The 112,534-nt window shown below is 69.2% G+C and carries 103 protein-coding genes, 2 tRNA genes, 9 pseudogenes and 2 riboswitches (3 of these 116 cut by a window edge); of the genes and pseudogenes, 57 read left to right on the top strand and 57 right to left on the bottom strand.

Annotated elements, in window-relative coordinates:
• A protein-coding gene (locus GVO57_RS06905; RefSeq protein ID WP_233281520.1) for a TonB-dependent receptor domain-containing protein crosses the window boundary here: on the bottom strand, positions 1 to 47 show its 5' portion. The gene continues 2,881 nt to the left of window position 1, outside the view; only the first 47 of its 2,928 coding nucleotides appear in the window; its start codon is at positions 45 to 47; its stop codon lies beyond the left edge, outside the window.
• Positions 1 to 430: the 5' portion of a hypothetical protein gene (locus GVO57_RS06900; protein WP_160592534.1), read on the bottom strand. Its footprint begins 32 nt before the window's first position; 430 of the gene's 462 nt are visible here — the first part of the coding sequence; it begins with the start codon at positions 428 to 430; its stop codon lies beyond the left edge, outside the window. The genes GVO57_RS06905 and GVO57_RS06900 overlap by 79 nt, the downstream gene beginning before the upstream one ends.
• A gap of 236 nt (positions 431 to 666) precedes the next feature.
• Positions 667 to 1,224, bottom strand: coding sequence for a single-stranded DNA-binding protein (ssb, locus tag GVO57_RS06895; protein WP_160592533.1), 558 nt, complete (start codon positions 1,222 to 1,224; stop codon positions 667 to 669).
• A gap of 124 nt (positions 1,225 to 1,348) precedes the next feature.
• Positions 1,349 to 3,202 (bottom strand): ferrous iron transporter B, encoded by a 1,854-nt coding sequence (gene feoB / locus GVO57_RS06890; RefSeq protein WP_160592532.1) that lies wholly within the window; start codon positions 3,200 to 3,202, stop codon positions 1,349 to 1,351.
• The gene (locus tag GVO57_RS06885) at positions 3,199 to 3,420 is read right to left on the bottom strand and encodes a FeoA family protein (protein WP_407695717.1); all 222 of its coding nucleotides are present in this window, start codon (positions 3,418 to 3,420) and stop codon (positions 3,199 to 3,201) included. Before GVO57_RS06885 ends, feoB begins: the two co-directional genes overlap by 4 nt.
• A 74-nt stretch (positions 3,421 to 3,494) precedes the next feature.
• Positions 3,495 to 4,178, bottom strand: coding sequence for a COQ9 family protein (locus tag GVO57_RS06880; protein WP_160592531.1), 684 nt, complete (start codon positions 4,176 to 4,178; stop codon positions 3,495 to 3,497).
• A 38-nt stretch (positions 4,179 to 4,216) separates the two neighbouring features.
• Positions 4,217 to 5,155 (bottom strand): DMT family transporter, encoded by a 939-nt coding sequence (locus tag GVO57_RS06875; RefSeq protein ID WP_160592530.1) that lies wholly within the window; start codon positions 5,153 to 5,155, stop codon positions 4,217 to 4,219.
• 53 nt (positions 5,156 to 5,208) lie between these two features.
• Between GVO57_RS06875 and GVO57_RS06870 the strand changes: the two genes are divergently transcribed.
• Positions 5,209 to 6,297, top strand: a complete 1,089-nt coding sequence (locus GVO57_RS06870) for an alkene reductase (protein WP_160592529.1) — start codon at positions 5,209 to 5,211, stop codon at positions 6,295 to 6,297.
• A gap of 68 nt (positions 6,298 to 6,365) precedes the next feature.
• On the opposite strand, the gene GVO57_RS06865 is transcribed toward GVO57_RS06870, so the two are convergent.
• The 7 genes and pseudogenes from GVO57_RS06865 to GVO57_RS06835 form a co-directional block, all read right to left on the bottom strand.
• Positions 6,366 to 7,739 (bottom strand): cytochrome P450, encoded by a 1,374-nt coding sequence (locus GVO57_RS06865; protein ID WP_160592528.1) that lies wholly within the window; start codon positions 7,737 to 7,739, stop codon positions 6,366 to 6,368.
• A gap of 89 nt (positions 7,740 to 7,828) precedes the next feature.
• Positions 7,829 to 8,248 carry a 6,7-dimethyl-8-ribityllumazine synthase gene (gene ribH / locus GVO57_RS06860; RefSeq protein WP_160592527.1) on the bottom strand — a complete coding sequence of 140 codons (420 nt, stop codon included), beginning with the start codon at positions 8,246 to 8,248 and terminating at the stop codon, positions 7,829 to 7,831.
• 43 nt (positions 8,249 to 8,291) lie between these two features.
• Positions 8,292 to 9,592 (bottom strand): annotated as a pseudogene (gene ribB, locus GVO57_RS06855) (3,4-dihydroxy-2-butanone-4-phosphate synthase).
• Between the two features lie 99 nt (positions 9,593 to 9,691).
• Positions 9,692 to 10,324, bottom strand: a complete 633-nt coding sequence (locus GVO57_RS06850; protein ID WP_160592526.1) for a riboflavin synthase — start codon at positions 10,322 to 10,324, stop codon at positions 9,692 to 9,694.
• 1 nt (position 10,325) lies between these two features.
• Positions 10,326 to 11,324 carry a bifunctional diaminohydroxyphosphoribosylaminopyrimidine deaminase/5-amino-6-(5-phosphoribosylamino)uracil reductase RibD gene (ribD, locus tag GVO57_RS06845; protein WP_160593876.1) on the bottom strand — a complete coding sequence of 333 codons (999 nt, stop codon included), beginning with the start codon at positions 11,322 to 11,324 and terminating at the stop codon, positions 10,326 to 10,328.
• Positions 11,325 to 11,326: 2 nt separating this feature from the next.
• A complete protein-coding gene (locus tag GVO57_RS06840) occupies positions 11,327 to 11,677 on the bottom strand; it encodes a hypothetical protein (protein ID WP_160592525.1) in 351 nt (116 codons plus the stop codon).
• Positions 11,678 to 11,772: 95 nt separating this feature from the next.
• Positions 11,773 to 12,438, bottom strand: a complete 666-nt coding sequence (locus tag GVO57_RS06835) for an energy transducer TonB (protein WP_160592524.1) — start codon at positions 12,436 to 12,438, stop codon at positions 11,773 to 11,775.
• A gap of 182 nt (positions 12,439 to 12,620) precedes the next feature.
• Between GVO57_RS06835 and thyA the strand changes: the two genes are divergently transcribed.
• Positions 12,621 to 13,517 carry a thymidylate synthase gene (gene thyA / locus GVO57_RS06830; RefSeq protein WP_160592523.1) on the top strand — a complete coding sequence of 299 codons (897 nt, stop codon included), beginning with the start codon at positions 12,621 to 12,623 and terminating at the stop codon, positions 13,515 to 13,517.
• The gene (locus tag GVO57_RS06825) at positions 13,517 to 14,005 is read left to right on the top strand and encodes a dihydrofolate reductase (RefSeq protein WP_160592522.1); all 489 of its coding nucleotides are present in this window, start codon (positions 13,517 to 13,519) and stop codon (positions 14,003 to 14,005) included. Before thyA ends, GVO57_RS06825 begins: the two co-directional genes overlap by 1 nt.
• Before the next feature lie 77 nt (positions 14,006 to 14,082).
• On the opposite strand, the gene katG is transcribed toward GVO57_RS06825, so the two are convergent.
• From katG to rpe, 3 genes and pseudogenes are all read right to left on the bottom strand, one after another.
• The gene (katG, locus tag GVO57_RS06820; protein ID WP_201752706.1) at positions 14,083 to 16,314 is read right to left on the bottom strand and encodes a catalase/peroxidase HPI; all 2,232 of its coding nucleotides are present in this window, start codon (positions 16,312 to 16,314) and stop codon (positions 14,083 to 14,085) included.
• A 160-nt stretch (positions 16,315 to 16,474) separates the two neighbouring features.
• Positions 16,475 to 18,201: pseudogene (locus tag GVO57_RS06815) on the bottom strand (heparinase II/III family protein).
• On the bottom strand, positions 18,198 to 18,860 hold the full coding sequence (gene rpe / locus GVO57_RS06810) for a ribulose-phosphate 3-epimerase (RefSeq protein ID WP_160592520.1): 663 nt from the start codon (positions 18,858 to 18,860) through the stop codon (positions 18,198 to 18,200). The pseudogene GVO57_RS06815 and the gene rpe overlap by 4 nt, the downstream one beginning before the upstream one ends.
• A 130-nt stretch (positions 18,861 to 18,990) precedes the next feature.
• Between rpe and hisC the strand changes: the two genes are divergently transcribed.
• On the top strand, positions 18,991 to 20,103 hold the full coding sequence (gene hisC, locus GVO57_RS06805) for a histidinol-phosphate transaminase (protein ID WP_160592519.1): 1,113 nt from the start codon (positions 18,991 to 18,993) through the stop codon (positions 20,101 to 20,103).
• Positions 20,103 to 21,011: a prephenate/arogenate dehydrogenase family protein gene (locus tag GVO57_RS06800; protein ID WP_160592518.1), complete on the top strand. Its 909-nt coding sequence runs from the start codon at positions 20,103 to 20,105 to the stop codon at positions 21,009 to 21,011. Before hisC ends, GVO57_RS06800 begins: the two co-directional genes overlap by 1 nt.
• A gap of 183 nt (positions 21,012 to 21,194) precedes the next feature.
• Here the strand turns inward: GVO57_RS06800 and GVO57_RS06795 are convergent, their stop codons facing one another.
• A complete protein-coding gene (locus GVO57_RS06795) occupies positions 21,195 to 21,617 on the bottom strand; it encodes a hypothetical protein (RefSeq protein ID WP_160592517.1) in 423 nt (140 codons plus the stop codon).
• 102 nt (positions 21,618 to 21,719) lie between these two features.
• Here GVO57_RS06795 and GVO57_RS06790 point away from each other — a divergent pair, with 102 nt between their 5' ends.
• Positions 21,720 to 22,307, top strand: a complete 588-nt coding sequence (locus tag GVO57_RS06790) for a TetR/AcrR family transcriptional regulator (RefSeq protein ID WP_160592516.1) — start codon at positions 21,720 to 21,722, stop codon at positions 22,305 to 22,307.
• A 195-nt stretch (positions 22,308 to 22,502) separates the two neighbouring features.
• On the opposite strand, the pseudogene GVO57_RS15415 reads toward GVO57_RS06790, so the two are convergent.
• From GVO57_RS15415 to ftsE, 4 genes and pseudogenes are all read right to left on the bottom strand, one after another.
• A pseudogene (locus tag GVO57_RS15415) lies at positions 22,503 to 22,766 on the bottom strand (lysophospholipid acyltransferase family protein); the annotation flags it as partial.
• A gap of 219 nt (positions 22,767 to 22,985) precedes the next feature.
• Positions 22,986 to 23,512 (bottom strand): annotated as a pseudogene (locus GVO57_RS06780) (YdcF family protein).
• 16 nt (positions 23,513 to 23,528) lie between these two features.
• Positions 23,529 to 24,425, bottom strand: coding sequence for a cell division protein FtsX (locus GVO57_RS06775; protein ID WP_160592515.1), 897 nt, complete (start codon positions 24,423 to 24,425; stop codon positions 23,529 to 23,531).
• A complete protein-coding gene (gene ftsE, locus GVO57_RS06770; RefSeq protein ID WP_160593875.1) occupies positions 24,422 to 25,126 on the bottom strand; it encodes a cell division ATP-binding protein FtsE in 705 nt (234 codons plus the stop codon). The genes GVO57_RS06775 and ftsE overlap by 4 nt, the downstream gene beginning before the upstream one ends.
• A 154-nt stretch (positions 25,127 to 25,280) precedes the next feature.
• On the opposite strand from ftsE, the pseudogene GVO57_RS14920 reads away from it, so the two are divergent.
• The 6 genes and pseudogenes from GVO57_RS14920 to GVO57_RS14915 form a co-directional block, all read left to right on the top strand.
• Positions 25,281 to 25,337, top strand: a pseudogene (locus GVO57_RS14920) (MJ0042-type zinc finger domain-containing protein); the annotation flags it as partial.
• A gap of 188 nt (positions 25,338 to 25,525) precedes the next feature.
• Positions 25,526 to 26,032, top strand: a complete 507-nt coding sequence (locus GVO57_RS06765; protein WP_233281519.1) for a DUF3426 domain-containing protein — start codon at positions 25,526 to 25,528, stop codon at positions 26,030 to 26,032.
• A 141-nt stretch (positions 26,033 to 26,173) separates the two neighbouring features.
• Positions 26,174 to 26,260: transfer RNA gene (locus GVO57_RS06760), tRNA-Leu, on the top strand.
• 96 nt (positions 26,261 to 26,356) lie between these two features.
• On the top strand, positions 26,357 to 26,812 hold the full coding sequence (locus GVO57_RS06755; protein WP_160592514.1) for a hypothetical protein: 456 nt from the start codon (positions 26,357 to 26,359) through the stop codon (positions 26,810 to 26,812).
• A 139-nt stretch (positions 26,813 to 26,951) separates the two neighbouring features.
• Positions 26,952 to 29,153: a zinc-dependent metalloprotease gene (locus GVO57_RS06750; RefSeq protein WP_233281518.1), complete on the top strand. Its 2,202-nt coding sequence runs from the start codon at positions 26,952 to 26,954 to the stop codon at positions 29,151 to 29,153.
• Positions 29,153 to 29,401, top strand: a complete 249-nt coding sequence (locus GVO57_RS14915) for a hypothetical protein (protein ID WP_233281517.1) — start codon at positions 29,153 to 29,155, stop codon at positions 29,399 to 29,401. The genes GVO57_RS06750 and GVO57_RS14915 overlap by 1 nt, the downstream gene beginning before the upstream one ends.
• A gap of 52 nt (positions 29,402 to 29,453) precedes the next feature.
• Here the strand turns inward: GVO57_RS14915 and GVO57_RS06745 are convergent.
• The 9 genes and pseudogenes from GVO57_RS06745 to GVO57_RS06705 form a co-directional block, all read right to left on the bottom strand.
• Positions 29,454 to 30,409: pseudogene (locus GVO57_RS06745) on the bottom strand (DUF808 domain-containing protein).
• A gap of 265 nt (positions 30,410 to 30,674) precedes the next feature.
• Positions 30,675 to 30,935, bottom strand: a complete 261-nt coding sequence (locus GVO57_RS06740) for a DUF3297 family protein (protein ID WP_160592513.1) — start codon at positions 30,933 to 30,935, stop codon at positions 30,675 to 30,677.
• Entirely contained in the window at positions 30,932 to 32,404 is a 1,473-nt protein-coding gene (locus GVO57_RS06735; protein WP_160592512.1) for a UdgX family uracil-DNA binding protein, read from the bottom strand. Before GVO57_RS06735 ends, GVO57_RS06740 begins: the two co-directional genes overlap by 4 nt.
• Positions 32,405 to 32,544: 140 nt before the next feature.
• Positions 32,545 to 33,198 (bottom strand): OmpW/AlkL family protein, encoded by a 654-nt coding sequence (locus GVO57_RS06730; protein WP_160592511.1) that lies wholly within the window; start codon positions 33,196 to 33,198, stop codon positions 32,545 to 32,547.
• Between the two features lie 93 nt (positions 33,199 to 33,291).
• Positions 33,292 to 34,542 carry a putative DNA modification/repair radical SAM protein gene (locus GVO57_RS06725; protein ID WP_160592510.1) on the bottom strand — a complete coding sequence of 417 codons (1,251 nt, stop codon included), beginning with the start codon at positions 34,540 to 34,542 and terminating at the stop codon, positions 33,292 to 33,294.
• A 100-nt stretch (positions 34,543 to 34,642) separates the two neighbouring features.
• On the bottom strand, positions 34,643 to 35,935 hold the full coding sequence (locus GVO57_RS06720; protein ID WP_160592509.1) for a dihydrolipoamide acetyltransferase family protein: 1,293 nt from the start codon (positions 35,933 to 35,935) through the stop codon (positions 34,643 to 34,645).
• A 6-nt stretch (positions 35,936 to 35,941) separates the two neighbouring features.
• Positions 35,942 to 36,946 carry an alpha-ketoacid dehydrogenase subunit beta gene (locus GVO57_RS06715; RefSeq protein WP_160593874.1) on the bottom strand — a complete coding sequence of 335 codons (1,005 nt, stop codon included), beginning with the start codon at positions 36,944 to 36,946 and terminating at the stop codon, positions 35,942 to 35,944.
• A gap of 104 nt (positions 36,947 to 37,050) precedes the next feature.
• Positions 37,051 to 38,313, bottom strand: a complete 1,263-nt coding sequence (locus GVO57_RS06710; RefSeq protein WP_160592508.1) for a 3-methyl-2-oxobutanoate dehydrogenase (2-methylpropanoyl-transferring) subunit alpha — start codon at positions 38,311 to 38,313, stop codon at positions 37,051 to 37,053.
• Positions 38,314 to 38,562: 249 nt separating this feature from the next.
• The gene (locus GVO57_RS06705; RefSeq protein WP_160592507.1) at positions 38,563 to 39,447 is read right to left on the bottom strand and encodes an SMP-30/gluconolactonase/LRE family protein; all 885 of its coding nucleotides are present in this window, start codon (positions 39,445 to 39,447) and stop codon (positions 38,563 to 38,565) included.
• Between the two features lie 114 nt (positions 39,448 to 39,561).
• On the opposite strand from GVO57_RS06705, the gene GVO57_RS06700 reads away from it, so the two are divergent.
• A complete protein-coding gene (locus GVO57_RS06700; RefSeq protein WP_407695726.1) occupies positions 39,562 to 40,710 on the top strand; it encodes an acyl-CoA dehydrogenase family protein in 1,149 nt (382 codons plus the stop codon).
• A 274-nt stretch (positions 40,711 to 40,984) separates the two neighbouring features.
• On the opposite strand, the gene GVO57_RS06695 is transcribed toward GVO57_RS06700, so the two are convergent.
• From GVO57_RS06695 to GVO57_RS14910, 9 genes are all read right to left on the bottom strand, one after another.
• Positions 40,985 to 42,778 (bottom strand): methyl-accepting chemotaxis protein, encoded by a 1,794-nt coding sequence (locus GVO57_RS06695; protein ID WP_160592505.1) that lies wholly within the window; start codon positions 42,776 to 42,778, stop codon positions 40,985 to 40,987.
• A 219-nt stretch (positions 42,779 to 42,997) separates the two neighbouring features.
• The gene (locus GVO57_RS06690) at positions 42,998 to 43,663 is read right to left on the bottom strand and encodes a DUF938 domain-containing protein (protein WP_160592504.1); all 666 of its coding nucleotides are present in this window, start codon (positions 43,661 to 43,663) and stop codon (positions 42,998 to 43,000) included.
• Positions 43,664 to 43,673: 10 nt separating this feature from the next.
• Entirely contained in the window at positions 43,674 to 44,132 is a 459-nt protein-coding gene (locus GVO57_RS06685) for an ABA4-like family protein (protein WP_160592503.1), read from the bottom strand.
• Positions 44,133 to 44,210: 78 nt separating this feature from the next.
• On the bottom strand, positions 44,211 to 45,785 hold the full coding sequence (gene gcvPB / locus GVO57_RS06680; RefSeq protein WP_160592502.1) for an aminomethyl-transferring glycine dehydrogenase subunit GcvPB: 1,575 nt from the start codon (positions 45,783 to 45,785) through the stop codon (positions 44,211 to 44,213).
• A complete protein-coding gene (gene gcvPA / locus GVO57_RS06675) occupies positions 45,782 to 47,143 on the bottom strand; it encodes an aminomethyl-transferring glycine dehydrogenase subunit GcvPA (RefSeq protein WP_160592501.1) in 1,362 nt (453 codons plus the stop codon). The genes gcvPB and gcvPA overlap by 4 nt, the downstream gene beginning before the upstream one ends.
• Positions 47,144 to 47,196: 53 nt before the next feature.
• On the bottom strand, positions 47,197 to 47,568 hold the full coding sequence (gene gcvH, locus GVO57_RS06670) for a glycine cleavage system protein GcvH (protein ID WP_160592500.1): 372 nt from the start codon (positions 47,566 to 47,568) through the stop codon (positions 47,197 to 47,199).
• Entirely contained in the window at positions 47,565 to 48,728 is a 1,164-nt protein-coding gene (gcvT, locus tag GVO57_RS06665; RefSeq protein ID WP_407695716.1) for a glycine cleavage system aminomethyltransferase GcvT, read from the bottom strand. Before gcvT ends, gcvH begins: the two co-directional genes overlap by 4 nt.
• Before the next feature lie 50 nt (positions 48,729 to 48,778).
• A riboswitch (glycine riboswitch) is annotated at positions 48,779 to 48,888 on the bottom strand.
• A 6-nt stretch (positions 48,889 to 48,894) separates the two neighbouring features.
• A riboswitch (glycine riboswitch) is annotated at positions 48,895 to 48,994 on the bottom strand.
• 268 nt (positions 48,995 to 49,262) lie between these two features.
• Entirely contained in the window at positions 49,263 to 49,913 is a 651-nt protein-coding gene (locus tag GVO57_RS06660) for a hypothetical protein (protein ID WP_160592499.1), read from the bottom strand.
• A gap of 74 nt (positions 49,914 to 49,987) precedes the next feature.
• Positions 49,988 to 50,164: a hypothetical protein gene (locus GVO57_RS14910; RefSeq protein WP_233281516.1), complete on the bottom strand. Its 177-nt coding sequence runs from the start codon at positions 50,162 to 50,164 to the stop codon at positions 49,988 to 49,990.
• Between GVO57_RS14910 and ispH the strand changes: the two genes are divergently transcribed.
• Positions 50,096 to 50,971 carry a 4-hydroxy-3-methylbut-2-enyl diphosphate reductase gene (gene ispH / locus GVO57_RS06655; RefSeq protein ID WP_233281547.1) on the top strand — a complete coding sequence of 292 codons (876 nt, stop codon included), beginning with the start codon at positions 50,096 to 50,098 and terminating at the stop codon, positions 50,969 to 50,971. The two genes, GVO57_RS14910 and ispH, sit on opposite strands and share 69 nt — an antisense overlap.
• Before the next feature lie 141 nt (positions 50,972 to 51,112).
• Positions 51,113 to 51,748 (top strand): Npun_F0296 family exosortase-dependent surface protein, encoded by a 636-nt coding sequence (locus GVO57_RS06650; protein WP_160592498.1) that lies wholly within the window; start codon positions 51,113 to 51,115, stop codon positions 51,746 to 51,748.
• Positions 51,749 to 51,815: 67 nt separating this feature from the next.
• Here GVO57_RS06650 and GVO57_RS06645 read toward each other — a convergent pair whose 3' ends face one another.
• Complete coding sequence (locus GVO57_RS06645) at positions 51,816 to 53,126, bottom strand: DEAD/DEAH box helicase (protein WP_160592497.1); 1,311 nt, start codon at positions 53,124 to 53,126, stop codon at positions 51,816 to 51,818.
• A gap of 281 nt (positions 53,127 to 53,407) precedes the next feature.
• Here GVO57_RS06645 and GVO57_RS06640 point away from each other — a divergent pair, with 281 nt between their 5' ends.
• The 13 genes from GVO57_RS06640 (at position 53,408) to GVO57_RS06580 (ending at position 64,742) form a co-directional block, all read left to right on the top strand.
• Positions 53,408 to 54,772 (top strand): M20/M25/M40 family metallo-hydrolase, encoded by a 1,365-nt coding sequence (locus GVO57_RS06640; protein WP_160592496.1) that lies wholly within the window; start codon positions 53,408 to 53,410, stop codon positions 54,770 to 54,772.
• A 283-nt stretch (positions 54,773 to 55,055) separates the two neighbouring features.
• A complete protein-coding gene (locus GVO57_RS06635) occupies positions 55,056 to 55,622 on the top strand; it encodes a NifU family protein (protein ID WP_160592495.1) in 567 nt (188 codons plus the stop codon).
• A 34-nt stretch (positions 55,623 to 55,656) separates the two neighbouring features.
• On the top strand, positions 55,657 to 56,244 hold the full coding sequence (locus tag GVO57_RS06630) for a malonic semialdehyde reductase (protein WP_160592494.1): 588 nt from the start codon (positions 55,657 to 55,659) through the stop codon (positions 56,242 to 56,244).
• Between the two features lie 7 nt (positions 56,245 to 56,251).
• A complete protein-coding gene (tsaB, locus tag GVO57_RS06625; RefSeq protein ID WP_160592493.1) occupies positions 56,252 to 56,893 on the top strand; it encodes a tRNA (adenosine(37)-N6)-threonylcarbamoyltransferase complex dimerization subunit type 1 TsaB in 642 nt (213 codons plus the stop codon).
• Positions 56,890 to 57,366, top strand: coding sequence for a GNAT family N-acetyltransferase (locus GVO57_RS06620; protein ID WP_233281515.1), 477 nt, complete (start codon positions 56,890 to 56,892; stop codon positions 57,364 to 57,366). The genes tsaB and GVO57_RS06620 overlap by 4 nt, the downstream gene beginning before the upstream one ends.
• Positions 57,367 to 57,498: 132 nt before the next feature.
• Positions 57,499 to 57,912, top strand: a complete 414-nt coding sequence (locus GVO57_RS06615) for a MucR family transcriptional regulator (RefSeq protein ID WP_160592492.1) — start codon at positions 57,499 to 57,501, stop codon at positions 57,910 to 57,912.
• A 67-nt stretch (positions 57,913 to 57,979) separates the two neighbouring features.
• A complete protein-coding gene (locus GVO57_RS06610; protein WP_160592491.1) occupies positions 57,980 to 58,405 on the top strand; it encodes a Fur family transcriptional regulator in 426 nt (141 codons plus the stop codon).
• A 44-nt stretch (positions 58,406 to 58,449) separates the two neighbouring features.
• On the top strand, positions 58,450 to 59,199 hold the full coding sequence (locus tag GVO57_RS06605) for a lysophospholipid acyltransferase family protein (protein WP_160592490.1): 750 nt from the start codon (positions 58,450 to 58,452) through the stop codon (positions 59,197 to 59,199).
• Positions 59,200 to 59,210: 11 nt separating this feature from the next.
• Positions 59,211 to 60,527 (top strand): tRNA (N6-isopentenyl adenosine(37)-C2)-methylthiotransferase MiaB, encoded by a 1,317-nt coding sequence (gene miaB / locus GVO57_RS06600; protein ID WP_160592489.1) that lies wholly within the window; start codon positions 59,211 to 59,213, stop codon positions 60,525 to 60,527.
• A 15-nt stretch (positions 60,528 to 60,542) separates the two neighbouring features.
• A complete protein-coding gene (locus GVO57_RS06595; RefSeq protein WP_160592488.1) occupies positions 60,543 to 61,538 on the top strand; it encodes a PhoH family protein in 996 nt (331 codons plus the stop codon).
• 3 nt (positions 61,539 to 61,541) lie between these two features.
• Positions 61,542 to 62,087, top strand: coding sequence for an rRNA maturation RNase YbeY (gene ybeY, locus GVO57_RS06590; RefSeq protein ID WP_160592487.1), 546 nt, complete (start codon positions 61,542 to 61,544; stop codon positions 62,085 to 62,087).
• Positions 62,088 to 62,091: 4 nt separating this feature from the next.
• A complete protein-coding gene (locus GVO57_RS06585; protein ID WP_160592486.1) occupies positions 62,092 to 62,985 on the top strand; it encodes a hemolysin family protein in 894 nt (297 codons plus the stop codon).
• 428 nt (positions 62,986 to 63,413) lie between these two features.
• A complete protein-coding gene (locus tag GVO57_RS06580) occupies positions 63,414 to 64,742 on the top strand; it encodes a PQQ-dependent sugar dehydrogenase (protein WP_160592485.1) in 1,329 nt (442 codons plus the stop codon).
• A 106-nt stretch (positions 64,743 to 64,848) separates the two neighbouring features.
• Here the strand turns inward: GVO57_RS06580 and GVO57_RS06575 are convergent, their stop codons facing one another.
• From GVO57_RS06575 to GVO57_RS06565, 3 genes are all read right to left on the bottom strand, one after another.
• On the bottom strand, positions 64,849 to 65,376 hold the full coding sequence (locus GVO57_RS06575) for a PEPxxWA-CTERM sorting domain-containing protein (protein ID WP_160592484.1): 528 nt from the start codon (positions 65,374 to 65,376) through the stop codon (positions 64,849 to 64,851).
• 76 nt (positions 65,377 to 65,452) lie between these two features.
• Entirely contained in the window at positions 65,453 to 65,869 is a 417-nt protein-coding gene (locus GVO57_RS06570) for a VOC family protein (protein ID WP_160592483.1), read from the bottom strand.
• Positions 65,866 to 66,285: a hypothetical protein gene (locus GVO57_RS06565; protein WP_160592482.1), complete on the bottom strand. Its 420-nt coding sequence runs from the start codon at positions 66,283 to 66,285 to the stop codon at positions 65,866 to 65,868. Before GVO57_RS06565 ends, GVO57_RS06570 begins: the two co-directional genes overlap by 4 nt.
• Positions 66,286 to 66,338: 53 nt before the next feature.
• Between GVO57_RS06565 and GVO57_RS15410 the strand changes: the two genes are divergently transcribed.
• The 5 genes from GVO57_RS15410 (at position 66,339) to trmB (ending at position 70,483) form a co-directional block, all read left to right on the top strand.
• Entirely contained in the window at positions 66,339 to 67,268 is a 930-nt protein-coding gene (locus GVO57_RS15410; RefSeq protein ID WP_327785551.1) for a hypothetical protein, read from the top strand.
• On the top strand, positions 67,163 to 67,900 hold the full coding sequence (gene lnt, locus GVO57_RS15405; protein WP_327785550.1) for an apolipoprotein N-acyltransferase: 738 nt from the start codon (positions 67,163 to 67,165) through the stop codon (positions 67,898 to 67,900). Before GVO57_RS15410 ends, lnt begins: the two co-directional genes overlap by 106 nt.
• A gap of 68 nt (positions 67,901 to 67,968) precedes the next feature.
• Entirely contained in the window at positions 67,969 to 69,168 is a 1,200-nt protein-coding gene (metK, locus tag GVO57_RS06555; protein ID WP_160592481.1) for a methionine adenosyltransferase, read from the top strand.
• A gap of 124 nt (positions 69,169 to 69,292) precedes the next feature.
• Complete coding sequence (locus tag GVO57_RS06550) at positions 69,293 to 69,727, top strand: hypothetical protein (protein ID WP_160592480.1); 435 nt, start codon at positions 69,293 to 69,295, stop codon at positions 69,725 to 69,727.
• A 75-nt stretch (positions 69,728 to 69,802) separates the two neighbouring features.
• Complete coding sequence (gene trmB, locus GVO57_RS06545; RefSeq protein WP_160592479.1) at positions 69,803 to 70,483, top strand: tRNA (guanosine(46)-N7)-methyltransferase TrmB; 681 nt, start codon at positions 69,803 to 69,805, stop codon at positions 70,481 to 70,483.
• A 3-nt stretch (positions 70,484 to 70,486) separates the two neighbouring features.
• Here trmB and GVO57_RS06540 read toward each other — a convergent pair whose 3' ends face one another.
• Positions 70,487 to 70,690, bottom strand: a complete 204-nt coding sequence (locus GVO57_RS06540; protein WP_160592478.1) for a hypothetical protein — start codon at positions 70,688 to 70,690, stop codon at positions 70,487 to 70,489.
• A 70-nt stretch (positions 70,691 to 70,760) separates the two neighbouring features.
• A complete protein-coding gene (locus GVO57_RS06535) occupies positions 70,761 to 71,429 on the bottom strand; it encodes a TetR/AcrR family transcriptional regulator C-terminal domain-containing protein (RefSeq protein WP_160592477.1) in 669 nt (222 codons plus the stop codon).
• A 148-nt stretch (positions 71,430 to 71,577) separates the two neighbouring features.
• On the opposite strand from GVO57_RS06535, the gene GVO57_RS06530 reads away from it, so the two are divergent.
• From GVO57_RS06530 to GVO57_RS06510, 7 genes and pseudogenes are all read left to right on the top strand, one after another.
• Complete coding sequence (locus GVO57_RS06530; protein WP_160592476.1) at positions 71,578 to 72,315, top strand: efflux RND transporter periplasmic adaptor subunit; 738 nt, start codon at positions 71,578 to 71,580, stop codon at positions 72,313 to 72,315.
• The gene (locus GVO57_RS06525; RefSeq protein WP_160592475.1) at positions 72,312 to 72,590 is read left to right on the top strand and encodes an efflux RND transporter periplasmic adaptor subunit; all 279 of its coding nucleotides are present in this window, start codon (positions 72,312 to 72,314) and stop codon (positions 72,588 to 72,590) included. Before GVO57_RS06530 ends, GVO57_RS06525 begins: the two co-directional genes overlap by 4 nt.
• Positions 72,587 to 74,691, top strand: a pseudogene (locus GVO57_RS15260) (efflux RND transporter permease subunit); the annotation flags it as partial. The gene GVO57_RS06525 and the pseudogene GVO57_RS15260, both read left to right, overlap by 4 nt.
• Before the next feature lie 77 nt (positions 74,692 to 74,768).
• Complete coding sequence (locus GVO57_RS15255; RefSeq protein ID WP_268830448.1) at positions 74,769 to 75,611, top strand: efflux RND transporter permease subunit; 843 nt, start codon at positions 74,769 to 74,771, stop codon at positions 75,609 to 75,611.
• 103 nt (positions 75,612 to 75,714) lie between these two features.
• A complete protein-coding gene (locus GVO57_RS06515) occupies positions 75,715 to 77,520 on the top strand; it encodes a copper resistance system multicopper oxidase (RefSeq protein ID WP_160592474.1) in 1,806 nt (601 codons plus the stop codon).
• Complete coding sequence (locus GVO57_RS14590; protein ID WP_201752705.1) at positions 77,520 to 77,843, top strand: hypothetical protein; 324 nt, start codon at positions 77,520 to 77,522, stop codon at positions 77,841 to 77,843. The genes GVO57_RS06515 and GVO57_RS14590 overlap by 1 nt, the downstream gene beginning before the upstream one ends.
• Positions 77,783 to 78,445, top strand: coding sequence for a copper resistance protein B (locus GVO57_RS06510; protein ID WP_201752704.1), 663 nt, complete (start codon positions 77,783 to 77,785; stop codon positions 78,443 to 78,445). Before GVO57_RS14590 ends, GVO57_RS06510 begins: the two co-directional genes overlap by 61 nt.
• A 9-nt stretch (positions 78,446 to 78,454) precedes the next feature.
• Here GVO57_RS06510 and GVO57_RS06505 read toward each other — a convergent pair whose 3' ends face one another.
• Positions 78,455 to 79,405 carry an MBL fold metallo-hydrolase gene (locus GVO57_RS06505; RefSeq protein ID WP_233281514.1) on the bottom strand — a complete coding sequence of 317 codons (951 nt, stop codon included), beginning with the start codon at positions 79,403 to 79,405 and terminating at the stop codon, positions 78,455 to 78,457.
• Positions 79,406 to 79,655: 250 nt separating this feature from the next.
• Positions 79,656 to 80,321 carry a DUF1013 domain-containing protein gene (locus GVO57_RS06500; protein WP_201752703.1) on the bottom strand — a complete coding sequence of 222 codons (666 nt, stop codon included), beginning with the start codon at positions 80,319 to 80,321 and terminating at the stop codon, positions 79,656 to 79,658.
• A 313-nt stretch (positions 80,322 to 80,634) separates the two neighbouring features.
• On the opposite strand from GVO57_RS06500, the gene GVO57_RS06495 reads away from it, so the two are divergent.
• The 6 genes and pseudogenes from GVO57_RS06495 to GVO57_RS14895 all read left to right on the top strand — a co-directional run bounded on the left by GVO57_RS06495 (position 80,635) and on the right by GVO57_RS14895 (position 86,621).
• Complete coding sequence (locus GVO57_RS06495) at positions 80,635 to 81,990, top strand: replication-associated recombination protein A (protein WP_160593869.1); 1,356 nt, start codon at positions 80,635 to 80,637, stop codon at positions 81,988 to 81,990.
• Positions 81,980 to 83,466 (top strand): annotated as a pseudogene (locus GVO57_RS15400) (serine hydrolase domain-containing protein). The gene GVO57_RS06495 and the pseudogene GVO57_RS15400 overlap by 11 nt, the downstream one beginning before the upstream one ends.
• 39 nt (positions 83,467 to 83,505) lie before the next feature.
• Positions 83,506 to 84,354, top strand: coding sequence for a hypothetical protein (locus tag GVO57_RS06485; protein WP_327785549.1), 849 nt, complete (start codon positions 83,506 to 83,508; stop codon positions 84,352 to 84,354).
• A 50-nt stretch (positions 84,355 to 84,404) separates the two neighbouring features.
• Positions 84,405 to 84,480, top strand: a tRNA-Thr gene (locus tag GVO57_RS06480).
• A gap of 174 nt (positions 84,481 to 84,654) precedes the next feature.
• Positions 84,655 to 86,049 (top strand): DNA/RNA helicase domain-containing protein, encoded by a 1,395-nt coding sequence (locus GVO57_RS14900; RefSeq protein WP_233281513.1) that lies wholly within the window; start codon positions 84,655 to 84,657, stop codon positions 86,047 to 86,049.
• Positions 85,998 to 86,621 (top strand): DNA/RNA helicase domain-containing protein, encoded by a 624-nt coding sequence (locus GVO57_RS14895; RefSeq protein ID WP_233281512.1) that lies wholly within the window; start codon positions 85,998 to 86,000, stop codon positions 86,619 to 86,621. Before GVO57_RS14900 ends, GVO57_RS14895 begins: the two co-directional genes overlap by 52 nt.
• A 295-nt stretch (positions 86,622 to 86,916) precedes the next feature.
• Here GVO57_RS14895 and GVO57_RS06470 read toward each other — a convergent pair whose 3' ends face one another.
• A complete protein-coding gene (locus GVO57_RS06470) occupies positions 86,917 to 88,065 on the bottom strand; it encodes a PQQ-dependent sugar dehydrogenase (protein ID WP_160592472.1) in 1,149 nt (382 codons plus the stop codon).
• A 335-nt stretch (positions 88,066 to 88,400) separates the two neighbouring features.
• Here GVO57_RS06470 and rimP point away from each other — a divergent pair, with 335 nt between their 5' ends.
• The 9 genes from rimP to GVO57_RS06430 all read left to right on the top strand — a co-directional run bounded on the left by rimP (position 88,401) and on the right by GVO57_RS06430 (position 98,165).
• Entirely contained in the window at positions 88,401 to 88,925 is a 525-nt protein-coding gene (rimP, locus tag GVO57_RS06465; RefSeq protein ID WP_160592471.1) for a ribosome maturation protein RimP, read from the top strand.
• Positions 88,926 to 88,936: 11 nt separating this feature from the next.
• Complete coding sequence (gene nusA / locus GVO57_RS06460) at positions 88,937 to 90,532, top strand: transcription termination factor NusA (RefSeq protein ID WP_160592470.1); 1,596 nt, start codon at positions 88,937 to 88,939, stop codon at positions 90,530 to 90,532.
• Entirely contained in the window at positions 90,513 to 91,310 is a 798-nt protein-coding gene (locus GVO57_RS06455) for a DUF448 domain-containing protein (RefSeq protein WP_407695715.1), read from the top strand. Before nusA ends, GVO57_RS06455 begins: the two co-directional genes overlap by 20 nt.
• 7 nt (positions 91,311 to 91,317) lie before the next feature.
• Positions 91,318 to 91,704 carry a translation initiation factor IF-2 associated domain-containing protein gene (locus GVO57_RS15600; RefSeq protein WP_407695714.1) on the top strand — a complete coding sequence of 129 codons (387 nt, stop codon included), beginning with the start codon at positions 91,318 to 91,320 and terminating at the stop codon, positions 91,702 to 91,704.
• Positions 91,628 to 93,940: a translation initiation factor IF-2 gene (gene infB / locus GVO57_RS06450; RefSeq protein ID WP_407695713.1), complete on the top strand. Its 2,313-nt coding sequence runs from the start codon at positions 91,628 to 91,630 to the stop codon at positions 93,938 to 93,940. Before GVO57_RS15600 ends, infB begins: the two co-directional genes overlap by 77 nt.
• Before the next feature lie 8 nt (positions 93,941 to 93,948).
• Positions 93,949 to 94,353: a 30S ribosome-binding factor RbfA gene (gene rbfA, locus GVO57_RS06445; RefSeq protein WP_160593867.1), complete on the top strand. Its 405-nt coding sequence runs from the start codon at positions 93,949 to 93,951 to the stop codon at positions 94,351 to 94,353.
• 294 nt (positions 94,354 to 94,647) lie between these two features.
• A complete protein-coding gene (locus tag GVO57_RS06440; protein WP_233281511.1) occupies positions 94,648 to 96,504 on the top strand; it encodes a S9 family peptidase in 1,857 nt (618 codons plus the stop codon).
• A gap of 30 nt (positions 96,505 to 96,534) precedes the next feature.
• Positions 96,535 to 97,413: a dienelactone hydrolase family protein gene (locus tag GVO57_RS06435; protein WP_160592468.1), complete on the top strand. Its 879-nt coding sequence runs from the start codon at positions 96,535 to 96,537 to the stop codon at positions 97,411 to 97,413.
• A 110-nt stretch (positions 97,414 to 97,523) separates the two neighbouring features.
• Positions 97,524 to 98,165, top strand: a complete 642-nt coding sequence (locus GVO57_RS06430) for a glutathione S-transferase family protein (protein ID WP_233281510.1) — start codon at positions 97,524 to 97,526, stop codon at positions 98,163 to 98,165.
• A gap of 135 nt (positions 98,166 to 98,300) precedes the next feature.
• Here GVO57_RS06430 and GVO57_RS06425 read toward each other — a convergent pair whose 3' ends face one another.
• The 4 genes from GVO57_RS06425 to GVO57_RS06410 all read right to left on the bottom strand — a co-directional run bounded on the left by GVO57_RS06425 (position 98,301) and on the right by GVO57_RS06410 (position 103,055).
• A complete protein-coding gene (locus tag GVO57_RS06425) occupies positions 98,301 to 100,364 on the bottom strand; it encodes a M13 family metallopeptidase (RefSeq protein WP_407695724.1) in 2,064 nt (687 codons plus the stop codon).
• Between the two features lie 136 nt (positions 100,365 to 100,500).
• On the bottom strand, positions 100,501 to 101,880 hold the full coding sequence (locus tag GVO57_RS06420) for a sensor histidine kinase (protein ID WP_160593864.1): 1,380 nt from the start codon (positions 101,878 to 101,880) through the stop codon (positions 100,501 to 100,503).
• 163 nt (positions 101,881 to 102,043) lie between these two features.
• Complete coding sequence (locus GVO57_RS06415) at positions 102,044 to 102,709, bottom strand: response regulator transcription factor (RefSeq protein WP_160592467.1); 666 nt, start codon at positions 102,707 to 102,709, stop codon at positions 102,044 to 102,046.
• 13 nt (positions 102,710 to 102,722) lie between these two features.
• Positions 102,723 to 103,055: a PepSY domain-containing protein gene (locus GVO57_RS06410; protein ID WP_233281508.1), complete on the bottom strand. Its 333-nt coding sequence runs from the start codon at positions 103,053 to 103,055 to the stop codon at positions 102,723 to 102,725.
• A gap of 135 nt (positions 103,056 to 103,190) precedes the next feature.
• Here GVO57_RS06410 and GVO57_RS06405 point away from each other — a divergent pair, with 135 nt between their 5' ends.
• Positions 103,191 to 104,984: an ABC-F family ATP-binding cassette domain-containing protein gene (locus tag GVO57_RS06405; RefSeq protein WP_160592466.1), complete on the top strand. Its 1,794-nt coding sequence runs from the start codon at positions 103,191 to 103,193 to the stop codon at positions 104,982 to 104,984.
• A 183-nt stretch (positions 104,985 to 105,167) separates the two neighbouring features.
• Here the strand turns inward: GVO57_RS06405 and GVO57_RS06400 are convergent, their stop codons facing one another.
• From GVO57_RS06400 to GVO57_RS14890, 4 genes and pseudogenes are all read right to left on the bottom strand, one after another.
• Complete coding sequence (locus tag GVO57_RS06400; RefSeq protein WP_160593862.1) at positions 105,168 to 106,985, bottom strand: DUF885 domain-containing protein; 1,818 nt, start codon at positions 106,983 to 106,985, stop codon at positions 105,168 to 105,170.
• A 55-nt stretch (positions 106,986 to 107,040) separates the two neighbouring features.
• Positions 107,041 to 107,895, bottom strand: a complete 855-nt coding sequence (locus GVO57_RS06395; RefSeq protein ID WP_160592465.1) for a DUF815 domain-containing protein — start codon at positions 107,893 to 107,895, stop codon at positions 107,041 to 107,043.
• 92 nt (positions 107,896 to 107,987) lie between these two features.
• Positions 107,988 to 109,363, bottom strand: a pseudogene (prsR, locus tag GVO57_RS06390) (PEP-CTERM-box response regulator transcription factor).
• Positions 109,360 to 110,181 carry an ATP-binding protein gene (locus GVO57_RS14890; protein ID WP_233281507.1) on the bottom strand — a complete coding sequence of 274 codons (822 nt, stop codon included), beginning with the start codon at positions 110,179 to 110,181 and terminating at the stop codon, positions 109,360 to 109,362. Before GVO57_RS14890 ends, prsR begins: the two are co-directional and overlap by 4 nt.
• 1,393 nt (positions 110,182 to 111,574) lie before the next feature.
• On the opposite strand from GVO57_RS14890, the gene GVO57_RS06380 reads away from it, so the two are divergent.
• Positions 111,575 to 112,534, top strand: the 5' portion of a protein-coding gene (locus GVO57_RS06380) for a cytochrome P450 (RefSeq protein ID WP_160593861.1). The gene runs 306 nt beyond the window's last position; the window shows 960 of its 1,266 coding nt (coding positions 1–960); it begins with the start codon at positions 111,575 to 111,577; its stop codon lies off the right edge, out of view.

Below are 112,534 nucleotides of genomic sequence, written 5' to 3'. Positions count from 1 at the left end.
GTCTGAGCGCCCGCGACGCCGGAGACATGGCGATAACCGTCGACCAAGACGAGCGTGCGGTTGCTGCCAAGCTGGCGCAGGTTGAGCGTCGCCTGACCAACACCGACGCCGGCCCGCCGCGCTCGATCGAGTCGGCGACCGTGGTAGAGGCGAGCAGCGCCGGGATCTGGCGCAGCGTCGCGGTGACGTCATTGTTGCCGGCGGCGCGCAGCGCATCGGCGGACAGGGAACTGATCGGCAGCGGCGCGGTGGCATTGGGATCGCGCTGGATGCGGCTGCCGGTGACGGTGATCACCTCGCGCTCGTCGCTGGCGGCATTGTCGGCGGTCTCAGCCGGTGCCGGCGGCGCGACCTGCGCCTGTGCGGTGCCGGCCAGCGCGCCGATCATCGACGCGCCCGCAAGCAGACGCAGCTTGAGTGAAACCTTCATGATTAGCCCCCCGGCATTGTGATGTTGCAGGACGAGAGGCTATTCCTCTGATTGACGCTGGCAATGGGTTAACATGCTGCGCCTGCGAAAAACTGCCGAAATGCCGTTCACTGTGGCAATTTGGTGACAGTTCGCCACTCGGTCGCGCGCCGCACAGCCCCAAAACAGCAGAAACCCGGCCGTCCAGGGTGGAGACGGCCGGGTCGGTCAGGATCAGGTTCAAAAGGCCCTGTGGTTCAGAAGGGCACGTCATCGTCCAGATCAGCGTCGAACGGCCCCGGCGCACCGCGCCCGCCGCCGCCGCCACCCATGCCGCCGCCCATGCCACCGGCACCACCGCCAAAGCCCCCGCCGCCCTGGCCGCGTCCGCCGCCAAAGCCGCGATCATCGTCGCCCCAGCCGCCCCCACCGCCCGGCGCGCCGCCCCCGCCGCCGCCGCCGTCACGACCGCCGAGCAGCACGAGTTCGCCGCGAAAGCGCTGCAGCACCACTTCGGTCGTGTAGCGGTCCTGGCCCGACTGGTCCTGCCATTTGCGGGTCTGGAGCTGGCCTTCCAGATAGACGCTCGAGCCTTTGCGCAGATACTGCTTCGCGACGCGGCCGAGATTTTCGTTGAAGATCACCACCCGGTGCCATTCGGTCTTGTCGCGGCGCTCGCCGGACATCTTGTCGGTCCAGCTTTCCGATGTGGCGACCGACAGCTGCACCACCTCGCCGCCATTGCCCATCGTCCGCGCTTCCGGGTCCGCACCCAGATTGCCGACGAGGATCACCTTGTTCACGCTGCCTGCCACGAAAATCGCTCCTGCCTTCGGATTTGCCCCCTTCTATCCCGTCGGGCGGACGAGTCGATATGGCCGGCGCGGGGAAGCTGGGGAAAACTCCGGTCCGCCGGGTGATCCCGCCGGCCGTGACCGGCTAAAGGCCAAGCGCCGTTGCCGTCCAGAACGTGGCCCCCGCCGCCAGATAGGCCAGCGCGAACAGATAGGCGACCATGAAAGCGGGCCAGCGCCAGCTGTTGGTTTCGCGCCGCGTGACCGCGATGGTCGAAATACACTGCGGCGCAAACACGAACCAGGCGAGGAATGCGAGCGCGGTCGGCAGCGGCCAGGCATCGCCCAGCCGCGCCTCCAGCGCCTGCGCCGCCTGCTCCTCGTCGGTCGCATCGATCGCATAGACGGTGGCGATGGCCGACACCGCGACCTCGCGCGCGGCCATGGCCGGGATCAGCGCCAGCGAAATCTGGTGGTTGAAACCGATCGGCGCGACCACCGCCTCCACCCCGCGCGCCAGCCGCCCGGCGACCGAATATTCGCTCTGCCGCACACCCTCGGGCGCTTGCGGATAAGAGGCGAGCAGCCACAGCAGCACGGTCGAGGCAAGGATGATCGTGCCCGCGCGCTTCAGGAAGATGACCGCGCGCTGCCACAGGCCGATGGCGATGTCGGCGGGGCGCGGCCATTGATAGCGCGGCATTTCCATCAGAAAGCCGCTGCCGCGCCCGCGCGTCACCGTGCGGCGCAGCACCAGCGCGGCGAGCATCGCCCCCAAAATGCCGGCGACATAAAGGCCGAACAGCACCAGCCCCTGCAGCCCGATGCCCGGCCCGATGCTGCGCGCGGGGATGAAGGCGGCGATGATCAGCGTGTAGACGGGCAGCCGGGCCGAGCAGGTCATCAGCGGCGCGATCAGGATCGTTGTCAGCCGGTCGCGCGGATCGTCGATCGTGCGCGTCGCCATGATCCCCGGCACCGCACAGGCAAAGGAGGACAAGAGCGGAATGAAGGCGCGGCCCGACAGGCCGACCCGCGCCATCAGCCGGTCCATCAGAAAGGCGGCGCGGACCATATAGCCACTCGCCTCCAGCACCAGGATGAAGGTGAACAGGATCAGGATCTGCGGCAGGAACACGACCACCGCCCCCACCCCGGCCAGCACGCCTTCGACGAGCAGCGAGCGCACAAAGCCCGGCGGCAGCAGCGCCGCCGCCCGCTCGGCCAGCAGGGCAAAGCCTTGCTCGATCCAGCCGACCGGCGCTTCGGACCAGGAAAACACCGCCTGGAACATCACGAACAGGATCGCGGCCAGCATCAGCGGCCCGGCCACCGGGTGCAGCGCGACGCTGTCCAGCCCGCGGCTGACGCGACGCGCCGGAGCCTCGTCGATCACCGCCCGCGCGGCAAGCGCCCGCGCCTGTTTCTGCAGCTCGGCGAGCGGCGGCACCGGCGCTTCAGCGCCCTGCGGATCAGCAGCCGGCATGGCCAGCCGTTCACCCAATGCCGCCTTCAGCGCATCAAGGCCGCGCCGCCGGACGGCCACGGTCGGGATCACCGGCACGCCCAGCGCCTCGGCCAGGACCGCCGGGTCGATGCGCAGCCCGTCGCGTTCGGCCAGATCGACCATGTTGAGCGCGACGACCATCGGCAGGCCGAGCGCTGCAAGCTGCAGCACGAAGCGCAGATGATTGTCGAGATTGCCGGCATCGACGACCACGATCAGCGCCGCCGGCCGCCGCTCCCCGGCCTGATGGCCGAGCACGACATCGCGCGTCACCGCCTCGTCCGGGCTGACCGGATCAAGGCTGTAGGCTCCGGGCAGGTCGACCAGCTCGACCGGGCGGCCATCGGCCAGCGCCATGCGCCCGGAATGACGCTCGACGGTGACGCCGGGATAATTGCCGACCTTCTGGCGCGCGCCGGTCAGCGCGTTGAACAGGGAGCTTTTGCCGGCATTGGGGTTGCCGACCAGCGCGACGAGCGGGGCGGCGTTCATTCGACGATCTCGACCGCGACCGCCCCGGCCAGCGCGCGGCGCATCGCCACCGTCATCCGCCCGACGCGAAACGCAATCGGATCGCCGCCGAACCAGCCCGCGCGGTGCAGCGCCTCGACCTCCACCCCCTGGTCAAAGCCCAGCTCGCGCAGCCGGCGGGCCTCTGCCGGGTCAAGCGCCTGCCAGTCGATCGCACGGATCCGGGCGCGCGCCCGCAACGGGAGTTGGTGAAGCTGCATCACGCCTCAATAGGCGGAGTGAGAACGATTATCAAATAGCACGCAGCGCCGGGTCATGCCGGCGGATAGCGCAGCCGGCCGATGAAGCGCGCCAGGCTGGGCCGCGGCCGCCCCTGGCCGAGCAGCTGGGCCTTGGCCTTTTCGATCTGCATGACATTGTCGATGCGCCGGTCGAGAAACGCGCGGGTGGTGGCAAGATCGGCATCGTCATCGCCGAGCAGCGCGAGCAGGGTCGCGCTGTAGACGCCGCCGAGCAGCAGCCGCTTGGTATAGTGGTTGTAATCGACCGCCGTGTCGCCGGCGAGCCGCCACATGATGTCGGCCGCGCGCCAGCACAGCCGCGCGGCGCGCGGCGCATTGACCGGCAGCGCGAGCACGGCAAGCGCACGGCGCAGCGCCTCGCGCTCCGGCGCGACCAGCTCGATCCGCGCCCAGACAAGGGTCGTGATGCGCTGGCGGACCTTCATCGCCGCAAGCGTCGCCGCCGGCCAGGCCTCCGCCATCCGTGCATCGATGCTTGCGAACCACGCGTCGATCATGTCGGCCGGCCCGGCAAAGGCGAGCCGCGCGACATCGGGATCGATCCCGGCCTCCGCCGCCGCCGGCAGCAGCGCCGCCTCGCCCCAGCCGTCAAAGGCGGCATGGGCGGCAAGGCGCGGTGCGATCATCGCCCGCACTTCATCCAGCGTGGGGTCAAGCACCGGATCGGCGGGCGCGGCAGACATGGTCTGGGTCATCGCCCAGACTTAGGCGTTCAAGGCGCAAGCGCCAAGGGTCAACCGCGCCTGACCAGCACCATCGCGATGCCGATCGCCGCCGCACCCAGCCAGTCGGCCAGCGCCAGCCGCTCACCATAGAGCACAAGCCCCGCCAGCGCCGCGACCACCGGCTGCGACAGAAACGCCAGCCCCACGACCAGCGGCCGGACATGGCCCATCGCATAGACAAGGCACCCCTGCCCGATCACCTGGCTGGCAAGCGCAAGGCCGAGGACGGGTCGCCAGTCCCCCGGCCAGATCGGCTCGCCGACCAGATGAGCAAAGAGCAGCAGCGGCGCGACGCCCGCCAGCGTTGACAGCGCCAGCACCGGCCAGGGCCGCATCTGCGCGCGCGCCCGGTCGATCGAGATCAGGTAGAAGGTGTAGAGCAGCCCGGCGGCAAGGCACAGCAGATCGCCGACCAGATAGGCGGGCGACAGCTCATAGGACCGCCCCAGCAGCAGCGCCCCGCCCGCCATCGCCAGCAGCAATGCCGCCGCCTGTCCCGGCGCGGGCCAGCGGCGCGCGACCAGAAAGCCGTAAACCGGAAAGAACAGGCTGGCGGCGTTGCCGAGCAGGGTCGCATTGGCAAGCTTGGTGCCGAGAATGCCCAGATGCCAGGCGGCCAGATCGGCGGCGAAGAACAGCCCGCCCAGCGCGATCATCGCCAGCAGCCCCGGCGCCGCCCCGGTTTCGCCGCGCCGCCCGGGCCGGCGGTCGAGTGCTGCGAACAGGAACAGCAGCGGCACCGCCAGCGCCAGCCGCCAGAAGCCCGAGGCGACCGGGCCGACCCCGGCCATGGTGTCGGCCGCGCGCACGAACACCGGCCCGAAGGCGAGCGCGACATTGCCGGTGATCAGCGCGGCAAGCGCAAGGCCGGGCTTGTGGTTCGCAGCGCCCGGGGCAGTCGACGGTGCGGCAACGAAATCGGAGGCGGGTGTCGAAGACGGGTGCATAATCCCCTTAGTCTCCTATCTCTGCCCCGTCCCGTAGCAAAAGGAGACTGTTCTTGCCGAGCCTCTTCGACCCGATCCAGCTGGGCGCGATCGCCGCGCCCAACCGCGTGCTGATGGCCCCGCTCACCCGCAGCCGGTCGAGCCGCGCGCATGTGCCCGGCCCGCTGATGCCCCTTTACTACGCCCAGCGCGCCGGCGCGGGCCTGATCCTGTCCGAAGCCACGGGGATCAGCCAGCAGGGGCTGGGCTGGCCGTTTGCGCCGGGAATCTGGACCGACGAACAGGCCGAGGCCTGGGCCGCGGTGCCGGCCGCCGTGCATGCCGCGGGCGGGCGCATCTTCATGCAGCTCTGGCATATGGGCCGGCTGGTCCATCCCGATTTTCTGGGCGGCGACGCTCCGGTGTCCGCCAGCGCGACCACGGCCCCGCACAAGGCCCATACCTATGACGGCAAAAAGCCTTATGAGGCGGCCCGCGCGCTCGACGCCGCCGAAATCCCCGGCATCGTCGCCGCCTATGCAGCGGCCGCGCGGCGCGCCCGCGCAGCCGGCTTTGACGGCGTGCAGATCCATGCCGCCAATGGCTATCTGATCGACCAGTTCCTGCGCGACGGCAGCAACCTGCGCACCGACCAATATGGCGGCACGCCGGAAAACCGCATCCGCCTGCTGCGCGAAGTGACCGAGGCGGTCGCGGCCGAAATCGGCGCCGACCGCACCGCCGTGCGCCTGTCACCCAATGGCGCGACCCAAGGGGTCGATGACAGCGCGCCCGAAACCGTGTTCCCGCTCGCCGCGCGCGCACTGGCCGATATCGGCATCGCGTTCCTCGAGCTGCGCGAACAGGCACCCGACGGCACGTTCGGCGCATCCGACGCGCCCAAGCTGTCGCCGCTGATCCGCGACCAATTCGCCGGGCCGCTGGTGCTCAACCAGGATTATGACCGGGCCAAGGCCGATGCCGACCTCGCCTCGGGCGTCGCCGATGCGATCAGCTTCGGGCGCAAGTTCATCTCGAACCCAGATCTGGTCGAGCGGCTGCGCACCGGCGCGCCGATTGCGCCCGATGTGATGGCGCAGTGGTACAGCCAGGGCCCGGAAGGCTATACCGACTATCCGGCGCTGGCCGAAGCCGCGGCCTAATCCGCGTGTCCGTACCCCGGGGCGCGGCCCCGGGGTGCGGCATCAGCGCGCCTGTTCGCCGGTGCCGTTCAGGCGAGCGGCACGAACCGCACGGGCAGGCCGTCGCGCGGACGCGGGATCGGGAAGAACTGCCAGTCGGCCCCGCTGCCGGGCGCCAGCTCGATCCGGTAACGCAGCAGCAGATGCGTGATCAGGATGCGGATCTGCATCACCGCGAAATGCAGCCCCAGGCACATATGCGCGCCGCCGCCGAACGGCACCCACGCATATTTGTGCCGCCCGCGCGACGCTTCGGGCGTGAAGCGCATCGGATCGAACAGGTCCGGTTCCGGCCAATATTCGGCCATGTGATGGGTGTAAGCGACGTTCAGCCCGACAAAGCTGCCCGCCGGAATGTCATAGCCGCCAAAGCTGAAGTCGCGCAGCGCCCGGCGCGGCAGCGAGGGCACGGGCGGCATGATGCGCAGCGCTTCCTTGAACGCATATTCGGTCAGCACCAGCCGGTCGAGCTGGCCGTAAGCGACACCCTCTTCGCCATTGAGGCCAAGGCCCAGAATCTCCTCGCGCAGCCGGTCCTGCCACTGCGGGTTCTGGCCGAGCAGCATGATCAGGCTGGTCGCCGACGAGGTGATGGTGTCGTGCGCCGCCATCATCAGGAAGTTCATGTGATCGGCGATCGCATCGTCGCTGAGCGGCTGCCCCGCCTCGTCGGTTGCGCGGCAGAATTGGGAGAAAAAGTCCTGGCCGTCGCCGGCGCGGCGGGCCGGGATTTCGCGCAGGAACAGCGCCATCAGATAGTCGCGCGCCTTGACCCCCTTGCGCATCGAGGTGAGCGGCATCGGCGAGCGGATCGGCGACACCGACGCCTGCACCTCGTCGACAAACGCCTTGTTGATGCGGTCAGCCTCCGGCCCCAGCGGCATGCCGAAAAAGCTGTCGGCGGCCAGATCGAGCGTCAGCTTCTTGATCGCGTCATAGAAAATGACCGGGCGGCCGCCCCAGCCGCTCACCTCGCGCGCGATGCCGCGGTTGAGCTGTTCGGCATAATGGCGCATCGGCTCGGGCTTGAAGGCGACCGACAGCGCGCGCCGGTCGGCGCGGTGCTTGTCGAAATCCATCAGCATCAGCCCGCGCGGGAACAGCAGGTTGAGCATCGGGCCCCAGCCCTGTTCGGACGAGAACATGCGTTCGCGGTCGAACAGCACCAGCTCGTTCGCCTCGGCCCCCACCAACGTCACCGTCGGCCCGCCAAAGGCATTGTTGCGATAGACGCGGCCATAGGTCGCGACCATGCGGTTGCCGAACGCGCGCGGATCCTTCAGCAGTTTGAGCGTATTGCCGAACAGCGGCCAGCCATCCTCGCCCGGGATCGCCCGCAGCGCATCGCGCGGGTTGCGCGGCAGCCAATGCGGATTGGCCTTGAACGTATGGGCCAGCGCCATCTCTCTCTCCTGTGCTTTTGCACATGTTATAGAGAGGTCGGGTTGCGAATCGCAACCTGTTTGCGCCGCCGGCCGTTCGGCCAGCCAGTTCAGCCCAGCCGGTCGCGCAGCGCGAGCATCGCCAGCGCCGCCTTCGCCGCTTCGCCGCCCTTGTCCTTTTCGGTCCGCCGCGCGCGGGTGAGCGCCTGCGCCTCGTTCTCGACGGTCAGGATGCCGTTGCCGATCGCCAGCCCGTCGAGCGTCAGCGCCATGATGCCGCGCGCGCTTTCGTTGGACACGATCTCGAAATGATAGGTTTCGCCGCGGATGACGACGCCCAGCGCGACATAGCCGTCATAGCGGCCGCTTTCGGCGGCGAGCGCGATCGCCCCCGGCACCTCGAGCGCGCCGGGCACCGTCACCGTTTCATGGGCATGGCCGGCGGCCTCGATCGCCGTGCGCGCGCCGTCGAGCAGCAGGTCGTTCAGATGGTCGTAGAAACGCGCCTCGACGATCAGGAACTTGGCCATTCAAACATCTTCCTTCTGTCAGTCCGCCGGATGCCCGGCCGGGTCATTCGCCGCCGGTGCCGGGGATCGGCCGTTCGCCGACGATCGACAGGCCATAGCCGTCAAGCCCGACCAGCGTGTGATGGGTGTTGGTGAGCAGCACCATGTCGTGCACGCCCAGTTCGGCTAGGATCTGCGCGCCCAGGCCATAATCGCGCAGCTCCTCGACCTCGCGGTCGCCCGCGCCCTTGCCCTCGGCGCGCAGGCGCATGAAGCGGGTGACGATGTCCTTCATCGGCTTGTTGATGACGACGATCACCCCCGCGCCCGCCTCGCCGATCAGCTTCATCGATTCGCTGAGCAGGCCGGAGCGTTCCGAATCCTCGCCGAACACATCGACGAACATCGACATTGTGTGCATGCGCACCAGCGTCGGCGTTTCGGGATCGATGCGCCCCTTTTGCAGCGCGATCAGCTCGTCACCGGTCGCCTTGTTGAAAAAGGTCATCGCCTTCCAGTCGCCGCCCCAGCGGCTGTGGAAGCGCATTTCCGCGCGCTTTTCGACCAGATGGTCGTGGCGGCGGCGATAGGCGATCAGGTCGCGGATCGTGCCGATCTTCAGCCCATGTTCCTGCGCGAAGGCGACGAGATCGTCCATCCGCGCCATCGTGCCGTCATCCTTCATGATCTCGCAGATCACGCCCGACGGGTTGAGCCCGGCCAGCCGCGCGACATCGACCGCCGCCTCGGTATGGCCGGCGCGCACCAGCACCCCGCCCTCGCGCGCGACCAGCGGAAACACATGGCCGGGGGTGACGATATGTTCGGCCCCTTGGACGCATCGATCGCAACCGCGATGGTGCGCGCCCGGTCGGCCGCCGAAATGCCGGTGGTCACGCCGTCGCGCGCCTCGATCGACACGGTGAAGGCGGTTTCGTGGCGGGTGCCGTTGTTGCGGCTCATCAGATCAAGGCCGAGCTGGTCGACCCGCGCCTTGGCGAGCGCAAGGCAGATCAGCCCGCGGCCGTGCTTGGCCATGAAATTGATCGCATCGGGGGTCGCCATCTGGGCCGGGATGACCAGATCGCCCTCATTCTCCCGGTCCTCGTCATCAACGAGGATGAACATGCGGCCATTGCGCGCCTCGTCGATGATCTCCTCGATCGGGACGAGCGCCGGCCGCGCGCTGCTGGCGGTCAGATAGGCGTCGAGCTTGCGCAGCGTGTCAGCGGTCGGGTTCCAGTCCGGCTCGTCCATGCCGCGCAGCGTGTTGGCATGCAGCCCCGCCGCGCGGGCGAGCGCCGCCCGCGAAAGGCCGCGCGCGGCGATTTCGGTCCGGATCCTGTCGATGGTCGCATTGGTCATGCCGGGCGCAGTATCACATTCGGATGTGATACTGCAATCACAGGCGACACATTGCGATGTGACCCCCGGGCCGGTGCCGCGCAGCGCAAGACACAGCGCTCATCCCCGCCGGGCGAGCACCGCCTCCATCCGGCTCAGATAGCGGGCAAGCACGTCGATCTCCAGATTGACCGCCCGGCCCGGCGTCAGCGCGCCCAGCGTCGTCACGTCCCAGGTGTGCGGGATGATGTTGAGCGTGAACTGCACAGCGCCGTCCGGCTGGTCGGCCACGCCATTGACCGTCAGCGACACGCCATCGAGCGTGATCGATCCCTTGGGCGCGATATAGGGCGCAAGCGCGGCCGGTGCAGCGACCGTCACGACATGCGATCCGCCGCTCGGCTCGACGCCTATGACCGTGCCGATCCCGTCGACATGGCCGGTCACGATGTGCCCGCCCAGCTCGTCACCCAGCCGCATCGCGCGTTCCAGGTTGAGCCGCGCGCCTTCGCCCCACATGCCGGGCGCGGTGCGCGCCACGCTTTCGGCCGAGACGTCAACCGCGAACCAGCCCGGTGCGCCATCCCGCGCCGGGGCCTTGTCGATCACCGTCAGGCACACGCCCGAACAGGCGATGGACGCGCCCAGATCGACATCGTCCATGTCATAGCCACAGGCGATGCGCAGGCGCAGATCGCCGTCCCGCCCTGCCGCGATGATCGTGCCGATATCGGTGATGATGCCCGTGAACATGTCAGCGCCGCCGTTCGTAGATGTCGAGCCGGTCGGTGCCAAGCATCCGCGTGTCTTGCAAGGCCCAGCGGCCATGCGCAGCCGCCAGATCGGCAAGCCCGAAGCCGCCGACCGCGCCGCGCCCGCCGCCAATCAGCAGCGGCGCGCGGTAGATGACCAGCCGGTCGACCAGATCGGCGGCCAGAAACGCCGCCGCCGTTCCGGCCCCGCCTTCGACCAGCAGATTGTCGCACGGCAGGCCCGCAATCGCATCGGGCGCGGCGATCACCCGATCGTCCGGACCCAGCCGGTCGACAGCCCCGCGCGCGGACATCACGATCCGTGCCGGCGCGAAACGCTCCAGCCCCGGCAGGCGGACGTCGAGGCGCGGCCGGTCGGCATCCCAGGTGCCGCGCCCGACCAGGATCGCCTCATGGCGGCTGCGCTCCAGATGGGCATGGGCGCGTGCCTCGGGCCCGGTGATCCAGCGGCTTTCGCCATTCGCCAGCGCGATGCAGCCGTCGAGCGACAGCCCAAGCTTCAGCGTCACGCGCGGCCGCCCGTGCTGCTGCCGCGTCAGCCATCCGGCCATGGCGCGCCGCGCGCCGGCTGCACCGCCCGCCTCTGCGGCACAGACGTCCACGGCGATCCCGGCGGCGCGCAGCCGGTCATGCCCGCGCCCGGCGGTGCGCGGATCGGGGTCGGTCAGCGCGCTCACCACCCGCGCCACACCGGCAGCGGCCAGCAGATCGGCACAGGCGGGGCCGCGCGCACTGTCATGCGCGCAGGGCTCAAGCGTCACATAGGCGGTCGCGCCGCGCGCCGCTTCCCCCGCCTGCATCAGCGCCACCGCTTCGGCATGGGGGCGGCCGCCAGGCCGGGTCCAGCCGCGCCCGATCACGCAGCCATCCTTCACGATCACGCAGCCGACATTGGGGTTGGGCCAGGTCCGCCCCTGGCCGCGCATGGCGAGCGCCAGCGCGGCGTCCAGCCACCGCGCGTCCGCGCCGCCAGGGGCCATGGTCAAAGCCCCAGCCGCTCGAGCGCGTCGTCCAGCCGCTTGAACGCGGCGCGCCGCTCCGCCTTGGCGCGCGCCTCGGCGGCCTCGCGCTTGGCGCGGTTGGCGGCATCGACCTTTTGCGCGGCGATGATTTCCGCATCGCTGCGGTCGGCCGGCCAGCTTTCGACATATTGGATGCGCCGCTCATAGGGTTTTTTGAGCGAGCGCGAATCGAGCATGAACACGACGATGATCGACACGGTGGTGACGATCGCCAGAAACGCGAACACCAGCTCATGCTTGCCCCGCGTCGCCAGAAAGGCGCGCAGATCACGGATCGCATGAAAGACGTTGAAGAGGCGGAGGCGCGACATCGGCCGCAATCTAGGGCCTCCGCCCCCGGTTCGCCAGACTGGTTGAGAAGGGGCCGGTCGGGCCGGCGCGGCGGGGAACGCGCCGGCCCTGCCGGTCAGCCCCGGCGAAGCTGGAAGCGGACGGTCAGCCGCTTGACGCTTTCAACCGGCATGGCGTCGCGCGTCGCCGGGCGGAAGCGCCAGCGGGTGAGCGCCTGCCGCTCGGTCACGCGCGCGAAATCCTCGTCATCGGCGAACAGGATCCGCGCCGCCTTGACCCGGCCATCGGTGCCGATCCGCACCTCGATCACCACCCGCCCCTCGACCGACAGCCGCTCGAGCTGGGGCGGATAAGGCGGCTGCAGCTGCGCGGCATAGCGGGGATCGACCGCCGCCTCGCTGAACACCGGAACCGGCGGGTCGGGCTGCGCGGGCACCCCGCCGCTCCCCAAGGCGGCATCGCCCGTCCCCGAGGTCATGGGTGTCGGATCGCCGGCCAGCGAAGTGGTTCCGGCGGGGGGCGGCGCGACCGGCGTGGTTTCAGCCGGGCGCGGCGCCGGGCGAGCCACTGCCGGCCTGGATCTGGGTGGCACGGGCTGCACCGGCTCCGCCTTTGGCGGTTCGGGCGGGATCAGGATCGTCGGGATCACCCAGGCCCGTGGCATGGGCATATCGCCGCGCGCCAGCATCAGCGCCGTCACGCCGCCCAGATTGAGGGCGACCGCGATGGTCAGGGCAACAGGGTGGCGTTCGCGCCGCGACAGGAAACCTTCAGCCGGCATGGCACCGTCTCCTTCCATGTCCATCACCAAGATCAGGTGATGTGATGACATGACATCATGCTTTCCGTTACGGCACAAGGGGATTTTCAGTCGCGATCCGCAACGCTTTGCCGCTGCGGCGGAATGGCATGCGCGGCTGCGGTTGCGCGCAGGGGCCGGGTCGCGCAAAGCTTCGCCGCGTGATGACCAGCCATGCCGAACAAGACTATCTCGACCTGATGCGCCGCGTCTGGCGCGAGGGGGACGAACGAATCGACCGCACCGGGGTGGGCACCCGCGCCCTGTTCGGCGCGACCCTGCGCTTCGACCTGTCCGACGGGACGGTGCCGATCCTGACCACCAAGCGCGTGTTCTGGAAAACCGCGGTGCGCGAGCTGCTGTGGTTCCTGACCGGCGACACCAATATCCGCCCGCTGGTCGCGCAGGGCGTGCACATCTGGACCGACTGGCCGCTCGACCGCTTCCGGCGCGAAACCGGCGAGGCGATCGACCGCGACGCGTTCGAGGCGCGCATCCTGGCCGATGACGGGTTTGCCGCCCGCTGGGGCGATCTCGGCCCGGTCTATGGCCGGCAATGGGTCGCCTGGCCCGACGGCAAGGGCGGCACGATCAACCAGATCGCCGCGCTGGTCGACGGGCTGCGGCGCAATCCGGCGTCGCGGCGGCACATCTTCACCGGCTGGAACGTCGCCGATCTCGACCGGATGGCGCTGCCGCCCTGCCACATGACCTATCAATATCAGGTCGCGGACGGGCGGCTGTCGGGCATTCTCTACCAGCGCTCCTGCGATCTGGGCCTGGGCTTTGCGTTCAACATCTTCGAAGCCGCGCTGCTGCTCAGGATGCTGGCGCAGATCTGCGACCTTGAGCCCGGCGAGATCGTGTGGATGGGCGGCGACGTGCATGTCTATCTCAACCACGGCCATCTGGTGGAGGAGCAGCTGGCGCGCACGCCGCGCCCCTTCCCCCGGCTCGATCTTGCGCGGCGGCCGGACACGATCTTCGACTATCGGTTCGAGGATGTGGTCGTGACCGGCTATGATCCCCATCCGGCGATCGCCGCACCGGTCGCCGTCTGATGACGCCCCCCGTCCCGATCCCCGGCGCGGCCGGGCCGCAGATCGTGCTGGTCGTCGCGCGCGCCGACAATGGCGTGATCGGGCGCGACGGTGCCCTGCCCTGGCACATCCCGGCCGATCTCAAGCGGTTCAAGGCGCTGACCCTCGGCACGCCGATGGTGATGGGCAGGCGCACCTTTGAAAGCCTGCCCGGCCTGCTGCCCGGGCGGCGGCATATCGTGCTGACGCGCGGTGCCTGGACGGCTGCGGGCGCGGAGGTGGCCGGCAGCGTCGATGCGGCGCTCGCGCTGGCGGGCGACGTGCCCGTCGTCTCGGTGATCGGCGGCGCTGAAATCTACCGGCTGTTCCTCGACCGCGCGGACCGGATCGAACTCACTGAGGTGCGCGGCAGCCCCGATGGCGACACCGTCCTGCCCGCGCTCACCGGCTGGCGCGAGGCCGCGCGCGCGGATCATGACGGCTACAGCTTCGTGACCCTGATCCGCTGACGCGGCACCGCCCGAAAAACATGTGGCGGCGCCCCCCGGGGGGACGCCGCCACGCATTCGGGTATCGACCGGGCCGGTCAGAGGCGGCCCAGATCCATCACCTTGGTCCACGCCTTGACGAAATCGCGCACGAACTTCTCGCGCCCGTCATCGGCGGCATAGACTTCGGACACCGCCCGCAGTTCGGAGTTGGACCCGAACACGAGGTCGACCGGGGTCGCCGTCCACTTGACCTTGCCGGTCGCGCGGTCGGTGCCCTCGTAAAGGCCTTCGCCGCTCGCCGACTTCGCCCACTTCGTCCCCATGTCGAGCAGGTTGACGAAGAAGGCATTGTCCAGCCGGCCCGGCGTGTCGGTGAACACGCCATGCGCCGCGCCGCCGCTGTTGCCGCCCAGCACCCGCATGCCGCCAACCAGCACCGTCATTTCCGGCACGGTCAGGGTCAGCAGGTTCGCCCGCTCGACCAGCATTTCGGCCGGGGACAGCCGGTTGCCTTCACCGAAATAGTTGCGGAACCCGTCGGCCTTGGGCTCGAGCACGGCAAAGGAGTTGACGTCGGTCTGCGCCTGGGCCGCATCCATCCGGCCCGGGGTGAACGGCACCTCGACCGTCACGCCGGCCGCCTTTGCAGCCTGTTCGACGCCCACGGCACCGCCCAGCACGATCAGGTCGGCAAGCGAGATCTTGCGCCCGTCCTTGCGGCTGGTGTTGAAGCCGGTGGCGATCCGCTCATAGACCGGCAGCACCCGGGCCAGCTCGGCCGGATTGTTGACCGCCCAGTCCTTTTGCGGAGCCAGCCGCACGCGGCCGCCATTGGTGCCGCCGCGCAGGTCGGTGCCGCGGAAGCTGCCCGCCGCCGCCCAGGCGGTGCGCACCAGTTCGCCGGTGCTCAGACCCGAAGCCTGGATCTGGCCCTTGAGCGCGGTCACATCGGCCGGGGTGACCAGCGGATGGTTCACCGCCGGCACCGGATCCTGCCAGATCAGGTCTTCCTTCGGCGCATCGGCACCCAGATAGCGGGCGCGCGGCCCCATGTCGCGGTGGGTCAGCTTGAACCAGGCGCGGGCAAAGGCATCGGCGAACGCATCCGGATTGCGGCGGAACCGCTCGGTGATCTTGCGGTAGGCCGGGTCCATCTTCAGCGCGAGGTCGGTCGTGAACATGATCGGCGCATGGCGCTTGTTCGGATCATGCGCGTCCGGCACCAGATTGGCGGCGTCCTTGTCGCTCGGCACCCACTGGATCGCGCCCGCCGGGCTGCGCGTCTGCACCCAGTTGAACGCATAGAGATTGTCCAGATACTGGGTCGTCCACGCGATCGGGTTGACCGACCATGCGCCTTCAAGGCCGCTGGTCACCGTGTCGGCACCCTTGCCGGTGCCGCACTTGTTGACCCAGCCCAGGCCCTGCTGCTCGACCCCGGCACCCGCCGGATCGACGCCCACGCACGCCTCGGGCTTGTGCGCGCCATGCGCCTTGCCGAAGGTGTGACCGCCGGCGATCAGCGCCACGGTTTCCTCGTCGTTCATCGCCATGCGCCCGAACGTCTCGCGGATGTCGCGGGCGGCGGCGAGCGGGTCCGGATTGCCGTTCGGGCCTTCCGGATTGACGTAGATCAGGCCCATCTGCACGGCCGCCAGCGGATTGGCGAGCTGCCGGTCGCCATGATAGCGGTCGGAAGCGAGGAACTTGCGCTCAGGCCCCCAGAACACCTCATCGGCTTCGAAATCATCCTGCCGGCCACCGGCGAACCCGAAGGTCTTGAAGCCCATCGATTCCAGCGCGACGTTGCCGGTCAGCACCATCAGATCGGCCCAGGACAGGCTGGCACCATACTTCTTCTTGATCGGCCACAGCAGCCGGCGCGCACGGTCGAGATTGACGTTGTCGGGCCAGCTGTTGAGCGGCTCGAACCGCTGCTGCCCGCCGGCCGCGCCGCCGCGCCCGTCGGCGATGCGGTAGGTGCCGGCGCTGTGCCACGCCATGCGGATGAAGAAGGGACCATAATGGCCGTAATCAGCCGGCCACCAATCCTGCGACTTGGTCATCAGCGCTTCGATGTCGGCCTTGACCGCCTTCAGGTCGAGCTTCTGGAACGCCTCGGCATAGCTGAACTGCCCGCCCAGCGGGTTGGACTCGACACCGTGCTGGCGCAGCGGCCGCAGGTCGAGCCGCTCGGGCCACCAGTCCTTGTTGGTCATCGGCTTGGTCGCCTGGGGCTGTGCGGCTTCAGTTTTCGCCGTCTCGGCCATGGCCGGGACCGGCGTCAAAGCCGTCGCCAGCAGGGCGATCGTCAGGGTCTTGGACATGCGCATGGACAATCCTCCAGCTTCGGTTGTTTTCGTCTTGTCGATGGGCCGGATGGTAACGGCTGCGCGTCTGACGGGGAAAATCAAAATCTCGGTCAGGATGATCGAAAACGCCGCAGCTGGGATCAGCAGGCGGACCGCTATCGGGCGCGCGCGGGGATCAGCCGGCGCGGCGCAGCAGCCAGCTGATGCTCGCGCCGCCCGCCGGGGCTTCGCCGGTCACCACCAGCTGCTGGCTGGCGCGGGGCCGGGCATCGGCATCGACCCACAGGCTGTCCTCGACCGACAGCAGCCCGCCCTTGGCGCGGAACTGCCACAGCGGCCCGCCATCGGGGCGCAGCAGCGCGCCCTGCCCGTCGGCGGTCAGCGTCACCTCGACGCCGGGGGCAAGGTGGAAGCGCGCGGCAAAGGGCGCCGGCCGGCTGCGGCGGCGGGGCACGGGCACCAGATTGTCCTCGCCGCGCAGCTCGCGCCCGTCGACGCTCAGCGCCAGCACCCGCTGGTGCAGAAAGCCATAGCGCCGGGCATAGCCGTCATGGCTGGCCTCGATCCGGCTGCCGCCCTCCAGCTCCTGCCGGTCGATCTCGACCGCGCCGACGCCGCGCCCCAGGCTGCCATCGGCATGGATGGCGGTCGAGTTGGCGTCGTTGACGATCAGCGTCGAATGCGCCGCGCTGGTGCGCAGTGCGTCGGCAAGCGCCACGGGCAGCGTCGCGCCGGCATGGCGCGCGCCGCCGCAGCTGACGACGATGCGGTGCGCGCCGTCCGACAGTTCAAAGGCAAGGGTCGACGCACAGCCCGCCGCCAGCCGCGTGACGGGCGGCGGTGCGGCATCGATGGTCACGACGGTCGCGCCGCCGGCCAGCCGCTGATAGCCCCAGTCGCGCGCCTGGCGCAGCGGCCGGGCGCGCACGCCCGATGCCGCGATCAGCGGCGCGATCCGGTCCTCGCCCAGCGGCAGGCCGCCCTGCCAGCCCGCAAGCGCGCCATCGCCGTGCATGACGCCGAGCAGCGCCGGCACGGCGCGCGCCAGCACGGTCTCGATCGCCGGCAGCACCGGTTCGCGGCGGACATCGTAAACCGCGCGGAGCAGGCTCAGGATCGCGATCCCGTCCATCAGCCCGGCGGGCGAGCGGCAGATGGTGCCGCCATCCTCGAAAAAGGCGGTCGACAGCGCCCGGGTCAGCCCCGCCTCGCCGAAAATCCGCCGCGGCTCGCCGCCCGGCAGCAACAGGCCGGCGGCAACGATCCCCGCCCAGGCGGCAACCCGGTCCACCCCCTCTGGCACCCGGTCGGCGGCGCGGTCGAGATGGCGGGCACCGCGCGCCAGCCCGTTCAGCACCGCCGAACGGTAGATCAGGTCGTTGCTCGACAGGATGAGCGGCGCGTGCGCGGTCCAGAACAGGATCCGCCGCCCCAGAGCGGGCAGGACCAGGCCGGGCCGCCAATCGCCTCGCCGTGCGCGGCCAGCCATTTGCGCATGATCGCTTCGGCGACCGGCGCGCCCTCGGCCCTTGTGGCGACGCTCGACAGGTCGCGCAGCCACTGAAAGCTGTGCAGATAATCATACAGCCCCGGCGACACCGCCAGGGTGGCGAAATCGAGATCGGCGAGTGCCAGCGCCTCGCCGCGCCAGCTGATCCGCCCGGCGAGCAGCGCCCGGCCCGCGACCACATCGCCGAAGATCGGATCTTCGGGCACCGCCAGCAGCTTGAGCGGGAAACGCCCTTTCAGCCGCATCTTGTGCAGCGGGGTGCGCCAGGTGAGCAGGTGCAGCCGGTTGGCCAGACGCTGCGCCAGCGACGCGCCGCGATCATCGTCGAGGCGGATCAGGCGTTTGCCCTCCTCGATCCCGTCGGCGGCGGCGAGGCGCTGATGCTCGGTCATCCGCCGCGCAGCGCCTCGATATTGGCGGCATAGGCATCCGGCCCGCCGCGGAAACTTGCGGTTCCCGCCACCAGCACATCGGCCCCGGCGGCGATCGCGCGCGGCGCGGTGTCGCGGTCGATGCCGCCATCGACCTCCAGATGGATGGGCTTGCCGATCCGGTCGATCTGCTTGCGGATCGCCTCGATCTTGCGCAGCTGGCTGTCGATGAAGCTCTGCCCGCCAAAGCCGGGATTGACGCTCATCACCAGCACCAGATCGACCTCTTCGAGCACATAGTCGAGCATCTTGGCCGGGGTTGCGGGATTGAGCGACACGCCCGCCTTGCGGCCCAGCGCCTTGATGCGCTGGATCGTGCGGTGCAGATGGGGTCCGGCCTCGGGATGGACGGTGATGATGTCGGCCCCGGCCTCGGCGAACGCTTCCAGATACGGATCGACCGGGGAGATCATCAGATGGACGTCGAACGGCTTGGCCGTGTGCGGCCTGAGCGCCTTCACCACCGCCGGGCCGATGGTGATGTTGGGCACGAAATGACCGTCCATCACATCGACATGGATCCAGTCGGCCCCCGCCGAATCGATTGCCCGCACCTCTTCGCCCAGACGGGCGAAATCGGCGGACAGGATCGAAGGCGCGATGCGGACAGGCTGGCTCATTGGCCGGTTTCTCTAGGATGTGCCCCGCGCGCGTGCAACGCCCGGGCGCAAGAGAGTTGTGGATAGCAGGGACGGAACCGGCCCCGGCTGCCATTGCGGCGCTGCGGGCAAAGCCGTAAGGGGCCGCGCCATGGATCACGCAACGTCTCCGGCTCCGGTCGCCAAGGACTGGATCATGCGCATCGCGCCCTATGTCCCCGGGCGCGCCACCACCGATGACGGCCGCAAGGTCGCCAAGCTGTCGTCGAACGAAAACCCGCTCGGCACCAGCGCGGCGGCGCGCGCCGCCTATCAGTCGGCGGCCGACAGCCTGGAACGCTATCCCGATGCCGGGGCGGCGATGGTGCGCGAGGCGATTGCCGCCAAATATGGCCTTGATCCTGCACGGGTCATCTATGGCAATGGCTCGGACGAGGTGCTGCATCTGGCCGCCGGTGCCTTTGCCGGCCCGGGCGACGAGGTGATCTTCGTCCGCTACGGCTTTGCGGTCTATGAGATTGCGGCCCGCCGTGTTGGTGCGACGCCGGTGGTGGCACCCGACCGCGATTATGCAACCGATGTCGATGCGATCCTAGCGGCGGTCACGCCCCGCACCCGCATCGTCTACATCGCCAATCCCAACAACCCGACCGGCACCTACACCCCGCGCGCCGAAATCGCGCGGCTGCATGCCGGGCTGCCGCCGCATGTGCTGCTCGTCCTCGATCATGCCTATGCCGAATATCTGGGCGCGGATGAGGATGATGGCGGCATGGAACTGGCGCAGACCGCGCCCAACGTCCTGATCACGCGGACCTTTTCCAAGATCCACGGTCTGGCGGCAGAGCGGCTGGGCTGGGGCTATGGCGCAGCACCGCTGATCGAGGCGATGCACCGCATCCGCCTGCCGTTCAACATGACCATCGGCGGCCAGCGCGCGGCGGTCGCGGCGCTTGCCGATGATGCATTCGTCGCCACCAGCCGCGATCATAACGCCAAATGGCGGAGCTGGTTCGAGGGCGAGATCGCAGCCCTTGGCAACAAGGGGCTGCGCGCCATTCCGTCGCGCGCGAACTTCGTGCTGGTGATCTTCGAAGGCGCGCTCACCGCCGAACATGCCTATCGCGGGCTGATGGACGCGGGCTACATCACCCGCTGGCTGCCGGGTCAGGGGCTGGGCAACGGCCTGCGCATCTCGATCGGCACGGCGGAGGAAACGCAGGGCGTGGCCGCCGCGCTCAGGGCGCTGGCCGAACGGGCCTGATGCTGCCGTTCAGCCGCGTCTCGATCATCGGGCTCGGCCTGATCGGCTCGTCCATCGCGCGGGCGGTGCGCCAGCATATGCCCGGCGTGCATCTGGCCGGGCATGACGCCGATCCGGCGGTGCGCGAGACGGCGCGCGCGCTCAACCTGTGCGACGACATTGCCGACAATGCCGGGGCCGCCGTCACCGACGCCGATCTGGTGATCCTGTGCGTGCCGGTGGGCGCGATCGGGCCGGTCGCGGAGGTGATCGCGCCCGATCTGCCCGCCGATGCCATCGTCTCCGACGTCGGCTCGTCCAAGGCGAGCGTCGCGGCCGCGCTTGGCGCCGTCATCCCGGCGCGGCAGATCGTCCCCGCCCATCCGGTCGCGGGCACCGAAAACAGCGGACCGGAAGCGGGCTTTGCCAGCCTGTTCCATGGCCGCTGGTGCATCCTGACCCCGGTGGACGGCGGCGATCCGGTGGCCGCGGCGCGGCTGCAGGCGTTCTGGGAACGGCTGGGCGCGCAGGTCGACATGATGACGCCCGAACACCATGATCTGGTGCTCGCCGTCACCTCGCATCTGCCGCACCTGATCGCCTATACGATCGTCGGCACCGCATCCGACCTTGAAACCGTCACCCGGTCGGAAGTGATCAAATATTCAGCCGGCGGCTTTCGCGATTTCACCCGCATCGCCGCGTCCGACCCGACGATGTGGCGCGACGTGTTCCTCGCCAACCGCGAGGCCGTGCTCGACATGCTGCAACGGTTCAGCGAGGATCTGTCCGCGCTCCAGCGGGCGATCCGCTGGGGCGATGGCGACATGCTGTTTGACCTGTTCACCCGCACCCGCGCGATCCGGCGCGGCATCATCGAACAGGGGCAGGACGATGCCCGCCCCGATTTCGGCCGCGCGCACGACTAGCTTGTGCGGCTCACGCCGCAGGGGCGGCACCGGCCCGCTCCCCCACCCGGCCTCCCCACGGCAGGATATGCTATGGGAGGCCGGGTGGGGGAGCGGGCCGGTGCCGCGACCAGGCAAAACACCCTGGCGCCGCCCGTGCGGCGGAAGCCGCCCTGAAAACGCGTTGTTCCCAAACAACGGCGCTCAGCGCGCCGCCAGCACCCCTGAACGCCAGACCGGCAGCAGATAGCCGGCGGTGAACACCGCATTGGACACGGCGTTGAGGCCATAGCCGGTCAGGATCGACAGGCCCGAATCGACCAGGAACCAGATCAGGATCGCGCCGGTCAGCCGCCGCCATGTCCCTGCCCCGTCCGGCCCGGCGCGCAGTGCCGCACCGATTGCCGCCGCGATGGTCAGCCCCCAGCCGATGGTGAGCGCGCCCATCAGCCCGGTCGCGAACCTGAGCGCCGGGGTGAAATCGGCCGGCTGCGCGGGATTGAGCAGCTCATAAAGCAGATCAACCGGCATATCGGTTGCCGGATGCGCGCCCGAGGCGAGCACCACCCCGAACATCACGACCGCCGCACACCACGCCGCCAGCCATTTCTTCCAGAACCCGGTCATCGCAGCCGCTCCCTCAAGGTCAATGTAGCACCCGCTACATAACAGATTTTGTAGCGACCGCTACAGGTATTTCAGCTATGGGGGCGCGATGGAGATCGGGCCATGACCATGAAGGACGACCGGCGCGACGCGGCGATCGAGGCGATGGCCGATCATCTGCTGACCCACGGGCTGGCCGGGGCGAGCCTGAGGCCGCTGGCGCGCGCGGCGGGCACGAGCGACCGGATGCTGCTTTATTATTTCGGCGACAAGGACCGGCTGCTGGCGCTGACGCTCGACCGCATCGCGCGGCGGCTGACCGCGATCCTCGCCGCCGCGCTGCCGCCGGGCACGCGGCTCGGCTGGGCGGCGCTGCTGGGGGCGGTCTGGGCCGGGATGGCGGACCCGGCGCTCAGGCCGTTCATGCATCTGTGGCTCGATCTTGCCGCCGGCGCCGCGCGCGGGACCGAGCCGCAGCGGCGGATCGCCGGCGCGATCGCCGATCTGTTCGCTGCATGGCTCGACGAACGGCTCGACCTGCCCGAGGGCGAATCCACCCCGGCCGCGCACCATCTGCTGGCGGTGATCGAGGGGGCGATGCTGCTCGACGCGCTCGGCCGCCCGGCGCTGGCCGAGGCGGCGATTGCGCGCGCCGCCGCCGAGGCCAATGTCAGGCCGGAACGGCCGTCGCCGGCGCCTCCGGCGGGTTGAGCGCGTTGATCGCGGCCACCAGCCGCTGCTCCATCTCCGCGCGCGGCAGGCCGGGGGGATCGTCTCGCCGACGCGGAACGTGACCAGCCCGGCATGGCGGGCAAAACCGCCGCGCGGCCACAGCCGCCCGCTGTCGACCGCCACCGGCACGACGGGCAGGCCGAGCATGCGGTAAAGCCCCGAAATGCCCGGCTTGACCGGCGGGCGGCTGCCATGCGGCACACGCGTGCCTTCGGGGAAAATCAGGATCGGCCGCCCCTCGCCGATCAGCGCGCGCGCCTCGGTCAGCAGCGTGCGCATCGCCCGCGCGCCGCCATCGCGGTCGACGACCACCGAGCCATAGACCCGCGTCACCCGGCCCCAGAGCGGAATGCGCGTCAGCTCGCGCTTGAACACCGGGCAGGGGCGGTCGAGGAACAGGAACGCCGCCAGCGTCTCGTACATCGCCTCATGCTTCATCGCGACCAGCACCGGGCCGGGCGGCACCTGCCCCTCGATCCGGTAGCGGATGCCGAGCAGCACCCGCGTCGCCCAGTCATGGATATGGATCCACACATAGGTCCAGCGGATCTGCGCCGGCCGGCCGAGCGCCGAGGCAATGGGCGACAGGAGCACGATCAACGCGCTCGCCGGATAGAAAACCAGCATGAACAGAATCGTGCGGAGCACGGCCATCGATCAGATCCCGAACAATGCGGCCCCGCGCCGCAACAGATATTTGTGATATTCGATCATCAGCATCCCCAGATCGGGATCGCTGCGCACCGCGTCGCGCAGCACGCGCGTGCCGGGGGCAGCTGCCGCTCCAGCTCGAACCCGGCGCGGCGCATATGCCAGTCGGTCGTCACCAGCCGCACCGAACGATAACGACGGGCGCGGATCCAGCCCGCCGCCTCCTCGCCGTTCGAGCGCGTGTCGACGGCATCGCCCAGATCGATGCAGCAGGCGAACAGCCGCGCCGGAACGCCGTAGCGCGCGGCCAGCTCGCCCGGACGCACCAGCGGATCAACGCCCGAAATCAGCATCCGGCGCGCCCGCCCGGCGGTCAGCAGCTGCAGCCCGCGCTCGATCCGCCCGGCCCCGCCGGTCAGCACAATCACCGCATCGGTGCGGCTGTCATCGGCCGGGCGCGGCAGCATGACGACGAACCAGACAAAGCCGGTCAGCCAGAGGATCATCAGCGCAGAGAGCAGTCTTCGGATCATGCCGGGCCGGATCCTGTCACAAAATCCGGGCGAGCGCGCGCATCACCGTCAGCCGCGCGGCGATGGTCGCGACCAGCGCGGCGGCAAGCGGCACCGCCAGCAGCGCCAGCCAGCCCCAGCCCGGCATCCCCGCCCCGCCGACCAGTTCGGAGCCGAGCGCACCGATCCGCCCGCCGATCAGGATCAGCGCAACGACGCCGCAGCCAAGGCCGAGCCCGCCGCCGAACAGCGCATCGAGCGCGATGCGGCGCTGGAACAGCCGCGCAATCTGGGCATCGGTCGCGCCCAGCAGATGCAGCACATCGATGGTCGCGCGGTGGGTGTTGAGCGCCGCCCGCGCGGCGAGCACGACACAGGCGGCGGTCGCAATGCCGGTCAGCATCACGACCAGCGCCACCAGCCCGCCCAGCGCACCGGTCAGGCGCAGCACCGGGCCGAGCCAGCGGGCATGGCCGTCGATCCGCGCCGCCGGGGCGACCGCCCGGACCGCGCGTTCGAGCGCGGCGATGTCCGTCGTCCCCAAGCGCAGATCGATGTCGATCAGCGCCGGCACCGGCAGGTCGGCGGCCAGCCCCGCCTTGCCCAGCCAGGGTTCGAGCAGCGCCGTCATCTCCGCCATGCCGACCGGATCGGCGCGCACGACATCGGGGCGGGACCGGAGCAGCGCCAGCGCGCGCGCCGACTGATCGGCGCGGCGGGCGGCATCGGCCTCGACAATCTGGACGGTCGCCCGGCCCGACATCTGTTCGGCCAGCCGCGCCGATGCGGCGGCCAGCACAATGCCGGCGGCGACCGCCAGCACGGTCAGAAAGGCCATGATCGCGATCACCCAGGGCATCGGCCCGGATGCCCGCCCTTCGGGCAGCAGCAGCCGGTCAGGCGAGGCGATGCGTGCGCTCAGCCGGGCGATCATGCGCTCGCCCGCGGCGGAAAACGCAGCGCCCCGGTCGGGTCATTAAGCGTCCCGCGTTCCAGCCGCATGATCTGGGCGGCGGACACGCGCGACAGCAATTGCACGTCATGGGTCGCGACCACGACCGTTGTTCCCAGCCGGTTGAGCGCTTCGAACAGATGCATCAGCCGGTTGGCCATATCGGCATCGACATTGCCGGTCGGTTCGTCGGCAACGAGCATTTCGGGGCGGGCGATGACCGCGCGGGCGATGGCCACGCGCTGCTGCTCCCCGCCCGACAGCGTCGCCGGCCGGGCGCGGGCGCGGTCGGCCAGCCCGACCCAGTCGAGCATTTCGCTGACCGGGGCGATGATGTCGCGCTCCGCCGCCCCAGCGACGCGCAGCGGCAGCGCGATATTGTCGAACGCAGACAGATGCGGAACCAGCCGGAAATCCTGGAACACCACGCCGATGCGGCGGCGCAGCGCCGGCAGGCCGTGGCGCGGCAGCGTCACGATATCCTCGCCGAACAGACGGATCAGCCCCCGGCTCGGCCGCTGCGCCAGATAGAGCAGCCTGAGCAGCGAGGTCTTGCCCGCCCCCGACGGCCCGGTCAGAAAATAAAATGCGCCCGGCGCAAGGCTGAAACTCAGGTCCGACAGGGTTTCCGCGCCCGTGCCATAGCGCAGGCCGACATTTTCAAACTGCACGATGCTCGCCACCGCGCGCTCCCCCGTCGCAATACCGGCCGCGCTCGCCGCCGGACCGTTCGATCCGGCCCCCATCGCATGGCCCGGCGGCGCACGTAAAGCGCCGTGCTTGCCTGCGCTTGAACACCGGGTCTAGAAGAGAGGCCGAAAGGGGCTGTTAACCAAGATGATCCTGCAATGCCCGAACTGCCGGACGCGCTATGTCGTGCCAGAAAGCGCGATCGGCCCGGCCGGCCGGTCGGTGCGCTGCGCCGCCTGCCGGCACAGCTGGTTCCAGGATCCGCCGGAGCCTGACGACGCGGCTCCTGCCGATGCCCCGCCCCGGCCGCACCGCCCGCCGACACCGCCGATGCCCCCGCTGCACCCGAAGCGGCGGAACAGGCCGCACCGGCCCGCTTTGTCGACGATGCCGTGGCCGAAACACCGCCAACGCCGGTCATCGAACCGGATTATGGCCCGCTCGATGATGGCGGCGCCATTCGCCCGCGCCGCAACCCGGCCCGGCGCTGGACGATCGCGGCGATCGCGGCGGGGCTGATCCTGCTGCTGGGCGTGGCGGCGATCCAGTATCTGGGGCTGGACATGGTGCGCCAGCGGCTCGGCCTTGGGGCGGGCGACGGGCAGGTCGCGCTGCTGATCGATCTCGAAGGCCGGCCGGAACGGCGCACGCTTGCCAGCGGCAACGAGCTGTTCGCCCTGTCGGGCCGCATCACCAACCCGACCCGCGCCCCGCAGACCGTGCCCGACATCAAGGCCGAGCTGCAGGACGGTCAGGGCCGGATCGTCTATCGCTGGGTGATCACCCCGCCCGCACGCACCCTCGCGCCCGGAGCCGTCATCCGCTTCGACGCGGCCGAATATGACGTGCCGGCCGGGGTGCGCGAACTCAAGCTCAGCTTTGCCGGCAGCCGGGGCTGAACCGCCCCGGCCGCGCCGCCCGCATTTTGCCGCCATATGCGTGTTGCGCGGCGCAAAACCCTCTGCTAGAGGCCGCCACCTACCAGCGCCGGGGCATCCCCGGCGGGCGGACGCCGGGGCATCCCGGCAGACGTAAAGTGTGCGGTCGTGGCGGAACTGGTAGACGCGCAACGTTGAGGTCGTTGTGGCCGAAAGGCCGTGGAAGTTCGAGTCTTCTCGACCGCACCATTACTTGAGAACAGCAGGCAGACACCCGATCGACACGATCCGCTGACCGGCGGACGTTCGCTTGCTCTCAGGCCCCGCCGGCCATAGCCTTGGCGCATGGGCCTCAAGCTCTATCTGCCCCTGGGCGTGGCCGCGTTCCTTGCCGGCACGAGCGGCGCGGACATCATGGCCCGGATGTCGATCGGCGGCGAACCGCTGGCCGCTGCTGTCGACGGGCATCTGGCCATGGTCGCGGGGATGCAGCCGGTTGCGGCAATCCTGCTGCTGGCCCCGTTCATGATCGTGACCGGCATCTGCGCCCGGGCCGAACGGCGCGCGCGGCGCCGCAGCGTGCTTGCGGTGTTCGCGGCAGCAACCGGCGTGCTCCTCATCTGCTATTTCATCGCCCACCGCGATGCCCACGAGGCGCTGCGCGCCGCACGCTGGACCGCCGCGGCGCTCGCCATCGGCCTGGTGCCATGGACCGCAGGCGTGCCGGTGGCGCTGCTGACATGGGGCGCGGCGGCGATCGCGGCGCGCCTCGATCCCCGGCCATCCGCCGACAGCGGATGACCGGCGGCATGGGGGGCAACCGCATCCTTGCGCGGATCTGCCGATCCCGCGCGGAGCAACGGGCGTTTAGATCGCGGCTTTTCACGCCCCGGACAGGGGTTTAGCGTCCCCGCCTGAATCAGATCGGGGGAAAGACAAGATGATCCGCACGCCGGCGCGCGCCGCCCTTATCGCCCTGCCCCTGCTGTTCGCCGCCATGCCCGCCGGGGCCGCCCCCGCCGCGCCGGCCGTGCTGCAGGGCACGCAGCGGATGGACGGGCTGCTCACCGTCCATGTCGACCGGGCGGGCGGGCGGATCCTGCTCGCCTTGCCGACGGCCGGGGCGGACGGGGTGATGGCGCGGCTGCTCTATGCGACGGCGCTGCGCACCGGGCTTGGCTCCGCCCCGATCGGGCTTGACCGCGCCCAGCCCGGCCCGGCGCAGTTGCTCGTCATCCGGCGGATCGGCCGCAAGGTCGCGTTCGAGCTGGAAAATCCGCGTTTCCGCGCCGATGGCGCGCCGGCGGCCGAACAGGCGGCGGCGACTGAGGCCTTTGCCACCTCGACGCTGTGGCTGGGCGATGCGGTTGCGGGGGCGAATGGCGAGACGCTGGTCGATATCGCGCCGTTCCTGCTGCGCGACAGCAAGGGCATTGCCGACCAGCTGCGCGCCGCCGGTGAAAAAGGCTGGAAGCCCGCGCCCGAGCTGAGCGCTGCCGATCCGGCGGCGGTGCGCGTCTTTCCGCGCAATATCGAGCTGGAGGCGCTGCAGACCTTCATATCCGACACGCCGGGGGCAGAGGTGCGCAACATCGCGCCCGATCCGCGACAGATCAGCCTCACCGTCCGCCACAGCCTGATCGCGCTGCCCGAACCCGGCTATCGCCCGCGCAGCTTCGATCCGCGCGGCGGCAGCTTTTCCAGCCAGTATCTGGATTATGCCGCCCCGCTGGGCGGACAGATCGTCCGCAATCTCGCCAACCGCTTCCGGCTGGAACGCGTCGATCCGGGTGCGGCACGCTCGCGGGTCAAAAAACCGATCATCTTCTATATCGACCGCGCCGCGCCCGAGCCGATCCGCACCGCGCTGCGCGAAGGTGCGTCATGGTGGAAGGCGGCGTTCGAGGCCGCCGGGCTGATCGACGCCTACCAGGTCGAGATCCTGCCCGAAGGGGTCGATCCACTCGACATCCGCTACAACGTCGTCAACTGGGTCAACCGGGCGACGCGCGGCTGGTCCTATGGCTTTGCGGTGACCGATCCGGTGACGGGCGAGATCCTGAAGGGCTCGGTGCTGCTCGGCTCGCTGCGCGTGCGGCAGGACATTCTGATCTATGAAGGGCTGGTCGGCGCGGCGGCAACCGGGCGCGGCGGGCCCAATGATCCCGCCCAGGTCGCGCTGGCGCGCATCCGGCAGCTGGCCGCGCACGAGGTTGGCCATGCGCTCGGCCTGCTGCACAACTTTGCCGGCAGCACCCAGAACCGCGCCTCGGTGATGGATTATCCCGCGCCACGCATCACGCTGAAGGACGGCGCGCCCGATTTGTCGGATGCCTATGGCACCGGCCTTGGCGCGTGGGACATGCACGCGATCGACTGGCTTTATGGCGATCCGCCGACCGGGGACGCCGATGCCGCCGCGCGGCAAAAGGCCGGGGCGGCGGCGGCGCGCGGGCTGCGCTTCGTGGCCGATGAAAACGCGCGGGCTGCCGGCGCCGCCCAGCCCTGGGGCAGCCTGTGGGACGATGGCAGCGATCCGGTGGCCGAGCTTGAACGGATGATGACCGTGCGGCGCGCGGCGATTGCCCGGTTCGGCCCGGCGGCGCTCGCCCCTGACGAGCCGGCTGCAAATCTGCGCCGCAAATTCGTGCCCGTCTGGCTGCTGCACCGCTATCAGGTGGAGGCGGCGGGGAAGCTGCTGGGCGGGGTGGAGAGCGGCTATGCCGTAGGCGCGGAGGCAGCGGGCCAGGGCCGGCCGGTCGCGGGCGCTGCGCAGCACAAGGCACTCGCCGCGCTGCTCGCCACGCTCGACCCGGCGGCGCTCGACGTGCCGGAGGCGCTGATCCCGGCGCTGTCGGCCGGCTGGTCCGGCGATGGCGACCGCCAGTTCGATATCGAGGTGATGCGCACCCCCGGCGGCACGGTGTTCGACCCGCTGGTCGCCGCCGATGTCGCGGCACAGGTCACGCTCGGCGCGCTGCTCGCGCCCGAAAGGCTGGCGCGCATGGCCGATCAGCACCGCCGCGATCCCGCCATTCCCGGTGTCGGCGAACTGGCCGAGCGGCTGATCGGGCTGGTCGCCCGGCCCGATGCCGCCCCCGGCTTGCCGCGATCCGGCGCACGGTCGGCACGCGCATCCTGATGGCGCTGGCCCGCGCCGCCCAGGATGCCGGCACGGGCAGCGAAGCGGCGCTGAGGATCGATCAGGCGCTCGACGACTGGGCGGCGGCGCAGGCGGGGGCACGCATCGCCGACCGCGACGACCGCGCCTGGGCGCTGGCAATGGCGCGGCTGCTGCGCGACCGCGAGGCGCGGGCAGCGGCGATCGCGCGCGACACGTCAGCGCCCGCCGTGCCGCCGGGCATGCCGATCGGCGACGGGGAAGGATGACGGAAAGCGGCGCCCTGTAAGCCGCCCGTCAGAGTGCCGGGACGGCCCGCCCTCAGGCCGGCTGGACGTCCTTGCCCTTGCGGCGCGGCAGCAGATGGATCAGCCCGGCGATCACCGCGCCCAGCACGACGCCCAAAATGCCCGAGGCCACCGCCCGCCCAGCCAGCGGCCAAAGCCCGGCGCAAAGGCCAGCAGCCCCGCGCCCAGATCGCTCGCCTGATCAACGGCATGGGGAATGGCCTCAAGCAGATGCAGCTCGTGCAGGCCGTGGACGATGATGCCGCCACCAACCCAGATCATCGCGGCGATGCCGATGCCCGACAGCGCCTGCATCAGGATCGGCATCCCGCGCACCAGCCCGCGCCCGATCCCGCGCACCAGCGCCGACGAACGGCGCGCCAGATGCAGGCCGATATCGTCCATCTTCACGATCAGGCCGACCGCGCCATAGACGGCAACGGTGATCGCCACCGCGACCAGCGCCAGGGTGACGGCCTGCATCACCAGGCTTTCGCGCGCGACTTCGTTGAGGGCGATGGCCATGATCTCGGCCGACAGGATGAAATCGGTGCGCACCGCGCCGGCGACCTTCTGCCGCTCCAGCTCGGCGCTTTCGAGCGCGAGGTGCATCTCCTCCTCGCCCGCGCCATGCGGGCGGATGACCTCGATCAGCTTTTCCGCGCCTTCAAAGCAGAGGAACGCGCCGCCCAGCATCAGCAGCGGCGTGATCGCAAACGGGGCAAGCGCGCTCAGCGCCATCGCCGCCGGCAGCAGGATGACCAGCTTGTTGAACAGCGATCCGCGCGCGATCTTGGCGATGATCGGCAGTTCGCGGTCGGGCGTGAAACCGGTGACATAGCGCGGCGTGACCGCCGTGTCGTCGACGACGACCCCGGCCGCCTTGGCCCCGGCCTTGCCGGCCGCCGCGCTCACATCGTCAAGGGAAGCCGCCGCCAGCTTGGTGATGCCGGCGATATCGTCGAGAAGTGCAACAAGACCCGTAGCCATGGCGGCCGCTTAGCGCATGGCGGGCGGCGGCGGAAGGCCGGGGAGTAGATGGCTTAGTCGCGGCACCGGGAGGCGCTTATTTGGGAAGAACGGCACCGGGAGTCTTTAGCCAGGAAGAACGGCACCGGCCCGCTCCCCCACCCGGCCTCCCATAGCGTATCCTGCCGTTGGGAGGCCGGGTGGGGGAGCGGGCCGGTGCCGCCCCTGCGCCGTAGGGCGCACAACAAACAACGCGCCCCTGCGCCGTAGGGCGCACAACAAATGATTACGCGCCGTCAGGCGCGTCAGCCGGCGACTGGAACCAGGGTTCGACCGGGCCGGTCAGCTTGATGGTCAGCGGGCGGCCATGCCGGTCCATCTTCTTGCCGAGCGCCACGCGCACCCAGCCTTCGGAGACGCAATATTCCTCGACATCGGTGCGCTCGACACCCTTGAAGCGGATGCCGATGCCGCGGGCGAGCAGATCGGGCGCGTAAAAGGGGCTGCGCGGGTCGGAGGACAGGCGGTCGGGCGGGGTATCGGTCATGGCCGCGCCTCTAGCGCGCCCGCCCCGCCCCCGGCAAGAGCCTCGGCCCGCGCCCAGGCAAGGCCGAGATCGTCGACAAAGCGGCGATATTCGTCGCGCGCCCGATCGGCATCGGGCAGGCGCAGCAAATAGCTGGGATGCACGGTCACCCACGCCTCGGCCCCGTCGGCCAGCCGGTGCGCGCGGCCGCGCAGCGCAGCGATGGTTCCGCCCGGGCCGAGCAGCGCGCGCGCCGCCGTCGCGCCGAGCGCGAGCAGGACGGGCGGGCGGATCACCAGCCTTTCCTGTTCGATCCACCATGCACAGGCGTCGATTTCCGCCGGGCCGGGCGTCTGGTGGATGCGGCGCGGGCCGCGCTGCACATGCTTGAAATGCTTGACCGCGTTGGTGAGGTAGAGCCGCCCCCGGTCGATCCCGGCCTCGCCGAGCGCGCGGTCGAGCAGCTGGCCGGCGGGGCCGACAAAGGGGCGGCCCGCCTGATCCTCGCGGTCGCCGGGCTGCTCGCCGACCAGCATCAGCCGCGCATCGACCGGCCCCTCGCCGAACACCGTGCCGCCGGCCCCGGCATGAAGCGGGCAGCGGGTGCAGCCTGCCGCCTCCGCCCTGAGCAGCGCCCAGGCCCGGCCCCGGTCGCCGGAATCGCCCCTGACCGCGCGGCGCGGCGCGGTTGCGTCGTCTGCGGGGGTGGCTGCGGCGATCATCTGTGTCTCGCGCGCCTGTGCGCCTGCGATCAGCTGCGGGATGAGGGCCGTCTCGGGCAGGTTCTTCCAGTATTTGCGCGGCATTTCCTTGAGCATCGCGCCGATCTTGACCCGCGCGGGGTTGAAGATCGCGGCATAATAGCCGTGCCACATCGCCTCGACCGGATCGCCGCCCGGCGCATCGGCGGGGCTGGCCCCCGGCCCTTCGGTCAGCCGCTCGCCATCCCAGTGGATCGCGCATTCGGGCGTCAGGATCGACCAGCGCATCGCCGCGAACCGGCGGACGAAGAAGCCGGCATTCAGCCGGACGATGTGATGATCGGGCTCGAACCAGGCGACAAAGCGGCTGCCCTCGCCCTCCGCCACCTCGCGGAAACGGACAAAGGCGCGCATCTTGTGCATGTCGCGCCGGACCGAACGGACCATCTCATCGAGCCGCCGGACCAGCGGATCGGCGCGGTCCTCGATCAGCCTGGGGGCGGTGCGCAGCCGCCAGAGCAAGGTGTAGAGCAGCCCGAACCGCTCCGGATCGCGGTGGACAATCGCCAGCCGCATGACCTCCAGAAAGGCGCGCGGCACGGTGAAACCCGGCCCGGGTTCGGGGGCAGATGCCTCGCCGGCCGGGGCGAGCGCGGCGAACAGGTCGCCCCCCTCCTCCCCGACCGACCAGCTGACCCGTTCGGGCGGCACCGACGCGGCGATCAGCGCCCGGGCGGCGTCGCGCCACCCGTCCGCATCATCCGCCCGCGCCAGCCTGATATGCCGCATCCCGCCTGCCCAACCTCCCGGCCTCTCCGCCCGCCGATGCAGCGGGCGTCGGGGCGGGAGATAAGCATTGCACGGGACCGGCAAAAGCCATCCGGCCGGTCATCCCGCCAGGCAACCTCAGCCCCAAGTCATTCGGCGGTTCAGAAGCGGAAGCCCAGCCCCGCGCCGAACACGAACGGATCAAGGTTCAGCCGCACGCGCTGAGTGCCGATCGCCGTCGTCGCCAGCCGCGCGGTCGTGTCGATATCGATATATTTGACGTCGAGATTGAGGAAAATCTTGTCGTTGAGGTCGATATCGACACCGGCCTGCGCCGCCCAGCCAAGGCTGGATTTGAGGTTCACCCGCGTCGCGCCGACCGCACGTTCAAGCCCCGCGCTCGCATCTTCCGAATAGAACAGCGTGTAGTTGACGCCCGCGCCGACATAGGGGCGCACCTTGCCCTTGGCGATCGGGCGATACTGGACGGTCAACGTCGGCGGCAGCACCCAGGTCGAGGCGAGCGCACCGATCGACCCGGTGGTGCCGGTGCGGCCCGATGCGGTGTGCTTGGTCGTCGCCGCGATCAGTTCGAGCGAGACATGATCGGACACGAAATAGGTAAAGTCGATTTCGGGCATGAAGCTGTTGTCGACGCTCACCTTTTCGCCCGGAAAGGCGGGCAGCACATCGCCCGATTTCTCATTGGGCGCGACCAGAATGCCGCGCAGTCGGACCTGGAAATCCCCGGCCTCGGCCATGGCCGGCTGGGCCGCGGCGGCAGCGAGCAGTGCGAACGTCAATGTGCGGATCATCTTCTTGCCCCTTCGTCTTTGACGAAGGCGGACATGGCGACACCGCCGGCGCGCCTCTTTGACGGGCGTCAAACCCTAGGGAATCTCCCTAGCTTAAAAAAGCTCCAACTGATTGTTTTTGCTTGTGATTAACTGGCGCAGATCGGTCCGGTCGACCAGGGTCGTCGGCCGCCAGTCCTCGGTCACCAGAAAGGGCCGCACCCGCGCCACCGACACCGTCAGCCGGCCAATGTCGTCAAGCCGCAGCCGCCGCCAGCGCCGGGCGGACAGGATCGCGCCGACCGCCTTCACCCCCAGCCCCGGCACGCGCAGCAGCAGCTCGCGCGGGGCGCGGTTGACGTCGACCGGAAAGCTGGCACGGTGCTTGAGCGCCCAGGCAAGCTTGGGATCAATGTCGAGCGGCAGCATGCCGCTGGCATCGGCGGCATCGACCATCTCGTCGGGTGCAAAGCCGTAAAAGCGCATCAGCCAGTCGGACTGGTAGAGCCGGTGCTCGCGCATCAGCGGCGGGCGGCGCAGCGGCAGCACCGCGCTGGCATCGGGGATCGGGCTGAACGCCGAATAATAGACGCGGCGCAGCCCGTGGCGGCGGTAAAGGCCGGACGCGCGGCGGATGACATCGCCATCGGTCGCGCTGTCGGCGCCGATGATCATCTGCGTCGACTGGCCGCCCGGGGCCATGCGCGGCGCATGGCGGAACCGGCGTGCGTCGCGCGCCTCGGCGATATGGCCGGCGACATCGGCCATCGCGCCTTCGATCCGCACCGATGATTTTTCGGGCGCGAGCCGCTTCAGCCCGCCCTCGGTCGGCAGTTCGACATTGATCGACAGCCGGTCGGCATACAGCCCCGCCTGCCTGACCAGTTCGGGATCGGCGTCGGGGATCGTTTTCAGATGGATATAGCCGCGGAAATCATGGTCCTCGCGCAGGCTGCGCGCGACCTCGACCAGCTGTTCCATCGTATAGTCGCTCGACGCGATGATGCCCGAGGACAGGAACAGCCCCTCGATATAGTTGCGCTTGTAGAAGGAGATGGTGAGATCGACCACCTCGCGCGCGGTGAAGCGCGCCCGGCGCACGTTCGAGCTTTTGCGGTTGATGCAATAATGGCAGTCGAAGATGCAGCTGTTGGTCAGCAGGATCTTGAGCAGCGAGATGCAGCGGCCATCGGGCGCATAGGCGTGGCAGATGCCCATGCCCTCGGTCGATCCCAACCCTTTGGTGCCGCGCGGTCCGGCCTTCAGGCTGTTGCGCCGGGCGCTGCCCGACGACGCACACGACGCATCATATTTGGCGGCGTCGGCAAGGATTTCGAGCTTTTGGCGAACATCGAGCTGGGCCATCGATGTTCTTTATATGTTCACGCTCGCCGCTGTGCAAGCACCCGCCCGCCGCCCCGCTTCGGCTGGGGGAGCGGGGCGGCGGGCGGGGTGACTAACTGTCCTAGTCGGCGAACAGCAGCACCGGCGTCTCGATCAGCTTCTTGAGCGCCTGGACATAGCTGGCCGCGTCCCAGCCATCGACGACCCGGTGGTCGCAGCTGATCGACAGGTTCATCAGCTTGGCGCGGACAATGTCCTCCCCGCCCCGGCCATTGGGGCGGAACACCGGTCGCTCGACGATCTTGTTCGGGCCGATGATCGCAACCTCGGGCCGGTTGATGACCGGGGTCGTCGCGATCCCGCCCAGCGGGCCGAGCGAGGTGACGGTGATGGTCGATCCCGACAGTTCGGCCGACGTCGCCTTGCCGGTGCGCGCGGCATCGGCCAGCCGGGCGATCTCGCGCGCCAGCTGCCAGACATTCCTGTCCTGCGCGTCGCGGATCACCGGCACCATCAGCCCGGCATCGGTCTGCGTCGCCATGCCCAGATGCACGGCGCCCGAGCGGGTGACGATCCCCGCCTCGTCATCATAACGGGCGTTGAGCATCGGAAAATCAGGCAGCGTGCGGCAGATCGCGACGATCAGCAGCGGCAGCATGGTCAGCTTGGGCCGGTCGCCGCGATTGGCGTTCAAATCAGCGCGCAGATCCTCAAGCGCGGTGACATCGATTTCATCGACATAGGTGAAATGCGGGATGTGGCGCTTCGACGCCGCCATGTTCTCGGCGATGCGGCGGCGCATGCCGATCACGCGCACCTGTTCATCGGCGCGCGCCGCGCCCGGCCGGCCATAGCCCTGGCCGGCATGATAGCCGAGATACGCATCGAGGTCGGCATGGCGGATGCGCCCGTCCTGCGCCGGGCGCACGGCGGCCAGATCGATCCCCAGATCGGCCGCGCGCGCGCGCACCGCCGGCGAAGCGAGGATCGGGCCGTGCGCGGCAGCAGGCGCAGGCGCCGGGGCGGCGACCGGGGCCGGTGCGGGAGCGGGTGCCGGGGCAGCGACCGGGGCAGCAACCGGGGATGGGGCCGGAGCGGCGACAGGCTCGGGAGCCGGTGCGGGTGCCGGCGCGGGGCTGGCCGCCGCCTCCCCATCATCCTCGGCAACATCGCCCTCGACCTCGATCACCGCGAGCGCGGAGCCGATCGCGATCACATCGCCTTCGGCCCCCGCAATCTCGCGGACGATGCCGGCGACCGGCGATTCCATCTCGACGGTCGCCTTGTCGGTCATCAGATCGGCAAGCTTGCCGTCCTCCTCGACGCGGTCGCCCACTTTCACGTGCCAGGCGACGATCTCGGCCTCGGCAATGCCTTCGCCGATATCGGGAAGGCGGAAGGTGTAGAGAGCCATGGCTGGTCAGTCCTTCATGATCTTCTTCAGCGCCTCGCGCAGGCGCACCGGGCCGGGGAAATAGGCCCATTCAAGGCTGTGGGGGTAAGGCGTGTCGAAGCCGGTCACGCGCTCGATCGGCGCTTCCAGATGATAGAAGCAGCGCTCCTGCACCAGCGCCGACAGCTCGGCCCCGAAGCCGGAGGTGCGCGTCGCCTCGTGCACGATCATGCAGCGGCCGGTCTTCTTGACCGACGTCTCGATCGCCTCGATGTCGAGCGGCACCAGCGTGCGCAGATCGATGATCTCGGCATCGATGCCCAGTTCCTCGATCGTGCTGGCCACGACATGCACCATCGTGCCGTAGCACAGGATCGTCACCGCCTCGCCGGCGCGCACGGTCGCGGCCTTGCCCAGTTCGACGCGGTAATAGCCCTCGGGCACCTCGCTTGCCGGATGCGCGGTCCAGTTCTTGGCCGGGCGGTCGTAACGGCCGTCGAACGGGCCGTTATAGATGCGCTTGGGCTCAAGGAAGAGCACCGGATCATTGTCCTCGATCGCGGCGATCAGCAGCCCCTTGGCGTCATAGGGGGTCGACGGGATCACCGTCTTGATGCCTGACACGTGCGTGAAGATCCCCTCGGGCGACTGGCTGTGCGTCTGGCCGCCGAAAATGCCGCCGCCATAGGGCGAGCGCACGGTGATCGGCGCGGTGAAATCGCCGTTCGAGCGGTAACGCAGCCGCGCCGCTTCGGACACCAGCTGGTCGAGCGCGGGATAGATGTAATCGGCAAACTGGATTTCGGGCACCGGCCGCAGGCCATAGGCACCCATGCCGATCGCCACGCCGATGATCCCGATTTCGGTGATCGGCGTGTCGAACGCGCGGGTCTTGCCATATTTCTTCTGCAGCCCCGCGGTCGCGCGGAACACGCCGCCGAAATAGCCGACATCCTCGCCCATCACGACGACATGGTCGTCGCGTTCCATCATCACATCCATGGCGGAGTTGATCGCCTGGATCATGTTCATGCGGCGCGTGGCCGCCTGGCTCAGCTGCATCGTCTGGTCATCACTCATGGGTCAGGCTTCCCGCGCGAAATAGGCGTCGCAAAGCCCCTGATCGATCGCGGCGCTCATATGCCGGCGGCCTTGCGCTCGGCGATCATCTGGTCGCTCTGCTCCTTCAGATGCCAGGGCATGTCTTCGAACACGCCCTCGAACATCGTCTCGAACGGCTGGTGCAGGCCATGACCGAGGATGCCGTTCTTCTCGGCCTCTTTCTGCGCGGCCTTCACGGTTTCGGCGCATTCGCGGTCCATCGCCGCATGACGGTCCTCGTCCCATTCGCCAAGGCGGATCAGGTGGTCCTTCAGGCGGCGGACCGGATCGCCCAGCGGCCAGGCATTGGGCTCGCCCGATGAACGATAAGCGCTCGGATCGTCCGAGGTCGAATGCCCTTCGGCGCGGTAGGTGAAATGCTCGATCAGCGTCGGCCCCTGGTTGGTGCGCGCGCGCTCGGCCGCCCACTCGGTCGCCGCATAGACGGCAAGCGCGTCATTGCCGTCGACGCGCAGCCCGGCAATGCCATAGCCGATCGCCCGCGCGGCAAAGGTCGTCGCCTCGGCCCCGGCAAAGCCCGAAAAGCTCGAAATCGCCCACTGATTGTTGACGACATTGAACAGCACCGGCGCGCGGTAGACGGTGGCAAAGGTCAGCGCGGAATGGAAATCGCCCTCGGCGGTCGAGCCTTCGCCGCACCAGGTGGCGGCGATGCGGGTGTCGCCGCGCGCCGCGCTCGCCATCGCCCAGCCCACCGCCTGCGGATATTGCGTCGCAAGGTTGCCGGAGATGGAGAAAAAGCCGGTTTCCTTAGACGAATACATGATCGGCAGCTGCCGGCCCTGCAGCGGATCACCCTTGTTCGAATAGATCTGGTTCATCATCTCGACGAGCGGATAGCCGCGCGAGATCAGGATGCCCTGCTGGCGATAGCTGGGAAAGCACATGTCGTCGCGGTCGAGCGCGAAGGTGGCGGCGACGGCCACCGCCTCTTCGCCCGTGCACTTCATGTAGAAGCTGGTCTTGCCCTGGCGCTGGGCGCGATACATGCGCTCGTCGAACGCGCGGGTGAGCGCCATCGCGCGCAGCATCGCGCGCAGCCGGTCGGGATCAAGCTTGGGATCCCAGGGGCCGACCGCGCGCCCCTCATCGTCGAGCACGCGCACCAGCCCATAGGACAGGTCGTGAATGGCCGAGGGATGCACATCGGTTGCGGGCCGCGGGGCGCTGCCCGCGGCCGGAATCTGAAGGTCGCTGAAATCGGCCTCGTCGCCGGGCCGGTATTTCGGCTCGGGAACGTGCAGCGATAGCGGCGGCAGGTTGGGGCGGTTGCTCATCCTCACTCCACTGGCTGGCCCGGACGGGCCGCGGGCGCTCTTTGCCGCGCTTGTTATAAAATTTCAAAGGCCGATTCGAGTCCCCGGACCGGAAATGGCACAGCTCATCAGAAGTTGTGTTGCGTCAGTGACTTGCCGGACATGCCGGGGAAGGCTTTGCCGGCCCCGCATGGCCGTTCGACCGGCAAAACGGGCGCGAATCGGCGGGGCGCGCGCGACCCTTCGCGGCCCTGGTCCGCTCCGCCTTCCTCACCCGCCGGCAAACGGCCATTCGGGCACCCCCGGCACATCGACGCGGAAGGAGAAGATGCCGCCCGATCCGGGCTCGCCCGCCACATGCGCGCTGGTGACAAAGGCCGTGCACCGGTCTTCGCCGCCAAAGGCGATCATCGTCGGCCGGCTGACCGGCAGCGCCACTTCGGCCAGCAGCGCCCCGGCGGGATCGAGGCACGCCACCCGCCCGCCATCGAACAGCGCCGTCCAGTAGCGCCCGGCTTCGTCGAACGATCCGCCATCGGGCCGGCCATGGCCGTGCGGCCATTGATGCACGATCCGCCGCCCGGTCAGCCGCCCGTCCGCGACGTCATAGGCGCGCAGGCTGTGGCTGGGCGTGTCGGCATGGTGAAAGCGCGCGCCGTCGGGGGTGAAGGCGGCACCGTTGCAGGTCGTCATCCCGGCTTCGATGCAGGTGACGCTGCCGTCCGGATCGAGCCGGTAGAGCGCCGCATCATGGCTGGTCTTGAGCGTATCGACGCTGCCCACCCAGAACCGCCCCGCCGGGTCGGTGCGCCCGTCATTGAAGCGGTAGCCGGGCCGGTCGGCGAGCACCGCCGGCCCGAACGGCCTGGGCGGCGCGTCCCAGCCGTCGATCACCGCAAAGCCGGTGCGCATCGCAAGCACCAGCCCGCCGCCGCGGGTGAAGGCGAAACAGCCGACCGGATCGTCGAAGCGGCGGCATTCATCGATCCCCGTCACCGGATCGAACCGGTGCAGCTCGGCACGGGCGATATCGACCCAGTAGAGCCGCCTTTCGCCGGCGTGCCAGCGCGGCCCCTCCCCCAGCTCCGCACGGGCATCGAGGATCAGATGCGGGAGAATCGGGGAGGGCGGAATCGGCGGGGGCGCATCGGTCATGATCGTGGGGATAGGCCGGGGAGGCGGCCGCGCAAGCCCGGCACACTTCCCCTTGACGGAAACGTCAACTCGCAGTCATGTATGCGCCGAAGACAAAAGAGAGAGAGGATGACCATGCTCGAAACGCTTGGCCGCACCGTCTATACCCCCGATCACGAGGCGTTCCGCGAAACGGTGCGCAGCTTCCTGCACAAGGAAGCGGTGCCCCATATCCAGCGCTGGGACGATCAGGGCATTGTCGACAAGGACATCTGGCCCAAGGCGGGCGAGCTGGGCATGCTGTGCCCGACCGTGCCGACCGAATATGGCGGGCTGGGCCTCGATTTCGGCTACAACGCCATCATCGACGAAGAAGTGGCCTATGCCGGCACCCCGCTCGGCTTCAGCCTGCAGTCGGACATCGTCGTCAATTATCTCGTCTCCTATGGCTCGGAAGAGCAGAAGCGCCACTGGCTGCCCAAGCTCGTGTCGGGCGAGGTCGTGACCGCGATCGCGATGACCGAGCCGGGCACCGGCTCCGACCTGCAGAGCATCCGCACGACCGCGAAGAAGGACGGCAACCACTACGTCATCAACGGGTCAAAGACCTATATCACCAACGGCCAGAACGCCGATCTGGTGCTCGTCTGCTGCAAGACCGACACCGAGGTGCAGCCGGCGTGGAAGGGCGTGTCGATCATCCTCGTCGAGGCGACGCGCGAAGGCTTCAAGCGCGGCCGCAACCTCGACAAGATCGGCCAGGACGCGGCCGACACCTCGGAACTGTTCTTCGAGGATGTCCGCGTGCCGATGACCAACTGCCTGGGCGAGGAAGGCAAGGGCTTCATCTATCTGATGAGCGAGCTGCCGCAGGAGCGGCTGTCGATCGCGATTTCCAGCCACGCCTCGGCGCAGCGCGCGTTCGACGACACCGTCGCCTTCGTCAAGGACCGCAAGGCATTCGGCAAGCCCGTGTTCGATTTCCAGAACACCCGCTTCACCCTTGCCGATCTGAAGTCGAAGCTGCAGGTCGGCTGGGCGCATCTCGACTGGGCGCTCGCCCGTCATCTGAAGCGCCAGCTGACCCCGGAAGAAGGCGCGGCGGCCAAGCTGTTCCACACCGAACTGCAGTGGGAAGTGATGGACAAGTGCCTGCAGCTCCATGGCGGCGCGGGCTATATGAACGAATATCCGATCGCCCGTGCATGGCGCGGTGCGCGCGTCAGCCGCATCTATGGCGGCACCAACGAGATCATGAAGGAACTGATCGGCCGCACGCTCTGAGGAGCGGCCGGGAGTTGTTTGTTCGGGAAGAACGGCACCGGCCCGCTCCCCCACCCGGCCTCCCATAGCGTATCCTGCCGTTGGGAGGCCGGGTGGGGAGCGGGCCGGTGCCGCCGTGCGGCGCAAGCCGCACCACAAACAACTCCCGGTGCCACCCCTGCGCAAGGCATAAGTCCGGCAAACCGGCACGCGCCACCGGCGCACTGGCGGCGGCCTCATCCGGGGGTGCCGTCCACTTCAGGGGGCCGGCCCGTCGGGCACCGGCCCCCGATTTTCATGCAGCGACCGCGATGCGCGCGGCACCGGCCGCCCGGCCAGCGCCTGCCCGCCCGCCCGCGGTCATCAGGCTGAATGCGCCCACCGCCTCGACCAGCCCTTCCAGTTCCTGATTGAGCCCGCGCACGGCGGCCGAGGTCTGCTCGACCATCGCCGCATTCTGCTGCGTCGCCACGTCCATCTCGCCCAGCGAGCCGCTGATCCGGCTGATCGATTCGGCCTGGGACCGGTTCTGCTCGGCGATCGTCGCCAGCAGATCGGCGACCCGGCCGACCCGTTCGGCGATCTGCGCCAGCGCCTCGTCCAGCCCCGACACGGCGGCGGCGGCCGAGTCGATGTCGCTGCGCGTCGAACTCAGCTGTTCGCGCGCGCGCTTCGCCTCCTCCTCCGAACGCATGGCGAGCGTCGAGACGAGATCGGCGACGACGGCAAAGCCGCGCCCCGCCTCCCCCGCCCGGCCCGCCTCCACGGCGGCATTCATCGCCAGAACGCGGGTCTGGAAGGCGATCTTGTCGAGGCCCTCGATCACGCTGTCGATGCCCTGCGCGCTGTTCGACACCCGGTCCATCGCACCGATCGCCGCCCCGGCAGAGCTGCGGCCATGCTCGACACTCGCCATCGCCTGTTCGGCTGAAGACACGCTTTCGGTCGCGGTGCGGGCGGTGGCCTTGATCCGGCTGTCGATATCGGCGGCGGCGGCCCCAGTCTGCTCGATGGCAGCGGCGGTGCGCTCGGCGCGGCGGGCGAGATCGTCGGCAGCCTCGCTGATCTCGCGCGCGCCGATGCGGATCGCCTGCGCACCCGAGGCTGCCCCGCCCAGCGCGGCGTTCAGCCCGGCAAGCGCGCCATTGTAACGCTGGCGCAGCGCTTCGTAACCGGGCGGCAAGGGCTGGTCGATCGGCCGGTCGAGCCGCCCGTCGGCAACATGGCCAAGATGATCCGACAGCAGCGCGACCACCGCCTGCTGGTCGCGCTCCGCCGCATCGCGAGCGGCGGCCAGCCGCGCCTGTTCGGCGCGTGCGGTGCGGAACGCGACCAGCGCGCGCGCCATCGCCCCGATCTCGTCCTGCCGGCCATCATCGGCAATCTCTGCCGACGCCGCGTCATTCCCCGCCGCCAGCCCGTCGATCGCGCCGCGCAGCCGGGCGAGCGGCCCCGAAATATCGCGCCGGACGAACAGGAATGCGAGGCCAAGCGCCACCGCCAGCATCGCCAGCACGCCGATCAACGCGCCGCGCGCACGCCCCGCGGACAGGCCGGCAACGCGCTTCGCCTCGGCATCGGTCTGCTCGACGCGCGCATAGATCATGTCGGACAGCGTCTCGGCAAAGGTCTTGAGCCGCTTGTCGGCGGCGGCCAGTTCAGCCCTTGCGGCATCGGCCTGGCCACCATCGGCGAGCCTCAGCGCGCGCGCCACCGCCGCATGCACGGCCTCATAATCGCGCGCCAGCGCCGCCACACGGTCGGCAAGCGCCGGATCGGCCTCGGCAGCCTCGGCCAGATTCTTCGCGCCGCGCTCATGCGCCTTGTCGAGATCCTTCACCGCATCGGCGGGCGTCGCCGCACCGGCCGCGCGCTTGTAACCGACATAGACCATTTCGATCGCCCGGCGATTGGCGCGGGCCAGATCGGTGCTGGGCGGCAGGCCGTGATGGACCAGCCAGTCATAGCCGCCATTGGCCTCCGCCACCGTGCGCGCGCCGAACAGCGCGGTGCCAAGCGCAAGCAGACCAAATCCGACAAGCAGCAGCCCGATCTTGGCCGACAGGCCAAGGGAACGAAACATCGCCATGCCATTCCCGTTCATGCTGGAGCCGCCGCCCAGCGCGGCGCGCCCGGTCCTGCCCCTGTTATAGGCGGGCGACCGCACGCCCCTTTCAAGGCCGCAAAGAAAAACCGCGCCGGCCCGCGCTGCCGGCGCCACCGTCACGAAACCGCAGCAAAACTGTCATTTTCCGGCCGGTCGAAGACGGTCGCGCCAAGGAAAAATTGGCGTGGAAAGCCCGGCTGCCTATGCCGGCTGCCGGCGATAGATCAGCGTCAGGTTGTTGGCCGGCATGTCGTGGCGGCCGGTGCGCGCAAAGCCGTGTTCGGCGGCCAGCCGGTCGACATCGTCCAGATGACGCAGCCCCCAATCCGGGTTGCGCGCCTTGAGCGACTGGTCAAAGGCAAGGTTTGACGGCGCGGTGTCGATCCCGGCTTCCAGATAGGGGCCGTAGAGGATCAGCGGTGCGCCCGCCGGCAGCAGGCGCGCACAGCCCCGGAACAGGCCGATGGTCGCCGCCCAGGGACTGATATGGACCATGTTGATGCACACACAGGCATCGGCTCCGGGCGCTGAGTGATCATCGGCCCAGTCGGGCGCGGTGACGTCGAGCGCCAGCGGCGGGCGGACATTGGCCAGCCCCGCGCACCATGCGGCGATGGAGGCGCGGGCATCCGGATCGGGGTCGCTGGGCTGGAACACCAGGCCGGGCAGATGGGTGGCGAAATAGCGGGCATGTTCGCCGCTGCCGCTCGCCAGTTCGAGCACGAGGCCCGACGGCGGCAGCACCGGCTGCAGAATGGCCAGGATCGCATCGCGGTTGCGCAGCGTGGCCGGGGCATGGCGCGCGCCCGACGGGTCGGCGGCCAGCTGCCCGGCGGGCGGATCGGGGAGCGGCGCGTCGGCGGTCATCGCGCGAAACTCATCGCCGCCCCCGCCGCCGCGCTGCCGGCTCGCGCAGGCCCAGCCAGACCAGCAGGCCCGCCGGACCGGCCAGAAAGGTCAGCAGCAGCACCGGGGCCTGGGCGATGCGGGCAAAGCCCTTGGCATCGGCATCGCGCGCGATCCACAGCCCGGTGAACAGGTCGAACGCCAGATAATGGGTCCAGCCGATCACGATCCCGCCATCGCTGGCAAACAGCGCCCGCAGCCCGGCGGGCGAATAATCGGTCAGATCGGGACGCGCCGCCCCTGCGACCGGCACCGGATCGGCGAGCCCGGCGAGCACCGCCGCCGCTGCCGCCACATAGACGAGGCAGAGCAGCCCGACGCCCAGATACATGATGAGGGTGAGCGGCAAGGGCCGCCGCGGCGCGAGGATCAGCAGCGCCCAGCCGGCGAGCGCCACGAGGTTGGTCAGCTGAAACAGGCCCTGCCACATGGCCGATGCTGTGGCAGGGTGCGCCGCCCCTGTCGAGGGCGGCGCACCCGGCATAAGCGCAGCGTTATTCGGCCAGCTTTATTCTGCCGCCTGGGCGAGATCGGGATCGCGCCAGGTGAGCACCGGCTTGCGCGCGGCCAGCGTCTCGTCCAGCCGGCGGCGGGGCGCGAAATGCGGCGCCGCCTTCAGCGCCGGATCGCCCGCCTTGGCCCGCGTGACGACATGGCGCAGCGCCCCGACAAAGGCGTCGAGATTGGCCTTGGACTCGGTCTCGGTCGGCTCGACCAGCATCGCCCCGTGCACGACCAGCGGGAAATACATGGTCATCGGGTGATAGCCCTCGTCGATCAGCCCCTTGGCGATGTCGAGCGTGGTGAAGCCATCGGCCAGCCCGTCGTCGGAGAACAGCGCCTCGTGCATGCACGGCCCGCTGGCCGCGAACGGCGCGTCGAGCACGTCTTCAAGGCAGCGCAGCAGATAATTGGCGTTGAGGACGGCATCCTCGCTCACCTGCCGCAGCCCATCGGCCCCGTGGCTGAGCATATAGGCCGCCGCGCGGGTGAACATGCCCATCTGGCCGTGGAACGCGACCATGCGGCCAAAGCTGTCGTCATGCGCCGCGCCACGGTTGAACTCCTCGACCAGCAGATAGCGGTCGCCGTCGCGCTCGACGGTCGGCAGCGGCGCGAACGGTGCCAGCGCCTCGGAAAACACCACCGGCCCCGAACCCGGCCCGCCGCCGCCATGCGGGGTCGAGAAGGTCTTGTGCAGGTTGATGTGCATCGCATCGACGCCCAGATCGCCGGGCCGCACCCGGCCGACGATCGCGTTGAAGTTCGCGCCGTCGCAATAGACGAACCCGCCCACCGCGTGCACGGCATCGGCGATGCGCTTCAGATCGGGCTCGAACAGGCCGCAGGTGTTGGGGTTGGTGATCATCACCGCCGCCACATCCGGCCCCAGCCGCGCGACGAGCGCGTCGAAATCGACCCGCCCGGCCGGCGTCGCCGGGATGTTTTCCACCCGGTAGCCGGCAAAGGCCGCCGTCGCCGGATTGGTGCCATGCGCCGATTCGGGCACCAGCACGACCGAGCGCGCATCGCCGCGCGCCTCGAGCGCCGACCGGATGGCGAGCAGACCGCACAGTTCGCCATGCGCGCCGGCCTTGGGGCTCATCGCCACCGCCGGCATGCCGGTCAGCGTCTTCAGCCAGTGCGCGACCAGATCGATCAGCGCGAGCGCGCCCTGCACCGAGCTGATCGGCTGCAGCGGATGAATGTCGGCAAAGCCCGGCAGCCGGGCCATTTTCTCGTTGAGGCGCGGATTGTGCTTCATCGTGCACGAACCGAGCGGGAAGAAGCCGAGATCGATTCCGTAATTCTGCCGCGACAGGCGAGTGTAATGCCGCACCGTCTCCGGCTCCGACAGGCCGGGCAGGCCGATCGGGCGGTTGCGCTCCAGCCCGCCCAGGCGCGGGCGGACGGCGGCGGGGCCTTCGGGCAGGTCGACGCCGGTCGTGCCTTCATCGCCGATCTCGAAGATCAGCGCTTCCTCAAGCATCAGCGCCCGGTTGCCGGACCAGGTCGCCACTTCGCCCCCTTCGGCCCCCGGCATCTCGGGGCGGGTGACGCGGCCTTCGCGGTTCATGCTCATGCCAATTCCTCCTCAAGCGCGGCGGCCAGCGCCTCGACATCCTCGTCGGTGGTGGTTTCGGTGACGGCGACGACCAGCCCGTTCGCCAGCGCGTCCGCCCCCGGATAGAGCCGGCCGAGCGAGACCCCGGCCAGGATGTTGCGGTCCTCGGCAAAGCGGCGAACAAGCGCCCGCGCCTCGACCGGCAGGATCAGCGTGAACTCGTTGAAGAAGCTGTCGTTGAGCAGCCGCACGCCCGGCACCTTGGCCAGCCGCTCGGCAGCGGCGACGGCGCGGCCATGATTGACCTCAGCCAGCCCGCGCAGCCCCTTTTCGCCGAGCAGGGTCAGATGCACGGAGAAAGCGAGCGCGCACAGGCCCGAGTTGGTGCAGATATTGGACGTCGCCTTTTCGCGGCGGATATGCTGCTCGCGGGTCGACAGGGTCAGCACGAAACCGCGCTTGCCCTCGGCGTCCACCGTTTCGCCGCACAGCCGGCCCGGCATCTGGCGGACGAACTTTTCCTTGCAGGCGAACAGCCCGACATAGGGCCCGCCGAACTGCAGCCCGACGCCCAGCGACTGGCCCTCGCCGACGACGATGTCGGCGCCCATGTCGCCCGGCGCGCGGATCAGGCCGAGCGCGACCGGCTCGGTCACCACCGCGATCAGCAGCGCGCCGGCCTCGTGCGCGCGCGCCGCCAGCGCTTCCAGATTGCCGATGCGGCCGAGAATGTCGGGATACTGGACGACGACGCACGACGTCTCGCCATCGATCGCCGCGGCCAGCGCGTCGAGATCGGTCTCGGCCGCCAGCGTCGGCAGCGCGGTGTGCAGATCGTCGCCGGTAAAGCGCGCCATAGTCTTGGCGACCGACACATAATGCGGATGCAGCCCCGCCGACAGCAGCGCCTTTTTGCGCCGCGTGATGCGGCCGGCCATCGCGATCGCCTCCCAGCAGGCGGTCGAGCCGTCATACATCGACGCATTGGCGACGTCGCAGCCCAGCAGGCGCGCCACCTGGGTCTGGAACTCGAACAGCATCTGCAGCGTGCCCTGCGCGATTTCCGGCTGATAGGGCGTGTAGGCGGTCAGGAACTCGCCGCGCTGGATGATGTGATCGACGCTGGCCGGGACATGATGGCGATAGGCGCCGCAACCGAGGAAGAAGGGCACGTCGCCGGCAACGGTGTTGCGCGCGGCAAGCGCCTTGAGCTGGCGTTCGACCGCCAGTTCCGAGGCATGGTGCGGCAGGCCGGCAATGGGGGCCGACAGGCGCGCCTCGACGGGCACGTCGACAAACAGGTCATCGATCGATTGCGCGCCGATCTGGCGCAGCATCGCTGCACGATCGGCATCGGTCAGGGGAAGGTAGCGCACTGTCTTTACATCCTTTTTCCGTCAATGGGCGGGCATGGCCCGCCCCGGCGGGATCAAAGCGAGGCGATGAAGGCCTGATAGGCGTCGGCGTCCATCAGCCCGCCCAGCTCGGCCGGATCGGCGAGCCGCAGCTTGAAGAACCAGCCTTCGCCCTCGGGCGCGGAGTTGACCAGATCGGGCTGGTCGGCGAGCGCGGCATTGCCCTCGGTCACCTCGCCCGACACCGGCGAATAGACGTCGGACGCGGCCTTCACCGATTCGACGACCGCGGCCTCGCCGCCCGCCTTCACCTGCGCACCGGGGGCCGGCACCTCGACGAACACCACGTCGCCCAGCTGGCCCTGCGCATAATCGGTGATGCCGACCGTCGCCGTGTCGCCATCGACGTCGATCCATTCATGGTCCTTGGTGAAATAGCGGGTCATTTGGCGGCTCCCTTGCGATGATATCTGGTGGGCACGAACGGCATCGGCGCGACGGTGGCGGCAAAGGCGCGGCCGCGCTGGCTGAGCGTGATCGGAGTTCCGGCGGCGGCAAGGCCGGCGGGGACATAGGCCATGGCGATCGGCCGTTCGAGGCTGGGCGAGAAGCCGCCCGACGTCACCCGGCCGATGTCGCGCCCGCCCGCATCGACGACGGTCGCGCCCTCGCGCACCGGCTGGCGCCCGTCGACGAGCAGCCCGACGCGGCGCAGCGGCGCGCCCGCCGGCCATTCGCCGAGCACCCGGTCCGCGCCCATGAACCCGCCCTGTTCGCGCCGGCGCTTGGACAGCGCAAAGCCCAGATCGGCGGCCATCGGCGTCGTCGTCTCGTCAAGGTCATGGCCGTAAAGCGGCAGCCCCGCCTCCAGCCGCAGCGAATCGCGCGCGCCAAGGCCGATCGGCTTCACCTCGGGCTGGTCGCACAGCAGGTCGGCGATCCGCGCCGCATGTTCGGCGGCGACCGAAATCTCGAACCCGTCCTCGCCGGTATAGCCCGAACGGCTGATCCAGGCCGGCACGCCCGCCAGTTCGAACGCGCTCGCTTCCATGAAATAAAGCTGGGCGACCGCCGGCTGGATGCGCGCCAGCGCGTCGACCGCCTTCGGCCCCTGCAGCGCGAGCAGCGCCTGATCGTCCAGATGATTGAGGGTGATGTCGTCGGCCAGATGCTCGCGCAGATGGCCGATATCGTCATATTTGGTCGCGCCGTTGACGACCATGTAGAAATCGTCGGCCCGGCGCGTGACCATCAGATCGTCGAGGATGCCGCCCTCCTCATTGAGCAGCAGCGAATAACGCAGCCGGCCGACGCCCAGTGCCTGCATGTCGCCGGGCAGCAAGGCCTCCAGCGCCTGATCGACACCCTCACCGCTCAGCAGCAGCTGGCCCATATGGCTGACATCGAACAGCCCGGCGCTGCTGCGCGTCCACAGATGTTCAGCGATGATGCCGTCATACTGGATCGGCATGTGATAGCCGGCAAACGGCACCATCCGCGCCCCGCGCGCCCGGTGCCATGCGTCGAGCGGCAGTGCCGCGATCTCCGGCTCGGCATCGTCATGCGCGTGCGGGGTGTCTTGGTTCTGGACGGTAGCATCGCTCACTGGTCGGTCTCCGTGAAAGGACAGCCGAACCCGCCCGGTCAAGGCAGGTTCAAGCCCCCTCTGTCACGGAACCTGAGAGCTTTCGCCGTGCGGCGCGGCCGCAAGGCTTACCCCTTCGGTGGCCACGGCCGGGGCCGGGGCGCTTTCCAGAGTGCCGTCTGTCGATAAGGCCAGCGCGGTCCCACAGCCTGAGAGATTCCGGGGCGGTTGCTCCTTCGGCGTCCCCCGCCCCCGAAGGAACGGAAAAACTCTCCCGCGCGGCCTCCGGCGGATGCCCGCCGACGGCCCGCACGCCTTGGCTGGCGACGCCTGCTGAGTCAACCGCCTGCACGCGGCGGAGGGTGGTTTGTTGCGCGGGGGCGGGGCGGGAAGGTGCCGGCCCACTCCCGGTTGTTTGTGCCGCGCCCTTGGCGCGGGGGCGGCACCGGCCCGCTCCCCCACCCGGCCTCCCAACGGCAGGTTACGCTATGGGAGGCCGGGTGGGGGAGCGGGCCGGTGCCGCGGAATGCGCGACAGCGCATTCCCACACAGCGCTCAACGCGTGACGTTGTAGCGCAGCTGTTCGGGGGTCAGCTGAAATCCGACCAGCAGTTCAAAGCTGGCGCGGGCGACCGCCTGACGGACCAGCGGATCGGCCATCGGGTCGATCGCGGCATCCTGTTCGCCGGCGCGGCGTCGGCGGGTGATGCGGTCGCGCACCTCCTCGGGCAGCACGGCGGCCGAGGCGGCGACCACCGCCTGGCCGCTCGCCGAGGCGGTCGCCCGGTCCTGCCCGTCGGCGAAATCGAGCGTCACGCGGCTGATCCGCTTGGCGACTACGACATTGCCGCCGCGCACCACGGTCGCGAAATAAGGCAGCACGACCTGCCGCGCGCCGCGCGCATCGCTGCGCCGCGCCGACACCTCGAACGTCGCGGTGGCGACGATTTCGGGCCCGGTCTCGTCGCAGACGACGCGCAGATTGGTCATGGTCGCAACCAGATCGATGGCGGCAGCGTCGGGCTGCGCCGCCTGCCCGGCCGCGCCCCGGAACAGGGTGATGTCGCCGGTATAGGCGGGAATGCCGCTCGCGGGACACGGGCTGCGCGCAATGCGCATCCCGCCGGTGGGATCGAGTTCACCGTCGCGCGCACAGGCGGCGAGCGACAGGAAGGACGCGGCGATCAGGACGGACCGAAGGAGCAACGGGTGAAGCCTCGACAAGATGGGGGCGGACCACCTCAAAACGGGCAATCGCCGACAAAGCATAGGAAGGCGCTTCAAGCAGGGCAAGCAATCGCGTAGACAGCAGGCGCTATGGCTGAACGCTCCCCCTCAAGCTCCTGATCGCCGCGCCGCGCGGCTTTTGCGCCGGTGTCGACCGTGCGATCCGCATCGTCGAACTGGCGATCGAGAAACATGGCGCGCCCGTCTATGTGCGGCACGAGATCGTCCACAACAAATATGTCGTCGATTCGCTGAAGGCGAAGGGGGCGGTGTTCGTCGAGGAACTGGACGAGGTGCCGGACGACGCCCATGTCGTGTTTTCCGCGCACGGGGTGCCCAAATCGGTGCCCGCGACCGCCGAGGCGCGCGGCCTTGATTATCTGGACGCCACCTGCCCGCTGGTCAGCAAGGTCCACCGCCAGGCCGAACGGCTGGTCGAGCAGGGCCGCCACATCCTGTTCGTCGGCCACAAGGGCCATCCCGAGGTGATCGGCACCTTCGGCCAGGTGCCCGACGGGCAGATGACGCTGATTGAAAGCGTCGCCGATGCCGAGGCGATCAGCATCGCCGATCCCGCCAACCTCGCCTATCTGACCCAGACCACTTTGTCGGTCGATGACACGGCGGAGATCGTGGCGACGCTCGAACGCCGCTTCCCCGCCATCCAGGGGCCGCGCGGCGAGGATATCTGCTATGCGACGTCGAACCGTCAGGCGGCGGTCAAGGCGATTGCGGCGGCATGCGATTTCATGCTCGTGATCGGCGCGCCCAACAGTTCCAACTCGCTGCGCCTTGTCGAGGTGGCCGAGCGCGAGGGGATCAGCGCGCGGATGATCCAGCGCGCGGCCGAGATTGATTTCGGCTGGCTGGAGGGGGTGCGGACGCTTGGCATCACCGCCGGCGCATCGGCGCCGGAGATTCTGGTGCGCGAGGTGGTGGCCCGGCTGGCGGAACGGTTCGACATCACCGAGGAAGAAGTGACCACGACCACCGAGCGCATGGTGTTCAAGCTGCCCCGGGGGCTGGAAGCGGCCTGAACGCCGCCACGGCCTGGCCTTCAGCCCGCCCGCCCTCATCCCGCGCGACTGCCATCCCATGGCAGCGCGCGGAACGGCATCGCCAACCCCTTATTTACCCGCCGGGCCGATAATCCCTGCCGGGCCATGAAGGGGTAGAGGATGTCCAGACTTCACCGGGCGGCGGTCGCACTTGCCGCACTGACGACACTGCCGGCCGCCGCCGGCGCGGCGACATTCGTGTTCGAACCGGGGGCGGGATCGATCCTGCCGACCGAAACGGTGATGTTCGATTTCAACGACCCGGCCCGGGACGCTCTGGTCACCGGCACGCGCTTCCGGTTCCTGACCGGCACGTCGGGCGATGGCGCGCTGCCGGCGGCGGGGGACAGGTCGCGCTATCTGTCGGTGCTGGCGGGCGGCGAGGCGCGCATCGCCTTTGCCGCGCCGGTGTTCGGCTTCTCGGTCGATCTGGGATCGCTCGACAGCTATAATCTGCTGACGCTGAACTTTGTCGGCGGCGCCACGCAGAGCTTTACCGGCGGACAGCTGGTCGCGCTGCCCGACGGCAATCAGAGTGCGGCGCGCACCAATGGCCGTTTCCGCTTCACCGCCGATCCGGGCCAGCAGATTGCCGGCGTCACCTTCGGATCGGGCGGGAACTCGTTCGAAATCGACCGGCTGGCCGCCGCCCCGGTGCCCGAACCGGCGCTCTGGGCGATGATGGTTGGCGGGTTCGGGCTGCTCGGCGCGATCGTGCGCCGGCGCGGCCGTGCGCGGCAGCACCGGCTGGCCTGATCACGCAGATGGCCTGACCGGCCGGTGTCCGGGCGCGCGCCTTGTCCGGCACGCGCCCCAACCGCTGTCAGCCCATTTTCTTGACCGCGCCGCGATGCGCGCCGACCGGGCCGCGCCGGCCGCGGAACGGGCGCTTCGGCCGGTCGCCCGCCGGGGCCTGGCGCGCCTGTTCGTGGCGGCGCTGCGCGGTCGGCTTGACCGGGGTCTGGGCGGGCTGGGGCAGCGACGCCTTGATCCGGTCAAACCCCTCGGGCAGCGGCAGCGGCGCGAGCGCGATCTTGGTCAGCCGCTCGATCTGGCGCAGCCACTGGCCTTCCTCGCCCGCCTTGTCGACCAGGCTGATCGCCCGCCCTTCCCGGCCCGCGCGCGCGGTGCGGCCGATGCGGTGGACATATTGTTCGGGCACGTTCGGCAGTTCAAAGTTGAACACATGGCTGACGCCCGACACGTCGATGCCGCGCGCGGCGATGTCGGTTGCCACCAGGATCTTGATGTCGCCCTGGCGGAAGGCTTGCAGCGCCTGGGTGCGCTGCGGCTGGCTCTTGTTGCCATGGATTGCCGCACAGCCAATCCCCGCCGCCTGCAGGTGACGGACGACCTTGTCGGCGCCATGCTTGGTGCGGGTGAAGACAAGCGCGCGGTCGATCGGCTCGTCCTTCAGCATCACGGTCAGCAGCGCCTGCTTCTCGCGCTGGCTGACAAAGGTGACGAACTGTTCGACGCGCTCGGCCGTCGAGGCGACGGGCGTCACCGCGACCTTGACCGGATCGGTCAGGAACCGGTCGCCCAGATCGGCGATCGTCTTGGGCATGGTGGCGGAAAAGAACAGATTCTGCCGCCGCGCGGGCAGCAGCTTTTCGATCCGCTTCAGCGCATGGATGAAGCCGAGGTCGAGCATCTGGTCGGCCTCGTCGAGCACGAAGATCTCGACATCGCGCAGGCTGAGCGCGCGCTGGTCGATCAGGTCGAGCAGCCGGCCCGGCGTGGCGACGAGCACGTCGACGCCGGCGCGCAGCTTGTTGACCTGACGGCCGATCGGCACGCCGCCGAACACGGTTTCGACCGACAGGCGCAGGAAGCGGCCATAGGTGCGGAAGGATTCGGCGATCTGCGCAGCGAGCTCGCGCGTCGGCGACAGCACGAGCATCCGGCAGCCCTGCAGCGGCCGGGGCTTGGGATGGCGGGAGAAATAATCGAGGCTCGGCAGGGCGAAGGCCGCGGTCTTGCCGGTGCCGGTCTGGGCGATGCCGCACAGGTCGCGGCCTTCGAGCAGCGCCGGGATCGCCTGACGCTGGATCGGCGTCGGGTCGGCATAGCCCTTGGCGGCCAGCGCCTTCAGGATCGGCTCGGCCAGGCCGAGGTCTTTGAACTGGGTCATGAACGTCTTTCGCAAATGGCGGTGCGCGGCACGCGCAAAAGCACGCCGCGATCGCGGGGGTTTCGACAACCCGCGTGAAAAGGGAAGCCTTGGGGCAAGCGCTGCTGGGACCGGCCGGGCTCGACCAGTGTCGAGCTGTTCACGCTGCCGGTTTGTCGGGGTCAGGCCCCGCGCGCAGCAGCCATATGCGCGCGGATTGCGGCGGAAGCAAGGCGTCGCCGATTTGACCGCCCCCAGCGCGGGCCATTTGCGCTCGCGCCCGGCCGGGCTATCACCCCGGCATGACCAGCATCGCCCGCCCCGACCGCCCCGCCCGCTCCGCCTTCACGCGCCGCGCCGCCGCCGCTTTTGCCCTGGCGTCGCTCGCGCTCTCCGCGCCAGCCCATGCCGGGCTGAGCGCGCCGGAAAAGACCATCGCGGCGACCGTCGATGCCGAATATGAACGCCATGTCGCCCTGCTCGAGCGGCTGGTCAACCAGAACTCCGGCTCGCGCAATCTCGACGGGGTCGACAAGGTCGGGCGGATGATGCGCACGGAGCTCGAATCGCTCGGCTTCACCGTCAAATGGGTGCCGATGGCCGTGGCCGGGCGCGCCGGGCACATCATCGCCACCCACAAGGGTGATGGCCGCGGCCGGCGGATGCTGCTGATCGGCCATCTCGACACGGTGTTCGAACCCGATTCGCCTTTCCAGCGCTTCGTGCGGACCAGGGATGGTGCCACCGACCGCGCCGAGGGGCCGGGCGCGGGCGACGACAAGGGCGGCATGGTGGTGATGGTCGCCGCGCTGCGCGCGATGAAGGCGGCGGGCACGCTCGACCGCGCCGATATCGAAATCGTGCTGACCGGCGACGAGGAGGATGTCGGCGATCCGGTGGCGGTCGCGCGCGCCGATCTGATCGCCGCCGGCCGCCGCGCCGATGTCGCGCTCGATTTCGAAGGGCTGATCGTGATCGACGGCCAGGACTGGGGCTCGATCGCGCGGCGCAGCTCGAACAGCTGGACCGTCAGGGTGAAGGCCAAGGGGGGCCATTCGAGCGGGGTGTTCTCCCCTGCTGCCGGCGACGGCGCGATCTATGCGCTCGCCCGCATCCTGGCCGAGTTCCGCGCCGAGCTGCCCGAACCCAATCTGACCTTCAACACCGGGCTGATCGCGGGCGGCGCGCAGGCGGCGCTGGACAAGGACGGCATCCGCGCGACCGCCGCCGGCAAGACCAACATTATCCCTGAAACAGCGATTGCGCGCGGCGACCTGCGGACCCTGTCCGACGAACAGACCGAGCGGGTGAAGGCGCGGATGCAGGCCATCGTCGCCCGCCCCCGCGCCGGCGCGACCGCCGAGCTGAGCTTTGATCCCGGCGGCTATCCGGCGATGGCGCCGACGCCGGGCAACCGCGCGCTGCTCGCCGCGCTCAACACCGTCAATGCCGATCTGGGGCTGAAGCCGATGCCGGAGCTTGACCCGCTGAAGCGCGGCGCGGGCGACATTTCGTTCGTCGCCGGCATGGTCGACGGGCTGGCGGGGCTGGGCACCGACAGCTGGGGCGATCATGCGCCGGGCGAGACGGTTGATCTGGACAGCATCCGCCGTCAGGCCAAGCGCGCGGCGATCCTGATGACCCGGCTGGCCCGCACGCCGCGCTGAGGATCGGTCGGGGCAGGTGTCCTTTGTTTGCGCGCCTTGCGGCGCAGGGGCGGCACCGGCCCGCTCCCCCACCCGGCCTCCCATAGCGTAACCTGCCGTTGGGAGGCCGGGTGGGGGAGCGGGCCGGTGCCGTTCTTCCCAATCGACAAACTCCCGGTGCCGTTCTTCCCAAACACAAAGACTCTCCCCCGTCAGCCGCACCACAAACAATCCCGCCGTTCCGCGACCCGCATCACCATCTGCGCGGCTTGATCCGCACCCGCTTCGCCCCCACATCGCCGCCATGCTGATCCAGACCGAATCGACCCCCAACCCCGCGACTCTCAAATTCCTGCCCGGCCGCGAGGTGATGGGCATGGGGACGCGCGATTTCGCCACCCCGGAAGAGGCCGAGGCCTCGCCGCTTGCCGCCGCCCTGTTCGCGCTGGGCGATGTGGAGGGGGTGTTTTTCGGCTATGATTTCGTGTCGGTCACGGCCGCGCCCGGTGTCGCCTGGTCGGATCTCAAACCGCAGGTGCTGGGCGTGCTGCTCGATCATTTCGCGGGCAACATGCCGCTGTTCGCAACCGGCTCGGCTGCCGGGATCGAAATCCTCGACGAGGTCGCCGACGACCCCGCCGATGCCGACATCGTCGCCCAGATCCGCGAGCTGATCGAAACCCGCGTCCGCCCGGCGGTCGCCAATGACGGCGGCGACATCGTCTATCGCGGCTTCAACAAGGGCACGGTGTTCCTGAAGATGCAGGGCGCCTGTTCGGGCTGCCCGTCGTCGAGCGCGACGCTCAAGCACGGGATCGAGAGCCTGCTCAAACATTATGTCCCCGAAGTGACCGCCGTTCAGGCGGTCTGAGGGGATGGATCACGCACATGGGGGGACCGAAGTGATGGGCGAATTGCCGCAGCAGGCGCTCGACCAGCTGTTTTTCAGCGCGCGCAGCTATAACGGCTATCTGGACAAGCCGGTGCCGCAGGCGACGCTTGAACGGATCTGGGAGCTGATGAAGATGGGGCCGACCTCGGCCAACATCCTGCCCGCCCGGATCATCTGGTGCACCAGCGACGCGGCGAAGCAGAAGCTCGCCGCCTGTGCGAGCGCGCAGAACCAGCCCAAGATCCTGAGCGCGCCGGTGACCGTGATCATCGGCATGGACCTGGATTTCCCGGAAACGGTGCCCGAACTCTTCCCGCACAATCCAGGCGCGAAGGACTGGTTTGCCGACCCGGTGGCGCGCGAGACCGCCGCGTTCCGCAATTCCTCGCTGCAGGGCGGCTATTTCATCCTCGCCGCCCGCGCCGTGGGGCTGGACACCGGGCCGATGTCGGGGTTCGACAATCAGGCGGTCGATGCGGCGTTTTTCGCCGGCACGGCGATCCGGTCGAACTTCATCTCCACGCTCGGGCATGGCGATCCGGCGAGCATCTTCCCGCGCCTGCCCCGGCCGGGCTTTGACCGCTTCAACACCATCGTCTGACCGGCAGATGGCGGACGGAGCGCGGCATGGCCGGCGGCTGGCGATCGAAACCGCGACCGACAACTGTTCGGTCGCGCTGTTCGAGGGCGACCGGCTGATCGGCCATTGCCACGAGGCGGTCGGGCGCGGCCATGCCGAACGGCTGGTGCCGATGATCGCCGCCCTGCCCGACCGCGGCCGCGCCGATCTGGTGAGCGTCGATTGCGGGCCGGGCAGCTTTACCGGCATCCGCGTCGGGCTGGCGGCGGCGCGGGCGCTGGGCCTGGCCTGGGGCGTGCCGGTGCAGGGGTTTTCCTCGCTTGCCCTGCTTGCCGCGCGCGCGCACCACGAACTCGGCCTGGCCGGCGAGGTGGCGGTTGCAATCATCGGCGGACATGGCGAGTATTTCGTCCAGTCGTTCGCGGGGCCATGCATGGATCCGATCACCGATTTGGCATCCCTGCCGCCCGCCGAAGCGGCGCTGGCCTGTGGCGGCCGGCCGCTGATCGGATCGGGTGCCGCCGCGCTGGCCGCTGCCGGCGCGACCGGGGCGGTCCACCCGCTTGCCACCGATGCACGCTGGGCGATCGCGATTTCAGGGCCGCTCGCCAACCTGCCCCCCGTCCCCGTCTATGGCCGCGCGCCCGATGCGCGCCCGGCCGCCGCGTGACCGGACTGACCACCGGCGCGGCGATTTCGGCCGGCAGCGCGCGCGACCTGGGCGACGTGATGGTCGCGATGACCGATGCCTTCGATCCCCGATTCGGCGAGGCGTGGACCGAGGCGCAGTGCGGCGGGATCCTGGGCATGCCGGGTAGCCATCTGCTCGTCGCGCGCGACGGCGACCGCCCGACCGGCTTTGCCATGCTGCGCACCATCGCCGACGAGACCGAGCTGCTGCTGATCGCGGTGCGCGCCGGGGACCAGCGACGGGGCATCGGCCGGGCGCTGCTGGCGCGCGTCATCGATCTTGCCCGCAGCCAGGGCGCGCGCGCGCTGCACCTTGAGGTGCGCGACGGCAATGGCGCGGCCTGGCTCTACCGCGAGGCGGGCTTTGTGCAGGTGGGCCGGCGGCGGCAATATTATCGCGGCCGCGACGGCGAGAGTTTCGACGCGCTGACCTTCCGCCTGCGCCTTGGCTGACGTCAGGTCACCAAGATCATTGCATCAGCACGGCGCAGACTGATCGATTTCCGCTTGAAATATAGCCGCAGCCCCACCAGTTTGCGCGCGCAAGCCGAAGCAAATCCACCGATCCGGGAAAGTCGCGCCATCATGTCCGATCACGCCACCTCGCAGAACGACTTGATCGCGCTGACCGCCGATATCGTCGCTGCACATGTCAGCAACAATATGCTGTCGGTTAACGAGGTGTCCACCTTGATTGCCGAAGTGCATGGCGCACTTTCGGCGCTGGCAAATCCCGCGCCCAGCGCCGAACCGCGCCCCGAACCGCCGGTGTCGATCCGGGCGTCGGTCAAGCCCGACTATCTGATCTGTCTTGAGGACGGCAAGAAGCTCAAGATGCTCAAGCGTCATCTGATGACGCATTATGGCATGACGCCCGACGACTATCGGGCGAAATGGAACCTGCCCGCCGATTATCCGATGGTCGCGCCCAATTATGCCGATCAGCGCCGTTCGCTCGCCAAGCAGATCGGGCTGGGCAAGCGCCCGCGCCAGCGCTGAACGCCGGCGTTTTCGCCAGCCGACATGCCGGCTGGCGGGCGGCGGCGAATCGCGTTAGACGGCGGCCATGCCTCGCAAGATCGATGTTGAAGCGCTGTGCGCCGAAAAGGGACTTCGCATCACCGACCAGCGGCGCGTGATCGCGCGCGTGCTGTCGGAGGCGGACGATCATCCCGATGTCGAAAAGGTCCATGCCCGGGCCGCGGCGATCGATCCGGGCATTTCGATCGCGACCGTCTACCGCACGGTCCGGCTGTTCGAGGAAGCCGGCATTCTGGAACGCCATGATTTCGGCGATGGCCGCGCCCGTTACGAAGCCGCGCCCGACGCGCATCACGACCATCTGATCGACGTCGAATCCGGCGAGGTGATCGAGTTTGTCGATCCCGAGCTGGAACTGCTCCAGCGCCAGATCGCCGAAAAGCTCGGCTACCGGCTCGTCGACCACCGGATGGAGCTTTATGGCGTCTCGATCGCGCGCCCCAAAAGCTGATCCACGCCGGCGCGCGCCCGCCGCCGGCCCACGTCGCCGCGAACATGCGCGCTGACACGCTCGGCACAATGCGGGCGGTCGCGCGGCTGATCGCGCTGGTGCTTGCCTGCACGGCCTGTGTCGCCGCCCATGGCGCGAGCCGCGCGCTCGGCCGGCGTTCGGCCTGGCCGCGCCGCTTTCTGGCGGTGGTCGCCGCGATCTGCGGCGTCCGGGTCGAACGACGCGGCCAGCCGCTTGACCGCGACGTGCTGTTCGTCGCCAACCATCTGAGCTGGCTCGACATTCCGATCATCGCCGGGGCGACCGGCACCGCCTTTGTGGCGATGGACGGGCTCAGGTCCTGGCCGCTGATCGGCTGGCTCGCCGCACTCAACAACACGGTATTCGTCGATCGCGGCAACCGGCTGGGCGTGCACGGACAGGTCGGCGCGGTGCGCGCGGCGCTCGCCCGCCATCAGGCGATCGCCATCTTTCCCGAAGGCACGACCAGCGACGGGGTGACGCTGCTGCCGTTCAAGCCGGCGCTGCTCGAAGTCGTCGCACCCCCGCCGCGCGCGATCCGCGTCCAGCCGCTGTTCCTCGATTATGGCGCGGCGCGGCATCTGGCCTGGGTGGGCGACGAACCGGCCCCCGCCAATGCCTGGCGCGTGCTGACCCGGCCCGGGCGCTTCACCGTGCGACTGTCATGCCTCAATCCGTTCGACCCGGCAGACCTTCCCGACCGCAAGGCGGTGGCGACCGAGGCGCGGCGGCGGATCCTGGCGGCTTCCGCCCACGCCCTCGCGCCTGTATAGGCCCGGCGATCATGACCAGGCCCACCCCGTCCACCTACCGCGTCAAATCCTTTGGCTGCCAGATGAACGTCTATGACGGCGAGCGCATGGCCGAGATGCTGGCCGCGCGCGGCCTGACCGCGGCGGCCGAGGGCGAGGATGCCGATCTGGTCGTCCTCAACACCTGCCACATCCGTGAAAAGGCGTCGGAAAAAGTCTATTCGGAGGTCGGCCGCCTGCGCCGCGAGGATGGCAGCCGCCCGCTGGTCGCGGTCGCCGGCTGCGTCGCCCAGGCCGAGGGCGAGGAGATTCGCCGCCGCACGCGCGACGTGGATATCGTCGTCGGCCCGCAGGCCTATCACCGCCTGCCCGGCCTGATCGACACGGCGGTCGCCGGCGGCCATGCCGTCGACACCGACATGCCGGCCGATTCGAAGTTCGGCGCCCTGCCCGGCCGTGCGCGCCGCGCCGCCCCCAGCGCCTTTCTGACCGTGCAGGAAGGCTGCGACAAATTCTGCACCTATTGCGTCGTACCCTATACGCGCGGCGCCGAAGTGTCGCGCCCCTGGGGCCAGATCATGGACGAAGCGCGGGCGCTGGTCGATGCCGGCGCGCGCGAGATCACGCTCCTGGGCCAGAACGTCAATGCCTGGGCGCATGACGGGCGCTATCTGCACGACCTGATCGAGGCGATGGCCGGCCTGTCGGGGCTGGCGCGCATCCGCTACACGACCAGCCACCCCAATGACATGCATGACGGGCTGATCGCGGCGCACCGCGACATCGACAAGCTGATGCCCTTCCTGCATCTGCCCGTGCAGTCGGGCAGCGACCGCATCCTGAAGGCGATGAACCGCAGCCACGACGCCGACAGCTATTTACGGCTGATCGACCGGGTGCGCGCCGCCCGCCCCGACATTGCGATTTCGGGCGATTACATCGTCGGCTTCCCCGGCGAAACCGATGCCGATTTCGACGCGACGCTCAAGGTCGTCGAACGCATCGGCCATGCGCAGGCGTTTTCGTTCAAATATTCGCCGCGCCCCGGCACCCCGGCCGCAACCATGGACGGCCAGGTCGAGGCGCAGGTGATGGATGAACGGCTGAAGCGGCTGCAGGCGCTGATCGGCCAGCAGCAGCATGCGTTCAACCTGGCAAGCGTCGGCCGCGACACGACCGTGCTGCTCGAACGCGCCGGCCGCCATCCCGGCCAGCTGATCGGCAAATCGCCCTGGCTGCAATCGGTGGTTGTCGAACAGGGCGCGATCGGCGACCTTGTGGATGTGCGGATCAGCGCGGCGGGGCCGAACAGCCTGTCGGGCGTGATCGCGCAGAAGGAGGCCGCTTGACCGCACAGGAGAGGCATGTCGCGTAAGCCCGCCCCCGCCCGCCCGGGCGACCGCAGCCGCATCGAGGTCGTGTTCGACCGGCCTCAGCTCCTTGGCCAGCTGTTCGGCCATTACGACCAGAATCTGGTCGCCATCGAGAACCGGCTCGGCGTCTACATCGCCGCGCGCGGCAACAAGCTGCAGATCGAGGGCGAGGCCGAATCGATCGCGCGCGCGCGCGACGTGCTGACCGGCCTCTACAACCGCATCCTGCGCGGGGAGGAGATCGACACCGGCACGCTCGACGCGGTCATCGCCATGTCCGCCGAACCGACGCTCGACGGGATCATCCGCGCCGATGTCAGCCAGCCGCCGCAGGTGATGATCCGCACCCGCAAGAAGACGATCGTCCCGCGTTCGACCACCCAGATCCGCTATATGGAAGCGCTGGCGAGCGACGACATCATCTTCGCGCTCGGCCCGGCGGGCACCGGCAAGACCTATGTCGCCGTCGCCCAGGCGGTGCAGCAGCTGATCGCCGGATCGGTCGACCGGCTGATCCTGTCGCGCCCGGCGGTCGAGGCCGGGGAAAGGCTGGGCTTCCTGCCCGGCGACATGCGCGAAAAGGTCGATCCCTATCTGCGCCCGCTTTACGACGCCCTCTATGACATGCTGCCGACCGAACAGGTCGAACGGCGGATCGCGAGCGGCGAGATCGAGATCGCGCCCATCGCCTTCATGCGCGGCCGCACCCTGTCCAACGCCTTCATCATCCTCGACGAGGCGCAGAACACCACGCCGATGCAGATGAAGATGTTCCTGACCCGGTTCGGCGAGAACAGCCGGATGGTGGTGTGCGGCGATCCGCGCCAGGTCGATCTGCCCGATATCGGCAAGTCTGGCCTGCCCGATGCGGTCGCGCGGCTGGACGGCGTCAGGGGCATTTCGATGATTCGTTTCGGCGCCGCCGATGTCGTGCGCCATCCGCTCGTCGGGCGGATTGTCGAGGCTTATGAGGGCGAGGGCGCCTGATCGATGATCGACGTGGCAGTGCAGGTCGAGCCGGACTGGCTCGCGGCCGGAGACGCGGAAGCCGGCACCGAATCGGCCTGGGAGGCGCTGGCGGAACGCGCGGTGCGCGCGGCGCTGGCCGTCACCCCCGATGCCGGGCTGGCGGCGGGCGATACCATGGTCGAGGTGTCGGTCAGGCTGGCCGGCGATGCCGAGGTGCATGACCTCAATCTCAGCTATCGCCAGAAGGACAAGCCGACCAATGTGCTGTCCTTCCCGATGCTGCCGCCCGACCTGATCGCGGCGATCGCCAGCGCCGACACCAACACCGATGATGGCGAGGTGCTGCTGGGCGATATCATCCTGGCACACGGTGTGTGCGCGGCCGAAGCGGCCGAAAAGGGCGTGAGCCTTGGCGCCCATGCCAGCCACCTGATTGTTCACGGCCTGCTCCATCTGCTAGGCTATGACCATCAGGACGCGGCCCAGGCCGACGCCATGGAAGCGCTGGAGGGCGAAGCCATGGCGGCGCTCGGCCTGCACGCGCCCTATCACAGGGACGAACCGTAACCAGATGCCAGAGGATTCCAGTAGGAACGGCCACGCCGGCGAGACCGGTGGTGGCCGCTTGTGGAAGGGCCTGCGCGACATGCTCTTCGGCGCGGACAGCGAACCCACGCTGCGCGACCAGATCGAGGAAGCGATCGAGGAACATGAGGGCGAACCGGCCGAGGCCGGCGACCTCAGCCAGATCGAGCGGCAGATGGTGCGCAACCTGCTGCATTTCGGCGAGCGCAATGTCCGCGATGTCGCGGTGCCGCGCGCCGACATTATCGCCATCGACGAAGCGGCATCGTTCGATGCCGTGGTCGCCGCCTTTGCCGAGGCCGGGCACAGCCGCCTGCCCGTCTATCGCGGCAGCCTGGATACCGTTGTCGGCATGGTGCATGTGAAGGACGTGTTCGCGATCCTTGCGACCGGCGGTGCGCGCCCGGACGGCATTGCCGGGCTGATCCGCGAGCCGCGCTATGTGCCGACATCGATGGGCGTGCTCGACCTGCTCGCCGAAATGCGCGCGACGCGCACCCATCTGGCGATCGTGGTCGATGAATATTCGGGCACCGAGGGGCTGGTGACGATCGAGGATCTGGTCGAGGAAATCGTCGGCGACATCGAGGATGAGCATGACGAGGCCCCGGTCGCGGCGCTGATCGCGCTAGGCGACGGGGTGTGGGACGCCGATGCGCGTGCCGAGCTGGAGGATGTCGCGGCCGAACTCGATCCCCGGCTGGCCGAGGTCGAAGAGGATGTCGACACGCTGGGCGGGCTGACCTTCGTGCTCGCCGGCCATGTGCCGCAGCCGGGCGAGATCGTCGAACATGCGAGCGGCTGGCGGATCGAGGTCGTGGCCGGGGACCAGCGCCACGTCACGCGCGTCCGCCTGCATGCGCCGGCGGAGAGCACCTGATCGGTTCCAGCTGGCCGAGCCTGCCGCTCCACCGGCCGCAACTTTGCCACCGGCCGCCCTGTCCCGGCACTGCAAAGCTTTGCAGAATCGGCTGCGGCTGATGAAACCAATTCGTCACAGACGTTAACGAAAGCTATTTCCCTGCCGCCCCGGTTGGTGGCAGGGGCAGTGTTACGAAGGCGGTCAACGTCCTTCGGGTCGCCGGGCGCAGCATTGTGCCCGGATGGTGCCGCCGGCCCCTCACACCCCTGGCCGGCGGCACCTTTTCCTTAGCCCGGTTCGCGTGCCGGTGCGCCAACCCCGATGATCATCCTGTGTTGCTGATCCAGCCGAATCCTGGCTGCTCCGCCCCGCCCTGCTGCGCCCCGTCCTGCTCCGCGCAGCATCGGGTGGTTCCACTGCGCCCGGAATCGCTCTAGACCGCAGCCATGTTCGCCCGGATCCGACGCCCCCTCATCTTCGCCGTCGCGGTGCTTGCCGCGCTTGTCATCGGCCTCATCCTCTACACCGGGCGCGACAATGCCCGGCTGGCCGAAACCGATCTTGCCGGCGTCAAACCAAGCATCCAGCCGCCCGCGACCGAGCTGGTGCCGGTGATCAACATCGCCGAACCGACCGACTGGGGCAACGAGACGCCCAAGGCCGCGCCCGGCCTCAAGGTCACGGCCTTTGCCACCGGGCTTGATCATCCGCGCTGGATGACGCTGCTGCCCAATGGCGATGTGCTGGTGGCCGAAACCAACGCGCCGCCGCGCCCGCAGACCGGGCTGGTCGACCGGATCATGGGCCTGTTGTTCGCCCGTGCCGGCGCGGGCGGCAAATCTGCGAACCGCATCACCCTGCTGCGCGATCGTGATGGCGATGGCCGGGCCGAAACCCGCTCGGTGCTGGTCGAGGGGCTGAACTCGCCGTTCGGCATGGCGCTGGTCGGCGACCGGCTCTACGTCGCCAACACCGATGCGCTGGTCGTCCTGCCCTATCGCACCGGCGACACGCGCATCACCGCGCGGCCCGAAAAGGTCGTCGACCTGCCCGGCGGCTATAATCACTGGGCGCGCAACGTGATCGCCGACCCGGCGGGCAAGCGGCTTTATGTGACCGTCGGCTCGGCCAGCAACATCGGCGAACGCGGCCTTGAGCTCGAAGAGCGCCGCGCCGCGATCCTCGAGGTCGATCCGGCGACGCGCAGCCAGCGCATCTATGCCAGCGGCCTGCGCAACCCCAATGGCCTGGCCTGGGAACCGATCAAGGGCGGGCTGTGGACCACGGTCAACGAACGCGACATGATCGGCGGCGACGGCCCGCCCGACTATATGACCAAGGTCGAGTTCGGGGCCTTTTATGGCTGGCCGTGGAGCTATTGGGGCGGCTATGTCGACAAGCGCGTCCGGCCCGAACGGCCCGACCTGCTCGAATATACCAAGCGGCCCGATTATGCGCTCGGCCCGCACGTCGCCCCGCTCGGCATCGCCTTTGCGACCAGCGCCGATCTGGGGCCGGATTATGAAAACGGGGCCTTTGTCGGCCTGCACGGCTCGTGGAACCGCAAGCCGGCGTCGGGCTATAAGGTCGTATTCGTGCCGTTCGGGGCCGATGGCTGGCCGGTCAAGGATCGCAAGCCCATTGACCTGCTGACCGGGTTCCTGACCAAGGATGGCAAGGCGCGCGGCCGCCCCGCCGGGGTGATTGTCGATGGCAAGGGCGCAGTGCTCGTCGCCGACGATGTCGGCAACCGCATCTGGCGGGTGAGCCGGTAAGCGGAACCGCTCAGGGCGTTTTCGAGCCGGGCGAGAGCGGCCAATCCGAATGCAATCGGATCGGCCGCCCCGAAGCTTGCCGCTCACCCGGCTGACGGCCAGTCCGTCAGCCGGCAACGGCGCGCAGGCGCACCGCCGGTCGGCGGCGCAGCGCAGCGCCCACACCGCCAAAGCCGAGCAGCATCAGCGCCCAGGTCTGCGGCTCGGGGATAAACGCGCCGGTCGCCTCGCGGGTGTAGACAAAATTCCTGATTTCAAAGGGCCGCCGAATGCCACGCGGTTCAAACAACTCCACTTTAGCCCACCAATAAGCTTCGCCTGCCGCGTCACCCGGAGCAAAGCTCAGAGAGTAGATTTGTCCGGCATTAACTTTTAACTCCCGGATCAGGAAACCATCTCCCCACCAGTCGTCAGAACGAACCTGCAAAACCCCATCAACCGAAGGACGGAAGTCCATAGATACAAGATCAAATCGGTATATTTTACCGCCCGAACCCGGATAAGCCTCCACGCCGCCAAAGTGGGTGAACAGCGTCCAGTCGGAATAAAGAGTGATCGTTTCAACCGCCGCGCGCGCCGGCGCGGTGGCTGCAAAGACCATCAGAAAAAATGCGACGATGCGCCTGATCAGCATTTGACTTCCCCCTTTTTAACCAAGGGAAGACTATCACAGCTTCATCTGGCCGAAAACGCTGCCCGGCACGGCCCTGTCAGGTCGCGAACAGCATCGCGTCGTCGGCAAAGGCCTTGAACTCCAGCGCATTGCCGCTGGGATCGCGGAAGAACATCGTCGCCTGCTCGCCCGGCTGACCCTTGAAGCGGATATGCGGGGCGATGCCGAACGCGATCCCCGCCGCCGCCACGCGATCGGCCAGCTGCTGCCACTGGTCCATGGTCAGCACGACGCCGAAATGCGGCACCGGCACATCATGGCCATCGACCGGGTTGGTCGCCTCCGCTGCCCTTGCGGTCTCGCTCAGATGCGCGACGATCTGGTGGCCATAAAGGTCGAAATCGATCCAGTGATCGGCGCTCCGCCCCTCGCGACAGCCGAGCACGCCGCCGTAAAAGGCGCGCGCCGCGGCCAGATCATGCACCGGAAATGCAAGGTGGAACGGCCGGATCACAGCGCGCCCCCGCGCCTGCCGGTATCCGGGCCGGTGGCCGGGGCTGCGGGGGCAGGCGGCGGCGCCACGATCCGCGCCATCAGCAGGCAGGTCCGCGCCTCGGCAATCGGCAGCGGCGTCAGCGCGATCACGGTCTCGACCTCGCGGCCCAGCAGCGCACCCACCTGTTCGCGCGTCATGCCGGTTTCGCTGACAATCGCTTCGCCGACCACCTCGGCAAAGCGCGCGCCATCCTCCTCGAGCGAGGGCAGGTCCTTGGCGGCGGCGACACCGCTGCGCTGGGCATTGGCGACGATGGCCAGCACCGCCAGACACCGCGCCTGAGCGGCGCGGGCGGGCGGAATGGCGGCAGGGGCAGCCGGGGCCGGATTGACCGGCATGGCCTGGACGAGAAGCGGCAGCAGCAACTGGATCATGGCCCCTGATGCCGCGTTGCAATCGTCACAGGCAAGGGCGATATGCGGGCGCCGTGCGCATCCCCGCTCCTCCCGCCGCCGGCTATGCCATCCTGTCCACGCGCGCGGCGCTGCTGGCAGCACTTGCCGCCGGCGCGGCATCGGCAACGGGCTTTGCGCCGCTCGGCTGGTGGCCGGTCGCGCTGATCAGCCTTGGCCTGTTCGCCCTGCTGGTCGGCACCGCGCCCGGCCGGCGCAGCGCCTGGGCGCGCGGCTGGGCATTCGGCATGGGGCAGTTCACGCTCGGGCTGAACTGGATCGCCCATGCCTTTACCTATCAGGACGCGATGCCGCACTGGTTCGGCTATCCGGCGGTGGCGTTGCTGTCGGTCTATCTGGCGGTGTTCCCCGGCCTTGCCGCGCTTGCCGCCTGGCCGGCGCGGCGGCATCCATACGCCTTCGGCCTCGCGCTCGGGGCAAGCTGGATCGCCGCCGAATGGCTGCGCGCGCATCTGTTCACCGGCTTTGCCTGGAACCCGGTCGCCGCCATCTGGGCCGATACGCCCGGCCTCACCGCCGTCCTGCCCTGGATCGGCACCCATGGCCTGGGCGGGATCACGGTGGCGGCCGCAGCGCTGGCCGCCGCGGCATTCGGGCGCGCGGCCGGGAGAACGGGCTGGCAGCGGCGCGTGCCGGCTTTGCCCGCCCTTCTCCCCGCCCTTCTCCTCGTCGCGCTCGCCCTGTTGCCGCTTGCCCCGGCGCAGGTCGCGCGCGGCCCGGCGGTGCGGATCGTCCAGCCCAATATCGATCAGGCCGCCAAGCATGACGAAGCGGCGCAGATCGACCATTTCCGCACGCTCGCGCGGCTGACCGGCACCCCCGGCCCGCGCCCCGGCTGGTGTTCTGGCCGGAAGCGGCGATCGACAATGGCTATTATCTGGCCGAGGATCAGGGCCTGCGCGACTGGCTGGCGCGGCGGCTGGGCCCGCGCGACCTGCTGCTGACCGGCGGGGTTGCGCTGGAATATGGTAAGGGCTGGCGCGCGGTCGGCGGGCGCAACAGCGTGTTCGTGCTGGGCGCGGACGGGCGGATCCTGGGGCGCTACGACAAGGCCCATCTGGTGCCTTATGGCGAATATCTGCCGATGCGTGCGCTGCTCGAACCGCTCGGACTGTCGCGGCTGGTGCCGGGCGATCTGGATTTCTGGCCCGGCCCCGGCCCCGCCTCGCTCGACCTGCCGGGCTTTGGCCGGGCGGGATTCCAGATCTGCTATGAAATCATCTTCCCCGGCGCGGTCGCATCGCGGGCGGCGCGGCCCGATTTCCTGTTCAACCCGTCGAACGATGCCTGGTTCGGGCGCTGGGGCCCGCCCCAGCATCTGGCGCAGGCGCGGCTGCGCGCCGCCGAGGAAGGGCTGCCGGTCGTGCGCGCGACGCCGACCGGGATTTCGGCGCTGATCGGCCCGTCGGGCGAGGTGATCGCCCGGCTGCCGCACAGGACGATGGGGGTGATTGACGGCCATCTGCCCCGGCCGCTGCCGCCGACCGCCTTTGCACGGCTTGGTAACCTTCTTTCGCTGATGGTGGCCCTCGTCCTCGGCGGATTGGCGATTGTCAGCGCACGTCGCGCCCGCTAAGGGCGATGCAAGACATAAACATGTCTTTATATGCGGCCTCACCGCCGCGCCCACAGCCAGGATCCGTCATGCGCTCCACCTATCTCTTCACGTCCGAATCGGTGTCCGAAGGCCATCCCGACAAGGTCGCCGACCAGATTTCCGACGCGATCGTCGATCTGTTCCTGTCCAAGGACCCGGAAGCCCGCATCGCCTGCGAAACGCTGACCACGACCCAGCGCGTCGTGCTGGCCGGCGAGATCCGCTGCCGCGGCGTCTATGAAAACGGGGCCTGGGCACCGGGCGCCGAGGAAGAGATTGAGCGCACGGTGCGCGAGACGGTGAAGCGCATCGGCTATGAGCAGGACGGCTTCCACTGGCAGACATTTGCGTTCCACAACCATCTGCACGGCCAGTCTGCGCACATCGCGCAGGGCGTCGATGCCAGCGCCGAAAAGGATGAGGGCGCGGGCGACCAGGGCATCATGTTCGGTTTCGCCTGTGACGAAACGCCAGACCTGATGCCGGCCACGCTCGACTATAGCCACAAGATCCTCGCCCGGCTGGCCGCCGACCGCCATGCCGGCACCGCGCCGTTCCTTGAGCCGGACGCCAAGAGCCAGGTCACGCTGCGCTTTGAAAATGGCCGCCCGGTCGCGGCGACCGCCATCGTCGTGTCGACCCAGCACAAGCCGGGCTATGACCAGGGCGAAAAGGAAGCCGAGCTGCACGCCTATGTGAAGAAGGTGGTGGCCGAGGTGCTGCCCCAGGGCTTCGTCACCAACGAGACGGTGTTCCACATCAACCCGACCGGCAGCTTCGAAATCGGCGGGCCGGACGGCGATGCCGGGCTGACCGGCCGCAAGATCATCGTCGACACCTATGGCGGCGCGGCCCCGCATGGCGGCGGCGCGTTTTCCGGCAAGGATCCGACCAAGGTCGACCGTTCGGCCGCCTATGTGTCGCGCTATCTGGCGAAGAACATCGTCGCGGCCGGTCTGGCCCGGCGCTGCACGATCCAGCTGTCCTATGCGATCGGCGTGTCCGAGCCGCTGTCGCTTTATGTCGACACCCATGGCACCGGCACCGTCGATGAAGCCCGCATCGAAGCGGTGCTGCCGACGCTCGTCCGGCTGACGCCCAAGGGCATCCGCACCCATCTGGGGCTGAACAAGCCGATCTACGGCCCGAGCGCCGCCTATGGCCATTTCGGCCGCACCCCCGAGGGCGATTTCTTCCCCTGGGAACGCACCGATCTGGTTGAAAAGCTGAAGGCCGCTCTGGCCTGATCCCCTGCCCCGCCGGTGCGGCCACCGCACCGGCGGGCCATGGTGGTGCCGATGCGGGCGTGACGCCGCCCCTTCCCTTCCGGCCGTCTGCTGCGTGCGCCGCCCGCTTCTGCTAGGGTCGGGCATGGCCCTCATGTCCCTGATCACCCTTGCCGCCCTTGCGGCGGCCCCGCGCCCGCCCGCAGCAGGGTTCAGCCCTGCCGAGCGGACCGAGATCCTGAAGGCCGCCGGCGCCGTGCGCCGCGGCGCGGCCTGGGTGCTGTGCGCCGACGATCCCGGCCCGGTCAGCGCCACGATCCGCGCGGTCGATCTGAACGGCGACGGTCGTCCCGAAGCCATTGTCACCGAACGCAGCCGTTTTTGCGCGCCGCGGACCGGCTGGCTGCATGCGGTTCTGGCCCGCGCGCGTGGCGGGGGCTGGCAGCTGCTGGCGCGCGGCGAGGGTCAGCTGCGCGTGATCGGCCGTGCGGTCCCCGGCCAGTGGCGCGACCTGCGCGTGACCGGCGCGGATGCGCCCGTCATCCTCAGCCATGACGGCTCGGTCTATCGCCCGCGCTGATCGCGAGCGATGCCGGCATCCGGCCTTGCCATCCGGCCTTGATTGCCCGCGCGACTGCCCATAGGCGTCGCGGCGATGACCGATCCGCTTTCGATCCGCCGCCTTTACGGCCGGGCCAAGGGCCACAAGCTGCGTGCCGGCCAGGCGCTGCTCGTCGAGGAGACGCTGCCGCGCGTCGCCGTGCCGGAGGATGGCCCGCTCGACGCCCAGCGCCTGTTCGGCGCACCCCGGCCGCTTGAGTTCGAGATCGGCTTCGGGGCCGGCGAACATCTGGCCGCGCAGGCGGCGATGCGGCCCGGCCATGGCTTTATCGGCTGCGAACCGTTTCTGAACGGCGTCGTCGGCGCGCTCGCCAAGATCGAGGATGAGGAGCTGGCCAATGTGCGCCTGCACATGGGCGATGCGCTGGGCGTGCTCGAACGACTGCCCGACCACAGCCTGGAGCGTGTCTATCTGCTCCACCCCGATCCCTGGCCCAAGGCGCGCCATGCCAAAAGGCGGATGGTCAATCACGGCCCGCTCGACCTGATCGCCGCCAAGCTGCGGCCCGGCGGCGAGTTCCGGCTGGGCACCGACGATCCGACCTATTGCCGCTGGTCGATGATGATCATGAACGCGCGCCGCGATTTCGTCTGGCAGGCGGCAACCGCGCAGGATTTCCTGACCCGGCCCGACGACTGGCCCCAGACGCGCTATGAGGCCAAGGCCCGCACCAAGGGCCATGAAGTCTGGTATTTCCGCTATCTGCGCGTGTGACCGTCAGCCCGGCATTCTCGACGCCGCTGCGCGGAAAGTTGCCAAACGCGCCAAGCCTCTGATTTCGTCGTTCGTTTCATGTTCGGCACAGCTGCGGAACATGGCAAGGCGCATCTGCGGCGCGCACAGATAAAATATGTCCTCCGCCTCGGGCAGCGTGTCGGCGGGCGCGGCATCCCCAGCGGGACTACCGGCGGTCATCGCCATGCCCATCTAACTCAGCAGATTTGCCAGCCCGACCGCCGGGCTGCCGTCACACCGCCCCGCCGTCATGACGTCAACCCGTTGCCACCGCACCGGGGCGATGCCCGGCCAGCGCGACGCCGACGCAGCGCGCGGCATGTGCATCGAGTTCGGCCGGCGACATTGTGGGGCCGCTCAGTTCCCACATCAGCACCGGCCAGCCGCGCAGCAGCCCGAGTAGGTCGCTGGCCGTCTGTTCGGGATCGTCGATCGCCAGCCCGCGCGCGGCGAGCGCGGCGATCAGCGCGGTAAAACGCGCCTTGGTAAAGGCGATGGCATGGACGAGGAACAGCTGCCCCAGCTCCGGATGACGTTCGCGCTCCATCGTCACCAGCCGGTGGGTGTTGAGCGCTTCCGGGTCGAGCACGAGATCGAGGAAACGCCGCGCCGCCGCGGTCAGCAGCTCGGCCGGGGTGCCGCCCGCTGACGGCAGATCGAAACTGCCGAGCACCGTCTCGCATTTGCGGGTGACGGCGGCGGCGAACAGCTGCGCCTTGTCGCCGAACCACGCATAGAGCGTCGGCTTGGCGACCCCGGCGGCGCGGGCGATCGCGGCCATGCTGGTGCGTTCAAATCCCTGCGCCAGAAACAGCGCCTGGGCGGCGGCGATCGCCGCATCGCGCCGCGCCGGATCGGCGGGCCGTCCGGGGCCGGGCGCGCGCGCAGCAGGATCGGGCGCAGCAGGGTATGGCAGGCCGCTCATGCCGCCAGACTATCTTTTTTGAACCGATGGGTATAGTTTTTCATCCGAACCGATTCCGCGCGGGTCGGCAGCGGCATCGGCACGGGAACCGGCAGGGGGCGGACAGACCATGACAGGGTGGACAGCACAGGCGCATCGGGGCCTCGTCATGGCGCTTGCCCTGGCCGGGTGCAAGGCGGCCCAGCCGGCCCCCGCGCCCCGGGCGGAACCGGTGCCGGTCCGGCTGGTCCGGGTCGGTGCGGACAGCGGGGCGATGGCGACGATCACCGGCACCGTCCGCCATGCCGAGGAAACGCCCCTCGCCTTCGCCCAGCCCGGCCGGGTGCGCGACGTGCTGGTCGATGTGGGCGACACGGTCAGCGCCGGCCAGCTGCTTGCCACGCTCGAGACCGGGCCGGCCGATGCCAATGCCGTGGCCGCCGCCGAGGATGCGCGCCGCGCGGCGCTGGAGCTGGCGCGGCTGCGCACGCTCGCCGGCCAGGGCTGGGTGACACGCGCCCGGCTGGAAACGGCAGAGGCCGGTGCCGCCGCCGCCAATGCCCGCGCCGCCGCCGCCCGGTTCGACCAGCGTTACGCCCGCATCCACGCGCCGGGCGCGGGCGTCATCCTTGCCCGCACGCTCGATCCCGGCGCGATCGCCGCGGCGGGCAGCCCCGTCCTCACTTTGGGCGATGCGCGGGGCGGGCTGGTGTTCCAGCTGCCGCTGACCGACCGGCAGGCGGCGGCGCTCAGGCCCGGCACCCCGGCCGAACTGCGCCTGCCGGCACTCGGCCCCGCCCGGTCGCGGGCCAGCTGCGCCGGATCAGCGGGCGCGGCGACCCGGCGACCGGGGCATTCATCGGCGAAATCGCCCTGCCCGCCTTGCCCGGCCTGCGTTCAGGGATGATCGGCACCGCGCGCATCGTAACGGGAGGTGCGGGCGGCGGAACCGGCGGCGCGGCGGTCATCCCCGCCACCGCGATCTTCGCTGCACGCACCGAGGAAGCGTTCGTCTATGTCCATGATCCCCGCGCCGGCCGCGTCCGCGCACGGCTGGTGCGGATCGAGGCGATCGGCGAGGCGGGCGTGACCCTGTCTGCCGGGTTGAAGGCCGGGGAAGCGATCGTCGCGACCGGGCTGGACCGGCTGCGCGACGGCGCTCAGGTGCGGGTGGTGCGGTGATCGCGCGCATCACCGGCTTTGCGGTCACGCGCTGGCAGGCGACGCTGATCGTGTTCGCGCTGCTTGCAGCACTTGGCATCCAGGCGTTTCTCGCCATTCCCCGCTCGGTCGACCCGCATTTCCCGATCCCGGTGGTCGTGATCGTCGCGATCCAGCCGGGCGCGGACCCCGCCGACATGGAGCAGACGGTCGCCAAGCCGATCGAGGAGGTACTGCAGGGGCTGGACGGCATCGACCGGGTGCAGTCGCGCGCGACCGACGGTCAGGCGGTGGTGACGGCCGAGTTCGCCTGGTCGACCGATCCCGAAAAGGATTATGACGAGGTGGTGCGCGAGGTGAACGCCATCCGCGCCCAGCTGCCCCAGGGGCTGCAACGGCTCGAGTTCCGCAAGGTCCGCACCACCGAAAGCGCGGTCGTGCAGTTCGCGCTGGTCAGCGATACCGCCTCGTTCCGCCGGATGGAAAAGGTCGCGCGCGACCTGCGCGACAGCTTCACCCGCGTCCCCGGCGTGCGCGGCGCGCGCATCTGGGGGCTGCCCGTGCCCGAAATGCGCGTGGCGGTCGATCTCGGCCGGCTGGCCGAGCTGCGCCTGCCGGTCAGCGCCGTCACCGACGCGCTGCGCGCGGGCGGGGCCGACCTGCCGGCGGGGCGGTCAGCGTGGGCGACCAGAGGTTCAACGTCCGCGCGGGCGGCGCCTTCCGGTCGGTCGAGGAACTGCGCGACACGCCGCTGCGCGCGGGCAATGGCAGCGTGGTGCGCGTCGGCGACGTGGCCGAGATCGGCTGGGCATCGCCCGAGCGCACCCATGTCACGCGGTGGAACGGCAAGCGCGCAATCTGGCTGACCGTCACCCAGAAGGACCGGGTGAATGTGCTCGACGTGCAGCGCGGGGTGATGGCGGCGGCCGAGCGTGCGCGGCCGTTCCTGCCGCCCGACATCGCGCTCGTCGCCGGGTTCGACCAGAGCCGCGACATTGCCGACAAGCTCGGCCAGCTCGGCCGCGACTTTGCGCTGGCGCTGGCGCTGGTGCTGATCACGCTGCTGCCGCTCGGCCTGCGCGCGTCGCTGGTGGTGATGATCTCGGTCCCGCTCAGCCTGGCGATCGGCGTGCTGGCGATGTGGCTGGCCGATTACACGCTCAACCAGCTGGTGATCGCCGGCTTCATCCTGGCGCTCGGCCTGCTGGTCGACGATTCGATCGTCGTCGTCGAAAACATCGCCCGGCGGCTGCGCGGCGGGCTGACGCGCGGCGAGGCGGCGCTTGCCGGCACGTCGCAGATCGCGGTCGCGGTGCTGGGCTGCACCGGGGTGCTGATCTTTGCGTTCCTGCCGCTGGTTTTCCTGCCCGAGGGGGCGGGCAAGTTCACCCGCGGCCTGCCGCTCGCGGTGATCGCGACGGTCGCGGCCAGCCTGATGGTTTCGCTGACCATCGTGCCGTTTCTCGCCAGCCGGATCCTGCCGCGCACCGAAGGCGCGCATGGCAACCGCATCCTGCAATGGGTCGAGGGGGGCATCCACAGGCTCTACGCCCCGGTGCTGCACTGGGCGCTGGAGCGGCCATGGCGGGCGCTTGGCGCGTCGATGGCGCTGTGCGCGGCGGCGATCGGCCTGGTGCCGATCATCGGCACCAGCCTGTTTCCATCCGCCGACACCCCCTATTTCCTGGTCGAGATCGAAGCCCCCGAAGGTGCCGAGACCAGCCAGACCGACCGGGCGGTCCGCTTTGTCGAACGCGTGCTGGCGGCCGAGCCGGACGTGACGACGCGCCTTGCCAATATCGGCCGCGGCAATCCGCAGGTGTTCTACAATGTCCGCGAGATCGACCAGCGCAGCAATATCGGCGCGGTGCTGGGCGTCATGGACCGCTGGGACCCCGATGCCGGCCCGGCGCTGATCGGCCGCATCCGGGCGCGCTTTGCCGCCTATCCGGACGCGCGCATCACCGTCACCCCGTTCCAGAACGGCGCGCCGATCGCCGCCCCGATCGCCTGGACCGTCTATGGCCCCGATCTTGCCGAGCTGAAGCGGCTGGCGGGTGCGGTCGAGGCGGCGCTCAAGGACACGCCGGGCGCGCGCGACGTGCGCAACCCGCTGGCGCTCGATCGCATCGACCTGGATCTGGGCCTTGATGCCGGCAAGGCGGCGCTGCTCGGCGTCGCGCCGGGGCGGCGCGGCGGGTGGCGCGGCTGGCGCTGGCGGGCGAGCCGGCGGGCCGGTTCCGCGATGCCGAGGGCGACAGCTATGACGTCGTCGTCCGCCTGCCGATGGGCGAGCGGCACAGCATCGCCGCGCTCGAACAGATCCATGTGCCGACAAATGCCGCGCCCGGCGCGGCCATCCCGCTGGCGCAGATCGCGCGCCCGCGCCTGTCGGCGGGGCCGGCCCAGATCACCCGCGACCGCCAGCAGCGCAGCGTGCAGGTGACCGCCAATGTCCAGCTGGGCGCGCTCACCTCGCGCGTCGGCGCGGCGAGCGCGGAGCGGATCGCGCGCATCAAGCTGCCGCCCGGCTACAGCATTGCGGTGGGGGGCGAGGCCGAAGCGCGGGCGCGCAGCTTTTCGGGGCTGGGCGGGATCATCCTGCTGACCGTGTTCGGGATCATGGGCGTGCTGGTGCTGGAGTTTGGCCGGTTCAAGGAAACCGCCGTGGTCGCCGGCGTGATCCCGCTCGGGCTGTTCGGCGGGCTGGTCGCGCTGTGGGCGAACGGGCTGTCGCTCAGCTACACCGCGATCATCGGCTTCGTCGCGCTCATCGGGATCGAGATCAAGAACTCGATCCTGCTCGTCGATTTCACCGCCCAGCTGCGCGCCGAGGGCATGGCCCTGCGCCCGGCAATCGAACGCGCGGGCGAGGTGCGCTTCCTGCCCGTGCTGCTGACGAGCGTGACGGCGATTGGCGGGCTGCTGCCGCTCGCTTTGTCGGGATCGGGCCTTTATGCACCGCTCGCCTGGGTGATCATCGGCGGGCTGGTGTCGTCGACGCTGATGTCGCGCATCGTCACCCCGTCATGTATCTGCTGATTGCGCGCGGCGAGGAACGGGCGGCCGCGGCGACGGGCATCGGGGGGCAGGCCGCCGCCCCCGCCCCTTGACCTTTGGCACCGGCACCCGAAATGCAGGCCGCGTGACCGATCAATCCCATCCCGCCGCGCCGCTCGACCGGCGCGGCCTGCTCAAGGCTGCCGGTGCCGGGCTGTCGGCCCTTGCCCTGCCCTGGTTTCCCGGCTGGGCGCAGCCCGTATCGGCGGGGCTGGCGACGCTGCCCGAGCTGACGGGGCCGGACGTCACGCTGCGCATCGCGCACCAGATGATGATGGTCGATGGCCGGCCGCGCCACGCCATCGGCATCAACGGCACGGTGCCCGGCCCGCTGATCCGGCTGAAACAGGGCCAGACGGCGCGGCTGACGGTGATCAACGAACTGGACGAGGACAGTTCGATCCACTGGCACGGGCTGCTGGTGCCGTTTCACATGGACGGGGTGCCGGGCGTGAGCTTTCCCGGCATTCCGGCCGGCGGGCGCTTTACCTATGAGTTCGCGCTGCAACAGGCCGGAACCTATTGGTATCACAGCCATTCGGGCCTGCAGGAGCAGATGGGCCATTACGGCCCGCTGATCGTCGAGCCGGACGCGCCCGACCCGGTGGCGGCGGACCGCGAGCATGTGATCCTGCTGTCGGATTCAAGCCCGATCCACCCGCACATGATCATGCGCCGCCTGAAGCAGATGGGCGGTTATTTCAATTATCAGAAGCAGACGCTGTTCGGCCAACTTGCCGGGCGCGACCAGAAAGCCGCCGAGCGCGCCGCCTGGGGCGGCATGCGGATGGACCCCGCCGACGTCGCCGACGTGACCGGCGCGACCTACACCTATCTGGTCAACGGCCATGGCCCGGCCATGCCCTTTGCCGCGCTGTTCAAGCCGGGCGAGCGCGTCCGCCTGCGCGTCATCAACGCCTCGGCGATGACGACGTTCAACCTGCGCATTCCCGGCCTCGCGCTCGACATCGTCGCCGCCGACGGGCTGCCCGTGCGCCCGGTGACGGTCGACGAGTTCCAGATCGCGGTTGCCGAAACCTATGACGTCATCGTCCGCCCGGGCGATGACCGCGCCTATGCGCTGGTCGCCGAAAGCGTCGACCGGTCGGGCATGGCGCGGGCCGTGCTTGCCCCCCGGCCCGGCATGATGCCCGTCTTCCCCGCGCTCCGCCCCCGGCCGCTCGCGACGATGAAGGACATGGGGATGGGCGGGCATAACGGGGGCGGGCATGGCGGGAGCGGGCATGACGGGGTGGGTGCCGCCGCCTGCCCGCCCGAACATGCGGCGATGGGCCATTGCAGCCCCGCCGCGCCGGCAGCCCCGATGGACCATGGCATGCGCGATTTCAGCCTCGCGCCGCCGACGGTGCGCCGCACGCCGACCGTCCAGTCCATCTCGCCCATGCCGGTCGACCGCACCGGCGAGCCGGGCCAGGGGCTGGCGGATGTCGGCCACCGGGTGCTCACCTATCGCGATCTGGTGTCCGCCACCCGCAACCCCGATCCGCGCCCGCCCGCGCGCGAGATCGAGATCCATCTGACCGGCAACATGGAACGCTATATGTGGGCGTTCGACGGCGAGAAGCTGTCCGAGGTCAAGGCCCCGATCACCTTCCGCGCCGGCGAACGGGTGCGCGTGACGCTGGTCAACGACACGATGATGGGCCACCCCATCCATCTCCACGGCCATTATTTCGAGCTGGTGACCGGGCATGGCGACCATGCGCCGCGCAAGCACACCGTGCAGGTGCAGCCGGGCGGCAAGCTGAGTTTCGATCTGACCGCCGATGCCGTGGGCGACTGGGCGTTTCACTGCCATCTGCTCTACCACATGCATGCCGGCATGATGCAGATCGTCTCGGTGCGCCCCGATTCCGATCGCGCCGCCTGATGCCCGCGCTGATCCTGACCGTTCTGGCCGCCGCCGCCCAGCCGCAGCCGCAGCCACAGCCGGCGGCGGCCTGCCCGCCCGAACATGCCGCCATGGGCCATTGCACGCCGGCAGCACAGGCCCCCGCTCCGCCGCCCTGCCCGCCCGAACACGCGGCGATGGGCCATTGCACGCCGGCACCGCCCGCCGCCGCCCCGCCCCGCCAGCCCGCGCCGCCGCCCGCCACCCCCGATTATGCCGACCGCATCTGGGGGCGGAGGCGATGCGTGCGTCGCGCGCGATGCTCAGGCACGAACATGGCGGCATGTCCTATTCCCAGCTGATGTTCGACATTGCCGAGCTGCAGCTGCGCGGCGGCCGCGACGGCTGGCGGATCGAGGGCGAGGGCTGGTTCGGCGGCGACATCAACCGCCTGCTCGTCCGCTTCGAGGGCGAGGGCGATCTGGGCCGCGCCGCCGAACAGGTGGAACTGCAGGCCGTTTATTCGCGCGCCATCGGTCCTTATTTCAACCTTCAGGCCGGGCTGCGCCACGATGTCCGCCCCGATCCGTCGCGCACCCATGCGGTGTTCGGCGTGGAAGGCCTTGCGCCATATTGGTTCGAAATCGAAGCGCTCGGCTTTCTGTCGACCAAGGGGGAGCTGACCGGCCGGTTCGCCGCCAGCTATGACCAGCGGCTGACCCAGCGGCTGGTGCTGCAGCCACGCGTGGAGCTGAACCTTGCCGCCGCCGCCATTCCCGAACGCGGGATCGCCGCCGGCCTGTCGGACGGCGAGTTCGACCTGAGGCTGCGTTACGAGATCGCGCGCGAGTTCGCCCCCTATCTGGGCGTCTCGTTCGGGCGGCGCTTCGGCCGCTTCGCCCGCGCGGCGGGCGAAGGCGGCACCGAAACGAGCGTCGTCATCGGCCTGCGCAGCTGGTTCTGACGGTCGCGCTCAGCAGGCCCGCCACCACCAGACGCCGTCAACCGGCTCACGCACCGCGCGCCCGGCCTGTTCGAGATGCTGGAGATGGGCAAGCGTCTCGCCGGTCGCCATGCCGAGCAATTTGTCGTCGATCGCGCGCTTGAACATCACCCCGAAACAATCGACCGCGCGCAGCGGGCGTTCAACCAGCCGGGCATGCAGCCGGTCGAGCGTGCGCAGATGCCCGTCGGCGAGCGCATCGAGCCGGGCATGGAGGCCGGTGAACACCGCGCCATGCGCGGGCAGCACCAGCAGGTCGCCCGGCAGTTCGGCGCGCAGCCGCGCGATCGAGGCCAGCCATTCGCCCAGCGGATCGGCCTCCGGCTCGAGGATCGAGATCGCGACGATCGAGCTGATGCGCGGCAGCACCTGATCGCCGGCGATCATCATGCCGCGCACCTCGTCGACAAGGCACAGATGTTCGGGGCTGTGGCCGCTGCCGATCACCGCGCGCCAGCCGCCGCCCAGATCGTCGCCGGCCTTCACCCGCACAAACCCTTCGGGCATGCGGTGGACCGAACGGGCAAAGCTGCCCCAGCCGCGCGCGGTGGCGGCGGCGATCTGCGCCTCGGTCCAGCCCGCGCCGCGCCAGGTCGCGACCGCCTCAGCCGGCGGCGCGGGCCGCGCATCGGCGCACAGCAGCCGCGCGGTCAGATATTCCCCCCGCGTCATCCACAGGCTTGTCCCGAACTTGGTACACAGCCAGCCGGCAAGGCCGATATGGTCGGGATGCATATGGGTGCAGATCACCCGGCTGACCGGCCGGCCGCCCAGCGGCCCGGCCAGCACGTCGCGCCATGCCTGTTTGCAGGCATCGGTCGGCACGCCGGTGTCGATCAGGGCCAGCCCGTCGGCCTCCTCGACCGCCCAGACATTGATGTGACCCAGCGGCCCGCCCAGCGGCAGGCGAATCCATGACACACCCTGGCCGAGATCGATGATCTCGCCGGGCGCGGGGGCGCGGTCGCCGAACGGATAATCAAGCCCGCGCGCCGTGCCGCGCCGGGGGTGATGGTCGGCCAGCGGCGGAACGCCCGCTTCACGGGCGACGGGAGCGGTGGATGCGGCGGCAGCGGATGCGGGTCGGCGGGCGGGCGGGGCAAGGTCATGCGTCCCCTATCCCGCCCGCGGCCTTGCTTGTCGAGATGGACGGATGCCCCCGCCCATCGGATCAGCGGCGGAACGGATCCTCGAACGCCGGCCGGTCGGCGGTGTCCAGTTCGCCGCGCGCGGCCGCCTCGGCCTCGCGGGCGGCGCGCTCACGCTCGGCGCGCAGCTGTTCGATCAGCGCCTCGCGGTCGCCGGCCAGGCGCTGGTCGGTCGGTGCCTCGATCCCCGCCGCCTTCGCCGCCTTGGCGACGATCGCGTCCAGCTCGCGCTGCGAACACAGGCCGAGCGTGACCGGATCCTTGGGCGTGATGTTGGCGATGTTCCAGTGCGTGCGGTCGCGAATCGCCGCGATCGTGGTGCGCGTGGTGCCGATCAGCTTGGAAATCGCGCCGTCCGACACTTCGGGATGGTTGCGGATGATCCAGGCGATGCCGTCGGGCTTGTCCTGGCGCTTCGACACCGGGGTGTAGCGCGGCCCCTTGGTGCGGCGGACCTGTTCCGGCCCCTTCTGGATGCGCAGCCGGTAATCGGGATTGGCCTGGCCGCGCTCGATCTCGTCCATCGTCAGCTCATGGGCGCGCACCGGGTCGCGCCCGGTCAGGCGCGTGCCGGCGGTGTCGTCGGCAATCGCCTGCACCTCAAGGATGTGCAGCCCGCAGAAATCAGCGATCTGCTGGAATGTGAGCGCCGTATTCTCGACCAGCCAGGAAGCGGTCGCGTGCGGCATCAGCGGCTGAGCCAAGGAAACCTCCGGAAACAAATAGGGCCGCCCCTTCACGGAGCGGCCGACCATGCATCCTCCTTTTTAGTGCGCCGCGCCGCCAGAGGCAAGGACGCAAGCGCGCCGGGCGTGCGGGCCATGCCGGCCGCACTTGACCGGCCGGGGCGCATCCGGTCTTGCTGGCCCGTCATCCCGGTTTTTGCACCGCCCTTAAGCAGCGTCCCCCGCCATGTCCGATCCGCCCCCACGCCCTGCCCCCCAACCGGGCGATCTGTTCGGCCCCGTCACCGCCGACAATGGCGGCGCGGCGGGCCGGGACATGGCCGGCGGCGTTGGAACAGGCGGGACAGAAACAGGCGGGCCGCTTGCCGACCGGCTGCGCCCGCGCGCGCTCGGCGATGTCGTCGGCCAGGATCATCTGACCGGGCCGGAGGGCGCGATCGGCCGGATGGTCGCGGCGGGGCGGCTCGCCTCGATGATCCTGTGGGGACCGCCCGGCACCGGCAAGACCAGCATCGCCCGCCTGCTGGCCGATGCGGTCGGGCTGCGCTTTGCAGCGATCTCGGCGGTGTTTTCGGGCGTTGCTGACCTGAAAAAGGCCTTTGCCGAGGCGCGCGAGCACAAGCGCATGGGGCAGCGCACCTTGCTGTTCGTGGACGAAATCCACCGCTTCAACCGCGCGCAGCAGGACGGTTTTCTGCCCTTTGTCGAGGACGGCACCGTCATTCTGGTCGGCGCGACCACCGAAAATCCGTCGTTCGAACTCAATGCCGCGCTGCTGTCGCGCGCGCAGGTGCTGATCCTGCACCGGCTGGACGCGGCGGCGCTCGAACAGCTGCTCGCGCGGGCGGAGACGGCGGCGGGCCGGCCATTGCCGCTCGATGCCGAGGCGCGGGCGGCGCTGGTTGCCAGCGCAGACGGCGATGGCCGCTTCCTGCTCAATCAGGCGGAAACGCTGTTTTCGCTCGACCTGCCCGCGCCGCTCGATCCGGCCGGGCTGTCGGCGCTGCTCCACCGCCGCGTCGCCGTCTACGACAAGGACCGCGAGGGACATTACAATCTCATCTCCGCGCTGCACAAATCGCTGCGCGGCTCGGACCCGCAGGCGGCGCTTTATTATCTGGCGCGGATGCTGGTCGCGGGCGAGGAGCCGCTTTACGTGCTGCGCCGGCTGACGCGTTTTGCCAGCGAGGATATCGGCCTCGCGGACCCGCAGGCGCTGGTCCAGTGCATGGCGGCGCGCGACGCTTACGCCTTTCTGGGCAGCCCGGAGGGCGAGCTGGCGATCGTGCAGGCCTGTCTCTATCTCGCCACCGCGCCCAAATCCAACGCCGCCTACAAGGCGCAGAAGGCGGCATGGAAAAGCGCCCGCGACACCGGATCGCTGATGCCGCCCGCCCATATCCTGAACGCGCCGACCCGGCTGATGAAGGACATCGGCTATGGCCATGGCTATGCCTATGACCATGACAGCAAGGACGGGTTTTCCGGGGCCGATTACTGGCCCGAGGGGATGGCCGCCCAGACCTATTACCGGCCGGTGGCGCGCGGCTTTGAAGCGCGGATCGCCGAACGGCTGGCCTATTGGGACGGGATGAGGCGCGACCGTGACCCGGCTGTGGATAAATCTGCGGATAAACGGGCGGACAGTCAGGGGCACAGGGATGAGGATTGAACCGGGGACAAGGCTGGGGGCCAAGTCGGGGACAGAGCTGGGGATGAAAATGGGGAGCATTGTGGGCACAGGCCTGGGGATAAGCCTGTGGGCATCGCTTGCCGCCGCTCAGGCGCTGCCCCCCGATCGGCCTGCCGCAGCGCCGGCGGGGCAGCCCGGCCCGGCGCTGACCATCCATCAGCGGGCGATCGCCGCCGGCTATACGGCGCTCACCCTGTGCGAGGGCGTGCTGTCGGCCGGGCGCACCCCCGAACAGGTGGCGGCGACCGAGATGCAGGGCATCTATCCCGAATATCAGGCGCTGGCATCGGCGCTGCCGGCGCAGATCGACCGGGCGGCCCGGCTGGTCGCGGTGCCGTTCGATGCCGGGCTGCCGCCGCGTTTCGCGCAGTGGCGGCCGCTGACCGGCTGCACGCTCGCCCCGATCGGCCAGGCGGCGCCGCCCGCCCCAACCCCAACCCAGATCGCAACCCCGCCGCTTCATGCCGTTCCCGCCGATCCGCGCCCCTGGCCGCTGGGCGATGCCGGCATCGCCCCCCGGCCCGGCCCGGCGCTGTCCGCCCGGATCGATGCGGCGCTCACCGGCGGCTATGGCGGGGTCACGACCGGGCTGGTCGTCGTGCGGGACGGGCGGATCATCGGCGAAGCCTATGCGCCCGGCTTCGGCCCGTTCACCCCCAACCGCACCTGGTCGGTCGCCAAGAGCATCGCCGGGACGCTGGCCGGCATCGCGGCGGGCGACGGGCTGCTCGATCCGGCGGCACCCGCACCGGTGCCCGAATGGCGCAGCCCCGGCGATCCGCGCGCGGCGATCACGCTCGATCAGCTGCTGCGCATGGCCTCCGGGCTGACCAGCGACAGCGCCGGCAACCGCACCGATGCGATCTATTTCGGCGGCACCAGCGTCACCGAACAGGCCCCGTTCTGGCCGCTGGGCGCGCAGCCGGGCACGCGCTTCCGCTATGCCAATAACGACATTCTGCTCGCCATCCGCGCGCTGCGGGCAAGACTGGGCGACGGCGATGTCGCGCAGTTCGCCGCGGCGCGGCTGCTCGGCCCGCTCGGCCTTCGGCACACGACGCTGGGGCGGACTGGCAGGGCAATCTCATCCTGTCCTCGCAGGTCTGGTCGACCGCGCGCGACCTTGCCCGGCTGGGCGAGCTGTGGCGCGCCGATGGCGTCTGGCAGGGCAAAAACCTGCTGCCCGCCGGCTGGATAGCGCGGATGACCGCCCCGTCCGGCCCGCAGCCCGACAGCGGCCCCGGCTATGGCGCGACATTGTGGCTGTTCGGCGCGCAACAGGGCCTGCCCGCCGGCAGCTTCGCCGCACAGGGCAATCGCGGCCAATATGTGATGGTCGTGCCGGCACGCGGGCTGGTGCTGGTGCGGCGCGGCGAGGATCCGGCCGGGCGCGGCTTCGACATTGCCCGTTTCACCGCCGATGTGCTCGGCGCGCTGGCCGGCGATGGCGGCTGACGGGCCAGCCCCCGGCCCGGACCGGTTCCGCGATTTCGTGTGCATCGACTGGTCGGGGCGGCGGTCGCCCGGCCGCCTGGGCTGGCCGTCGCCCATGCACGGGCCGGCCAGGACGCACCGGCGCTGATCGCCCCGGCGGACGGCTGGACGCGCGCGGCGATTCTCGACTGGCTGCTCGGCCATGCCGATGCAGGCACCCCGATGCTGATCGGGCTGGATCTGTCCCCCGCCTTTCCCTTTGCCGATCTGGGGGCCTATTTTCCCGGCTGGGCCGACAGCCCGGCCGATGCCCGCGCGCTCTGGGCGCTGGTCGACCGGCTAGCGGGCGACGAGCCGCATCTGGCCGCCAACCGCTTTGTCGATCATGCCGAGGCCAGCCGCTATTTCCGCCGTCAGGGCCGCCCGCTGGGCGACCGGTTCGGCAGCGCCGGGCGCGGGCGGCTGCGCCATGTCGAGGAACGCCAGCGCGGCCTGGCACTGGCCCCGGCCAGCTGCTTCAACCTGGTCGGCGCGGCGCAGGTCGGCAAATCCAGCCTCACCGGCATGCGGCTGCTCCACCGGCTGGGCGGGCGCATCCCTGTCTGGCCGTTCGATCCGCTGCCGGACGCGGGGCCGGTGATCGTCGAGATCTATACCAGCCTTGCCGCCCGCGCCGCCGGCCTGCCCGCCGGGCGCAGCAAGGTGCGCGACGCCGCCGGGCTGGATGCGGCGCTGGCACGGCTGGACAGCGCGGCGCATGTCGCGCTGCCGCGCTATACCGACCATGCGACCGACGCGATGCTGACCGCCGCCTGGCTGCGCAGGGTGGCGGCCGACGCCGGTCTGTGGCATCCGCCGGGGCTGGAGCCGGTCAGGCACACCGAAGGCTGGACGTTCGGCGTGCGCTGACGCATGGAGCGTGGGATGTGACGCGTGGCGCGCACAGCCACCATGCCCGGGCCGGGTTAGCTCAGCTGGTAGAGCAACCGCCTTGTAAGCGGTAGGTCGTCGGTTCGAGTCCGACACCCGGCACCATCACACGAGGCGTGACAAGGCGCCAAGCAGAGGCCAGGACGCTCGCCCTAACCGGAAGCACATCAGATAAAGGCGGCCAGACTTCCCCGGGAGCAGGCACGGGCAAGCGGCCTGATTAGAAATACGCTGTCTCTCGTCATTGCGCATGGGCTTCAAGCAAGCCAATACACGCATATGAACGACGCCTATTTCTCCTCATCGATCAGTGATTTTCTTAACAAGTCGACGACCGAGATCCTAGGTGAGCTAACGCAGGCGCATCACCATGCGTTGGAACACCAGCAACGCAATGCTTGGCTTGCTCAGATCGAGCTCCTCAGGGGCGAGCTCAACGGCCTGCTAGATGGGCATATCTTTTTCGAATTTTCGATCCCCCGCATGGGTAAGCGCGCTGACGTGGTCATGTTGGTTGGTGGCATGGTGTTTGTAATCGAGTTCAAAGTCGGCTCAGCCACGTTCGATAGCTGCGCTATCGATCAGGTACATGACTATGCGCTCGATCTCAAAAACTTCCACTTAGGTAGTCACACTTTACCAATCGTGCCGGTGCTGTGCGCAACGGAGGCGCTCAATCACGAAATATCCCGTTTTGAGTGGGCCGAGGATCGCGTAGCCTCGCCGGTTCTCACCGGCCGTTGCGGAATACGTCAGGTTCTCGATCTTGCCTTGCAAGAGCATACTGCTCATTTGATAGACGTCATGGGGTGGCGCACCTCAGGCTACAGACCAACACCAACAATCATTGAAGCTGCCGAATCCCTGTACAGGAACCATAGCGTTGAAGACATTTCTCGATCAGATGCCGGAGCAAAAAACTTAAATAGCACTTCAGAAAAAGTCGCCAACATCATCGATCACGCAAAAAAGAAAGGTCGTAAGTCCATCTGCTTTATTACTGGCGTTCCGGGAGCGGGAAAGACGCTTGCAGGTCTAAACATTGCAGCAAAACGCGCTCAAGGACATCAGGATGAACACGCTGTTTTCCTATCAGGTAACGGCCCACTCGTTGACGTTCTACGCGAAGCCCTAGCCCGAGATCAGGCTGCACGCGATGGAGTGAAAAAATCCGATGCAAATCGCGCGGTAAAGCGATTTATCCAGAATATTCATCATTTCCGTGATTACTACCTAGAGCGGGATGAACCGCCGTTCGAGAAAGTCGTAGTGTTCGACGAAGCCCAGCGCGCCTGGACAAAGGAACAGACTTCTAAGTTCATGCAGACGAAGCGTGGCTATCTTGGCTTCACAATGTCAGAGCCCGAATTTCTGATTAGCGTTATGAATCGAAACCAAGGATGGTGCACGATCATCTGCCTTATCGGCGGAGGTCAAGAAATAAACACGGGTGAAGCTGGCCTGTTTGAGTGGTTAACTTCTCTTCGCGAAAGATTCCTAGACTGGGATATCCATGCCTCCTCGCTATTAGACGATAGTCACTATACAGTGGATCAGAAAACTGCGGCCATGCTCGCTGCACCCAACATCCAAAACACCCAGAGCTCCACCTGGCAGTCTCTATGCGCTCATTCCGAGCAGAGCAGCTCTCGGCATTCGTCGGGCATGTTGTGAATGGATCAGCGGATGATGCCAGATCAATTCTAACGGAGTTGAGCGGCCGATACCCGATCGCCGCTACGCGAGACATTGGCACGGCGCGAGCATGGCTTCAAAGCCGCGCTCGCGGCAGCGAGCGCTATGGCTTAGTCGCATCGTCGGGCGCCCATCGCCTGCGCCCCGAAGGCATTCAAGTGAATGCCAAAATCGATCCGCCGACCTGGTTCCTCAATGACAAGTGGGACGTTCGCTCATCCTTTTATCTTGAAGAAGTAGCGACACAGTTTGATGTTCAGGGCCTAGAGCTTGACTGGACATGTGTCTGCTGGGACGCCGATTTACGTTTTTCCGGTAATTCATGGCAGTTCTTTGCATTTAAGGGCACAGCTTGGCGAAACGTAAACGACCGTAGCAAGCAACTGTACATGACCAATGCATACCGGGTTCTTCTTACCCGAGCACGACAAGGCATGATCATTTTCATTCCGAAGGGAGATTCCAAAGACCCGACGCGACTGCCCAGCTTCTATAACGACACTTTCGCCTTTCTGCAGCGCTGTGGAGTACCGGAGCTATATGGCCAGTAGGATCGTGTCGGTCAAACATCTCGTTCGGCGAGCCAGCGATCTCTTGACCGCTCCACGCAACAGAACAGTGACATAGCCGTTTGATCAAATCCCGTCGGACTGAGCCCCAAGCCTCACGACTACGTCACTATAATCCCTCGCAACCTTTTCTAATAATCTTGGCCGTAAGCTATCGCTGAACCTTGATTTCCTCGGCCATCGGCCCACGCCGACCTGACGCACCGCAATCGCAGCCCTGCGCGCGTGCCGCCCCGCGTCGCCGGACGCGGGGCGGGCGCTCGTTCCCGCAGGCGGCTCAGCGCCGGGTGAGGCGCAGCAGGCGGCCTTGTGAGCCCTGGGCACCGTCCTCGAGCAGCCACAGCGCCCCGTCCGGCCCTTCCTCGACCTCGCGGATGCGCGCGCCCATGTCCCACTGGCTGCCCTTCTGGGCATTGGTGCCGTCGACATCGACGCGGATCAGCGCCTTGCTCGACAGGCCGCCGATGAACAGGTCGCCGCGCCATTCCGGCCACATCCGGCCCGAATAGGCGATCAGCCCGCCCGGCGAGATCGCCGGATTCCACCAGACCTTGGGCGCTTCAAAGCCGTCGCCGGGCTGGTGATCGGGAATGTCGCGGCCGTCATAATGATCGCCGTTCGACACGCGCGGATAGCCGTAATTGCGCCCCGGCAGGACCAGATTGACCTCGTCGCCACCCTTGGGACCCATTTCCTGCTGCCACAGATTGCCGCGCGCATCGAAGGCAAGGCCCAGCAGGTTGCGATGGCCATAGGACCAGACCGCGGGATGAAAGCCCTTGGCCGCCAGCGGATTGCCCTTGGCCGGGGTGCCGTCGTCATTGAGGCGCAGCACCTTGCCCAGCGTCGCCGCCGGATCCTGCGCGGGATCGAATTTCTGGCGCTCGCCATTGGTGAAGAACAGCTTGCCGTCGGGCGCAAAGGCGATGCGGCCCGAAAAATGGCCATTGCCCTCGACATAGGGCGTCGCCCTGAAGATCACCTCGACCTTGTCGAGCCGGGGCGTCCCCGCCTCTTCCAGCCGGCCGCGCGCCAGCACGACGCCCTTGGCCCCCGCATCATTCTGCTCGACATAGCTGAAATAGACGAGCCGGTTGGCGGCAAAGCGCGGATGCAGGACGACGTCGTGCATGCCGCCCTGCCCGCCGGTCGCCACCGCCGGCACCCCGGCGAGCGCGGTGCGCGCGCTGCCATCGGCGGCGACCAGCAGGATCTGCCCGGCCTTTTCGGTGACGAGCATCCGCCCGTCGGGCAGGAAGGTCATCGCCCAGGGCGCGTCGAAATCGGCGACCGGCGTCACCGTGAACGGCGCGGCGGACGGTTCCTGCGCCTGCCCTGAACAGGCGATGGTCAGCAGCGCGGCCCCGGCGACGGGCGCGAGGCGGCGGCGGAAACCGGTGATCGGCAGAGAAGCGGGCAATGACATGGACGAAATCCTCGATCCTGGCGTGAACCTGGGTGCGGCGCCCCCCGTCAACCGGGATGGCATCCCGCCCGGACGCATCAACGCGCAGCACCGCACCTAGCGCCATTGCGCCATCCCGCCAATCGCCCCCCGGCGATACCGGCCGGTCAAATGCACGGGCCGGTCAAATGCACGCGCCGCCGCCCGGCCCGGCCCCAAGCCCTCTTGTCCGCGCGGACGTTCGGGCGTATATGGCGTCATATTCCTCGACATCGGTAACGACGTTGAGGCCGGGTTCCCGCGGAACTCCGGCGCCCATCCCCGTGCACGGCCATCCCGGCCATAATGGAGTCCCAGTGACCGACATCGCCACCCTGACGCAGCTGATCGAGCCGGAGGCCAAGGCCCTTGGCTTCGCGCTGGTGCGCGTCGCGATGATCGGCGGCACGTCGGACCCGACGCTGCAGGTGATGGCCGAGCGCCCGGACACGCGCCAGCTGACGATCGACGACTGCGCTGCGCTGTCGCGGCGGCTGTCGGACATGCTCGACGCCGCCGACCCGATCGAGCAGGCGTATCGGCTGGAGGTCAGCTCGCCGGGCATCGACCGGCCGCTCACCCGGCTGAGCGACTTTGCCGACTGGGCCGGGCATGAGGCGCGGCTGACGCTCAGCGAGCCGCTTGACGGGCGCAAGCAGTTCCAGGGCGTGCTGGCGGGTGTCGACGGCGAGACCATCCGCGTCGATCTCGGCCCGCGCGGCGAGGCGCTGCTGCCCTTTTCCGGCCTCAAGGCCGCCAAGCTGGTTTTGACCGACAGGCTGATTGCCGCCACCGCGCCGCTGGATGCGGATGGCGCCGATACAATCCAGGTAGAAGGATAGGTTAGACGATCATGGCCACCGCTATCTCCGCCAACAAGGCCGAGCTGCTTGCCATCGCCGATTCGGTCGCGCGTGAAAAGCTGATCGACAAGGCCATCGTCATCGAGGCGATGGAAGACGCCATCCAGCGCGCGGCCAAGAATCGCTATGGCGCGGAAAACGACATCCGCGCCAAGCTTGATCCCAACAGCGGCGATCTGCGGCTGTGGCGCGTCGTCGAGGTGGTCGAGGCGGTCGACGATTATTTCAAGCAGGTGTCGGTCGCCGACGCCCAGAAGCTGGAAAAGGGCGCGAAGGTCGGCGACTTCATCGTCGATCCGCTGCCGCCGATCGAGTTTGGCCGCATCCAGGCGCAGGCGTCGAAGCAGATCATCTTCCAGAAGGTCCGCGACGCCGAGCGCGAGCGCCAGTTCGAAGAGTTCAAGGGCCGGGTCGGGGAGATCATCACCGGCGTCGTCAAGCGGGTCGAGTTCGGCCATGTCGTCGTCGATCTGGGCCGCGCCGAAGGCGTGATCCGCCGCGACCAGCAGATCCCGCGTGAAGTGGTGCGCGTCGGCGACCGCATCCGTTCGCTGATCCTGCGCGTGATCCGCGAGAATCGCGGGCCGCAGATCTTCCTGTCGCGCGCCCATCCGGACTTCATGAAGAAGCTGTTCGCGCAGGAAGTGCCCGAAATCTACGACGGCATCATCGAGATCAAGGCCGCCGCCCGCGACCCGGGCAGCCGCGCCAAGATCGGCGTGATCAGCCATGACGGGTCGATCGATCCGGTCGGCGCCTGTGTCGGCATGAAGGGTAGCCGCGTGCAGGCGGTCGTCCAGGAAATGCAGGGCGAAAAGATCGACATCATCCCCTGGTCGCCCGACACCGCGACCTTCGTCGTCAACGCGCTGCAGCCGGCCAATGTCAGCCGCGTCGTGATCGACGAGGAAGAGGACCGGATCGAAGTGGTCGTCCCCGACGACCAGCTGAGCCTGGCGATCGGCCGGCGCGGGCAGAATGTCCGCCTCGCCTCGCAGCTGACCGGCAAGGCGATCGACATCATGACCGAGACGGACGCCTCGGACAAACGCCAGCGCGAGTTCGCCGAGCGTTCGGAAATGTTCCAGAACGAACTGGACGTCGACGAGACGCTCGCCCAGCTGCTGGTCGCCGAAGGTTTCACCACGCTCGAGGAAGTCGCCTATATCGAGCAGGACGAGATCGCGACCATCGAGGGCTTTGACGAGGAACTGGCCGCCGAGCTGCAGAACCGCGCCCAGGAAGCGCTGGATCGCCGCGAGGAAGCCAATCGCGAGGAGCGCCAGTCGCTCGGCGTCGAGGATGCACTGGCGGCGATCCCGCATCTGACCGAGGCGATGCTGGTCACGCTCGGCAAGGCGGGGATCAAGACGCTCGACGATCTCGCCGATCTCGCCACCGACGAACTGGTCGCCCGCCGCCGCGCCGAGCCGCGCCGCCGCAACAACGACCAGCCGCGCGAACAGGACAAGGGCGGGATCCTCGCCGATTATGGCCTGAGCGAGGAACAGGGCAACGAGATCATCATGGCGGCCCGTGCCCATTGGTTTGAAGGGGAGGACGCGGTTGCGGACACTTCCCAATGAAAGGCCAGGGTCGGCCAATGAGACGCCAGCGCCGGAGCTGAACGACGCGCCGCGCGGCACCCGCCGCGCGGCCGCCGATGCCGAGCGCAAATGCATCCTGACCGGCCAGCGAGCGGACAGGGACGGGCTGGTGCGCCTTGCGCTCGGCCCGGACGGGCAGGTGCTGCCCGATGTCCGCGCCAAGGCACCGGGCCGGGGCGCATGGATCAGCGCCGATCGCACGATTCTTGACGGGGCGGCGGCGCGCGGGCGGCTGGAACAGGCGCTGGCGCGCGCGTTCCGCCAGCCGCGCATCGGCGTGCCCGAGGATCTGGCCGACCGTATCGCCGGCCAGCTGGAGCGCGCGGCGCTTGACCGGCTGGGGCTGGAAGCGCGCGCCGGCACGGTGCTGACCGGATCCGAACGGATCGAGACCGCCGCACGCCAGGGCCGCGTCGCGCTGCTTCTGCATGCGCGCGATGCCGCACCCGATGGCAGCCGCCGGCTCGATCAGGCGCTGCGCGTCGGATCGGATGCCGAAGGCACCGCGCTTCGCGGACTCGTAATCGCGGCCCCGCGCGCCATATTGTCGGCAGCGCTGGGGCGCGAAAATGCCGTGCATGTCGGCGTGGTCGATGCGGGCGCTGCCCGGCGCATCGGCGCGGCGCTCGACCGCTGGCATGGTTTTATCGGATTTGGTTTGAGGGATGAGCCTTGCGAAACCGCCTCGCAAGGTCCAATCGCGGCCGGGGCGCCCGATGGCGCGCCGGCTGCTGCGGCGGCGAATGAAGGGTTGTGACGGGTTCATGAGCGACATCGACAACAAGGACAAGCCGAAGCTGGGCGCGCGCGCGCCGCTGGGCCTCAAGCGCACGGTCGAGACCGGCAAGGTCAAGCAGAGCTTCAGCCATGGCCGCTCGAACACCGTCGTGGTCGAGGTCAAACGCCGCCGCGTGCTCGGCCGGCCCGGCGAGGCCGAACAGCCCGAGGTCCAGGCGCCGCCCCCGCCGCTGCGCCCGCCCCGGCCCCCGCGCCGCAGGCGGCTGAGCCGGTCGCCCCGCGCCCGCAGCCCGCACCTGCGCCCGCCCCGCCCCGCGCCCGCCCGTCGGCCGCCCGATGACGGCGATGGAGCGGCGCGAGCAGCAGGAAAGGCTGCTGCGCGAGGCCGAGGAAGCGCGTCTGGCCGCGCTTGAGGAAGCGCGCCGCCGCGAGGAGCAGGAGCGCCAGGCCGCGAGCGAGGAAGAACGCCGCCGTGCCGAGGAAAACCGCCGCGCCGAAGAAGAAGCGCGTCAGCGCGCCGAGGAAGAGGCGCGCCGCGCCGCCGAAAGCCCGGCCCCGGCGTCGACCCCGGCCGCTGCGCCGGCCGAACCCGCTGCCGCGCCCGCCGCTGCCGCCGCTCCGGCAGAGGGCGGCGAGCCCAAGGCCGAACGCCCGGCGGCCCCGCCGCCGCGCCGTTTCACCCCGGTGCAGCCCGTCCGCCGGCCCGAACCGCCGGCGCGCCCGGCGCGTCCGGCGCGCGGCACCGATGACCGCCGCCAGTCGGGCAAGCTGACCGTCACCCGCGCGCTCAACGACGATGAGGGCGCGCGCGCCCGCTCGCTCGCCGCGCTCAAGCGCGCGCGCGAAAAGGAAAAGCGCGCCCATATGGGCGGGTTCAGCCAGCCCCAGACCAAGCAGGTGCGCGACGTGGTGGTGCCCGAGGCGATCACCGTGTCCGAACTCGCCAACCGCATGGCCGAACGCGGGGCCGATCTGGTCAAGGCGCTGTTCAAGATGGGCATGCCCGTCACGCTGACCCAGACCATCGACCAGGATACCGCCGAGCTGCTGGTCACCGAGTTCGGGCACCGCATCAAGCGTGTGTCGGATGCCGATATCGACATCCAGACCGCCGATGACGTCGATGCGCCCGAAACGCTGAAGCTGCGTCCGCCGGTGGTCACGATCATGGGCCATGTCGACCATGGCAAGACGTCGCTGCTCGACGCGCTGCGCGGCACCGATGTGGTCGCGGGCGAAGCCGGGGGCATCACCCAGCATATCGGCGCCTATCAGGTGACGATGAAGGACGGATCGAAGATCACCTTCCTCGACACGCCGGGCCATGAGGCGTTCAGCGAAATGCGCGCCCGCGGTGCCAATGTGACCGACATCGTCATCATCGTCGTTGCCGCCGATGACGGGCTGCGCCCGCAGACGGTGGAGGCGATCAACCACACCAAGGCCGCCGGCGTGCCGATGATCGTGGCGATCAACAAGATCGACAAGCACGAGGCCAAGCCGCAAAAGGTGCGCGAGGAGCTGCTCCAGTATGAAGTCGTCGTCGAACAGATGGGCGGCGACGTGCAGGACGTCGAAGTCTCCGCGCTCAAGCGCCAGAATCTCGATGAGCTGATCGAGAAGATCCAGCTTCAGGCCGAACTGCTCGAACTGCGCGCCAATCCGGACCGCGCAGCCGAGGGCACGGTCGTCGAAGCGCAGCTCGACAAGGGCCGCGGCCCGGTCGCGACCATCCTGGTCGGGCGCGGCACGCTCAAGGTCGGCGACGTGTTCGTCGTCGGCGCGGAAAGCGGCAAGGTGCGCGCGATGATCGACGACAAGGGCCGGCAGGTGAAGGTCGCCGGTCCGTCGACCCCGGTCGAGGTGCTCGGCCTGTCGGGCGTGCCGATGGCGGGGGACCAGCTGACCGTCGTCGAGAACGAAGCGCGCGCCCGCGAGGTCGCCGCCTATCGCGCCAGCGTGATCCAGCAGAAGCGCACGACATCGGCCCCGGCCAGCCTCGAATCGATGTTCTCCGCGCTGCGCGACAAGCAGGCGATGGAATATCCGGTGGTGGTCAAGGCCGACACCCAGGGTTCGGTCGAAGCGATTGTCGGCGCGCTGAACAAGATCGGGACCGAGGACATCCGGGTCCGCATCCTGCATTCGGGCGTCGGCGGCATCACCGAGAGCGACGTCATCCTGGCGAGCGCGTCCAAGGCCCCGATCATCGGCTTCAACGTCCGCGCCAATGCCAAGGCGCGCGAGATCGCCAACCGTGACGGCGTCGCGCTCAAATATTACGACGTGATCTATCACCTGACCGACGAGATCCGCGCCGGCATGGCCGGTCAGCTCGGCCCGGAATCGATCGAGCATGTCGTGGGCCGCGCCGAGGTGCGCGAGGTCTTCTCGGCCGGCAAGCATGGCAAGGCCGCCGGTCTTCTCGTCACCGAAGGCTTTATCCGCAAGGCGCTCCGCGCGCGCATCACGCGCAACGACGTCATCATCTACAACGGCTCGATCGCCTCGCTGCGGCGGTTCAAGGACGATGTCGCCGAAGTGCGCGCGGGTCTGGAATGCGGCGTGACCTTTGAGGGTCATACCGACATCAAGGCCGGCGACTATCTGGAGACGTTCGAGGTCGAGCTGCGCGAACGCACGCTGTGAGCCGGGCGGTGAACGGCGCGCGCGGCGGTGCATCCGGCGAACCGTCGGTGCGCCTGCTGCGCGTGGGCGAGCAGGTTCGCCATGCGCTGTCCGAGGTGCTGATGCGCGGCGATGTGCATGATGATGTGCTCGCCGCGCACAGCGTGTCGGTGACCGAGGTGCGCATGTCGCCCGACCTGCGCCACGCCACCGTGTTCGTGAAGCCGCTGCTGGGCGCGGATGAAAAGGACGTGCTCGACGCGCTGAAGCGCAACGTCAAATATCTGCGCGGCGAAGTGGCGCGGCGGGTGAACCTGAAATTCTCCGCCCAGCTCAAATTCCTGCCCGATGAGAGCTTTGACGAGGCAAGCCGCATCGATTCGGTGCTGCGTAGCCCGAAAGTCGCGCAGGATCTGGACCGCGAGGACGACTGATCCGAACCGCACGGGGTTGAACCGGGGGGAAAAACCCGCACAGTGTGGGCATGACCGGTCTGCCCCCGCCCCGCCCGCTGCCACTGCATGTGGCGTGCTGTTCCGTCCGATTTTCGGCCTTGCGCTCGCCGCCATGCTTGCAGGGGTAGCCGGTGCGCAGACGCCGGCAGCACCTGCCCTGCATCGCCGGCCACCCTCACCGGCCAGGACCTGTTCAACCTGGAAGTCGCGACCGATCCGCAGATCAGCCCGGACGGCACGATCATCGCCTATGTCCGCCGGTCAAACGACATCATGACCGATCGGGCGCGGCCGAGCATCTGGACGGTCGACACCCGCACCGGCGCGCACACCCCGCTGGTTGCAGGCGCAGGATCGCATCTGCGCCCGCGCTGGTCGCCCGATGGCACGCGCCTCGCCTATGTCTCGACGGCTGAAGGCGGCGGCGCGCAGCTTTATGTGCGCTGGATGGCGACCGGCCAGACCGCGCGGGTCACCGGCCTGCCCACGGCCCCGTCGGGCATCGCCTGGTCGCCCGATGGCAGCCGCATCGCCTATACGATGCTGGTGCCCGCCGACGCCCCGTCGCTCGCCAAGCCGCTCAAGAAACCCGAGGGCGCGGACTGGGCCAAGCCGCTCGAGATCCATGACCGGCTGGTCTACCGCACCGATTCGGACGGCTATCTGAAACCGGGGCTGGAGCAGATTTTCCTCGTGTCTGCCGAAGGCGGCGCACCGCGCCAGCTGACCTTTGCGAAGCAGCCGGTAGGCGGGTCGATCGACTGGACGGCGGACGGGCGGGCGCTGATCTTCAGCGCCAATCTGACCGACAAATGGCAGCTTGAAGGCTTTGACACCGAACTGCACGAGCTGGACGTCGCGAGCGGTGCGATCCGCCGCCTGACCGACCGGCGCGGCCCCGATCAGGATCCCGCCGTGTCGCCCGACGGCAAGTGGATCGCCTATACCGGCTTTGATGACCATGGCCGCGCTTATGAGGCGGGCGAGCTGTGGGTGATGCCGCGTGGCGGCGGCACGCCGCGTTCGCTGACCGCGCAGCTCGACCGCGACGTGTCGTCCCCCGTCTGGGCGGCGGATTCGCGGTCGCTCTATGCGTTGCAGGACGATCGCGGCACCACCAAGGTGATCCGCATCGGGCTGGACGGATCGGTCCGCACGGTTGCCGAGGGACTGACCGATGCCGGGCTCGACCGCCCCTATGCCGGGGGCGCGTTCAGCGTCGCGCGCGACGGCAGCATCGCGATCACCGCCGGGACCGCGCAGCGCCCGTCCGACATCGCGCTGGTGCGCGGCGGCACCCGCCGGCAGCTCACCCGGCTCAACGCGGAATGGCTGGGTGCCAAGACGCTGGGCGAGGTGCGCAAGATCAGCGCGACCGCGTTCGACGGCAAGGTGATCGACAGCTGGCTGACCCTGCCGCCGGTGCCGGCAGCCGGTGGCCGGCACCCGCTGATCCTCGAAATCCATGGCGGGCCGCACACCGCCTATGGCCCGTCCTTTGCGACCGACAACCAGCTTTATGCGAGCGCCGGCTATGCGGTGCTGTCGGTCAATCCGCGCGGCTCGACCTCCTATGGCGAGGCATTCGCCAACGAGATCGACAAGACCTATCCGGCCCGCGACTATGACGATCTGATGAGCGCGGTCGACGCCGCCATCGCGACCGGGCTGATCGATCCCGACAATCTGTTCGTCACCGGCGGATCGGGCGGCGGCGTGCTGACCAGCTGGATCATCGGCAAGACAAACCGGTTCAGGGCAGCGGCCACGCAGAAGCCGGTGATCGACTGGGCAAGCTTTGCGCTGACCGCCGACAATCCGGCCTATTTCACCCGTTACTGGTTCGGCAAAAAGCCGTGGGAGGACCCTGAGGGCTATTGGGCGCGTTCGCCCCTGTCGCTTGTCGGCAATGTGAAGACGCCCACCCTGGTCGTGGTCGGATCGGAGGATTTCCGCACCCCGGTCAGCGAGTCCGAGCAATATTATTCGGCGCTGCACCTGCAGGGCGTGCCGACCATGCTGGTCAAGGTGCCGGGGGCCAGCCATGGCGGGATCGCCGCGCGCCCGTCCCAGTCGGCGGCCAAGGCATCGGCGATCATCAGCTGGTTCGACCGTTACCGGACAAGATAATCAGGCCCGCGCCCGGGCCGGGGAGGACAGATGGACGAGCTTCGCCAGCGTGCAATCGCGCTTTATGACGCCTTCACCCATGGCCCGGGCGGGGCGCGCGACCGGCGCGGCTTTCTGCGCGACATGACGCTGCTCGCCGGATCGGCGGCGGCGGCAGAGGCGCTGATCGCCGCCATCGCGCCGGCGGCGGCCGCCGCCGCCATCGTGCCGGCCGATGATCCGCGCCTCGTCACCCGCACCGATGAATGGGCCAGCGCGCCGGGGCGGACGATGCGCGCCTATGTTGCGCGGCCCGCCAAGGGCCGGCCGCGCGCGGCCATCGTCGTCATCCACGAAAATCGCGGCCTCAACGACCATATCCGCGACGTCGCCCGGCGCGTTGCGCTGGACGGCTTTGTCGCCGTCGCGCCCGATTTCCTCGCCCCCGGCGGCGGCACGCCGGCCGATGCCGATCAGGCGCGGACGATGATCGGGCAACTCGACCTTGCCCGCACGCTCGCCGATGCCCAGTCGGCCATCGGCCATGCCGCCGCGCTGGTGCCCGGGCGCAAGGCCGGGGTCACCGGCTTCTGCTGGGGCGGCGCGCTGGTGCTGCGGCTGGCGGTCGCGGGCGCGCCGGGGCTGAAGGCGGCGGTCAGCTACTATGGCCCGGCCCCCGATCCGGCCGAGGCCGAACGGGTGGCGGTGCCGGTGATGATCCATCTGCCGGCGCTCGACACGCGGGTGGCGGCGACGGTGCGCCCCTTTGCCGGCGCGCTGATGCGCGCGGCCCGGCCGCTCGAGCTGCACGAATATCCGGGCGCGAACCATGCGTTCAACAATGACAGCTCGGCCGAACGCTATGACGCTGCCGCCGCCACGCTGGCCTGGAAGCGGACCATCGGTTTTTTCCGCACCCATCTGGGCTGATCGGATGGCGTGAGCGGGGGCGGCGGACATGCCTCCGATTTGGGGACAGACTCCGCCACTTTGTTCGTGTTATGTTCTGGCCGTTCACACGAGTCGCGACAGCGCGGCGGATGGCGGAGGCGCATGAGATGGACGAGCTGATCCTGTACACCCATCCGATGTCGCGCGGCCGCACCGCGCGCTGGATGCTCGAGGAAGTGGGCCTGCCCTATCGCACGATCTGGCTCGATTACGGGACGACGATGAAGGCGCCCGAATATCTGGCGGTCAACCCGCTGGGCAAGGTGCCGGCGCTGCGCCACGGCCCGGCGGTGATCACCGAATGCGCGGCGATCTGCGCCTATCTGGCCGATGCCTTTCCCGAAGCGGGGCTCGCCCCACCGCCGGGCAGCGCCGCGCGCGGGGCCTATTATCGCTGGCTGTTCATCGCCGCCGGCCCGGTCGAGGCGGCGGTGATCGACCGGGTGCTGGGCGTGACCATTGCCGCCGAACAGCAGGCGATGGTCGGCTATGGCAGCTATGATGCGATGATCGACATGCTCGACGCGCATCTGGCCGCCAATGACTATGCGGCCGGGGACCGGTTCAGCGCCGCCGATATCGTGCTGGGCGCGCAGATCGGCTGGGGGCTGGAGTTCGGCACGCTGCCGCAGCGGGCGTCCTTTGCCGCTTATGCCGAACGGCTGCTCGCGCGCCCGGCAGCGCAGCGGGCGCGCGCGATCGACGACGCGGCGATGACGCCGGCCGGCTAACCGGGGCGGCCCGCACGCCCGGACCGGGTGCGGACCGGATCGTGCAGACACGAAAAGGGCGCGGCGGCCATCCGGCCTCCGCGCCCTTTCTGCACCATGCTGACCGGCCCGCCGCCACCGGCGGGCCGGCAGGCGTCACCAGACCTTGATCCGCGCCTCGGGCGCCAGATAGCCCTTGTCGCCCGGCTTCACGTCGAACGCCTTGTACCAGGCATCGAGGTTGCGCACGACATAGGGGCGGAAATGGCTGGGCGTGTGCGGATCGGTGGTCAGCTGCTGCAGCAGCTGCGCCTCGCGATACTTGCTGCGCCACACCTGCGCCCAGCCGAGGAAAAAGCGCTGGTCGCCGGTGAACCCGTCGATCACCGGTGCCTTCCGCCCGCCGAGCGACAGCTGATAGGCGTCATAGGCAACGGTCAGCCCGGCCAGATCGGCGATGTTCTCGCCCAGCGTCAGCGCGCCATTGACCTTGCGGCCAGGCAGCGGCTCATAGGCGCCATATTGCGCGACCACCCGGTCGGTATAGCCCTTGAACCGGGTCGCGTCCTCGGCGGTCCACCATTCGGCCAGATTGCCGGTCTTGTCGAACTTGCGGCCCTGATCGTCGAAATGATGGCTGATTTCATGGCCGATCACCGCGCCGATGCCGCCATAGTTCACCGCATCATCGGCCTTGGGGTCGAAGAACGGTGCCTGCAGGATCGCGGCGGGGAACACGATCTCGTTCATCACCGGGCTGGCATAGGCGTTCACCGTCTGCGGGGTCATGCCCCATTCGGTGCGGTCGACCGGCTTGCCGACCTTGTCCAGCCGGCGCTGATATTCAAACCGCGCCGCGCGTTCGGCATTGCCCAGCAGATCGCCGGCCCGCACCTCGAGCGTCGAATAATCGCGCCACTTGTCCGGATAGCCGATCTTGTAGGTGAAGGCGGCGAGCTTCTCGCGCGCCTGCGCCTTGGTGGCCGGGGCCATCCATTCCAGCCGCTGCAGCCGCACGTCGAACGCGGCGATCAGGTTCTTGACCAGCGTTTCCGCCTTGGCCTTGGCCTCGGGCGGGAAATAGCGGGCGACGTAAAGCTCGCCCACCGCTTCGCCCATCAGGGCATTGGCCAGATCGACGCCGCGCTTCCACCGGTCCTTGAGCTGGGGCGTGCCGGCGAGCACCGTCCCCTTGAACGCGAAATCCTCGGCCACGAACGCCTTGGGCAGCATCGGCGCGGCGCGCGAGATCGCGTGGAAGGTCAGATAATCCTGCCACACGGCGAGCGGTTCGTCGGCGATCAGCCGCGCGGTGCCGGCAATCGCGCTCGGCTGCGAGACGATCAGCTGCGGCATGTCGAGCCCGGCCGAGGACAGGAACAGCGACCAGTCGATGCCGGGCATGCGGGTGCCAAGCTCCGCCACCGGCATCGGGTTGTAGCGCTTTTCCACCTGGCGCGATTCGGCGCGCGTCCAGTGGGTCGCGGCGATGCGGGTTTCAAGCGCGACGATGGCCGCCGCCTTCTGTTCCGCCCCGGCAATGCCCGCCAGCGTCAGCATGCGCGCGATATGCGCCTGATAGGCGCGGCGCGTTTCGACGAACTTCGGGTTCTTGTCGTCCAGATAATAATCGCGGTCGGGCAGGCCCAGCCCGCCCTGGCCGGCATAGGCGGCGTAGCGGCTATTGTCCTTCAGGTCCTGCGCGACGCCCAGCCCGATCGGCGACCGCTTGCCCGCGCGCATGCCGTCGCCGAGATAGCGGATCAGATCGGTCTTGCTGGCGAGCGCGGCGATGCGCGCCAGTTCGGGCTGGAGCGGGGCGATGCCCGCCGCCTCGATCGCCGCTTCGTCCATGAAGCCCTGATAGAGCAGACCAACCTTGTAGGCGGTGGTGCCAGGCTCGGCCTTCGCCGCCCCTTCAACAATCTCGCGCGTCCGCTGGTCCGACAGGTCGCGCAGCACGGCGAACCCGCCCCAGCTCGACCGGTCGGCGGGGATCTGGGTGCGGTCGTCCCAGCCGCCATTGGCAAAGCGGTAGAAATCATCGCCCGGGCGCATCGCGCGGTCCATGCCGTCGGCGTCGAAGCCGAACCGGCCGAGTTCGGGCCGGTCGGCAGCAGCCTTGGCGGCGGCCATTGCGGGCGTCACCAGTGCGGGCGAAAGCGGCATCAGCGCCGCCGTGCAGGCAAGCAGCGCGGCACGCGCGGCCATGCGGGTCATCATCTCTCTCTCCCCTTGTTCATCTGCATGTCCTGATGCGGGTCACGGTCAGGATCGTCCGCGGTCCCGGCGGTCGGCCGGGCGCGCGCGGACAGACGATGGCGACAATATCGCGCCCCGCCCCTCACGCAACGGATCAGCCTGTCGTCGGTCGAACGCCATGGACCATTCGCAGACCGCGCCTTGCACCGGCGCGCGCCAGGCCCGGCGCGTCCGCCACCGGCAGGCGCAGGCGGACGAGCAGCCCGCCCAGATCCTCGCTTTCCTCCAGCCCCACCTGCCCGCCATAGATTTCGGCGACATCGCGCACGATGGCGAGGCCAAGGCCGGTGCCGGGCTTGGACGTGTCGAGCCGCGCCCCCCGGTCGAACAGCCGGGCGCGGTCGGCCTCGGCAATGCCCGCGCCGTCATCCTCGATCAGGATCTCGGCAAAATCACCGTCGCGGCGCACGGTCACGAACACGCTGCCGCCGCCATATTTGGCGGCGTTTTCGACGAGATTGCCGATCAGCTCGTCCAGATCCTGCCGCTCGATCCGCACCGCGAGGTCGCGCGGCCCGTCGCGGTCGATGCGGACATCGGGGTAAAGCCGCGCGACCGCGCGCTCGACCGCCTCGATGCTCGGCCAGATCTCGGCCCGGGCATGGGCCTGGCCGCGTCGCCCGACGGCGCGGGCGCGGGCCAGATGATGATCGACCTGACGGCGCATCGTCCGCGCCTCGCGAACCACCGATTCAGCCAGATCGGGCGCCTCGGCGGTGGCGGCGTTCATCAGCACGGTGAGCGGCGTCTTGAGCGCATGGGCAAGATTGCCGGCATGGCGGCGCGCCTCCTCCGCCTGACGCTCATTATGGGCGATGAGGGCGTTCAGCTCCTCGACCATCGGGGTCAGCTCCTCGGGCAGGGCATCCTCGACCCGGCTCGCCTCGCCCGAGCGCATGCGCGCGATCGCCCGGCGCACCTTGCGCAGCGGCAGCAGCCCGTAAAATGTCTGGAGCGCGGCAAGCACGATCAGCCCCAGGCCGAGGGCGGCAAAGCTGCGCACCAGCACGCGGCGCAGCGCGCGGATCTGGTCGTTCAGCCCCTTGCGGTCCTGCGCGACCTGGAAGCGCCAGAGAACCGGCGATCCGGGCACCTCGACATCGCGTTCCAGCACGCGCAGCGGCTCATCGGGAAACTCCCGGCTGTCATAGGCATGCAGCGCGCCGGGCGGATGATCGGCGCGCACCGACAGCGACCGGTCCCATAGCGAGCGCGAGCGGAAATGCTCAAAGCCGCGCCCGCTGATCTGGTAATAAAGCCCCGACCCCGGCTCCAGAAACCGCTGGTCGCCGAGCGGGCGGTTGAGGATCACCTCGCCGCCCGGCCCGATTTCGGCGGACGCGATCATCGCGGTCAGCACATAGCTCAGCTGATCGTCGAAGCTGCGGGTGAGGAAGTTGGTCAGCACCCGGTCGAGCGCGAGCCCGCCGCCGATCAGCAGCACGCCGATCCAGATCGACGCGATCACGATCATCCGCCGGCTGAGCGAGCCGGTGGTCACGCGCGCGGGCGCGGACGGCTCTGCCGAAGGAGCCGGGGGCGCGGGCACAGCACCCGCCCCGCTCGCGCCCCCGGCGTCCGGGGCTACCCCGGATCGGGCCATGGTCATCGCCTCAGCGCCATGGGGGCCGGGGCGCTCAGTTCCCCGGCTCTTCCAGGCTGTAGCCAAGGCCGCGGATCGTGGTGATCACATCCTGGCCCAGCTTTTTGCGGATGCGCGTGACGAACACCTCGATGGTGTTCGAATCGCGGTCGAAATCCTGGTCATAGATATGCTCGATCAGCTCGGTGCGGCTGACGACCTTGCCCTTGTGGTGCATCAGATAGCTGAGCAGCTTATATTCCTGCGCGGTCAGCTTGACCGGCTCGCCGGCCAGCGTGACCTTGCCCGAGCGGGTGTCGAGCCGGACATCGCCGGCGATCAGTTCGGAACTGGCATTGCCCGAGGCGCGGCGGATCAGCGCGCGCAGCCGCGCGATCAGCTCTTCGGACTGGAAGGGCTTGGCCAGATAATCATCGGCCCCGGCATCGAGCCCCGCAACCTTGTCCGACCAGCTGTCGCGCGCGGTCAGCACCAGGACGGGCATGACACGGCCATCGCGGCGCCAGCGGTCGAGCACGGTCAGCCCGTCAATCTCGGGCAGGCCGAGGTCAAGGATCACCGCGTCATAGCTTTCGGTGGTGCCGAGGAAATGGCCGTCCTCGCCATCGGTCGCCAGGTCGACGGCATAGCCGGCCCCTTCCAGCGTGCGGCGCAGCTGCGCCCCGAGGCTCGGCTCGTCCTCGACGATCAAAACGCGCATCTATGTCTCCGCTCTAGCGGCCGGACCGGCCGATAACGTCGCCGGTGCGGGCGTCGATATCGACCCAGCTCACCCGGCCCTGGCGCATGAACTTCAGCCGGTAAACGGCAGCCCCCGGATCGAACTCCGGCCCCAGATAATCGGCATCGCCCATCATCGGCAGGATCCGGCTTTCGATCTGGCGCAGCGACATCACCTGCCCGGTGCGGCGCGCCTCGAACGCGTGATACTGGTCGCCGCGCCGGTCGACCTGCGCCGCCGCCCCGCCGGACATGCCCCCGCCAAAGGCGGCCAGTGCGCCCAGCCCCGCCGCCGGGATAAGAATGATCTGCCTCATGCTTGCCATGATGCTTAGCGGGTAAACCCGATGCTTTGAATAGGTCATGAATGGCGCGGCCCGCTGCCGTTCATCCCGGCACCGATCGGGCGGGTCGGTCGGTTTTGCTGGCACGCGCGCACCAAGCCCCCTATCTGGCCGGCCATGTCCGCACCCGTTCTCGCCTTTGAAGATCTGGGCCTGGTCCAGGGATCAGGCTGGCTGTTCCGCAATCTCGACATCCATATCGGCGCGCGCGACCGGCTTGCGCTCATCGGCCGCAACGGCGCGGGCAAGACGACCTTGCTCAAGCTGCTCGCCGGGCGGATCGACTGTGACGAGGGGCGGCGCACGCTCGTCCCCGGCACACATGTCGTGCTGCTCGAACAGGATCCGAAGGTCGACGGCTTTGCCACGCTCGGCGATTTCGCGCTGGCAGGGCCCGATGCACCGCCCGCGCATGAGGTGGCGGCGATCGCCGACCAGATCGGGCTTGATCTGTCGCGCGCGGCAGCGACCGCCAGCGGCGGCGAGCGGCGGCGCGCCGCCATCGCCCGCGCGCTCGCCCAGTCGCCCGATGTGCTGCTGCTCGACGAACCGACCAACCATCTCGATCTGGCGGCGATCGACTGGCTCGAATCCTGGCTCAACCGCTTTGCCGGCGCGTTCGTGGTCATCAGCCATGACCGCACCTTCCTGACCCGGCTGACCCGGTCGACGCTGTGGCTCGACCGGGGGCAGATGCGGCGCGCCGAAATCGGCTTTGGCGGGTTCGAGGCGTGGCAGGAAAAAGTCTATGCCGAAGAGGCGCGCGCGGCCGAAAAGCTCGACGCCAAGCTGAAGCTTGAACTGCACTGGCTGCAGCGCGGCGTCACCGCGCGGCGGCGGCGCAACCAGGGCCGGCTGGAAGCGCTCAACCGCATGCGCGCCCAGCGCGCGGCGATGCTCGGCCCGGCGGGCGCGGCCAAGCTTGCGGTCGAAGCCGATGATGTGCGCACCAAGACGGTGATCGCCGCCGAGGACGTCAACAAGTCGTTCGGCGAACGGCGGATCATCCGCGATTTCACCCTGCGCATCCAGCGCGGCGACCGCATCGGCATCGTCGGCGCGAACGGCGCGGGCAAGACGACGCTCCTGAAGCTGCTGACCGGCGAGACGCCGCCCGACACCGGCACGGTGACGCTCGCCCGCACGCTCGACGGGGTGATCATCGACCAGCAGCGCAGCCTGCTCGCCCCCGACAAAAGGGTGCGCGACGTGCTGGCCGATGGCAGCGACTGGATCGAGGTGCTGGGGGTGCGCAAGCACATCCATGGCTATCTGAAAGAGTTTCTGTTCGACCCCGGCCTTGCCGATGCCCGCGTCGGCACGCTGTCGGGCGGCGAGCGGTCACGGCTGTTGCTGGCGCGCGAGTTTGCCCGCCGGTCGAACCTGCTGGTGCTCGACGAGCCGACCAACGACCTTGATCTCGAAACGCTCGACCTGCTGCAGGAAGTGATCGCCGATTATGAAGGCACGGTGCTGATCGTCAGCCATGACCGCGACTTTCTCGACCGCACGGTCACGGTGACGCTCGGCCTCGACGGATCGGGCCGGGTCGACATCATCGCCGGCGGCTATGCCGACTGGGAAGCCAAGCGCCGCAAGCCGGCGGCACCGCGCGCTGCCGCCCGCCCGGCGACCAAGCCCGATGCTGCCCCGCGCCCCGCCGCCAAGCCCGGCGCGACCAAGCTCAGCTACAAGGACCAGCGCGATTATGATCTGCTGCCCGGGCGGATCGAGGCGCTCGACCAGGCGATCGCCCGCGACGAGGCGGCGCTGGCCGATCCCGATCTTTATGCCAGCAACCCGGCGCGGTTCCAGCAGCTGACCGATGCGATCGCAGCGGCACGGGCCGAAAAGGACGCGGCCGAGGAACGCTGGCTCGAACTGGCGGAACGGGTGGAAGCGCTGGGCTGAGCGCTGGGCTGAGCTCTGTGCCGCGCCTCGCGGCGCGGGGGCGGCGTTGTCTGTGCCGCGCCTTGCGGCGCGGGGGCGGCACCGGCCCGCTCCCCCACCCGGCCTCCCAACGGCAGGTTACGCTATGGGAGGCCGGGTGGGGGAGCGGGCCGGTGCCGTTCTTCCCGGTCAAAAAACGCCCTCTTACCCCTGCTGCGCGGCGATGCGTTCGCGGACCCGCGTCTCGAGCAGGGTGAGCGGCATCGCCCCCTCGCTCAGCACCTCGTGGAACTGGCGCACGTCGAACCTTTTGCCGAGCGCGCGTTCGGCCTCTTCGCGCAGCCTCTGCCAGACGCCGTGGCCGACCTTGTAGCTGCATGCCTGCCCCGGCTGGGTACAATAGCGTTCGATCTCGCGCTCGGTGCGCGGCCGGGCGAAGCCGGTGGTCGCGACCATGTAATCGGCGGCCTCGGTGCGGCTCCAGCGGCGGCTGTGCAGCCCGGTATCGACCACCAGCCGCGCGGCGCGGAACAGATAGGATTGCAGGAACCCGGCCCGTTCGACCGGGGTGCGATAGACCCCGGCCTCGTCGGCGATGCTTTCGGCATAGAGCGCCCAGCCCTCCGAATAGGCCGAAAACCCGCCCAGCTTGCGCAGCGTCGGAATGTCCTTCGACTGCTGGGCCAGGCTGATCTGCAGATGATGGCCGGGCGTGCCTTCATGATAGGACAGCGCCGGCAGCGTGTATTTCGGCCAGTCGCCGACATCCTTCAGGTTGATGAAATAGATGGCCGGGCGCGACCCGTCGAGCGAGGCGCCGCGATAATAGCCGTTGGACGCGCCGTCCTGAATGTCCGCCGGCACCGCGCGGATTTCGAGCGGCTGGGTCGGCAGCGTCGCAAAGAAGCGCGGCAGCGCCGCCCCCATGCGCGCGACATCGGCATTGAGGCTGTCGATCAGCGCCGCGCGGCCCGCAGGCGTGTCGGGATAAAGCTGGTCGGGACGGCGGTTGAGTTCGGCGAGCCGCGCGCCGACGCTGCCCGTGCTCAGCCCCTGGCCCTTCAGGATCGTGTCCAGCTCGGCGCTGATCTCGGCCACCTGCGCCAGCCCCATGCGGTGCACCTCGTCGGGGCTCATGGTCGTGGTGGTCATCTGGGCGAGTGCGGCGGCATAGATCGCCTCGCCGTCGGGCACCCGCCACACGCCGTCGCCGTCGCGCGTCGTCGGGCGCAGCGCGCGCAGCGCCGCGATCTGCCGGTCGAGCGCGGGCTGCACCTTGTCGGTCACGATGCGCGCCGCGCGCGCGCCCCAGTCGCCGGCCAGCCCCGCCGCCCTGGCGCGGGTGACGAGCGACATCACCATGCCGCCGGTCTCGACCGGCTGGCCGCGCAGCCGCGTCAGCTGGGCCAGCGTCAGGTCGAGCGACCAGCCGGGCGCGAGATAGCCGCGCGCCGCCTGTGCCTGCTGCTCCGCCGTGTCCTCGTCGAGCACGCGGGCAAAGGCTTCGAGCCGCGCCAGATAGGCCTCGGCATCCTCGGCGGCGCGGACCGTGTGCGCGGTGTTGAGGAAATCGGGAACCGAGAAATAGGCCCCGCCCTGCTGGAACAGGCGGTAGGGGCGCACGACCGAATCCAGCCCGAAGCGCGTGGGGGCGACCGTCTGCCCTTCAAGCTGATAGATGACGACATCAAGGTTGAGCCGATTGGCCGCCGACACCGTCTGCCGGTCAACGGCGCGCAGCCGTTCAAGCGCGGTGCGGACGCGCGCCAGATCGTCCGCGCGGCGGGCCGCCGTGCGCGGGGCAAGCTGCGCCTTGAGCGCCGCCCCCGCCCCCCGGTCGAGGCCAAGCTGGGTCGCCAGTTCGGGCGAACGCGCGACCGATTCGGCAAAAATCCGCTCGAACAGGGCGGACAGCGCCGCATCGGCCGATCCCGTCTGCGCGCGGAGCGGTGCGGTCATCAGCCCCGTCGCACCACCGATGCCAAGCAGCGCGGCTGCGCCGATAAACTCCCGCCGGTCCATCATCCTCTCCCCTTTTCTGTCCGGCCCGCAGCCGGGTCGGCCGCAAGCTGTAATGCTATATGTCTGCAAATCCAGCCTGTTCGGGCCGCCCGACGCGGCCGAGCAGATCGGTGACGTAATGGCGCGCCACCCGCCCCGAGCGCTGGCCGCGCTGGAGCGCGAACGCCAGCGCGTCATCGGCGGCAAAGGCAAGGCCATGGGCGGCGCAATAGGCGGCGATGATCGCCAGATATCCGTCCTGGTCGAGCGCGTGGAAACCAAGGCTCAGCCCGAACCGGTCGGCCAGCGCCAGCCGGTCGTCGGCGGCATCGCGCGGATTGGCGGCGGCGGCTTCCTCGGCCAGGTCGCGCGGCACGATGTGGCGGCGGTTGGAGGTGACGCACAGCCGGACATTGGCGGGCCGCGCCTCCGCCCCGCCGTCGAGCAGCGCGCGCAGCCGGCGCGGCGCCGGGCTGTCGGCGGCAAAGCCCAGATCGTCGATGAACAGCAGGAACGACCGGGGCACGCCATCCAGCTGCGCGAACAGCGCGGCCAGCCCCGCCAGCGCGCCGTCCCGCGCAACCTCGCTCCCCGCCACCTCCACCAGCGCCAGCGCGCCGCCGGCCGCCTGCACGGCGGCGACCGCGCTTTTGGCGAGCGCCGACTTGCCCATGCCCCGCGCGCCCCAGAGCAGCATGTCGTGCGCGGCAGCGCCCGCGGCGAGCCGCTCCAGATTGGTGCGCACCGCCTGTTTCTGATCGTCGATGCCGGTCAGCAGATCGATCGGCACCGGCTGAAAGGCGCGGGCCGCGACCAGCGTAGCGCCGGTCCACAGATAGGCGGGATGGGCGAGCGGATCGGCCATGGCGGGCGGCGGCGGCGCGAGCCGTTCGAGCGCGGCGGCGATGCGGGCGAGTTCGGCACTGGTCATGCCGCGAACATAGCCGGGCACGCTGCGGCGTCACCCCCTGCCGGGGCGGCCAATCTGGTCAGTCGGCTGGGGAGGTCGTTCCGCCTGCCAGGTCAGTCGGCTGGGCGCGGCTCCTCGCCGCGCAGGTCATGCGCCTTCATCAGATCATAAAGGGTCGGGCGGCTGATCCCCAGCAGCCTGGCGGTGGCCGAGATATTGCCCTCGGCACGGGCGAGCGCGCGGCGGATCGCCGCCAGCTCGGCCGCCTCGCGCACCGCGCGCAGCGAGATCATGTCATGGGCGGCCTCGGGCGCGACGAGATCGAGATCGGCGGCGGTGACGCGCTTGCCATCGGCCATGATCACCGCCCGCTTCACCCGGTTTTCAAGTTCGCGGACATTGCCCGGCCAGGGCCAGGCATCGATCGCCGCCACCGCATCGGGGGCAAGGCCGGTCACCCCCGCCCCATCGCCTTGGCATGATGCGCGAGGAAATGCCGCGCCAGCAGCACCGGATCGCCGCTGCGGTCCTTGAGCGGCGGGATGCGCACGACGATTTCGGCGAGCCGGTAATAAAGATCCTCGCGGAACCGGCCATCGGCGATCATCGCCTCCAGATCCTGATGGGTCGCACAGACGATGCGCGCATCGACGGGAATGGGCCGCCGGCCGCCGACGCGTTCGATCACCCGTTCCTGCAAAAAGCGCAGCAGCTTGACCTGAAGCGGCAGCGGAATGTCGCCCACTTCGTCGAGGAACAGCGTGCCGCCCTCCGCCTGTTCGATCTTGCCCTCGGTGGTGCGGATCGCCCCGGTGAACGCGCCCTTTTCATGGCCAAACAGCTCGGCCTCCAGCAGATTTTCCGGGATCGCCGCGCAGTTGATCGGCACGAACGCGCCCTTGCGCCCGCTCTGTGCATGGACGGCGCGGGCTAGCAGCTCCTTGCCCGTCCCGCTCGCGCCCAGCAGCATCACCGCGACATTGGCGCTTCCCACGCGCTCGATCGTGCGGGCGACCTTGAGCATCTCGGGCGCGGCGGTGACGATCCCGCCCAGCACCGCCTGTCCCTCGGCGCGCCGGCGCAGCCGCGCCAGATCGGCCTCGATCGCGTGCAAATGAAAGGCGCGCGACACGATCAGGCGCAGCGCATCGATATCGACCGGCTTGCGGTAGAAATCATAGGCCCCGGCGGCGATCGCGGTCATCGCGCTTTCGGGCGCGCCATGCCCGGTGGCCACGACCACCTTCAGATCGGGCTTCAGGCGCAGCATCTCGGCCAGCGCGGCAAAGCCTTCGGACGTGCCGTCGGGATCGGGCGGCAGGCCAAGATCGAGGGTCACGACCGCCGGCTCATGCGCGCGCAGCGCCTCGATCGCCCCGGCGCGGTCGAACGCGGCGACGACCTCATATTCCTCATACGCCCAGCGCAGCTGGCGCTGCAGCCCCTGATCGTCCTCGACGACCAGCAGGATCGGCTTGTTCTCAGTCATGCGGCCTCGTCGATGCTGGCGCGGGGCAGGATCAGCGTGAACCGGCTGCCCTGCCCCTCATGGCTTTCCACCTCGATCCGTCCGCCCATCGCCGCGACCAGCGCCCGCGCCTCATAGGCGCCGATGCCAAAGCCGCCGGCCTTGGTGGAGGAAAAGGGACGGAACAGCTCGGTGCGGATGAAATCGCGGCTCATGCCGCGCCCCTGGTCGATGATCTCGATCGCGCCCTCCAGCCCGCGGCGGACCGTGCGGACGGCAACCGGCACGCCGGGCGGCGACGCGTCGAGCGCATTCTGGACCAGATGGGCGACCGCCTGTTCCAGCCGCGCGGGATCGGCGAGCAGCGCCAGATCGGGATCGCCCCCCAGCTCGACCCGCGCCGTCCCGCAGCGCGCCGCCACCCCGGCGAGCAGCGCCTGCACGCGCAGCGCGCGCGGCTCCTCCGCCCGGCCGCGATCATGCGGGGCCAGCCGCGCCAGCAGATCGCCCAGCCGCGTCGCGGCATCGTTGAGCGTCGCGATCATGTCGGCGCGGAAATCGGGATTCTCGGCATGGCGGGCGGCGTTGCGCGCCAGCAGGCTCAGCTGGCTGACCAGATTCTTGATGTCGTGCAGGATGAAGGCGAAACGGCGGTTGAACTCGTCGAAGCGCCGCGCTTCGGACAGCGCCTCCTGCCCGCGCGCCTCGCTCAGATAGCTGGCGGCCTGCCGGCCGACGACGCGCAGCAGATCGAAATCTTCCCAGTCCAGCCCACGATCGATCGGCGGGCGGGCGAGCAGCACCAGCCCGGCCAGCCGGTCGAAATGCGGCAGGGGCACGATGGCCCAGGCGCGCCCGTCACCGGCCAGCCAGCCGGGCAGCGCGACCGGCTCGGCGGCCAGTTCGACGATGCGCCCGCCGCCAAGCTGGCCGGCGGCTTCGGGGGCGATGCCCCCCCGCCGACCTGCCCCCAGCGCCACTGATCGACCACCATCAGCCCGCCCTGCCCGTCGGGTGCGAACAGCAGCCCCGCCGGGCTGTCGGTCAGCTCGGCAATCGCGCGCACCACCCGCTCGCCCAGCGGCGCATCGGCCCCCGGCGCACCCAGCGTTTCGGTGAAGCGCAGCCATTCGGTGCGATAGTCATAGCGGTGCTGGAACAGATGCTTGGCCAGCTTGACCTTGATCCACGCCCGGAACCGGTCGGACGGCAGAAACACCAGGGCGGCCAGAGTGGTGCCGAACAGCGCCCCGGCCTGCACCAGCCGCGCATAATCGCCGCCCAGCCGGCCAAGCGCGACCGTGACCAGCGCCATCACCCCCAGATAGGCAAGGATCGCGATCAGCGACAGCGACTGGAAGGCGATGGTGCGCGACAGGCGCATCCGCCACGGATCGGAGCGGCGCAGCCCCGGCGCGAACACCGGCGCGGCGAGCAGCGCCACCAGCCCGCGCAGATCGATCAGCCGCGCCGACCAGCCCGGATCCATCGCCGCCAGCGCATAAAGCTGAAGATCGGCGGCCCAGAGCACCGCAAGGCCGGTCATCGGCAGCCTGAGGCCCGACCGCGCTTCCGGATCGGCGGCGGTGTAGAGATTGTGCAGCAGCACCAGCGCGCCGATGGCCGCAATGAGGCGCAGCACATTGGCGGCAAAGGGCGCCAGCCCGTCGGGCGGCAGCAGCGCAACCGCCGGCGCCGCCATCCCCACCAGCGCAACCACCGCATAAAGCAGCATCAGCCCGGCGGGCCGCGCATCGCGTGTCCCCTGGCGCAGCAGCAGGAACATCCAGGCGAGCCAGCCCAGGTTGCGCAGCGATTCGGCCGCCGCCGCACCTGCGGTCCGCGCGGTGGAAAAGGCGATGACCAGCGCCCAGAATGCCGTGCCGGCCAGCGCCACGGTCAGCGCGCGCTGCGCCGGGGTGCGCGGCGCGCGCATCTGCCACAGCGCCAGCGCGACGAACAGCGTCGCGGCCAGCGCATGGCTCCAGATGCCGATCGTCGCCGTCACGCGCGCGGGTCTCCGCCGACTGTCAAAAGGTCCGACAGTTTTCGCCGCCAATGACGAAAAAATCCTGAACGCGGGGGCGACCCCAAGGGCAGGCCCGGCCCCCGCCACGCGCTGCTGACACTGATTTCAGTTGCAGCGAAAAACTCTCTTTAACTTCGCGGCGGCTAGTGGCACTCTCCGGCAAAACAGAAATGCACACAAAAATGCACGAGGAGATGATGACCATGGCCACGCTTGCTCCACCCGCCGCCGCCCAATCCGCTCCCGCATCCGCCGGTGCCGCCACCGACAAGGCGATCGATCCGCTCGACGTCAGCCGCGCCGAGCTTTACGCCGAGGATCGCTGGCAGGAACCGTTCCGCCGGCTGCGCGCCGAGGCCCCGGTCTATTATTGCGAGGACAGCGCCTTTGGCCCTTACTGGTCGGTGTCGACCTACAAGCCGATCGTGCATGTCGAGGCGCTGCCCGAAATCTATTCGTCGCAGCCGACGATCACCATCGCCGACCCGATCGAGGGCGAGCCGCGCATGCCGATGTTCATCGCGATGGACCGGCCCAAGCATACCGAGCAGCGCCGCACCGTCTCCCCCGCCTTCACCCCCAGCGAGATCGGCCGCATGGCGATCGACGTGCGCCGCCGAACCGAGGAGATCCTCGACACGCTGCCCATCGGCCAGACCTTTGACTGGGTCGATAAGGTGTCGATCGAACTGACCACGCAGATGCTCGCCATCCTGTTCGATTTCCCGTGGGAAGACCGGCGCAAGCTGACCTTCTGGTCCGACTGGGCCGGCGATATCGAGCTCGTCCACAACGAGGACACCCGCCAGCAGCGGCTGATGCACATGTTCGAGTGTGCGGCCTATTTCCGCAAGCTGTGGGACGAGAAGAAGGGCAAGCCGATGACGCCCGACCTGATCTCGATGATGCTCCATTCCGACGCCATGTCGGAAATGGACGACATGGAGTTTCTGGGCAATCTGATCCTGCTGATCGTCGGCGGCAACGACACGACGCGCAACTCGATGAGTGCGGCGGTCTATGGCCTAAACCTGTTCCCCGACGAACGCACCAAGCTGGAAACCAATCCGGGGCTGATCCCCAATGCGGTGCAGGAAATCATCCGCTGGCAGACGCCGCTTGCGCATATGCGCCGCACCGCCACCCAGGACACCGAGCTTGAG

Origin of the sequence: Sphingomonas changnyeongensis (assembly GCF_009913435.1) — a bacterium.
Classification (GTDB): domain Bacteria; phylum Pseudomonadota; class Alphaproteobacteria; order Sphingomonadales; family Sphingomonadaceae; genus Sphingomonas_B; species Sphingomonas_B changnyeongensis.
The sequence above is the reverse complement of the archived record's forward strand: the minus strand, read 5'-3'. Positions and strand labels throughout refer to the sequence as shown.

What these genes read in the sequence shown, in the direction of transcription:
- feoB (WP_160592532.1), bottom strand. Translation starts at nt 3,202, where the DNA reads ATGAACGCCGCCCCGCTCGTCGCGCTGGTCGGCAACCCCAATGCCGGC.
- GVO57_RS06880 (WP_160592531.1), bottom strand. Translation starts at nt 4,178, where the DNA reads ATGACCCAGACCATGTCTGCCGCGCCCGCCGATCCGGTGCTTGACCCC.
- GVO57_RS06875 (WP_160592530.1), bottom strand. Translation starts at nt 5,155, where the DNA reads ATGCACCCGTCTTCGACACCCGCCTCCGATTTCGTTGCCGCACCGTCG.
- GVO57_RS06865 (WP_160592528.1), bottom strand. Translation starts at nt 7,739, where the DNA reads ATGGCGCTGGCCCATACGTTCAAGGCCAATCCGCATTGGCTGCCGCGC.
- ribH (WP_160592527.1), bottom strand. Translation starts at nt 8,248, where the DNA reads ATGGCCAAGTTCCTGATCGTCGAGGCGCGTTTCTACGACCATCTGAAC.
- GVO57_RS06850 (WP_160592526.1), bottom strand. Translation starts at nt 10,324, where the DNA reads ATGTTCACGGGCATCATCACCGATATCGGCACGATCATCGCGGCAGGG.
- ribD (WP_160593876.1), bottom strand. Translation starts at nt 11,324, where the DNA reads ATGGCCCCTGGCGGCGCGGACGCGCGGTGGCTGGACGCCGCGCTGGCG.
- GVO57_RS06840 (WP_160592525.1), bottom strand. Translation starts at nt 11,677, where the DNA reads ATGTCGCGCCTCCGCCTCTTCAACGTCTTTCATGCGATCCGTGATCTG.
- GVO57_RS06835 (WP_160592524.1), bottom strand. Translation starts at nt 12,438, where the DNA reads ATGCCGGCTGAAGGTTTCCTGTCGCGGCGCGAACGCCACCCTGTTGCC.
- thyA (WP_160592523.1), top strand. Translation starts at nt 12,621, where the DNA reads ATGACCAGCCATGCCGAACAAGACTATCTCGACCTGATGCGCCGCGTC.
- GVO57_RS06825 (WP_160592522.1), top strand. Translation starts at nt 13,517, where the DNA reads ATGACGCCCCCCGTCCCGATCCCCGGCGCGGCCGGGCCGCAGATCGTG.
- katG (WP_201752706.1), bottom strand. Translation starts at nt 16,314, where the DNA reads ATGTCCAAGACCCTGACGATCGCCCTGCTGGCGACGGCTTTGACGCCG.
- rpe (WP_160592520.1), bottom strand. Translation starts at nt 18,860, where the DNA reads ATGAGCCAGCCTGTCCGCATCGCGCCTTCGATCCTGTCCGCCGATTTC.
- hisC (WP_160592519.1), top strand. Translation starts at nt 18,991, where the DNA reads ATGGATCACGCAACGTCTCCGGCTCCGGTCGCCAAGGACTGGATCATG.
- GVO57_RS06800 (WP_160592518.1), top strand. Translation starts at nt 20,103, where the DNA reads ATGCTGCCGTTCAGCCGCGTCTCGATCATCGGGCTCGGCCTGATCGGC.
- GVO57_RS06795 (WP_160592517.1), bottom strand. Translation starts at nt 21,617, where the DNA reads ATGACCGGGTTCTGGAAGAAATGGCTGGCGGCGTGGTGTGCGGCGGTC.
- GVO57_RS06790 (WP_160592516.1), top strand. Translation starts at nt 21,720, where the DNA reads ATGACCATGAAGGACGACCGGCGCGACGCGGCGATCGAGGCGATGGCC.
- GVO57_RS06775 (WP_160592515.1), bottom strand. Translation starts at nt 24,425, where the DNA reads ATGATCGCCCGGCTGAGCGCACGCATCGCCTCGCCTGACCGGCTGCTG.
- GVO57_RS06755 (WP_160592514.1), top strand. Translation starts at nt 26,357, where the DNA reads ATGGGCCTCAAGCTCTATCTGCCCCTGGGCGTGGCCGCGTTCCTTGCC.
- GVO57_RS06750 (WP_233281518.1), top strand. Translation starts at nt 26,952, where the DNA reads ATGATCCGCACGCCGGCGCGCGCCGCCCTTATCGCCCTGCCCCTGCTG.
- GVO57_RS14915 (WP_233281517.1), top strand. Translation starts at nt 29,153, where the DNA reads ATGGCGCTGGCCCGCGCCGCCCAGGATGCCGGCACGGGCAGCGAAGCG.
- GVO57_RS06740 (WP_160592513.1), bottom strand. Translation starts at nt 30,935, where the DNA reads ATGACCGATACCCCGCCCGACCGCCTGTCCTCCGACCCGCGCAGCCCC.
- GVO57_RS06735 (WP_160592512.1), bottom strand. Translation starts at nt 32,404, where the DNA reads ATGCGGCATATCAGGCTGGCGCGGGCGGATGATGCGGACGGGTGGCGC.
- GVO57_RS06730 (WP_160592511.1), bottom strand. Translation starts at nt 33,198, where the DNA reads ATGATCCGCACATTGACGTTCGCACTGCTCGCTGCCGCCGCGGCCCAG.
- GVO57_RS06725 (WP_160592510.1), bottom strand. Translation starts at nt 34,542, where the DNA reads ATGGCCCAGCTCGATGTTCGCCAAAAGCTCGAAATCCTTGCCGACGCC.
- GVO57_RS06720 (WP_160592509.1), bottom strand. Translation starts at nt 35,935, where the DNA reads ATGGCTCTCTACACCTTCCGCCTTCCCGATATCGGCGAAGGCATTGCC.
- GVO57_RS06715 (WP_160593874.1), bottom strand. Translation starts at nt 36,946, where the DNA reads ATGAACATGATCCAGGCGATCAACTCCGCCATGGATGTGATGATGGAA.
- GVO57_RS06710 (WP_160592508.1), bottom strand. Translation starts at nt 38,313, where the DNA reads ATGAGCAACCGCCCCAACCTGCCGCCGCTATCGCTGCACGTTCCCGAG.
- GVO57_RS06705 (WP_160592507.1), bottom strand. Translation starts at nt 39,447, where the DNA reads ATGACCGATGCGCCCCCGCCGATTCCGCCCTCCCCGATTCTCCCGCAT.
- GVO57_RS06700 (WP_407695726.1), top strand. Translation starts at nt 39,562, where the DNA reads ATGCTCGAAACGCTTGGCCGCACCGTCTATACCCCCGATCACGAGGCG.
- GVO57_RS06695 (WP_160592505.1), bottom strand. Translation starts at nt 42,778, where the DNA reads ATGGCGATGTTTCGTTCCCTTGGCCTGTCGGCCAAGATCGGGCTGCTG.
- GVO57_RS06690 (WP_160592504.1), bottom strand. Translation starts at nt 43,663, where the DNA reads ATGACCGCCGACGCGCCGCTCCCCGATCCGCCCGCCGGGCAGCTGGCC.
- GVO57_RS06685 (WP_160592503.1), bottom strand. Translation starts at nt 44,132, where the DNA reads ATGTGGCAGGGCCTGTTTCAGCTGACCAACCTCGTGGCGCTCGCCGGC.
- gcvPB (WP_160592502.1), bottom strand. Translation starts at nt 45,785, where the DNA reads ATGAGCATGAACCGCGAAGGCCGCGTCACCCGCCCCGAGATGCCGGGG.
- gcvH (WP_160592500.1), bottom strand. Translation starts at nt 47,568, where the DNA reads ATGACCCGCTATTTCACCAAGGACCATGAATGGATCGACGTCGATGGC.
- GVO57_RS06650 (WP_160592498.1), top strand. Translation starts at nt 51,113, where the DNA reads ATGTCCAGACTTCACCGGGCGGCGGTCGCACTTGCCGCACTGACGACA.
- GVO57_RS06645 (WP_160592497.1), bottom strand. Translation starts at nt 53,126, where the DNA reads ATGACCCAGTTCAAAGACCTCGGCCTGGCCGAGCCGATCCTGAAGGCG.
- GVO57_RS06640 (WP_160592496.1), top strand. Translation starts at nt 53,408, where the DNA reads ATGACCAGCATCGCCCGCCCCGACCGCCCCGCCCGCTCCGCCTTCACG.
- GVO57_RS06635 (WP_160592495.1), top strand. Translation starts at nt 55,056, where the DNA reads ATGCTGATCCAGACCGAATCGACCCCCAACCCCGCGACTCTCAAATTC.
- GVO57_RS06630 (WP_160592494.1), top strand. Translation starts at nt 55,657, where the DNA reads ATGGGCGAATTGCCGCAGCAGGCGCTCGACCAGCTGTTTTTCAGCGCG.
- tsaB (WP_160592493.1), top strand. Translation starts at nt 56,252, where the DNA reads ATGGCGGACGGAGCGCGGCATGGCCGGCGGCTGGCGATCGAAACCGCG.
- GVO57_RS06615 (WP_160592492.1), top strand. Translation starts at nt 57,499, where the DNA reads ATGTCCGATCACGCCACCTCGCAGAACGACTTGATCGCGCTGACCGCC.
- GVO57_RS06610 (WP_160592491.1), top strand. Translation starts at nt 57,980, where the DNA reads ATGCCTCGCAAGATCGATGTTGAAGCGCTGTGCGCCGAAAAGGGACTT.
- GVO57_RS06605 (WP_160592490.1), top strand. Translation starts at nt 58,450, where the DNA reads ATGCGCGCTGACACGCTCGGCACAATGCGGGCGGTCGCGCGGCTGATC.
- miaB (WP_160592489.1), top strand. Translation starts at nt 59,211, where the DNA reads ATGACCAGGCCCACCCCGTCCACCTACCGCGTCAAATCCTTTGGCTGC.
- GVO57_RS06595 (WP_160592488.1), top strand. Translation starts at nt 60,543, where the DNA reads ATGTCGCGTAAGCCCGCCCCCGCCCGCCCGGGCGACCGCAGCCGCATC.
- ybeY (WP_160592487.1), top strand. Translation starts at nt 61,542, where the DNA reads ATGATCGACGTGGCAGTGCAGGTCGAGCCGGACTGGCTCGCGGCCGGA.
- GVO57_RS06585 (WP_160592486.1), top strand. Translation starts at nt 62,092, where the DNA reads ATGCCAGAGGATTCCAGTAGGAACGGCCACGCCGGCGAGACCGGTGGT.
- GVO57_RS06580 (WP_160592485.1), top strand. Translation starts at nt 63,414, where the DNA reads ATGTTCGCCCGGATCCGACGCCCCCTCATCTTCGCCGTCGCGGTGCTT.
- GVO57_RS06575 (WP_160592484.1), bottom strand. Translation starts at nt 65,376, where the DNA reads ATGCTGATCAGGCGCATCGTCGCATTTTTTCTGATGGTCTTTGCAGCC.
- GVO57_RS06565 (WP_160592482.1), bottom strand. Translation starts at nt 66,285, where the DNA reads ATGATCCAGTTGCTGCTGCCGCTTCTCGTCCAGGCCATGCCGGTCAAT.
- metK (WP_160592481.1), top strand. Translation starts at nt 67,969, where the DNA reads ATGCGCTCCACCTATCTCTTCACGTCCGAATCGGTGTCCGAAGGCCAT.
- GVO57_RS06550 (WP_160592480.1), top strand. Translation starts at nt 69,293, where the DNA reads ATGGCCCTCATGTCCCTGATCACCCTTGCCGCCCTTGCGGCGGCCCCG.
- trmB (WP_160592479.1), top strand. Translation starts at nt 69,803, where the DNA reads ATGACCGATCCGCTTTCGATCCGCCGCCTTTACGGCCGGGCCAAGGGC.
- GVO57_RS06540 (WP_160592478.1), bottom strand. Translation starts at nt 70,690, where the DNA reads ATGGCGATGACCGCCGGTAGTCCCGCTGGGGATGCCGCGCCCGCCGAC.
- GVO57_RS06535 (WP_160592477.1), bottom strand. Translation starts at nt 71,429, where the DNA reads ATGAGCGGCCTGCCATACCCTGCTGCGCCCGATCCTGCTGCGCGCGCG.
- GVO57_RS06530 (WP_160592476.1), top strand. Translation starts at nt 71,578, where the DNA reads ATGGCGCTTGCCCTGGCCGGGTGCAAGGCGGCCCAGCCGGCCCCCGCG.
- GVO57_RS06525 (WP_160592475.1), top strand. Translation starts at nt 72,312, where the DNA reads ATGATCGGCACCGCGCGCATCGTAACGGGAGGTGCGGGCGGCGGAACC.
- GVO57_RS14590 (WP_201752705.1), top strand. Translation starts at nt 77,520, where the DNA reads ATGCCCGCGCTGATCCTGACCGTTCTGGCCGCCGCCGCCCAGCCGCAG.
- GVO57_RS06510 (WP_201752704.1), top strand. Translation starts at nt 77,783, where the DNA reads ATGCGTGCGTCGCGCGCGATGCTCAGGCACGAACATGGCGGCATGTCC.
- GVO57_RS06500 (WP_201752703.1), bottom strand. Translation starts at nt 80,321, where the DNA reads ATGCCGCACGCGACCGCTTCCTGGCTGGTCGAGAATACGGCGCTCACA.
- GVO57_RS06495 (WP_160593869.1), top strand. Translation starts at nt 80,635, where the DNA reads ATGGCCGGCGGCGTTGGAACAGGCGGGACAGAAACAGGCGGGCCGCTT.
- GVO57_RS14900 (WP_233281513.1), top strand. Translation starts at nt 84,655, where the DNA reads ATGAACGACGCCTATTTCTCCTCATCGATCAGTGATTTTCTTAACAAG.
- GVO57_RS14895 (WP_233281512.1), top strand. Translation starts at nt 85,998, where the DNA reads ATGCGCTCATTCCGAGCAGAGCAGCTCTCGGCATTCGTCGGGCATGTT.
- GVO57_RS06470 (WP_160592472.1), bottom strand. Translation starts at nt 88,065, where the DNA reads ATGTCATTGCCCGCTTCTCTGCCGATCACCGGTTTCCGCCGCCGCCTC.
- nusA (WP_160592470.1), top strand. Translation starts at nt 88,937, where the DNA reads ATGGCCACCGCTATCTCCGCCAACAAGGCCGAGCTGCTTGCCATCGCC.
- GVO57_RS15600 (WP_407695714.1), top strand. Translation starts at nt 91,318, where the DNA reads ATGAGCGACATCGACAACAAGGACAAGCCGAAGCTGGGCGCGCGCGCG.
- infB (WP_407695713.1), top strand. Translation starts at nt 91,628, where the DNA reads ATGACGGCGATGGAGCGGCGCGAGCAGCAGGAAAGGCTGCTGCGCGAG.
- GVO57_RS06440 (WP_233281511.1), top strand. Translation starts at nt 94,648, where the DNA reads ATGACCGATCGGGCGCGGCCGAGCATCTGGACGGTCGACACCCGCACC.
- GVO57_RS06435 (WP_160592468.1), top strand. Translation starts at nt 96,535, where the DNA reads ATGGACGAGCTTCGCCAGCGTGCAATCGCGCTTTATGACGCCTTCACC.
- GVO57_RS06430 (WP_233281510.1), top strand. Translation starts at nt 97,524, where the DNA reads ATGGCGGAGGCGCATGAGATGGACGAGCTGATCCTGTACACCCATCCG.
- GVO57_RS06425 (WP_407695724.1), bottom strand. Translation starts at nt 100,364, where the DNA reads ATGACCCGCATGGCCGCGCGTGCCGCGCTGCTTGCCTGCACGGCGGCG.
- GVO57_RS06420 (WP_160593864.1), bottom strand. Translation starts at nt 101,880, where the DNA reads ATGATCGTGATCGCGTCGATCTGGATCGGCGTGCTGCTGATCGGCGGC.
- GVO57_RS06415 (WP_160592467.1), bottom strand. Translation starts at nt 102,709, where the DNA reads ATGCGCGTTTTGATCGTCGAGGACGAGCCGAGCCTCGGGGCGCAGCTG.
- GVO57_RS06410 (WP_233281508.1), bottom strand. Translation starts at nt 103,055, where the DNA reads ATGGCAAGCATGAGGCAGATCATTCTTATCCCGGCGGCGGGGCTGGGC.
- GVO57_RS06405 (WP_160592466.1), top strand. Translation starts at nt 103,191, where the DNA reads ATGTCCGCACCCGTTCTCGCCTTTGAAGATCTGGGCCTGGTCCAGGGA.
- GVO57_RS06400 (WP_160593862.1), bottom strand. Translation starts at nt 106,985, where the DNA reads ATGGACCGGCGGGAGTTTATCGGCGCAGCCGCGCTGCTTGGCATCGGT.
- GVO57_RS06395 (WP_160592465.1), bottom strand. Translation starts at nt 107,895, where the DNA reads ATGACCAGTGCCGAACTCGCCCGCATCGCCGCCGCGCTCGAACGGCTC.